General features: G+C 49.0%; 120 protein-coding genes and 1 tRNA gene (1 of these 121 cut by a window edge). 79 read left to right on the plus strand and 42 right to left on the minus strand.

The window, feature by feature from the left end:
• From Q9291_RS01750 to rplQ, 30 genes are all read left to right on the plus strand, one after another.
• Positions 1-117, plus strand: a 117-nt coding sequence (locus Q9291_RS01750) for an EF-Tu C-terminal domain-related protein (RefSeq protein WP_502306678.1), incomplete at its 5' end; no start/stop codon positions are given.
• A 56-nt stretch (positions 118-173) separates the two neighbouring features.
• A complete protein-coding gene (gene rpsJ, locus Q9291_RS01755) occupies positions 174-482 on the plus strand; it encodes a 30S ribosomal protein S10 (RefSeq protein ID WP_018986280.1) in 309 nt (102 codons plus the stop codon).
• Positions 483-607: 125 nt separating this feature from the next.
• Positions 608-1,258, plus strand: a complete 651-nt coding sequence (gene rplC / locus Q9291_RS01760; RefSeq protein WP_306388272.1) for a 50S ribosomal protein L3 — start codon at positions 608-610, stop codon at positions 1,256-1,258.
• The gene (gene rplD / locus Q9291_RS01765; protein ID WP_306388273.1) at positions 1,258-1,884 is read left to right on the plus strand and encodes a 50S ribosomal protein L4; all 627 of its coding nucleotides are present in this window, start codon (positions 1,258-1,260) and stop codon (positions 1,882-1,884) included. The genes rplC and rplD overlap by 1 nt, the downstream gene beginning before the upstream one ends.
• Positions 1,881-2,195, plus strand: coding sequence for a 50S ribosomal protein L23 (gene rplW, locus Q9291_RS01770; protein ID WP_306388274.1), 315 nt, complete (start codon positions 1,881-1,883; stop codon positions 2,193-2,195). Before rplD ends, rplW begins: the two co-directional genes overlap by 4 nt.
• Before the next feature lie 11 nt (positions 2,196-2,206).
• Positions 2,207-3,040 carry a 50S ribosomal protein L2 gene (rplB, locus tag Q9291_RS01775; RefSeq protein ID WP_306388275.1) on the plus strand — a complete coding sequence of 278 codons (834 nt, stop codon included), beginning with the start codon at positions 2,207-2,209 and terminating at the stop codon, positions 3,038-3,040.
• 5 nt (positions 3,041-3,045) lie between these two features.
• The gene (gene rpsS / locus Q9291_RS01780; protein ID WP_306388276.1) at positions 3,046-3,321 is read left to right on the plus strand and encodes a 30S ribosomal protein S19; all 276 of its coding nucleotides are present in this window, start codon (positions 3,046-3,048) and stop codon (positions 3,319-3,321) included.
• A gap of 10 nt (positions 3,322-3,331) precedes the next feature.
• Positions 3,332-3,670: a 50S ribosomal protein L22 gene (gene rplV / locus Q9291_RS01785; protein WP_306388277.1), complete on the plus strand. Its 339-nt coding sequence runs from the start codon at positions 3,332-3,334 to the stop codon at positions 3,668-3,670.
• Between the two features lies 1 nt (position 3,671).
• Complete coding sequence (gene rpsC, locus Q9291_RS01790; protein WP_306388278.1) at positions 3,672-4,391, plus strand: 30S ribosomal protein S3; 720 nt, start codon at positions 3,672-3,674, stop codon at positions 4,389-4,391.
• A complete protein-coding gene (rplP, locus tag Q9291_RS01795; RefSeq protein ID WP_306388279.1) occupies positions 4,375-4,791 on the plus strand; it encodes a 50S ribosomal protein L16 in 417 nt (138 codons plus the stop codon). Before rpsC ends, rplP begins: the two co-directional genes overlap by 17 nt.
• A gap of 11 nt (positions 4,792-4,802) precedes the next feature.
• Positions 4,803-4,997: a 50S ribosomal protein L29 gene (gene rpmC / locus Q9291_RS01800; protein ID WP_306388280.1), complete on the plus strand. Its 195-nt coding sequence runs from the start codon at positions 4,803-4,805 to the stop codon at positions 4,995-4,997.
• Positions 4,994-5,251 carry a 30S ribosomal protein S17 gene (rpsQ, locus tag Q9291_RS01805; RefSeq protein WP_306388281.1) on the plus strand — a complete coding sequence of 86 codons (258 nt, stop codon included), beginning with the start codon at positions 4,994-4,996 and terminating at the stop codon, positions 5,249-5,251. The genes rpmC and rpsQ overlap by 4 nt, the downstream gene beginning before the upstream one ends.
• Positions 5,252-5,440: 189 nt before the next feature.
• Positions 5,441-5,809, plus strand: coding sequence for a 50S ribosomal protein L14 (rplN, locus tag Q9291_RS01810; protein ID WP_306388282.1), 369 nt, complete (start codon positions 5,441-5,443; stop codon positions 5,807-5,809).
• A 20-nt stretch (positions 5,810-5,829) separates the two neighbouring features.
• Positions 5,830-6,147 (plus strand): 50S ribosomal protein L24, encoded by a 318-nt coding sequence (rplX, locus tag Q9291_RS01815; RefSeq protein WP_306388283.1) that lies wholly within the window; start codon positions 5,830-5,832, stop codon positions 6,145-6,147.
• A gap of 8 nt (positions 6,148-6,155) precedes the next feature.
• Positions 6,156-6,695 carry a 50S ribosomal protein L5 gene (gene rplE / locus Q9291_RS01820; protein WP_306388284.1) on the plus strand — a complete coding sequence of 180 codons (540 nt, stop codon included), beginning with the start codon at positions 6,156-6,158 and terminating at the stop codon, positions 6,693-6,695.
• A 3-nt stretch (positions 6,696-6,698) separates the two neighbouring features.
• Complete coding sequence (gene rpsN, locus Q9291_RS01825) at positions 6,699-7,004, plus strand: 30S ribosomal protein S14 (protein ID WP_306388285.1); 306 nt, start codon at positions 6,699-6,701, stop codon at positions 7,002-7,004.
• A 14-nt stretch (positions 7,005-7,018) separates the two neighbouring features.
• Complete coding sequence (gene rpsH, locus Q9291_RS01830; RefSeq protein WP_306388286.1) at positions 7,019-7,414, plus strand: 30S ribosomal protein S8; 396 nt, start codon at positions 7,019-7,021, stop codon at positions 7,412-7,414.
• A gap of 11 nt (positions 7,415-7,425) precedes the next feature.
• Positions 7,426-7,959 carry a 50S ribosomal protein L6 gene (rplF, locus tag Q9291_RS01835; RefSeq protein ID WP_306388287.1) on the plus strand — a complete coding sequence of 178 codons (534 nt, stop codon included), beginning with the start codon at positions 7,426-7,428 and terminating at the stop codon, positions 7,957-7,959.
• A gap of 75 nt (positions 7,960-8,034) precedes the next feature.
• Positions 8,035-8,388, plus strand: a complete 354-nt coding sequence (gene rplR / locus Q9291_RS01840) for a 50S ribosomal protein L18 (RefSeq protein WP_306388288.1) — start codon at positions 8,035-8,037, stop codon at positions 8,386-8,388.
• 15 nt (positions 8,389-8,403) lie between these two features.
• Positions 8,404-8,913 carry a 30S ribosomal protein S5 gene (rpsE, locus tag Q9291_RS01845; protein WP_306388289.1) on the plus strand — a complete coding sequence of 170 codons (510 nt, stop codon included), beginning with the start codon at positions 8,404-8,406 and terminating at the stop codon, positions 8,911-8,913.
• 2 nt (positions 8,914-8,915) lie between these two features.
• Positions 8,916-9,113 carry a 50S ribosomal protein L30 gene (rpmD, locus tag Q9291_RS01850; RefSeq protein ID WP_306388290.1) on the plus strand — a complete coding sequence of 66 codons (198 nt, stop codon included), beginning with the start codon at positions 8,916-8,918 and terminating at the stop codon, positions 9,111-9,113.
• The gene (gene rplO, locus Q9291_RS01855) at positions 9,113-9,550 is read left to right on the plus strand and encodes a 50S ribosomal protein L15 (protein ID WP_306388291.1); all 438 of its coding nucleotides are present in this window, start codon (positions 9,113-9,115) and stop codon (positions 9,548-9,550) included. Before rpmD ends, rplO begins: the two co-directional genes overlap by 1 nt.
• 24 nt (positions 9,551-9,574) lie before the next feature.
• Complete coding sequence (secY, locus tag Q9291_RS01860; RefSeq protein WP_306388292.1) at positions 9,575-10,888, plus strand: preprotein translocase subunit SecY; 1,314 nt, start codon at positions 9,575-9,577, stop codon at positions 10,886-10,888.
• Position 10,889: 1 nt separating this feature from the next.
• The gene (infA, locus tag Q9291_RS01865; RefSeq protein ID WP_306388293.1) at positions 10,890-11,108 is read left to right on the plus strand and encodes a translation initiation factor IF-1; all 219 of its coding nucleotides are present in this window, start codon (positions 10,890-10,892) and stop codon (positions 11,106-11,108) included.
• 24 nt (positions 11,109-11,132) lie between these two features.
• Positions 11,133-11,246, plus strand: coding sequence for a 50S ribosomal protein L36 (gene rpmJ / locus Q9291_RS01870; protein ID WP_013147060.1), 114 nt, complete (start codon positions 11,133-11,135; stop codon positions 11,244-11,246).
• A 108-nt stretch (positions 11,247-11,354) separates the two neighbouring features.
• Positions 11,355-11,717 carry a 30S ribosomal protein S13 gene (rpsM, locus tag Q9291_RS01875; protein WP_306388294.1) on the plus strand — a complete coding sequence of 121 codons (363 nt, stop codon included), beginning with the start codon at positions 11,355-11,357 and terminating at the stop codon, positions 11,715-11,717.
• Between the two features lie 40 nt (positions 11,718-11,757).
• Positions 11,758-12,147, plus strand: coding sequence for a 30S ribosomal protein S11 (gene rpsK, locus Q9291_RS01880; RefSeq protein ID WP_020166857.1), 390 nt, complete (start codon positions 11,758-11,760; stop codon positions 12,145-12,147).
• A 44-nt stretch (positions 12,148-12,191) separates the two neighbouring features.
• On the plus strand, positions 12,192-12,821 hold the full coding sequence (gene rpsD, locus Q9291_RS01885) for a 30S ribosomal protein S4 (RefSeq protein WP_306388295.1): 630 nt from the start codon (positions 12,192-12,194) through the stop codon (positions 12,819-12,821).
• Positions 12,822-12,877: 56 nt separating this feature from the next.
• Positions 12,878-13,864 (plus strand): DNA-directed RNA polymerase subunit alpha, encoded by a 987-nt coding sequence (locus tag Q9291_RS01890; protein WP_306388296.1) that lies wholly within the window; start codon positions 12,878-12,880, stop codon positions 13,862-13,864.
• A 33-nt stretch (positions 13,865-13,897) separates the two neighbouring features.
• Positions 13,898-14,284 carry a 50S ribosomal protein L17 gene (gene rplQ / locus Q9291_RS01895; RefSeq protein WP_306388297.1) on the plus strand — a complete coding sequence of 129 codons (387 nt, stop codon included), beginning with the start codon at positions 13,898-13,900 and terminating at the stop codon, positions 14,282-14,284.
• Positions 14,285-14,345: 61 nt separating this feature from the next.
• Here rplQ and Q9291_RS01900 read toward each other — a convergent pair whose 3' ends face one another.
• Positions 14,346-14,579 (minus strand): glutaredoxin family protein, encoded by a 234-nt coding sequence (locus tag Q9291_RS01900; RefSeq protein ID WP_306388298.1) that lies wholly within the window; start codon positions 14,577-14,579, stop codon positions 14,346-14,348.
• Positions 14,580-14,655: 76 nt separating this feature from the next.
• Here Q9291_RS01900 and mgtE point away from each other — a divergent pair, with 76 nt between their 5' ends.
• Positions 14,656-16,113 carry a magnesium transporter gene (mgtE, locus tag Q9291_RS01905; protein ID WP_306388299.1) on the plus strand — a complete coding sequence of 486 codons (1,458 nt, stop codon included), beginning with the start codon at positions 14,656-14,658 and terminating at the stop codon, positions 16,111-16,113.
• Positions 16,114-16,121: 8 nt separating this feature from the next.
• Positions 16,122-17,417 carry a mechanosensitive ion channel family protein gene (locus tag Q9291_RS01910; protein WP_306388300.1) on the plus strand — a complete coding sequence of 432 codons (1,296 nt, stop codon included), beginning with the start codon at positions 16,122-16,124 and terminating at the stop codon, positions 17,415-17,417.
• A 70-nt stretch (positions 17,418-17,487) separates the two neighbouring features.
• On the opposite strand, the gene rpmG is transcribed toward Q9291_RS01910, so the two are convergent.
• From rpmG to coaBC, 5 genes are all read right to left on the minus strand, one after another.
• Positions 17,488-17,643 (minus strand): 50S ribosomal protein L33, encoded by a 156-nt coding sequence (gene rpmG / locus Q9291_RS01915; protein ID WP_067110116.1) that lies wholly within the window; start codon positions 17,641-17,643, stop codon positions 17,488-17,490.
• Between the two features lie 29 nt (positions 17,644-17,672).
• The gene (rpmB, locus tag Q9291_RS01920; RefSeq protein WP_018986249.1) at positions 17,673-17,909 is read right to left on the minus strand and encodes a 50S ribosomal protein L28; all 237 of its coding nucleotides are present in this window, start codon (positions 17,907-17,909) and stop codon (positions 17,673-17,675) included.
• 95 nt (positions 17,910-18,004) lie between these two features.
• Positions 18,005-18,457: a dUTP diphosphatase gene (gene dut, locus Q9291_RS01925; protein WP_306388301.1), complete on the minus strand. Its 453-nt coding sequence runs from the start codon at positions 18,455-18,457 to the stop codon at positions 18,005-18,007.
• A 116-nt stretch (positions 18,458-18,573) separates the two neighbouring features.
• The gene (locus Q9291_RS01930) at positions 18,574-20,733 is read right to left on the minus strand and encodes a TonB-dependent receptor family protein (RefSeq protein ID WP_306388302.1); all 2,160 of its coding nucleotides are present in this window, start codon (positions 20,731-20,733) and stop codon (positions 18,574-18,576) included.
• Between the two features lie 92 nt (positions 20,734-20,825).
• The gene (coaBC, locus tag Q9291_RS01935; RefSeq protein WP_306388303.1) at positions 20,826-22,025 is read right to left on the minus strand and encodes a bifunctional phosphopantothenoylcysteine decarboxylase/phosphopantothenate--cysteine ligase CoaBC; all 1,200 of its coding nucleotides are present in this window, start codon (positions 22,023-22,025) and stop codon (positions 20,826-20,828) included.
• A gap of 99 nt (positions 22,026-22,124) precedes the next feature.
• On the opposite strand from coaBC, the gene Q9291_RS01940 reads away from it, so the two are divergent.
• Positions 22,125-22,892: a hypothetical protein gene (locus tag Q9291_RS01940; protein WP_306388304.1), complete on the plus strand. Its 768-nt coding sequence runs from the start codon at positions 22,125-22,127 to the stop codon at positions 22,890-22,892.
• 22 nt (positions 22,893-22,914) lie between these two features.
• The gene (gene radC, locus Q9291_RS01945; protein ID WP_306388305.1) at positions 22,915-23,589 is read left to right on the plus strand and encodes a RadC family protein; all 675 of its coding nucleotides are present in this window, start codon (positions 22,915-22,917) and stop codon (positions 23,587-23,589) included.
• Between the two features lie 37 nt (positions 23,590-23,626).
• Here radC and Q9291_RS01950 read toward each other — a convergent pair.
• Both Q9291_RS01950 and Q9291_RS01955 read right to left on the minus strand, forming a co-directional pair.
• Positions 23,627-23,702: transfer RNA gene (locus tag Q9291_RS01950), tRNA-Val, on the minus strand.
• Positions 23,703-23,825: 123 nt separating this feature from the next.
• The gene (locus Q9291_RS01955) at positions 23,826-24,068 is read right to left on the minus strand and encodes an ANTAR domain-containing protein (protein ID WP_306388306.1); all 243 of its coding nucleotides are present in this window, start codon (positions 24,066-24,068) and stop codon (positions 23,826-23,828) included.
• A gap of 251 nt (positions 24,069-24,319) precedes the next feature.
• On the opposite strand from Q9291_RS01955, the gene Q9291_RS01960 reads away from it, so the two are divergent.
• The 6 genes from Q9291_RS01960 to Q9291_RS01985 all read left to right on the plus strand — a co-directional run bounded on the left by Q9291_RS01960 (position 24,320) and on the right by Q9291_RS01985 (position 30,356).
• Positions 24,320-26,371, plus strand: coding sequence for a carbon starvation CstA family protein (locus tag Q9291_RS01960; protein WP_306388307.1), 2,052 nt, complete (start codon positions 24,320-24,322; stop codon positions 26,369-26,371).
• Between the two features lie 81 nt (positions 26,372-26,452).
• The gene (locus tag Q9291_RS01965) at positions 26,453-26,641 is read left to right on the plus strand and encodes a CstA-like transporter-associated (seleno)protein (RefSeq protein ID WP_306388308.1); all 189 of its coding nucleotides are present in this window, start codon (positions 26,453-26,455) and stop codon (positions 26,639-26,641) included.
• Positions 26,632-26,889 carry a TIGR03643 family protein gene (locus Q9291_RS01970; RefSeq protein ID WP_306388309.1) on the plus strand — a complete coding sequence of 86 codons (258 nt, stop codon included), beginning with the start codon at positions 26,632-26,634 and terminating at the stop codon, positions 26,887-26,889. The genes Q9291_RS01965 and Q9291_RS01970 overlap by 10 nt, the downstream gene beginning before the upstream one ends.
• A 146-nt stretch (positions 26,890-27,035) precedes the next feature.
• Positions 27,036-28,895, plus strand: coding sequence for a dihydroxy-acid dehydratase (gene ilvD / locus Q9291_RS01975; RefSeq protein ID WP_306388310.1), 1,860 nt, complete (start codon positions 27,036-27,038; stop codon positions 28,893-28,895).
• Positions 28,892-29,827 carry a D-hexose-6-phosphate mutarotase gene (locus tag Q9291_RS01980; protein WP_306388311.1) on the plus strand — a complete coding sequence of 312 codons (936 nt, stop codon included), beginning with the start codon at positions 28,892-28,894 and terminating at the stop codon, positions 29,825-29,827. The genes ilvD and Q9291_RS01980 overlap by 4 nt, the downstream gene beginning before the upstream one ends.
• 205 nt (positions 29,828-30,032) lie before the next feature.
• Entirely contained in the window at positions 30,033-30,356 is a 324-nt protein-coding gene (locus Q9291_RS01985; protein ID WP_306388312.1) for a c-type cytochrome, read from the plus strand.
• A gap of 101 nt (positions 30,357-30,457) precedes the next feature.
• On the opposite strand, the gene Q9291_RS01990 is transcribed toward Q9291_RS01985, so the two are convergent.
• From Q9291_RS01990 to Q9291_RS02030, 9 genes are all read right to left on the minus strand, one after another.
• Positions 30,458-31,810: a sodium-dependent transporter gene (locus Q9291_RS01990; protein ID WP_306388313.1), complete on the minus strand. Its 1,353-nt coding sequence runs from the start codon at positions 31,808-31,810 to the stop codon at positions 30,458-30,460.
• Positions 31,811-31,818: 8 nt separating this feature from the next.
• Entirely contained in the window at positions 31,819-33,153 is a 1,335-nt protein-coding gene (locus Q9291_RS01995; RefSeq protein WP_306388314.1) for an alanine/glycine:cation symporter family protein, read from the minus strand.
• A 54-nt stretch (positions 33,154-33,207) separates the two neighbouring features.
• Positions 33,208-34,512, minus strand: a complete 1,305-nt coding sequence (locus Q9291_RS02000; RefSeq protein WP_306388315.1) for a M18 family aminopeptidase — start codon at positions 34,510-34,512, stop codon at positions 33,208-33,210.
• 1 nt (position 34,513) lies between these two features.
• Positions 34,514-35,416: an oxygen-dependent coproporphyrinogen oxidase gene (gene hemF, locus Q9291_RS02005; protein ID WP_306388316.1), complete on the minus strand. Its 903-nt coding sequence runs from the start codon at positions 35,414-35,416 to the stop codon at positions 34,514-34,516.
• A gap of 13 nt (positions 35,417-35,429) precedes the next feature.
• On the minus strand, positions 35,430-36,698 hold the full coding sequence (gene purD, locus Q9291_RS02010; protein ID WP_306388317.1) for a phosphoribosylamine--glycine ligase: 1,269 nt from the start codon (positions 36,696-36,698) through the stop codon (positions 35,430-35,432).
• Between the two features lie 109 nt (positions 36,699-36,807).
• Positions 36,808-38,418 (minus strand): bifunctional phosphoribosylaminoimidazolecarboxamide formyltransferase/IMP cyclohydrolase, encoded by a 1,611-nt coding sequence (gene purH / locus Q9291_RS02015; RefSeq protein WP_306388318.1) that lies wholly within the window; start codon positions 38,416-38,418, stop codon positions 36,808-36,810.
• 116 nt (positions 38,419-38,534) lie between these two features.
• Positions 38,535-38,771, minus strand: coding sequence for a helix-turn-helix domain-containing protein (locus Q9291_RS02020; RefSeq protein WP_306388319.1), 237 nt, complete (start codon positions 38,769-38,771; stop codon positions 38,535-38,537).
• Positions 38,771-39,799, minus strand: a complete 1,029-nt coding sequence (gene dusB, locus Q9291_RS02025; RefSeq protein WP_306388320.1) for a tRNA dihydrouridine synthase DusB — start codon at positions 39,797-39,799, stop codon at positions 38,771-38,773. Before dusB ends, Q9291_RS02020 begins: the two co-directional genes overlap by 1 nt.
• Positions 39,800-39,890: 91 nt before the next feature.
• The gene (locus tag Q9291_RS02030; protein ID WP_306388321.1) at positions 39,891-40,517 is read right to left on the minus strand and encodes a TetR family transcriptional regulator; all 627 of its coding nucleotides are present in this window, start codon (positions 40,515-40,517) and stop codon (positions 39,891-39,893) included.
• A gap of 174 nt (positions 40,518-40,691) precedes the next feature.
• Here Q9291_RS02030 and Q9291_RS02035 point away from each other — a divergent pair, with 174 nt between their 5' ends.
• The 5 genes from Q9291_RS02035 to lgt all read left to right on the plus strand — a co-directional run bounded on the left by Q9291_RS02035 (position 40,692) and on the right by lgt (position 48,836).
• Positions 40,692-41,870, plus strand: a complete 1,179-nt coding sequence (locus tag Q9291_RS02035; protein WP_306388322.1) for an efflux RND transporter periplasmic adaptor subunit — start codon at positions 40,692-40,694, stop codon at positions 41,868-41,870.
• 91 nt (positions 41,871-41,961) lie between these two features.
• The gene (locus Q9291_RS02040; RefSeq protein WP_306388323.1) at positions 41,962-45,096 is read left to right on the plus strand and encodes an efflux RND transporter permease subunit; all 3,135 of its coding nucleotides are present in this window, start codon (positions 41,962-41,964) and stop codon (positions 45,094-45,096) included.
• Complete coding sequence (locus Q9291_RS02045) at positions 45,093-46,547, plus strand: efflux transporter outer membrane subunit (protein WP_306388324.1); 1,455 nt, start codon at positions 45,093-45,095, stop codon at positions 46,545-46,547. Before Q9291_RS02040 ends, Q9291_RS02045 begins: the two co-directional genes overlap by 4 nt.
• Positions 46,548-46,744: 197 nt before the next feature.
• A complete protein-coding gene (locus Q9291_RS02050) occupies positions 46,745-48,016 on the plus strand; it encodes an MFS transporter (protein ID WP_306388325.1) in 1,272 nt (423 codons plus the stop codon).
• 25 nt (positions 48,017-48,041) lie between these two features.
• Positions 48,042-48,836, plus strand: coding sequence for a prolipoprotein diacylglyceryl transferase (lgt, locus tag Q9291_RS02055; protein ID WP_306388326.1), 795 nt, complete (start codon positions 48,042-48,044; stop codon positions 48,834-48,836).
• Positions 48,837-48,844: 8 nt separating this feature from the next.
• Here the strand turns inward: lgt and Q9291_RS02060 are convergent, their stop codons facing one another.
• From Q9291_RS02060 to polA, 6 genes are all read right to left on the minus strand, one after another.
• The gene (locus Q9291_RS02060) at positions 48,845-49,114 is read right to left on the minus strand and encodes a YkgJ family cysteine cluster protein (RefSeq protein ID WP_306388327.1); all 270 of its coding nucleotides are present in this window, start codon (positions 49,112-49,114) and stop codon (positions 48,845-48,847) included.
• A 3-nt stretch (positions 49,115-49,117) separates the two neighbouring features.
• Positions 49,118-49,870 (minus strand): competence/damage-inducible protein A, encoded by a 753-nt coding sequence (locus Q9291_RS02065; protein ID WP_306388328.1) that lies wholly within the window; start codon positions 49,868-49,870, stop codon positions 49,118-49,120.
• Positions 49,871-49,997: 127 nt separating this feature from the next.
• Positions 49,998-50,237, minus strand: a complete 240-nt coding sequence (locus Q9291_RS02070; RefSeq protein WP_306388329.1) for a GlsB/YeaQ/YmgE family stress response membrane protein — start codon at positions 50,235-50,237, stop codon at positions 49,998-50,000.
• A 129-nt stretch (positions 50,238-50,366) separates the two neighbouring features.
• Positions 50,367-50,582 carry a hypothetical protein gene (locus Q9291_RS02075; RefSeq protein WP_306388330.1) on the minus strand — a complete coding sequence of 72 codons (216 nt, stop codon included), beginning with the start codon at positions 50,580-50,582 and terminating at the stop codon, positions 50,367-50,369.
• Positions 50,583-51,132: 550 nt separating this feature from the next.
• Positions 51,133-52,317: a hypothetical protein gene (locus Q9291_RS02080; RefSeq protein ID WP_306388331.1), complete on the minus strand. Its 1,185-nt coding sequence runs from the start codon at positions 52,315-52,317 to the stop codon at positions 51,133-51,135.
• Positions 52,318-52,321: 4 nt separating this feature from the next.
• Complete coding sequence (polA, locus tag Q9291_RS02085; protein ID WP_306388332.1) at positions 52,322-55,102, minus strand: DNA polymerase I; 2,781 nt, start codon at positions 55,100-55,102, stop codon at positions 52,322-52,324.
• A gap of 94 nt (positions 55,103-55,196) precedes the next feature.
• Here polA and Q9291_RS02090 point away from each other — a divergent pair, with 94 nt between their 5' ends.
• From Q9291_RS02090 to Q9291_RS02105, 4 genes are all read left to right on the plus strand, one after another.
• The gene (locus tag Q9291_RS02090; RefSeq protein ID WP_306388333.1) at positions 55,197-55,922 is read left to right on the plus strand and encodes an LOG family protein; all 726 of its coding nucleotides are present in this window, start codon (positions 55,197-55,199) and stop codon (positions 55,920-55,922) included.
• 71 nt (positions 55,923-55,993) lie between these two features.
• Positions 55,994-56,344, plus strand: coding sequence for a DUF2782 domain-containing protein (locus Q9291_RS02095; protein ID WP_306388334.1), 351 nt, complete (start codon positions 55,994-55,996; stop codon positions 56,342-56,344).
• Positions 56,345-56,382: 38 nt separating this feature from the next.
• Positions 56,383-57,309: a homoserine kinase gene (locus Q9291_RS02100; RefSeq protein ID WP_306388335.1), complete on the plus strand. Its 927-nt coding sequence runs from the start codon at positions 56,383-56,385 to the stop codon at positions 57,307-57,309.
• Positions 57,310-57,358: 49 nt separating this feature from the next.
• Positions 57,359-58,159 carry a BPSS1780 family membrane protein gene (locus Q9291_RS02105; RefSeq protein ID WP_306388336.1) on the plus strand — a complete coding sequence of 267 codons (801 nt, stop codon included), beginning with the start codon at positions 57,359-57,361 and terminating at the stop codon, positions 58,157-58,159.
• Positions 58,160-58,172: 13 nt separating this feature from the next.
• Here Q9291_RS02105 and Q9291_RS02110 read toward each other — a convergent pair whose 3' ends face one another.
• The 3 genes from Q9291_RS02110 to trmL form a co-directional block, all read right to left on the minus strand.
• Positions 58,173-59,990: a GGDEF domain-containing protein gene (locus tag Q9291_RS02110; RefSeq protein ID WP_306388337.1), complete on the minus strand. Its 1,818-nt coding sequence runs from the start codon at positions 59,988-59,990 to the stop codon at positions 58,173-58,175.
• Between the two features lie 173 nt (positions 59,991-60,163).
• Positions 60,164-62,344, minus strand: a complete 2,181-nt coding sequence (locus Q9291_RS02115; protein WP_306388338.1) for a UvrD-helicase domain-containing protein — start codon at positions 62,342-62,344, stop codon at positions 60,164-60,166.
• Positions 62,345-62,597: 253 nt separating this feature from the next.
• On the minus strand, positions 62,598-63,062 hold the full coding sequence (gene trmL, locus Q9291_RS02120) for a tRNA (uridine(34)/cytosine(34)/5-carboxymethylaminomethyluridine(34)-2'-O)-methyltransferase TrmL (protein ID WP_306388339.1): 465 nt from the start codon (positions 63,060-63,062) through the stop codon (positions 62,598-62,600).
• Between the two features lie 89 nt (positions 63,063-63,151).
• On the opposite strand from trmL, the gene Q9291_RS02125 reads away from it, so the two are divergent.
• The 15 genes from Q9291_RS02125 (at position 63,152) to Q9291_RS02195 (ending at position 80,467) form a co-directional block, all read left to right on the plus strand.
• Positions 63,152-64,858 carry a GspE/PulE family protein gene (locus Q9291_RS02125; protein ID WP_306388340.1) on the plus strand — a complete coding sequence of 569 codons (1,707 nt, stop codon included), beginning with the start codon at positions 63,152-63,154 and terminating at the stop codon, positions 64,856-64,858.
• 5 nt (positions 64,859-64,863) lie between these two features.
• On the plus strand, positions 64,864-66,084 hold the full coding sequence (locus Q9291_RS02130; protein ID WP_306388341.1) for a type II secretion system F family protein: 1,221 nt from the start codon (positions 64,864-64,866) through the stop codon (positions 66,082-66,084).
• 230 nt (positions 66,085-66,314) lie between these two features.
• Entirely contained in the window at positions 66,315-66,758 is a 444-nt protein-coding gene (locus Q9291_RS02135) for a type II secretion system protein (RefSeq protein ID WP_306388342.1), read from the plus strand.
• A gap of 12 nt (positions 66,759-66,770) precedes the next feature.
• Positions 66,771-67,226 (plus strand): pilus assembly FimT family protein, encoded by a 456-nt coding sequence (locus Q9291_RS02140; RefSeq protein ID WP_306388343.1) that lies wholly within the window; start codon positions 66,771-66,773, stop codon positions 67,224-67,226.
• Between the two features lie 33 nt (positions 67,227-67,259).
• Positions 67,260-67,868 carry a type IV pilus modification PilV family protein gene (locus tag Q9291_RS02145; RefSeq protein ID WP_306388344.1) on the plus strand — a complete coding sequence of 203 codons (609 nt, stop codon included), beginning with the start codon at positions 67,260-67,262 and terminating at the stop codon, positions 67,866-67,868.
• On the plus strand, positions 67,852-68,679 hold the full coding sequence (locus tag Q9291_RS02150) for a type II secretion system protein (protein WP_306388345.1): 828 nt from the start codon (positions 67,852-67,854) through the stop codon (positions 68,677-68,679). Before Q9291_RS02145 ends, Q9291_RS02150 begins: the two co-directional genes overlap by 17 nt.
• Complete coding sequence (locus Q9291_RS02155) at positions 68,676-69,113, plus strand: hypothetical protein (RefSeq protein WP_306388346.1); 438 nt, start codon at positions 68,676-68,678, stop codon at positions 69,111-69,113. The genes Q9291_RS02150 and Q9291_RS02155 overlap by 4 nt, the downstream gene beginning before the upstream one ends.
• A gap of 600 nt (positions 69,114-69,713) precedes the next feature.
• The gene (locus Q9291_RS02160) at positions 69,714-73,442 is read left to right on the plus strand and encodes a DUF6701 domain-containing protein (protein ID WP_306388347.1); all 3,729 of its coding nucleotides are present in this window, start codon (positions 69,714-69,716) and stop codon (positions 73,440-73,442) included.
• Between the two features lie 239 nt (positions 73,443-73,681).
• Complete coding sequence (locus Q9291_RS02165; RefSeq protein WP_306388348.1) at positions 73,682-74,620, plus strand: hypothetical protein; 939 nt, start codon at positions 73,682-73,684, stop codon at positions 74,618-74,620.
• A complete protein-coding gene (locus tag Q9291_RS02170; RefSeq protein WP_306388349.1) occupies positions 74,617-75,390 on the plus strand; it encodes a PilN domain-containing protein in 774 nt (257 codons plus the stop codon). Before Q9291_RS02165 ends, Q9291_RS02170 begins: the two co-directional genes overlap by 4 nt.
• Positions 75,387-76,073: a hypothetical protein gene (locus tag Q9291_RS02175; protein WP_306388350.1), complete on the plus strand. Its 687-nt coding sequence runs from the start codon at positions 75,387-75,389 to the stop codon at positions 76,071-76,073. The genes Q9291_RS02170 and Q9291_RS02175 overlap by 4 nt, the downstream gene beginning before the upstream one ends.
• Before the next feature lie 69 nt (positions 76,074-76,142).
• Positions 76,143-76,454, plus strand: coding sequence for a hypothetical protein (locus Q9291_RS02180; protein WP_306388351.1), 312 nt, complete (start codon positions 76,143-76,145; stop codon positions 76,452-76,454).
• 110 nt (positions 76,455-76,564) lie between these two features.
• Positions 76,565-78,316 carry a pilus (MSHA type) biogenesis protein MshL gene (mshL, locus tag Q9291_RS02185; protein ID WP_306388352.1) on the plus strand — a complete coding sequence of 584 codons (1,752 nt, stop codon included), beginning with the start codon at positions 76,565-76,567 and terminating at the stop codon, positions 78,314-78,316.
• An 11-nt stretch (positions 78,317-78,327) separates the two neighbouring features.
• Complete coding sequence (locus Q9291_RS02190; protein ID WP_306388353.1) at positions 78,328-79,218, plus strand: ExeA family protein; 891 nt, start codon at positions 78,328-78,330, stop codon at positions 79,216-79,218.
• Positions 79,219-79,249: 31 nt separating this feature from the next.
• Entirely contained in the window at positions 79,250-80,467 is a 1,218-nt protein-coding gene (locus tag Q9291_RS02195; protein WP_306388354.1) for a tetratricopeptide repeat protein, read from the plus strand.
• A gap of 23 nt (positions 80,468-80,490) precedes the next feature.
• Here the strand turns inward: Q9291_RS02195 and Q9291_RS02200 are convergent, their stop codons facing one another.
• Entirely contained in the window at positions 80,491-80,973 is a 483-nt protein-coding gene (locus tag Q9291_RS02200) for a ComF family protein (RefSeq protein ID WP_306388355.1), read from the minus strand.
• A 348-nt stretch (positions 80,974-81,321) separates the two neighbouring features.
• Here Q9291_RS02200 and bioB point away from each other — a divergent pair, with 348 nt between their 5' ends.
• The 6 genes from bioB to Q9291_RS02230 are packed head-to-tail and all read left to right on the plus strand — an operon-like array spanning position 81,322 to position 86,919.
• Positions 81,322-82,353, plus strand: a complete 1,032-nt coding sequence (gene bioB / locus Q9291_RS02205) for a biotin synthase BioB (protein ID WP_306388356.1) — start codon at positions 81,322-81,324, stop codon at positions 82,351-82,353.
• An 11-nt stretch (positions 82,354-82,364) separates the two neighbouring features.
• On the plus strand, positions 82,365-83,540 hold the full coding sequence (bioF, locus tag Q9291_RS02210; RefSeq protein ID WP_306388357.1) for an 8-amino-7-oxononanoate synthase: 1,176 nt from the start codon (positions 82,365-82,367) through the stop codon (positions 83,538-83,540).
• On the plus strand, positions 83,537-84,328 hold the full coding sequence (bioH, locus tag Q9291_RS02215) for a pimeloyl-ACP methyl ester esterase BioH (RefSeq protein ID WP_306388358.1): 792 nt from the start codon (positions 83,537-83,539) through the stop codon (positions 84,326-84,328). Before bioF ends, bioH begins: the two co-directional genes overlap by 4 nt.
• On the plus strand, positions 84,328-85,203 hold the full coding sequence (gene bioC / locus Q9291_RS02220; RefSeq protein ID WP_306388359.1) for a malonyl-ACP O-methyltransferase BioC: 876 nt from the start codon (positions 84,328-84,330) through the stop codon (positions 85,201-85,203). Before bioH ends, bioC begins: the two co-directional genes overlap by 1 nt.
• Before the next feature lie 6 nt (positions 85,204-85,209).
• Positions 85,210-85,857 (plus strand): dethiobiotin synthase, encoded by a 648-nt coding sequence (gene bioD / locus Q9291_RS02225; RefSeq protein ID WP_306388360.1) that lies wholly within the window; start codon positions 85,210-85,212, stop codon positions 85,855-85,857.
• Complete coding sequence (locus Q9291_RS02230) at positions 85,858-86,919, plus strand: rhomboid family intramembrane serine protease (protein ID WP_306388361.1); 1,062 nt, start codon at positions 85,858-85,860, stop codon at positions 86,917-86,919.
• Between the two features lie 83 nt (positions 86,920-87,002).
• Here the strand turns inward: Q9291_RS02230 and Q9291_RS02235 are convergent, their stop codons facing one another.
• Together Q9291_RS02235 and Q9291_RS02240 are read right to left on the minus strand one after the other, a co-directional pair.
• The gene (locus tag Q9291_RS02235; protein ID WP_306388362.1) at positions 87,003-88,211 is read right to left on the minus strand and encodes a glycosyltransferase family 4 protein; all 1,209 of its coding nucleotides are present in this window, start codon (positions 88,209-88,211) and stop codon (positions 87,003-87,005) included.
• A 145-nt stretch (positions 88,212-88,356) separates the two neighbouring features.
• Positions 88,357-89,450 (minus strand): IS3 family transposase gene (locus Q9291_RS02240; protein WP_370530723.1). Its coding sequence is split into 2 segments (ribosomal slippage): positions 88,357-89,195 and positions 89,195-89,450, totalling 1,095 coding nucleotides; the frame shifts between segments, so codons are not numbered across the junction.
• Positions 89,451-89,614: 164 nt separating this feature from the next.
• Here Q9291_RS02240 and waaC point away from each other — a divergent pair.
• From waaC to Q9291_RS02265, 5 genes are all read left to right on the plus strand, one after another.
• Entirely contained in the window at positions 89,615-90,562 is a 948-nt protein-coding gene (waaC, locus tag Q9291_RS02245) for a lipopolysaccharide heptosyltransferase I (RefSeq protein WP_306388487.1), read from the plus strand.
• A gap of 346 nt (positions 90,563-90,908) precedes the next feature.
• Positions 90,909-91,457 (plus strand): nucleotide exchange factor GrpE, encoded by a 549-nt coding sequence (grpE, locus tag Q9291_RS02250; protein ID WP_306388365.1) that lies wholly within the window; start codon positions 90,909-90,911, stop codon positions 91,455-91,457.
• A 93-nt stretch (positions 91,458-91,550) separates the two neighbouring features.
• Positions 91,551-93,473: a molecular chaperone DnaK gene (dnaK, locus tag Q9291_RS02255; protein ID WP_306388366.1), complete on the plus strand. Its 1,923-nt coding sequence runs from the start codon at positions 91,551-91,553 to the stop codon at positions 93,471-93,473.
• A 114-nt stretch (positions 93,474-93,587) separates the two neighbouring features.
• Complete coding sequence (gene dnaJ, locus Q9291_RS02260) at positions 93,588-94,721, plus strand: molecular chaperone DnaJ (RefSeq protein WP_306388367.1); 1,134 nt, start codon at positions 93,588-93,590, stop codon at positions 94,719-94,721.
• Between the two features lie 473 nt (positions 94,722-95,194).
• Positions 95,195-95,986: a ParA family protein gene (locus Q9291_RS02265; protein ID WP_306388368.1), complete on the plus strand. Its 792-nt coding sequence runs from the start codon at positions 95,195-95,197 to the stop codon at positions 95,984-95,986.
• Here Q9291_RS02265 and corA read toward each other — a convergent pair whose 3' ends face one another.
• Positions 95,987-97,072: a magnesium/cobalt transporter CorA gene (gene corA, locus Q9291_RS02270; protein ID WP_306388369.1), complete on the minus strand. Its 1,086-nt coding sequence runs from the start codon at positions 97,070-97,072 to the stop codon at positions 95,987-95,989.
• 106 nt (positions 97,073-97,178) lie between these two features.
• Here corA and aroC point away from each other — a divergent pair, with 106 nt between their 5' ends.
• Together aroC and Q9291_RS02280 are read left to right on the plus strand one after the other, a co-directional pair.
• Entirely contained in the window at positions 97,179-98,273 is a 1,095-nt protein-coding gene (aroC, locus tag Q9291_RS02275) for a chorismate synthase (protein WP_306388370.1), read from the plus strand.
• Between the two features lie 96 nt (positions 98,274-98,369).
• Positions 98,370-99,542 (plus strand): MFS transporter, encoded by a 1,173-nt coding sequence (locus tag Q9291_RS02280; protein WP_306388371.1) that lies wholly within the window; start codon positions 98,370-98,372, stop codon positions 99,540-99,542.
• 211 nt (positions 99,543-99,753) lie between these two features.
• On the opposite strand, the gene folE2 is transcribed toward Q9291_RS02280, so the two are convergent.
• The 8 genes from folE2 to Q9291_RS02320 all read right to left on the minus strand — a co-directional run bounded on the left by folE2 (position 99,754) and on the right by Q9291_RS02320 (position 106,982).
• Complete coding sequence (folE2, locus tag Q9291_RS02285) at positions 99,754-100,563, minus strand: GTP cyclohydrolase FolE2 (RefSeq protein WP_306388372.1); 810 nt, start codon at positions 100,561-100,563, stop codon at positions 99,754-99,756.
• A 50-nt stretch (positions 100,564-100,613) separates the two neighbouring features.
• Positions 100,614-102,458 carry a 1-deoxy-D-xylulose-5-phosphate synthase gene (dxs, locus tag Q9291_RS02290; protein ID WP_306388373.1) on the minus strand — a complete coding sequence of 615 codons (1,845 nt, stop codon included), beginning with the start codon at positions 102,456-102,458 and terminating at the stop codon, positions 100,614-100,616.
• 3 nt (positions 102,459-102,461) lie between these two features.
• Positions 102,462-103,352: a polyprenyl synthetase family protein gene (locus tag Q9291_RS02295; RefSeq protein ID WP_306388374.1), complete on the minus strand. Its 891-nt coding sequence runs from the start codon at positions 103,350-103,352 to the stop codon at positions 102,462-102,464.
• 50 nt (positions 103,353-103,402) lie between these two features.
• Complete coding sequence (gene xseB / locus Q9291_RS02300; RefSeq protein ID WP_306388375.1) at positions 103,403-103,651, minus strand: exodeoxyribonuclease VII small subunit; 249 nt, start codon at positions 103,649-103,651, stop codon at positions 103,403-103,405.
• Between the two features lie 81 nt (positions 103,652-103,732).
• A complete protein-coding gene (locus tag Q9291_RS02305) occupies positions 103,733-104,386 on the minus strand; it encodes an alpha/beta hydrolase (RefSeq protein ID WP_306388488.1) in 654 nt (217 codons plus the stop codon).
• Between the two features lie 123 nt (positions 104,387-104,509).
• Entirely contained in the window at positions 104,510-104,872 is a 363-nt protein-coding gene (locus Q9291_RS02310; RefSeq protein ID WP_306388376.1) for a pilin, read from the minus strand.
• Positions 104,873-105,327: 455 nt separating this feature from the next.
• Positions 105,328-105,873, minus strand: a complete 546-nt coding sequence (locus Q9291_RS02315; RefSeq protein WP_306388377.1) for an SRPBCC family protein — start codon at positions 105,871-105,873, stop codon at positions 105,328-105,330.
• A 182-nt stretch (positions 105,874-106,055) separates the two neighbouring features.
• Positions 106,056-106,982, minus strand: a complete 927-nt coding sequence (locus Q9291_RS02320; RefSeq protein WP_306388378.1) for a YncE family protein — start codon at positions 106,980-106,982, stop codon at positions 106,056-106,058.
• Positions 106,983-107,264: 282 nt separating this feature from the next.
• Here Q9291_RS02320 and Q9291_RS02325 point away from each other — a divergent pair, with 282 nt between their 5' ends.
• Both Q9291_RS02325 and Q9291_RS02330 read left to right on the plus strand, forming a co-directional pair.
• Complete coding sequence (locus tag Q9291_RS02325) at positions 107,265-107,987, plus strand: hypothetical protein (RefSeq protein WP_306388379.1); 723 nt, start codon at positions 107,265-107,267, stop codon at positions 107,985-107,987.
• Positions 107,988-108,129: 142 nt separating this feature from the next.
• On the plus strand, positions 108,130-108,678 hold the full coding sequence (locus tag Q9291_RS02330) for an RNA pyrophosphohydrolase (protein WP_306388380.1): 549 nt from the start codon (positions 108,130-108,132) through the stop codon (positions 108,676-108,678).
• A 76-nt stretch (positions 108,679-108,754) separates the two neighbouring features.
• On the opposite strand, the gene asd is transcribed toward Q9291_RS02330, so the two are convergent.
• From asd to ilvB, 4 genes are all read right to left on the minus strand, one after another.
• A complete protein-coding gene (gene asd, locus Q9291_RS02335) occupies positions 108,755-109,609 on the minus strand; it encodes an archaetidylserine decarboxylase (RefSeq protein ID WP_306388381.1) in 855 nt (284 codons plus the stop codon).
• Positions 109,610-109,845: 236 nt separating this feature from the next.
• On the minus strand, positions 109,846-110,862 hold the full coding sequence (ilvC, locus tag Q9291_RS02340; RefSeq protein WP_306388382.1) for a ketol-acid reductoisomerase: 1,017 nt from the start codon (positions 110,860-110,862) through the stop codon (positions 109,846-109,848).
• Between the two features lie 53 nt (positions 110,863-110,915).
• Positions 110,916-111,407, minus strand: a complete 492-nt coding sequence (gene ilvN / locus Q9291_RS02345) for an acetolactate synthase small subunit (protein ID WP_306388383.1) — start codon at positions 111,405-111,407, stop codon at positions 110,916-110,918.
• Positions 111,407-112,009: the 3' portion of a biosynthetic-type acetolactate synthase large subunit gene (gene ilvB / locus Q9291_RS02350; RefSeq protein ID WP_306388384.1), read on the minus strand. Its footprint extends 1,161 nt past the window's final position; the window shows 603 of its 1,764 coding nt (coding positions 1,162-1,764); its start codon lies off the right edge, out of view — the gene reads right to left on this strand; the stop codon is at positions 111,407-111,409. The genes ilvN and ilvB overlap by 1 nt, the downstream gene beginning before the upstream one ends.

The following is a 112,009-nucleotide window of genomic DNA, read 5'->3' on the forward strand; positions in this document are numbered from 1 at the left end:
GTATCTATCACTGTGCAACTGATTGCACCAATCGCGATGGAAGATGGTCTGCGTTTCGCGATTCGTGAAGGTGGTCGTACCGTTGGTGCTGGCGTTGTTGCCAAAATCATCGAGTAATTAAATTTACGTGCGGCAGGCGATCCCTGCCGCTTTTGCTCTTTAAAGGAAAAAAAATGGCAGCTCAAAAAATTCGTATCCGTCTCAAAGCCTTTGACTATCGTTTGATCGACCAGTCTGCTCTGGAAATTGTGGATACTGCAAAACGTACCGGTGCAGTTGTTAAAGGTCCAGTGCCTTTGCCAACACGTATTGAGCGCTTTGATATTTTGCGTTCACCGCACGTGAACAAAACATCCCGTGACCAGTTTGAAATTCGTACGCATCAGCGCCTGATGGACATTGTGGATCCAACAGATAAAACTGTTGATGCCCTGATGAAGCTGGATCTGCCAGCTGGTGTGGATGTAGAAATTAAACTGTAATTGCAAATACCCTTTTCAACCGAAGAGGGTATTGTCAAATCAAGAATAGTTCGGTATAATCCGCGCTTTTCGGTGGACGGTCAATTGTAATCGTCCGCTTTAACTATAATATTAAGGAACTGATCATGAGCTTAGGGCTTATTGGTCGCAAGGTGGGCATGACCCGCATTTTTACCGATGAAGGCGCAAGCATTCCGGTAACAGTGCTGGAAGTGGTGCCAAACCGTGTGACACAAGTAAAGACAGTCGCAACTGATGGCTATACAGGCATGCAGGTTGCATACGGTGAGCGTCGCGCTAGCCGTGTCAACAAGGCGCAAACCGGCCATTTTGCTAAAGCGGGTGTAATCGCTGGAGCTGGTCTAAAAGAATTCAACGTGGCTGAAGATGTATTGGCCAATTTTCAGGTGGGTGCAAATGTCACTGTTGATATTTTTACGCCTGGCCAGTTGGTTGATGTGACAGCAACTTCGATCGGTAAAGGTTTTGCCGGTGCGATCAAGCGTCACAACTTCTCCTCTAACCGCGCTTCTCACGGTAACTCTCGTTCTCATAACGTACCGGGCTCTATCGGTATGGCGCAAGATCCAGGTCGCGTGTTCCCTGGTAAGCGTATGCCTGGTCATTTGGGTGATGTTAAAGTCACTACCCAGAATCTGGAAATCGTACGTGTGGATGCTGAGCGTAATCTTCTGTTGATCAAAGGTTCCGTACCCGGTTCCAAAGGTGGCAATGTTGTTGTTCGTCCAGCCATCAAGGCGAAAGGGGCTAAATAATGGAATTGAAACTCATCGATCAAAACGGCAAAGTTGCTAAAAAAGGTGTAGATGCCTCAGATGTGACTTTCGGTCGTGAATTCAACGAGTCACTGGTGCATGAAGTGGTTGTTGCTTATATGGCAAATGCCCGTACTGCAACTCGCGCTCAGAAAACGCGTGCTACCGTTGCTCACACGACTCACAAGCCATATGCGCAAAAAGGTACTGGTAATGCCCGTGCCGGTATGACATCCAGCCCGATCTGGCGCGGAGGCGGTCGTGCATTCCCAAATAGTCCTAATGAAAACTACAGCCACAAGGTTAACCGTAAGGCTTATCGTGCTGGCATGCAGACTATCTTGTCTGAGTTGGTGCGTCAGGACCGTTTGAAGGTGGTGGACAGCTTTACTATTGACACGCCTAAAACTAAACAATTTGTACAAAAAATCAATGCTCTGGGTATCGACGGCGGTGTGTTGCTGTTGACCGACGGTTTTGATGAAAACTTGTACTTGTCTTCCCGTAACCTGCCAAACGTATTGGTGGTTGAAGCGCAGTATGCTGATCCAGTGAGTCTGGTGCGTTTCCCGAACGTTTTGGTCACAGCCAGTGCTGTGAAGAAACTTGAGGAGATCTTGGCATGATTACCGCAGCAACTAAAACACAAGATCGTTTATTGCAAGTAATTTTGGCACCACAAATTACTGAAAAAGCAACCTATATCGCTGACAAGCATCAGCAAATTGCTTTTAAAGTGCGTACTGATGCGACCAAGCCTGAAATTAAAGCGGCTGTTGAACTGGTGTTCAAGGTCGAAGTGGCTTCCGTATCTGTGATTAATGTCGCAGGTAAGGTCAAGCGCGCTGGTCGTCGTGCAGGTAAGCGTAGTGACTGGAAAAAGGCTTATGTGAGCTTGAAACCAGGTCAAGAAATTAACTTTGCAGCTGGCGAATAAGGAGAGAAGACATGGCATTAGTTAAAGTCAAACCAACTTCCCCCGGTCGTCGCGGTGTATTGAAAGTAGTTACACCAGATTTGCATAAAGGCAAACCTTACGCGCCGCTGTTGGAAAGTCAAAGTAAAAATGCAGGCCGTAACAACAACGGTCGTATTACAACCCGTCACCAGGGTGGTGGTCATAAGCAGCATTATCGTATTATCGATTTCCGTCGCAACAAGGATGGTATCCCTGCGACTGTTGAACGTATTGAATACGATCCAAACCGTACTGCGAACATTGCATTGTTATGCTACGCAGATGGTGAGCGCCGTTACATTATTGCGCCACGCGGGATTGCTGCCGGTGCGCAGTTAATTAGCGGTTCTGAGGCGCCAATTCGTGCTGGTAATGCTTTGCCTTTGCGCAACATACCAGTCGGTAGCACGATTCACTGCATCGAGATTCAGCCGGGTAAAGGTGCACAAATTGCACGTTCAGCAGGTACATCCGTACAATTGCTGGCGCGTGAAGGCACTTATGCTCAGTTGCGTTTGCGTTCTGGTGAAGTGCGTCGCGTACATGTTGATTGTAAAGCGACACTGGGTGAAGTGGGTAATGAAGAGCACTCACTGCGTTCTATCGGTAAAGCCGGTGCAATGCGCTGGCGTGGTGTACGTCCAACCGTTCGCGGTGTGGTGATGAACCCAATCGATCACCCGCACGGTGGTGGTGAAGGTCGTACAGCAGCTGGTATGAACCCTGTTTCACCATGGGGTCAGAAAACTAAGGGTTATCGTACACGTAAGAATAAGCGTACTGATAACATGCGTGTAAGTCGTCGTCCGAGAAATGTAAGGTAATCGCTATGGCACGTTCTATTAAAAAAGGTCCATTTGTGGACGCTCACTTGGCTAAAAAAGTCGAAACTGCGTCAGCGAACCGCGACAGAAAACCAATCAAAACTTGGTCTCGTCGTTCGACTGTCTTGCCAAACTTTATTGGTTTAACCATCGCAGTGCACAACGGAAGACAGCATGTGCCTGTGTTGATTTCTGAAAACATGGTTGGTCACAAGCTCGGTGAATTTGCGTTAACGCGCACTTTCAAAGGGCACGCGGCTGATAAAAAAGCGAAGAGATAAGGGGCTTTAAATGCAAGTGACTGCAATTTTAAGAGGCGTACACCTTTCTCCGCAAAAAGCGCGTTTGGTGGCGGATCTCGTGCGTGGTAAAAAAGTAGACCAAGCTTTGAATATTTTAGCGTTCACGCCAAAGCGTGGTGCTGAGATTATCAAAAAAGTGGTTGAGTCTGCAATTGCCAACGCGGAACATAATAATGGGGCTGATATCGATAGTTTGAAGGTGACTTCAATCTACGTAGATAAAGGTGTCGTCATGAAGCGTATCCGTGCTCGTGCAAAAGGTCGCGCTGGTCGTATCACGAAACCAACCTGTCATATTCATGTGACAGTCGGAGACTCAAAGGAATAATATGGGACAGAAAATTCATCCAATTGGGTTCCGTTTGAGCGTTCAGAAAAACTGGGCGTCACGTTGGTACTCAAATAGCCAGAACTTCCCTGCGATGTTGCAAGGTGACATCAAGGTGCGTGAGTTTCTGAACAAGAAATTGGCAAACGCTGCTGTGAGCAAAATTATCATTGAGCGCCCTGCCAAAAACGCAAAAATCACTATTCACAGTGCCCGTCCAGGCGTTGTGATTGGTAAAAAAGGTGAGGATATTGAATCCTTGCGTTCCACCTTGCAAGGTTTGATGGGTGTTCCTGTGCACCTCAATATCGAAGAAGTGCGCAAGCCAGAGCTGGATGCTACCTTGATTGCACAATCCATTGCTCAGCAACTGGAGAAGCGTGTGATGTTCCGTCGTGCCATGAAGCGTGCGATGCAGAACGCAATGCGTTTGGGTGCACAAGGCATCAAGATCATGAGTTCCGGACGTTTGAATGGTATCGAAATCGCACGTACCGAATGGTATCGCGAAGGCCGCGTGCCTCTTCATACATTACGCGCTGATATCGATTATGGTGTGGCTGAGGCTTCAACCACTTACGGTATTATCGGAATTAAAGTTTGGGTATTCAAGGGCGAGATTTTTGGTGACAATGCTACAGGCAATACTGCTGTAGCTGCGGATGCCGAGCCTGAGAAAAAAGTAAGAAAGCCGAGGGCTAAAGATGCTGCAACCATCTAGACAGAAATACCGCAAAATGCAAAAAGGTCGCAATAAAGGTATTGCGACCACTGGTAACAAAGTGAGTTTTGGTGAGTTTGGTTTGAAGGCGATTGGCCGTGGTCGTTTGACAGCACGTCAGATTGAAGCGGCGCGTCGTGTGATGACTCGTCACATTAAACGTGGTGGCCGTGTTTGGATACGTGTGTTTCCAGATCAGCCAATTTCTAAAAAGCCTGCAGAAGTTCGTATGGGTAACGGTAAAGGTAGCGTGGATTACTACATCGCCCAGATTCAGCCAGGTAAAATGCTTTATGAGATGGATGGCGTGAGCGAAGAGCTGGCACGTGAGGCGTTCAGATTGGCAGCTGCTAAGTTGCCAATTGAAACTACATTCATGACACGTCAAATTGGCAGTTAAGGAGTAGTTAAATGAAAGCTTCTGAATTGAGAGCAAAATCTGCGGATGAACTGAATAACGAATTGGTGGAATTGCGCCGTGCGCAATTCTCACTGCGTATGCAGTTGGCCACGCAGCAATTGAACAAAGTAGATCAGCTGGTCAAAGTTCGCAAGGATATTGCTCGCTTGAAGACCGTTGCAGCTGAGAAAGCGAAACAAGTATGATGACCGAAAAAACAAAAGTGGTGCGTACATTGACTGGTCGCGTCGTAAGTAACAAGATGGATAAAACCGTGACTGTGCTTGTCGAGCGTAAAGTTAAGCACCCACTGATTGGTAAAGTGGTATCTAAATCAAACAAGTTTCATGCGCACGATGAAAACAATGCATGTAACGAAGGTGATGTAGTGACAATTACTGAAGCACGTCCTTACTCCAAGACTAAAACCTGGGTTGTAAGCAAAATCGAAGCTAAATAAGGCTTCAAATATAAAACCGGAAAACGCTTGTCATAAGCGTTTTTTTGGTTGTATAATGTTGGACTTTTCGGTGCCCGCCTTAGATGGCATGTAGCTGGCACCCCAATACTGACCGTGGTCTATTGGCCGTAAATTGTGCAAACAAACGGCCGGTAGTGGTTATAACGGATTAAGTTGGAGATTATTCTCATGATTCAAATGCAATCTCGGCTTGAAGTGGCCGACAACACTGGTGCGCGCTCTGTACAGTGCATCAAGGTTTTGGGTGGTTCCAAGCGTCGTTACGCCAGCATTGGCGACATCATAAAGGTGAGCATTAAAGATGCTGCGCCGCGTGGTCGCGTCAAAAAAGGCGAAGTTTATAGTGCTGTTGTTGTGCGTACTGCCAAAGGTGTGCGTCGTCCAGATGGTTCATTGGTGAAGTTTGATGCCAATGCTGCTGTCCTGTTGAACAACAAGCTTGAGCCAATTGGCACCCGTATTTTTGGCCCTGTGACTCGTGAATTGCGTAGTGAGCGCTTCATGAAGATTGTTTCACTGGCGCCTGAAGTGTTGTAATCGGCTTGGAGACAATCAAAATGAGCAAAATTCGCAAAGGTGACCAAGTCATTCTGAATACAGGTAAAGATGCAGGCAAAACAGGTGCTGTTTTGAATGTTTTACCGACCGGCCATGTGGTGGTTGAGGGTTTGAATGTGGTTAAAAAACACACTCGTCCTAACCCTATGCGTGGTGTTACTGGTGGCATCATCAGCAAAGAAATGCCTATCGACATTTCTAACGTTGCACTTTTCAATGCTGCAACGCAAAAAGCTGATCGTGTTGGTTTTAAAGTATTGGAAGATGGTCGCAAGATTCGTGTTTACAGATCTAGCGGCGAATCTATCGACGCATAGGATTAAAAATGGCACGTTTAAAACAATATTATAACGATACAGTCATCGCCAAATTGACTGAGCAGTTCGGCTATACCTCGTCAATGCAGGTGCCGCGTATCGAAAAAATCACTCTTAACATGGGTGTTGGTGAAGCTGTTGCTGACAAGAAAGTCATGGAGCATGCCGTTTCTGATATGGAAAAAATTGCTGGCCAAAAGCCTATTGTGACCAAAGCAAAGAAATCTGTTGCGGCATTTAAAATTCGTGATGATTATCCTGTTGGTTGTAAGGTGACATTGCGTCGTGAGCGCATGTATGAATTTCTTGATCGTTTGATCACTGTAGCTATTCCGCGTATTCGTGACTTCCGTGGTATTTCCGGCAAGTCTTTTGATGGTCGTGGTAACTACAATATGGGTGTTAAAGAGCAAATCATTTTCCCGGAAATTGAGTACGATAAAATTGATGCGCTGCGCGGCATGAACATCACCATTACCACAACTGCAAAATCAGACGAAGAAGCGAAAGCTCTTTTGGCTGCATTTAGTTTTCCTTTCAGAGGTTAAGTCATGGCAAAAGTATGTATGACAGAGCGCGAACAAAAGCGTCGCGAAACCGTAAAAAAATACGCAGCCAAACGTGCTGAGTTGGTAGCGATTACCAATGATCAGTCTGTCAGCGCCGAAGTGCGTATGGCAGCCCGTTTAAAGCTGCAAAGTTTGCCACGTAACTCCAGTCCTGTTCGCACACGTAATCGTTGTGCCTTGACTGGTCGTCCACGTGGTGTGTTTAGTAAATTTGGTATCGCACGTAACGAGTTGCGTAAATTGATGATGGCTGGTCATGTACCAGGTATCACCAAGGCCAGCTGGTAACGGAGGAATAAAACATGAGTATGAGTGATCCGATTGCCGATATGTTGACCCGTATTCGTAACGCGCAGCGTACGAATAAGCCATCAGTTTCAATGCCTGCTTCCAAAGTGAAGGGTGCTATTGCAAGCGTGTTGAAAGACGAAGGTTACATTGACGATTTTAATGTTCAGGATAATGAGGGTAAGCCTGTTTTGAACATCAGTCTTAAATACTACGCAGGTCGTCCAGTGATTGAGAAGATTGAGCGCGTATCAAAGCCTGGTTTGCGTATTTATAAAGGTAGTCAGCATTTGCCAAAAGTGATGAATGGATTAGGCGTGACCATCGTCTCCACATCCAGAGGCGTGATGACAGATCGTAAAGCACAAGCTGCCGGTATCGGTGGTGAAGTTCTGTGCATCGTGGCCTAAAAGGAGTCAATATGTCACGTGTAGCTAAAAATCCGGTTGCGATTCCTGCTAAGGTAGAAGTCGTAATCTCTCCAACTGAGATCGCTGTAAGCGGTCCTATGGGTAAATTGAGTCAAGTATTGTCTGCCGACATTTCTGTCTCCCGTGAGGGTGAGCAGTTGCTGGTTAAGGCAAATAAAGAAACGCAACATGCGCGAGCGATGTCAGGCACTACACGTGCGCTGGTCGCAAATATGGTACAAGGCGTTTCTGCTGGATTCACCCGTAAACTGACATTGATTGGTGTGGGTTATAAAGCCAATGCGCAGGGTTCAACACTGAATCTTGAGCTGGGTTATTCTCATCCGATTAACCACAAAATGCCTGAAGGTGTGACTGTTCAAACGCCTACACCAACAGAAGTGATTCTGACTGGTGCTAACAAGCAAGTGGTTGGTCAAGTGGCGGCGCAGATTCGCTCATATCGTGCTCCCGAGCCTTATAAAGGTAAAGGCGTTCGTTATGCTGATGAAGTGGTTGCTATTAAAGAGACCAAGAAGAAATAAGTAAGGCACTTGTAGGTTAGAAGCTATTTATTAGACGCTGGCCTGAACAGTGAATCAACATTAAAGGTAAATTCAATGAAAAACGTAAATAACCGCTTGCGCAGAGCACGTAAAACCCGTGCCAAAATCGCCGAGTTAAAAGTTACACGTTTGAGTGTACATCGCACCAATACCAATATCTACGCACAGATCATTGCTGAAACTGGCGATCGCGTATTGGCGAGTGCATCCACAGTTGAGGCTGAAGTGCGTCAACAACTCAAAAATGGTGGCAACATCGAAGCTGCAACATTGATTGGCAAACGCATTGCTGAAAAGGCTGTTAAAGCCGGTATCACAGACGTTGCTTTTGATCGTTCGGGCTACAAGTATCACGGTCGTATCAAGGCTTTGGCTGACGCTGCCCGTGAACATGGTCTCAAATTCTAATGGGTGAGATAAAGAATGGCTAAAGATATTGAACAACAGCAGCAAACCGATGGTTTGCGCGAAAAAATGATTACTGTTAACCGTGTCAGTAAAACGGTTAAGGGCGGTCGTATCATGAGCTTCGCTGCGTTGACCGTGGTGGGTGACGGTGATGGTGCTGTCGGCATGGGTAAAGGTAAAGCGCGTGAAGTGCCTGTTGCTGTACAAAAAGCAATGGACGAAGCACGTCGCAGCATGGTTAAAGTAAACCTGAATAATGGTACTTTGTATCATGCAGTAACAGGTGTACACGGTGCAGCCAAAGTCCTGATACAACCGGCATCTGAAGGTACTGGTATTATTGCAGGTGGAGCAATGCGTGCGATTTTTGAAGTAATGGGGATCACTAACGTGGTTGCAAAAAGTATTGGCTCTACCAATCCTTACAACCTGGTACGTGCAACCTTGAACGGTCTCGCTGCGATGAATACACCCGCCGAGATTGCTGCAAAACGTGGCAAAACCGTAGAAGAAATCAGAGGTTAATCATGGCTAAGGCAAAAAAAGAAAACGCTACTTTAAAAGTAACGTTGGTAAGAAGTTTGATTGGTCGTATTGAAGCTCATAAAGCAACAGTTCGCGGCTTGGGTTTGCGTCGTATGCACCATACTGTTGAAGTGCAAGACACACCAGAAATTCGCGGCATGATCAATGCTGTGAGCTATCTTGTAAAGGTTGAAGCATAATGCAATTGAACACGATTAAGCCTGCAGAAGGCGCAAAAAAGGAACGTCGTCGTTTGGGTCGTGGTATTGGCTCTGGTTTGGGTAAAACCAGTGGTCGTGGTCATAAAGGCCAGAAATCACGTGCTGGCGGTTTCCATAAAGTAGGTTTCGAAGGTGGTCAAATGCCTTTGCAACGCCGCTTGCCAAAACGTGGGTTCAATTCTTTGACGCAAAAAGATACAGCGCGCATTCGTACCAGTGAGTTAATATTGGTCGATGCTGAGGTTGTTGATATTTTGGCATTGAAAGCCGCCAAACTGGTGCCTGCAACTGCTAAAGCAGTGAAGGTTTATCTGTCTGGTGAAGTGACAGCCAAAGTACAAGTACAAGGTCTGTTGTTAACTAAAGGTGCTAAAGCTGCTATCGAATCTGCTGGCGGCAAAGTGCTCGAAGTTTAATTGTTGTAGTAAGAGAGTATCAGCTTGGCACAGGATAATATCTTAAGTTCCGTCAGCAAACTTGGTGAATTAAAAAGCCGTTTGTGGTTCTTGTTGGGTGCGCTTATCGTATATCGATTAGGTGCACATATTCCGGTGCCGGGCATTGATCCCACCGTGTTAAAGCAGTTGTTTGACACGCAGAAGGACGGCATTCTGGGTATGTTCAACATGTTCTCCGGCGGAGCGCTATCGCGCTTCACCGTGTTTGCCCTGGGCATCATGCCTTACATCTCTGCTTCTATTATTATGCAGTTGCTCACGGTGGTTTCTCCACAGTTAGAGCAACTAAAAAAAGAAGGTGAAGCTGGTCGTCGCCAGATTACCAAATACACACGCTATGGCACGGTGCTTCTGGCAACGTTTCAAGCCCTTGGTATTGCGATTGCGCTCGAGGGCCAGGCAGGTTTGGTACTCGATCCCGGCTTCGCTTTCCGAATTACAGCTGTAACGACCTTGGTCGCAGGCACCATGTTTTTGATGTGGCTGGGCGAACAGATTACAGAGCGAGGGATTGGTAATGGTATTTCTATTATCATTTTTGCTGGTATTGTCGCTGGCTTGCCGCATGCGATTGGCAGTACGCTAGATCTGGCTAAGACAGGGGCTTTTTCGGTCCCGCTGGTCATGTTCTTGTTTGTGGCAGTTTTGATGGTCACTGCTTTGGTTGTATTTGTTGAGCGTGGTCAGCGCAAAATTACTGTCAACTATGCAAAGCGTCAGGTTGGTAATCGTATTTATGGCGGCCAATCCACACACTTGCCATTGAAGTTAAATATGGCTGGTGTAATTCCGCCGATTTTTGCTTCAAGCATTATTTTATTTCCAGCCACTCTAGCGGGCTGGTTTGGTAGTAGTGAGCATATGTACTGGTTGAAGGATGTGAGTGCAAAACTCTCTCCTGGTCAGCCGCTGTATATTTTGTTATTCACAATTGCAATTTTGTTTTTTGCTTTCTTCTATACGGCCCTGGTTTTCAACCCGAAAGAAACTGCAGATAATTTGAAGAAAAGTGGTGCGTTTGTACCTGGTATTCGTCCCGGTGAGCAAACTGCCAAATATATTGACCGTATTATGGGGCGTTTGACTTTGATTGGCGCCTTGTACATTACATTGGTGTGTTTGTTACCAGAATTTTTGATTTTGAAATTTAATACTCCGTTCTACTTTGGTGGTACGTCTTTGTTAATTATTGTCGTTGTGACCATGGATTTCATGACCCAGGTGCAATCACACTTAATGTCTCAGCAATATGAAGGACTGCTGAAGAAAGCTAACTTCAAAGGCTCGGGGCGGTGACATGGCTAAGGAAGATCGTATCGAAATGCAAGGCGAGATCCTTGAGAATCTGCCAAATGCGACTTTTAAAGTAAAACTTGAGAATGGTCATACTGTATTAGGCTACATCTCTGGAAAAATGCGTATGCACTACATTCGTATTTTGCCAGGTGATAGAGTTACTGTGGAAATGACCCCATATGATTTAACCCGTGCGCGAATTACATTCCGCGCAAAGTAATTGAATTTGATAAAGGAAAGCAAGATGAGAGTTCGCGCATCCGTTAAAGCATTATGCCGTAACTGTAAAGTGGTTAGACGTCGCGGTGTTGTTCGTATTATTTGTACCGACCCACGTCATAAACAACGTCAAGGTTAATAGATAACAGTTGCTTGTGATAAGTGAAGAGTGCTGATATAATATGCGGCTTTTCTTTTCTACGCACAAGCTTGATCGTGATACACGATTGATTATTGGAGTTTAAGTATGGCACGTATTGCCGGGGTAAATATCCCAAACCACAAACATACAGAAATCGCTTTGACCTCTATTTACGGTATTGGTCGTACAACTGCACAAAAAATATGTGCAGCTGCTGGCGTGCTGACAACCGTCAAGGTGAAAGACTTGAGTGACGCAGACGTGGAAAAGTTGCGTGATGAAGTTGCCAAGTTCACTGTTGAAGGTGATTTGCGTCGTGAAGTGACCATGAACATCAAGCGGTTGATGGATCTGGGTTGTTATCGTGGCATCCGCCATCGTCGTGGTTTACCTGTACGTGGTCAGCGTACCAAGACTAATGCACGTACTCGCAAAGGTCCTGTTAAGGCCATCAAGCAAGCTAAATAATCTTTTATTGAACATTAGTAGATATTAAGGACAGTACAACATGGCAAAAGCTAATGTACGCGTTAGAAAAAAAGTAAAAAAGAATATTGCCGAGGGCATCGCCCACGTGCATGCGTCTTTTAACAATACGATTATTACGATCACCGACCGTCAAGGCAATGCATTGTCATGGGCTACCTCCGGTGGTCAGGGTTTTAAGGGTTCACGTAAAAGTACCCCATTTGCGGCTCAAGTTGCGGCTGAAGTTGCTGGTAAAAGTGCTCAAGAGTCTGGTGTTAAAAACCTTGAAGTTCGCATCAAGGGTCCAGGTCCAGGTCGTGAATCTGCTGTGCGTGCGTTGAATGCTGCCGGTTTTAAAATCACAAGCATTACTGACGTGACTCCGGTGCCACACAATGGCTGCCGCCCACCGAAAAAACGCAGAATTTAATTCATTTCGCTTGAATCATAGCGAATCGATACTGGAGAACTATTTTGGCTAGAAATTTAGACCCTAAATGCCGTCAATGCCGTCGTGAAGGTGAAAAGTTGTTTCTGAAAGCAGAGAAATGCTTTACAGATAAATGCGCAATTGAAAAGCGCAACTTTGCACCTGGTCAGCATGGTCAGCGCCGTAACTCACGGTTGTCTGACTACGGTGTTCAACTGCGTGAAAAGCAAAAAGTGCGTCGTATTTACGGCGTTTTAGAAGGTCAGTTCCGTACTTACTACGCTGAAGCTGATCGTCAAAAAGGTATTACTGGTGAAAACCTGTTGCAGTTACTTGAATCACGCTTGGACAACGTTACCTACCGTATGGGTTTGGCTGGCTCTCGTTCAGAGGCGCGCCAAGTTGTTCGTCATAACAGTATTTTAGTTAACGGCAAACGTGTCAATATTCCTTCATATCAAGTGAAGGCTGGTGATGTAGTTTCTGTAGCAGAAAAATCTAAAGCACAATTGCGCATTAAAGCTGCTTCTGTGGCGGCTGAACAACGCGGTTTCCCTGAGTGGTTGGAAGTCGACGTCAAGGCATTAACTGGTAAATTCAAGGCGAAACCTCAGCGTGATGAGTTGCCTGCTACCATTAATGAGTCATTGATCGTTGAATTGTATTCTAAGTAATCACTTAGTCTAGGCTAAGGTTTATTTGTTTATACCCAATTACTTCAAGGAAATATATGCAAAATAACCCTACTGAATATTTGAAGCCACGTGTTGTGGACGTGGAAGTTATTACTCCACTGCGTGCACGTGTTACTTTGGAGCCGATGGAGCGTGGATTTGGTTACACGCTTGGTAATGCACTGAGAAGAGTATTGCTGTCCTCGATCCCGGGTTATGCCATTACCGAAGTTAAAATCGATGGTGTTGTGCATGAGTACTCCACTATCGAAGGCGTACAAGAAGATGTTGTTGATATCTTGTTGAACCTTAAAGGTGTTGCATTAAAACTGCACAGCAAAACCGAAACCATTTTGGTATTAAGCAAATCCGGTGAAGGTGTTGTCACTGCGGCTGATTTTGATGTTGGCCATGATGCTGAAATCGTTAACCCGAATCATGTCATTGCACACATTACCAAAGGCGGCAAGCTGAATCTGGAAGTCAAAGTTGAAATGGGTCGCGGCTACCAGCCAGTTCCAGCACGCCAAAAAGCAAACGACGAAGACCGTGTGCTTGGTTTTATGATGGTGGATGCTTCTTTCAGTCCAATCAATAAAGTCAGTTACCATGTCGAAAGCGCGCGTGTTGAACAGCGTACAGACCTTGATAAATTGATTATGGACGTTGAAACTAACGGCATTATCGAACCTGAGCAAGCCATTCGTGATGCCGCCCGCATCCTCATTGGTCAACTTTCTGTATTTGCAAACTTGGAAGGCGCTTCTGCGGATGTTGAAGTTAAGGCTGCTCCACAGGTTGATCCAATTCTGTTACGCCCGGTGGATGATCTGGAATTGACAGTACGTTCTGCCAACTGCTTGAAAGCGGAAAACATTTTCTACATTGGTGATTTGATTCAGCGCACTGAAAACGAGCTGCTGAAAGCACCTAACCTTGGTAGAAAATCATTGAATGAAATTAAAGATGTGTTGGCCTCAAAAGGGTTGACTCTGGGTATGAAGCTTGAAAACTGGCCACCTGTTGGCTTGGAAAAAGCTTAATTACCGATAAGATAAATACTTAAGGAAATTACTATGCGTCACGGTAATAGCAATCGTAAATTGAACAGAACCAGCAGCCACCGTGCTGCCATGTTTCGTAACATGGTCACCTCACTGCTGCGTCACGAAGTGATTAAAACTACTTTGCCAAAAGCAAAAGAGCTGCGTAAATATGCAGAGCCTTTGATCACTTTGGGCAAAACGCCTACTTTGGCCAACCGTCGTCTGGCGTTTAGTCGTCTGCGTGATCGTGACATCGTAGGTAAACTGTTCGGTGAACTTGGTCCTCGTTACAATGCACGTAATGGTGGTTACCTGCGCATCCTCAAATGTGGTTTCCGTAATGGTGATAATGCACCGATGGCATTTGTTGAGTTGGTGGATCGTCCAGAAGTTGCTGAAGCACCAAGTGCTGAGTAATTGAAGTATTGCAATATCAAAAGAGCCAGCTTTGCTGGCTCTTTTGCTTTTAAAAGTGTTGTCATCTTTGCAATAACCAGTCCGTAATTTCTAATGTGGTAAACGGCCAGTATAGAGGTTCTCTCTTTGCGGCATCACACAATACAGGAATGCTGGTGGCAAATTGCTCAAAGAGGCTGTCGTCATCAATAATATCTGCATATTGGTATGCCAGTTCCAAGCTAATTAAAAGACGCTCTGCATCGTCACATAAATGACAACCGACTGTGCCATATAAAATCAGTTCGCTCCGCATAATTCGCTAGGTAGTGTCATCAACGCTTTGTACAATAACATCTATATTAAATCACCCGATTAAAATTGGATATGGCATGGCAGAAACTCGTGAACATAACGAAGATGTGATTGAAAACAAGGAAACTTTGGGCGAAACACTGCAGCAAGTCATTCACTTGTTGGATAAGCACAAGCTGGTAGAGCATGTTGTTCACAAACAAGAGATGCCCAATCATGAACTGGTAGAGCATCTTGTCCATAAGCAGAATCTGAACAGCTTGCAACATAAGCTGGAACAGCTGCACCCTGCTGACGTAGCCTATATTCTTGAGGCCTTGCCATTAGATGATCGTTTGCGCGTCTGGGAGCTGGTAAAAGCTGACCGTGACGGGGAAATCCTGCTGGAAGTATCGGACGCTGTTCGACAAACACTGATTGCAGACATGGATAGCGACGAGTTGCTCGCTGCGGCCGAACAGTTAGATACCGACGAGCTGGCTGACCTTGCGCCTGACCTTCCCAAAGATGTGTTGCAAGATCTGATGTATAGCCTCGATGCACAGCATCGTGAGCGCTTGCAATCGGCACTGTCCTATCCTGAGGATACCGTCGGCGCCATTATGGATTTTGATATTGTCACCATCCGCGATGATATTACGCTCGAAGTGGTATTGCGCTATTTGCGGCGCTTGCCCAAGTTTCCTGACCATACCGATAAATTGTTTGTGATCAGCCGTGATGATACTTTGCAAGGTGTGTTGCCACTCAAGCGTATTATCCTGAATGATCCTGAAACCCGAGTCAGTGACATCATGGCGACCGATGCTGTGATGTTCCATCCAGAGGACATGGCTGATCAGGCTGCGATGGCTTTTGAACGATATGACCTGGTGACGGCACCGGTGGTCGATAATAACCGCAAGCTCATCGGCAGAATTACGGTCGATACGGTCATGGACATCATTAGGGAGGAAGCAGAGGCCGATATGTTGTCCATGGCTGGCTTGCGCGAAGAGGAGGACTTTTTTGCTTCAGTATGGAAGTCTGTTCAAAACCGCTGGGCATGGCTGGCAATCAATCTGGTGACTGCATTGGTGGCTTCGCGGGTAATTGGGCTGTTTGAAGGCAGCATTGAAAAGATTGTGGCGTTGGCCGCACTGATGCCGATTGTGGCTGGTATAGGCGGAAATTCGGGCAATCAAACAACCACGATGATTGTACGTGGCCTGGCACTAGGGCAGATATCCGGCTATCACATGAAGTCCTTGTTGCAAAAGGAAATGGGGGTTGCGTTACTGAATGGCTTGTTGTGGGGTGGCGTGCTAGGGCTGATTGCATACTGGCTTTATGGCAGTGCCCCTTTAGGGTTGGTGATGACGGCGGCTATGGCCCTTAATTTGCTATTGGCCGCTATTATTGGCGTCATTATCCCCCTGGTGATGAATAAATTGGACCGCGATCCGGCTGTTGGTTCCAGTGTCTTGATTACTGCTTTGACGGATAGTGGTGGTTTTCTTATTTTCCTTGGCTTGGCGACAATTTTCTTATTGTAATAATAGACATGAATAACGAGATTAATTTTATTTGGCGGGAAATCGTACAGGATTTTAGTACCATTTCTGTACTTTGGCAGTTGGCCGTGATTGCAGTTGTTTTTGCTATCAGTGCCTTACTGAATCTTCACCTGCAGCGACAAATCGCCGAAGGCAGAGTCAATACAGTCTACAAAATGTTACTGGGAGGCGTTGAGCGATTATTCTTTCCTTTCACCGCATTTCTGCTGCTTGTGATTGCGCGTTATGCACTTGATGGCTGGATGCATGTTGGCGTTCTGCGCCTCGTTTCGCGCATGCTGATGGCGATGGTGATTATCCGCTCTATTGTTTACATTTTACGCTATGTTTTTTCCCCCAGTGCTTGGTTGCATAGTTTTGAACGAGCAATCACCTGGAGCATCTGGGTTGTAGTGGCATTGCATTTGAGCGGCTTTCTTGATCAAGTGTTACAGGTGTTCGAAGATGTACAGTTTAGTGTAGGCAAGCAAAAACTCAATTTGCTGTTGCTGATGCAAGGCATGTTAACCATCGTGGTGACGATGCTGGTCGCATTATGGTTAAGCCGCATGATCGAGCTGCGTTTAATGGCTTCGGCCAATATGAACAGCAACTGGCGCGTCATTATGGTCAAGCTGGTACGTATGGTTGCCATTGTGATTGCATTGCTGGTTTCCCTGGCTGCGGTTGGTATTGATGTCACCATGTTGTCAGTATTTGGTGGCGCACTGGGCGTCGGGTTGGGTTTTGGCTTGCAGAAAATTGCCAGTAATTATGTCAGCGGTTTCATTATCCTGATGGATAAGTCATTGCATATGGGAGATGTTGTCACCATTAGCAGCCATTATGGCATTGTGAAAGAGTTACGTTCGCGCTATATGATTCTGCGCAAGCTGGATGGGACTGAAGTCATTATCCCGAACGAAACAATGATTACAGACGTAGTGATTAACCATACCTCGGCTGCCCACAAAGCCAAGGTGCCTATTCCAATCCAGATATCCTACGAAAGCGATCTGGATCAGGCGATGCAAATTTTAAAGGAGGTAGGGGTTGCTCATCAGCGTACGATTAAGGATGAGACTGCAGTGGATGTCATTATTAAAGCGTTTGGCGAAAGCGGCATCGATTTGCAGTTATCAGTCTGGGTGGCAGATCCTGAAGAAGGCTCGGCCAAGCTGCAAAGCGAGATTTACTATGCGATATGGCAGCGCTTCAAGCAGAGCAATATCCAAATTCCATACCCTCAGCGAGATGTGCGTATTATTTCCACGCCAAACGTAATGCCTGCAATGGATATGTAAATTAATTAACGCATTACACATAATAAAAAAGCCTGCATATGCAGGCTTTTTTATTAATTTCAAAACTTAATTATTTCAATTTAGTTTCTTTGTACATCACATGCTTGCGAACAACTGGATCAAATTTTTTGATTTCCATTTTCTCAGGCATAGTACGTTTGTTTTTAGTGGTGGTGTAGAAATGACCTGTACCAGCACTGGATTCCAATTTAATTTTTTCGCGCATGATAGTTCCTTTGCAGACTCAGTTGCTGGTTAGATTTTTTCGCCAGCAGCACGCAGATCAGCCAACACAGCATCGATACCATTTTTGTCAATGGTACGTAAAGCAGCGTTAGTAATGCGCAGGCTTACCCAGCGGTTTTCGCTCTCAACCCAAAACTTACGGTTTTGCAAGTTAGGCAAGAAACGACGTCTTGTTTTGTTTTGTGCGTGAGAAACATTGTTACCCACCATCGGCTTTTTACCGGTTACCTGACATACACGTGCCATGGTTGTCTCCAAATACTTTATCTTTTTCAGAAAGAGCGAGATTATAGATTGAAATGAATCATTAAATCAAGCAAATAATGCAGTTTTTCAAGCAATTAGTGTTTGCCGGTACTGCCAAAGCCGCCTTCACCACGTTCGCTGGTCGTAAACTCATCAACGATATGAAAATCAGCCTGTACCACTGGCACAATCACCATCTGTGCAATGCGCTCCATCGGATTCAAAAGAAACGCTTCTTTGCTACGGTTCCAGCATGAAACCAGTAATTGACCCTGATAGTCCGAGTCAATCAGGCCCACCAGATTGCCTAATACAATCCCATGTTTGTGACCCAGTCCGGAGCGCGGGAGAATCATGGCGGCATAATAAGTATTGTCTATATGAATCGCCATCCCGGTTGGGATCATGATGGTTTCGCCCGGCTGTATGGTTTGCGTATGCTCAATACAGGCACGTAAATCCAACCCGGCCGAACCTGGTGTGGCGTAGTTTGGCATCATATGATGCAAACGAGGGTCAAGGATCTTGAGGTCTACGGTAATGGACATGCGGAGGCTCCAGTAAATATTGCGCTATTAAAACATGAAACATACCTAAAAATCATTACACGCGATAAAGGTGATAAAAAAGCCAGCAGTTGCTGGCTTTTTTATCATTCGGGCAATTAGAATTTGTATTGCGCACTGAGGCCCAGCAAATAATTGCGATCCGCACCAGTTTCGTAAAACAAACTGTTACCATCATTAATTCTGACAGAACCGATATATTCTTTATCGAACATATTTTCTACACGAATATATTCTTTAAAGCGCCAGTTTGTTAGGTTTTGCTCAAAACCTGCACGTACGTTGAAAATGGTGTAAGAGGGCGCAGAATCACTGTTGACGTCATCTACATAGACTTTGCTGTTATATCTTCCTTCGAGCGCCGTATAGAATCCCATGGGGGCATATCTCCATGCAATCTCGCCGTAGATTTGACTTGAATATGTGCCCGGGATTTTATTGCCTGCCAACACGGTTTTGGTTGTAACGACAGCACCCGCTTGCGACGAGCTTGTGAAGGCGTCTTTAAACTCGGCATCTAGCAGCGTATATGCAATATAAGTACTCAGATTATTTTCAAACTTGGAGTCCAGCGATAACTCTAAACCTTTGCGCTCAGTTTTACCTGCGTTAGTAAATGAGGAACGTCCCGCGTTGGTAAACGAAGTCACAATTTCATCATCAGTCATTATTTTAAATAAAGTCATGTTGAGTCGAGTGTTGTCGTTCAGAAAAGCTTTTGCGCCGACTTCAAAATTATTACTTTCCGAAGGCTTTAATGAAAGATTGGGTTTGCTGGCGACGCCAGAGGCTACGCTGTCGAATGCAGCCTCGATAAAAGTAGGGGTTTCAAAACCCTTACCAAAGTTGGCATAAAGGTTTAAAGTTTCTGTCACTTTCCAAACTGCCCCAATGACAGGAGTGGTTTTTTGGTATTCAACATTGCCGCTGTTGTCGCCGTTTACAGTGAGTAAGTTGTCTTTTACCTGGAGTCTAACTTTTGTATGGCGTGCTCCAGCGTGCACATCTACAGTGGGTGTCAGGCTTAATTTCCCCTGAAGGTACTGGTCAAAATTCGTTGATATATTTTGCTCGTTTCTGTTCGCTGTGCTTATAACTGCGCCATTACTTAGAATATTTGTATCTTTGCGGTCATCATTGGACTTGCCGTATGTTAAGCCTGCTGAAACAGTATAAGGTAAGCCGTATATTGCACCTGCATTATCCCAGCGCAAATCCATGCCATAAAACTCACGATCAATTTCACTAAGGCGTGCGTTAGTGCCAGTTCCACCTGGCCCAGTCAAAACTGTTGCTAAAGGCGTGGTTGTTAAAGTTTGCGCATTACCACGTGTACCCACATACGGAATAAAGCTTATCTTGTTGCTTTCATTAAAAGCATGTTCAAGATTAAAACCAACCTGTGTATGGTCGCGTTTTACGCTGGTGTTGGCAAATGTTGCCGCCGCGATAGACTGATTTCTCGTTGCGCTTGAAAAAGCTCTGGCACGATCGAGACCCAAAGGATCTTGCGCGTCCTGGTCGAACCAGTTCACCAATGCTGTGAGATGGGTGTCTTCTGACACGTTGAACTTGAATTTGGCAGTGGCCATTTGTTTTTTACCGCTGCCATGGTTTCTAAAGCTGTCGGTTTCAAAGTTGGAGATGTTGAGTAAATACTCAACCCCCTCGCTTTGCCCGGCTGCTTCTAATATTTGGCGTTTTGTATCATAGCTGCCGAACATGACTGTGCCACCAATTTCTGGTGTTTGTGGCGCTGCTTTTGTAAACATCTGGATTACGCCGCCAGAAGAGTTTCCGTAGAGTGATGAGAACGGGCCGCGCATGACTTCTATGCTTTTAATGGATGATAAATCCACCACGCCTGGCTGGCCTTGGCCGTCTGGCATTGTCAGGGGGATGCCATCCACATAGACGCGTACTCCGCGGACACCAAAGGCAGAGCGGGCGCCAAATCCTCTTGATGAAATTTGTGGGTCTTGCGCCTGATTGTTGCGATTTTGCGCAGTGATGCCAGGGACGCGAATCAAACTTTCAGATAAGAGCATTTGCTGTTGCCCATTTTGAATATCTTTTTGTTCGACCACATCAATCGCCACTGGTAAATCAAAGCTATTTTGCGCCTGTCGCGTAGCTGTTATTACAACAGGAGAGAGGGTTAATGTTTTTTCGTCTTCTGTTTCAGCAAAAGCGATGTCGCCACAGATAGCCGAAATAGCCAGGCATAAAGGAGTCAATGTCAGTACTGGATAGCGCATGGGTGTTTCCAAAAAAATTAATCGCGCGATTGTAAGCTGAGTGGAGGGTAAAACTTCTCAGTATTTTCATGAAAATACTGCTTGGGTCTGGATTATGCGGATGTATTTAACTGCTGGCTGAGGTAAGTCAATATTTGATGTGCAATCTCAATTTTATTTGATTGCGGCAGGGTTGTGTGGCCGCTATCGTCAATAATGGTCACCGTGTTTTCATCATTCCCAATGGCTGAGACAGCATGGTTAGCAATGATCATTGGGATATTCTTGGCTATTCTTTTTTGTGATGCATATGCAATCACCTGTTCGGTTTCCGCTGCAAATCCTACACAGTAAGGAGGGTTCGGTAGTGAGGCAACTTCGGCAAGAATGTCTCTGTTTCTTTTAAGCTCTATCGTAAGTGTAGGCTCACTTTTTTTTATTTTTTGAGAGGAGGTTTGCTTCGGGCTATAGTCGGCAACTGCTGCAACGGCAATGAATATTTCTTGATGCGCCACTTGCTGCATGACTGCCAGATACATACTTTCTGCCGAGGGTGCATGCACGGCATGCTGGACTGGAGGCAGCGAGGTGGTGGTTTGTCCGTACACCAGTGTCACCTCTGCACCCATCCGAGTGGCCATCGCCGCCAGCGAAAACCCCATTTTTCCGCTGCTCTGATTAGTAATGCCGCGAATAGGGTCCAGCATTTCGATGGTTGCACCAGCCGTTATCAGGATTTTTCTGCCAGCCAGTAGTTTAGGGGTGAGGCAAGCAAGCACGCCTTCTAGTAGAGTTTCTGGTTCTAGCACCCTACCTGCACCAATTTCGCCACATGCTTGTTCGCCACTTTCTGGTCCAAGCAGGGTAATGTCATCAAGCTCAAGCTGTGCAATGTTGCGCTGCGTTGCCGGATTCTCCCACATTTGTTTATTCATAGCGGGGGCAACCAGTAGTGGGCACTCACGTGCAAGGCAAAGTGTTGAAAGCAGATCATTTGCTGTGCCGTGTGCTAACTTGGCAATGAAGTCGGCACTTCCCGGGGCAATTAAAATCAGATCAGCCTGTCTGCTGAGTTCAATGTGGGGCATGCCGTTGTGTATACGTTGATCCCAGCTATCGACAAATACCGGCAGGCCTGATAGCGCCTGCATCGTGGTCGGAGTGATAAAGTGCGTGGCTGCTTCAGTCATGGCTACTTGCACACTGACACCTTGTTTAATTAGCAGGCGTACCAGTTCTGCAGTTTTGTAGGCTGCGATCCCGCCGGTAATTCCAAGCAAAATATGTGGCATACGATGGGGAAATTTTTGCATGAAAGACATTCTAACTGAGGTGGCACGGTTTGTAATCTGGCCACATGTAACGAAATCTTTAAACATGTTAATATTACTGAGGCGCGAGATTGGAATGGCATGTTAAAAACAATCAGAATTTCTTTCTGGGTAATTGTGGTGTTGGCAGTGTTATTGCCGTTATGGGAGGAGTACCAGATTTTACAATGGCGCAAGCCTTTGTATGTGGCTCTGTATCCAGTCAATGCCGATGGTGATACGGAGGTTGAAAGCTATATTAATAGCCTGACACAAAGCGATTTTGTCATGCTGGAAGAGTATTTTTCGGCAGAGGCACTGCGATATCAGCTCAATATACGCAGGCCTGTGATGGTGAGGCTAGGCCCGGTGGTCAAAGAAATACCTCCTGCGCCCCCTGCAGTTAATGGGCATCTGCTTGATATCATGCGTTGGAGTCTCAAGTTTCGAGTTTTTGGTTGGCAGCATCACCCCGATGTTGGCGTGCCCGCAGATATCAAGCTTTATTTGCTGTTTTATAACACAGGCAAGCATACGCATTTGCTACATTCGACTGCGCTTAATAAAGGGCGTATCGGGCGCGTAAATTTATTTGCTGATGTGCACCATCATGACGTGAATATGGTGGTGGTTGCGCATGAGTTGTTACACACGTTAAAAGCAACGGATAAATATAGCCTTGCTGATAATGAACCGATATTTCCGCAAGGCTATGTGGAGCCGTATGCTCAACCAATCTATCCACAAAGCATGGCAGAGATTATGGCTGGAAAAATTCCACAGACTGAGCACAGTTCGCGCATGGCGCGGCATTTGAATGAAACGGTTATCGGTAGAAAAACTGCAAGAGAAATAGGCTGGTTAAAGTAATCACAAATTAAGGAGGCTTGCTGTGGCAATTACTGATTGGCCTGAACAAGAGCGTCCGCGAGAAAAGTTATTGCGTCTCGGTGTGCACGCGTTGTCTGATGCTGAGTTACTGGCTATTTTTCTCCGAGTCGGAGTGACCGGAAAGACTGCCGTCGATTTGGCCAGAGACCTGCTGCAGCATTTTCACACTTTAAATGGTATTTTTGCTGCCAGCATGGTCAGTATGCGTCAAGTGCATGGTATGGGGTTTAGCAAATACTGCCAGTTGCAGGCAGTGATGGAGATGAGTAAGCGCGCACTGGGGGAACAGTTGCATGAAACTGACAGCTTCACGGCACCTCAACAGGTCAAACAATATCTGCAGTTAAGTTTGTCACAGCTGGATCGCGAGGTATTTGGGGTGATGTTTCTGGATACTCAGAATCGCCTGCTGGCCTATGAAACTTTGTTCGAAGGTGGATTGATGCAAACCAGTGTGCATCCGCGCGAAGTGGTGAAGCGGGCGCTGGCGCACAATGCAGCAGCAGTCATTCTCAGCCATAATCATCCGACAGGTGTGGCACAACCGAGCCGGCCAGATCAGCAATTAACGCAAACGCTTAAGGATGCCTTGCATTTGATTGACGTGCGTGTGCTTGATCATATTATCGTGGCTGGTCAGCACACGTATTCTTTCAGCGAGCAAGGAATGTTGTAGCAAAAAAACGATGATATAGCAAGATAAGGCAAGGGATTGGTGGGTGCTAACGGGGTCGAACCGCTGACATTCGCCTTGTAAGGGCGACGCTCTACCAACTGAGCTAAGCACCCGTGCCTTCAAACGAAGCGCGCATGATACATAAAACCATTTTCGACCGCAAGCGTTCGTCTCAATATTTTTAAGCAAGGGTGTTTATATTTGGCAAGTTTTAGCCGGGTTAAGGCTGTGTGAGATCAGACAGTCAGTTTTTGGGTAAGTGCCACCAGTTGTTGTGAAATTTCTGCGACGCTGATTTTACGTTTCTCCGCCATTTCGGAAAGCAGGTGATAAGCGTCATCCGTACTCAAATTGCGTTGCCTCATCAGAATGTCTCTGGCATGATCAACCAGCTTTTGCTCTTCCTCACTCAGGGATTGCAAATGGCCATATAAGGTTGCGTTTGCTGCAGTGGACATGGGTAACGGTGTGGTTCTCATTTAAGACATCAATGTATCATTAGACTGACTTTGGTTTAGCAATCAGCATGCCAGTTTGAAAATGTATTTTAACATGATGATTTTAAATATGTTTTTGGATAAAATGCAGGGGCTGTCAATGTGGCGGCCTTGCATGCTGCCGCACCATTGCAGTGCTGTTGCACCAGTCGGGCGAAAGCCGTTGGCTATCTGTAAACAGGGACACGCACCAGACTTTAGTCGCAGTTAGAAAATAAAACGGGGAGTGATCAGTGGTAAAAAGAGTGTGGGGGCGTGCTGGTTGGGGGGGCTTGGCGTTGTTGGGGGCTTGTGCGCTGGCGCAGGTGGCTTGGGCACGGGGCGAGACTTTGAATGCACTGTGGCTAATTACGGCGGCTGTTTGCATTTATTTGATTGCATACCGCTTTTATGCGGCCTGGATTGCTGCCAGGGTATTAACAATTGATGCCACCCGCGCAACGCCTGGCGAGCGCTTAAACAATGGGCGCGATTTTATGCCGACCAATCGCTGGGTGGTATTTGGTCACCATTTTGCGGCAATTGCGGGCCCCGGCCCTTTGGTGGGACCGATGCTGGCTGCCCAGTTTGGCTATTTGCCCGGCACTTTGTGGATACTGATCGGTGCCGTGCTTGGTGGGGCTGTACAAGACATGGTCACCCTGTTTTTCTCCACACGTCGTAATGGCCGCAGCCTGGGGCAAATGGCGCGTGATGAAATTGGTGCGATTGGCGGGACGGCGGCACTGATTGGCACCTTCATGATCATGATCATCCTGATCGCCGTATTGGGATTGGTGGTTGTGAATGCCATGAAGCATAGTCCATGGGGGACGGCGACAGTGGCCGCTACGATTCCCATCGCCATGCTGGTTGGCGTGTATATGCGCTATCTGCGCCCTGGTCGCGTATTGGAGGCTTCCGTGCTGGGTGTGCTGCTATTGCTCGCCTCTGTGGGGCTAGGTGGCTGGGTCGACCATCATCCCGTGCTCGCACCCCTGTTTGATCATGAAGGGCTGCCACTGGCTTTTTGCATTATTGGCTATGGTTTTGCAGCCGCGGTACTCCCGGTGTGGTTGCTATTGGCCCCGCGAGATTATCTGTCTACATTTATGAAGCTGGGGACTGTATTACTGCTGGCGATTGCGATTTTACTGTTGCGCCCCCAAATTCACATGCCTGCGGTCACGCCGTTTATTGATGGCACGGGACCGATTTTTGGCGGCAAGCTGTTTCCGTTTGTGTTTATCACGATAGCCTGCGGCGCAATTTCCGGCTTTCATGCCCTGATCGCCAGTGGCACGACGCCCAAGCTGATCTCCAGCGAGGGGGATATTCGCATGATCGGCTACGGCGCCATGTTGCTGGAGAGTTTTGTTGCCATTATGGCCATGATCGCCGCCACGGTGCTTGAGCCTGGTGTTTATTTTGCCATTAACAGCCCGGCGGGTGTGGTAGGTAAAGAAGCGCTAGATGCAGTGAATACCATCAGTGGCTGGGGCTATGAGGTGACCGTAGCGCAAATGCAGCATCTGGCAGATGCCATGGGTGAAAGTACCCTGTTTGCCCGCACCGGTGGCGCCCCCAGTCTGGCAGTCGGGATGGCGAGTATTTTTGGCAGTGTGTTTGGCGAGCATTTGCTGGCGTTGTGGTATCACTTTGCCATTATGTTTGAGGCTATTTTTATTTTAACCACACTGGATGCCGGTACAAGGGTGGGGCGTTTTATGCTGCAGGATATGCTGGGTAATCTGCACCCCAAATTAGGCGCAACCTCTTATACGCCTTCAGTGATTCTCACCAGTGCACTGGTGGTGGCGGGTTGGGGTTATTTTCTTTATATCGGCGTCATCGACCCGAATGGAGGCGTGAATATATTGTGGCCCTTGTTTGGTATTGCGAACCAGATGCTGGCTGCGATTGCGCTATCGGTGGCGACGGGCATTCTGGTCAAATCCGGCAGGCTTCAGTTTGCCTGGATTACCGCGCTTCCGCTGACCTGGCTGCTGGCAATTACCAGTGCCGCTGCTTATGAAAAAACCTTCAGCGATGATATCCGTGTCGGTTTTTTTGCTGCGGCCAATGATCTGGCACACAAGCTGTCTGCTGGGCTGCTGCCCCCGGAAAAAGCGGCTGTTGCGCCGCAACTGATTTTTAACCAGCAACTGGATGCCTGGCTCACCCTGTTTTTTGTGGCGATGCTATGGATCGTGGTGATGGATATGTTGCTGATGTGCTGGCGGAGTGTGCGGGGCAAGGCAGTGTTACCCAGCAGCGAGACAGCCTATGTGGCAACCCGGCTGTAACATGAGATGAATAAACATCACAGGTGAACCACTGTGATGTGATTGGCTCAAAGCTAAATAACGCAGATTGAGAGGGCAAGTATGCAATGGTTAAAGCAATGTTGGGAGCGTATCCGCCAGTTATCCGGTGATGATGCCTATGACCGCTATCTGGCGCACTATGCCGAGCAGCACGCCGACCTGCCCGAAGCCGGTCCTCCCTTGTCTCGCGCCGCCTTTTTCAGGCAATGGCAGGATCAAAAGTGGAAAGGGATTAAACGGTGTTGTTAAGCGATGCGGATATTTCGCGGGTGATCGAAATGGCCTGGGAAGATCGTACACCGTTTGAGGCGATTGAACACCAGTTCGGACTTAATCAGGCCGGCGTCCTCAAATTGATGCGTGGCCATTTGAATGCGGCCAGTTTCAAGTCCTGGCGTAAGCGTACCCGTGGGCAGTTGACCAAGCATGCCATGCTGCGCAATCAGAACATCAGTCGACATTGTTCGCACTATCAGCACAAGCAAAACAGACCTTAACGCGCTGCATTGTTTTGAAAGGCTGTCTTGGATCTGCTGCTTGCCCAAGATATTGTGAGTGGAATGTAACAAACAAATCTTGACTGCACATGCGCATGCCTTATTCAGTTAAAATAAGGTTTTAATGACAATCCTAGTGTTTCTCCATGCCTAAATACCGTTCTCACACGACAACTCAAGGTCGTAATATGGCTGGTGCACGTGCTTTGTGGCGTGCCACCGGTATGAAAGATGAAGATTTTTCCAAGCCAATTATTGCGATTGCTAACTCGTTTACTCAGTTTGTACCTGGTCATGTCCACTTGAAGGACCTCGGTCAACTGGTGGCCCGTGAAATTGAAAAAGCAGGGGGCGTTGCCAAAGAGTTCAATACCATCGCGGTGGATGACGGTATCGCCATGGGTCACAGCGGTATGTTGTACAGCCTGCCCAGCCGTGACCTGATTGCGGATAGCGTGGAATACATGGTCAATGCGCATTGTGCCGATGCGCTCGTCTGCATTTCTAATTGTGACAAAATTACGCCCGGTATGTTGATGGCCGCCTTGCGCCTGAATATCCCTGTCATCTTTGTCTCCGGTGGTCCGATGGAAGCCGGTAAGGTGAACTGGCAAGGCAATGCGCATAAACTCGACTTGGTGGATGCCATGGTCGCGGCGGCAGACGACAAAGTGAGTGATGCCGAAAGTGAAGCGATCGAGCGCGAAGCCTGTCCAACGTGTGGCTCTTGTTCAGGCATGTTTACGGCAAATTCAATGAACTGTCTGACCGAGGCACTTGGCTTGAGCTTGCCAGGCAATGGTTCAACGCTGGCCACTCATGCGGCGCGCAAGCAATTGTTTTTGCAGGCGGGGCGCACTATTGTGGATTTGGCCAAGCGTCACTATGAGCAGGACGATTACAGTGTGCTGCCACGCAATATTGCCAGCTTTAAGGCTTTTGAAAATGCCATGGCGCTGGATGTCGCGATGGGTGGTTCAACCAATACGGTGTTGCATTTGCTGGCGGCGGCACATGAGGCGGGTGTGGATTTTACGATGAAAGACATCGACCGCATCTCACGCCGTGTGCCATGCGTGTGTAAAGTAGCTCCTGCCACGGCTAAATACCACATGGAAGACGTACACCGTGCGGGTGGCGTGATGGGGATTTTAGGTGAGTTACACCGTGCGGGCGTGATTCATGGGGATGTGCCAACGGTGCATAGCCCTAGCATGCAAGCCGCATTGGAAAAATGGGATATTGCAACCTCGCAAGATGAGGAAGCACACAAGCTGTTTTCAGCCGCTCCCGGCGGTGTGCGAACGACCATTGCGTTTAGCCAAAACATGTTGTGGCCTGCACTGGATACTAATCGTGCCGAAGGCTGTATTCGCGACAAAGCGCATGCTTATTCGCAGGATGGCGGCTTGGCAGTGCTGTATGGCAATATCGCACTCGATGGGTGTATTGTGAAAACCGCAGGCGTAGATGACAGTATTTTGAAGTTTACCGGCCGTGCACGCATTTTTGAGAGTCAGGATACTGCCGTTGAAGCGATTCTTGCTGATCAGGTAGTGGCAGGGGATGTGGTCGTGATTCGTTATGAAGGTCCACGCGGTGGGCCTGGCATGCAGGAAATGCTATACCCGACTTCCTATCTGAAATCCAAAGGTCTGGGCAAGGCTTGTGCGCTATTGACCGATGGTCGCTTTTCAGGCGGGACATCCGGCCTGAGTATAGGCCATGCCTCGCCAGAGGCGGCAGAAGGCGGCGCGATCGGTTTGGTTGAAGAAGGCGATACCATTGAAATTGATATCCCGAACCGGATCATTCATTTGAGTGTGACAGACGAAGTACTGGCGCATCGGCGTATTACAATGGAGGCCAAAGGCAGGGATGCATGGAAGCCACTCAACCGTACGCGTGTAGTTTCGCCTGCTTTGCGTGCCTACGCCGCCATGAGTACCAGTGCAGCCAGAGGTGCGGTTCGTGATGTTGCCCAGATAGAAAGGGGAAGCAAATGAGTTCGGAATGTGAAATCCTGGCGAAAAGCATGGAAATGACCAAACGCTTGAAACTGCATGCGCATGTCAATCAATGGCAGGATGAGAATGGCCTGCAATACTTGGAAATTGATAATCCATTGGCGACAGGAAAGATTGCTTTGCAGGGTGCCCATGTCATGCATTGGCAACCCAAATTTCTGGCAAATCCAGTGTTGTGGCTGTCAAGCAATGCACGTTATCTAAAGGGACGCTCAATTCGTGGCGGTGTTCCCATTTGCTGGCCATGGTTTGGTGCGCATCCCACAGATAGTACCTTGTGTCCACATGGCTTTGCCAGAGTGATTCCATGGCGTGTTTTAGATATTGATGCGACGCAGACAGGCGCAACCAGAATTATTCTTGAAATGCAGCAAACGCCAGAAGCGCAACGCCAGCTTTCATACCCTTATGAGTTAACACTGACGATTACCATTGGTCGCCGCTTGCGGATTGATCTGGCAACGACCAATCTGGCCGAGCATCCATTTGTAATCAGTGAAGCATTCCACACCTATTTCAACGTGAGTGATTTGTCTAATATCCAGATCACAGGCATGCAGGATCTAGTCTATCTGGACAAATTGTTGAAGTATGAGCGTAATGTAGAGCATGAAGCACTTAGTTTTAGCGGCGACGAGTATGATCGTGTCTATGTACATCATAGTTCTGATTGCGCTATTCACGATAGTGGATATAACCGTATTATTCACGTTTCCAAATCTGGCAGTGATACTACCGTAGTATGGAATCCAGGCGCGGATAAAGCTGCCCAGATGGGCGATATGGGGGTTGGGGATGAATGGCGCAAAACCATTTGCGTGGAGACCACTAATGCATTGGATAACATGGTGGTGATCAATCCCGGTCGCAAGCATACAGTAAGCGCCGAATACTCTATCGAGACTCTGTAACTTGATTGTGACGCTGTCAACCAAAGCTGTGCAGATACGTTTTAGTGCTGTTGGCAAAACACCAAATGCCTGTGAAATTGGTTGATTTTTCTCACAAATATTGTGTGCTGGTATTGTGGATTTCACTTGGTCAGGTAATATGCCACATGCACAAAAGTTGCATTTCGGGGATGTATTAATTTAGGAAAGTATTCAAGGAGATCGCATGAAAGTCTTATTATCCGCAATCGCTGCTGCTACTTTGTTGATCGCTGGTCAAGCGCACGCAGTTGATGCTGCTGCTGCAAAAGCCATGGCACAAAAAAGTGGTTGTTTGGCTTGCCATAGCGTGGACGCTAAAGTGTTAGGCCCAGCTTACAAAGATGTCGCTGCAAAATACAAAGGTGACAAAACAGCAGAAGCTAAATTGGTTGCTAAAGTAAAAGCAGGTGGTAGTGGCGTTTGGGGCAACATCCCTATGCCAGCTAACAGTCCTCAAGTGAAAGACGAAGATATCAAAACCATCGTTCAGTGGATTTTGTCACTCTAATCCTCATTTAGAGGTTGTAAGTAATAAAAAAGCCAGCGTTATCTGCTGGCTTTTTTTGTGAGAAATTTTTCAAGCCTTTTGCGTGTCACCCAAAAAATCTCTTATTTCACAAGTCCCAATAAGTAAATAAACACCGCAATGATCGCGACAGGAGCAATAATGTTGTTAGCAGATCGCCAGCATTTATAAGTGAATGGATGTAAGCCAAATTCGTTTTGCGTGTGGTTTTTTTTCATAAAGTAACCAGCAAATACAGCCATTAATAGTCCGCCAAGGGGGAGCATGAGGGTGGATGTGAGTTTATCTAGCGTCTCAAAAATATTTAAACCGAAAAGCACTTTCACCTCGGCCCATATATTAAATGACAACACAACACTCAGTCCCGTGAGCCAGATGATGAGCCCCAATAGGGTACTCACCATATTACGTTTGAATGTTGTATTTTCAACCACCCAGGCAATAGTGGGTTCTACCAGCGAAATAGCGCTGGTCCAGGCGGCGAAAGCAACTAGCAGAAAAAATAATGTGGCAATAATATTGCCTGCGGGCATGGCGCCAAACGCGATTGGCAATGTTTGAAATAGTAGCCCAGGCCCGGCATTGGGTGCCAGGTGATTGGCAAATACCAGAGAGTAAATAGCCAAGCCGACTAATAACCCCAGCATGGTGTCTATCAATGCAATCCAAACGGTAGTACGCGCAATTGAAACATCACGACTTAAATAAGAGCCGTAGACCATCACAGAACCCATGCCCAGGCTTAGGGAGAAAAAGGCGTGGCCTAATGCGGACAAAACGGCCATGGGTGTGATCTTTGAAAAATCCGGGGTGAACATGAAGTTTGCAGCAGCGCGCATATCCCCAACCGACATGCTGTAACCAAGCAGGATAAATAAAATCACAAACAACGCTGGCATCAGCACATTATTGGCTTTTTCCAGTCCGGAATTAACGCCACGGGCCACTACGCCCATCACCATGACCATAAACAGGCTGTGCCATATGGTGAGTTGTATTGGGTTGGCCAGTAATGCGTTGAAGCTGGATTGTGACTGTGCGGCTGAAATATGACTAAATGTATTTTGCATGGCCGCCACGATGTAACTTAACACCCAGCCTGCAATCACACTGTAAAAACTTAATATCAACACGCCAGCCAGCATGCCCATTGCACCCAGCCAGCGCCAATGCGTTGATACCCTGGCTTCTATTGCCAGAGAGTGAATGGCATCGAGCGGGTTTTGTTGCGCACGCCGTCCAAGCATGATTTCAGTCATCATCAGGGGGATGCCAACAAAGAAAATACATGCGATAAATACCAGTACAAAAGCGCTGCCACCGTTGACCCCTATCATGTAGGGCAGTTTCCATATGTTGCCCAAGCCGATGGCAGAGCCTGCCGTGGCGAGCATAAAGGTCCAACGGTTTTTCCAAGTGCCACGATGCTGTGACATAAGGTTTCCTAAGCGTTATTTTTACTGGAAAAGTAGCGAGTGGTTTCTTTTTTAATGATCTGTGATAGCAGTAACAAACCAATCAGATTGGGAATAGCCATTAAGCCATTGGCCAAGTCTGAGAAGTTCCATACAAACTCCAGGCTAGTGATGGCGCCTATCATCACTGCAATGGTAAACGTGACACGATAAGCATTAATCCACCGAGCCCCTAATAAATACTCGATGGCTTTTTCGCCATAATAATGCCAGCCTATGAGTGTGGAGTATGCAAATAACGCTGTTGCAACTGCGACGATGATGCGGCCACTGTGCCCCAGTGTTTCTGCCATGCTGCTGCTGGTTAACTGGGCTGGGCTGACCCCCTGCGTCCAACTGTTGGCAGTCAAAATCACCAATGCTGTCATTGTACATACCACGAGGGTGTCGATAAATGTTTGCGTCATGCTGACCAATGCCTGTTTTACCGGATCATTGGTGCGCGCTGCGGCTGCGGCAATGGGTGCGGAGCCTAACCCTGATTCATTTGAAAATACGCCTCGGGCAATCCCGAATCGCATCGCAGCCGCCACTGTAGCGCCGGCAAAGCCACCGGTTGCTGCACTAGGGTTAAACGCATGGTAAAAAATAAGGCCAAATGCGTGTGGAATTTGCTGAAAGTGCATGGTCAGTACCCAAAGACTGGCGCCGACATAAGCGACGATCATTAATGGCACCAGAAAAGAAGTAAATCTACCAATCGAGCGTATGCCACCCAAAATGACCAAACCCGTTAACAGGCTTAAAATAATGCCGCTGGTCATGAGCGGGACATTAAAAGTCGCTTCAAAAATTTTGGCTGCAGCATTTGCTTGCGTCATATTGCCAATGCCAAATGCAGCGCAAGCCGTGAAGAGTGCGAACAAAGTGCCCAGCCAGGGTAGCCCTGCGCCATTGCTCAAATAATACATTGGCCCGCCTCGCATGCCATGTGGCCCTTTTTCGCGGTATTTAACAGCCAAAACTGCTTCACTGTATTTGGTAGCCATGCCTACCAGTCCGGTGATCCACATCCAGAACACGGCGCCAGGTCCACCCAGGCTAATCGCAGTCGCCACGCCGACAATATTACCTATGCCAACTGTTGCAGCCAGCGCGGTCATCAACGCTGCAAAGTGACTGATATCCCCTTCATGGTCTTGATCTTTAGTCCAGATAAGTTTGAAGGCGTGAGGTAAGGCGCGAAATTGCAGGCCCTTGAGGAGAATGGTGAGGTATAAGCCAGTGCCCACCAGTAAGGTTAGCATCAGGGGGCCCCATACCCAGGCGGAGAGTGTGGCGACGAGTTTTTCCAATACTTGCATAGTTATCCCTTTGTCATGCAGGGATTATAGCGATGTTATGACGGCATGCGCCAGTTATGCACGAAAGTGTTGTTTGAGCACAGCGATCATCGCGGCATGATCCAGCACGCCAGCGCTCTCGCGTATGCTGTGCATGGCCCACATGGGGTTGCCTACATCGACTGTCGGGATGCCCAACTGAGCTGCCATGATGGGGCCTATAGTGCTGCCGCAGCCCAGGTCGGTGCGGTGCGCATACTGCTGATAAGGCACTCCGGCAGCTTCGCATAACTGTATAAACCGCGTAGCAGTCACTGCATTGGTGCTGTAGCGCTGGTTGGCATTGGTTTTAATCACTGGGCCGTGGTTGACCAATACGTGGTGACAGGGCTCGTAGCTGCCAGCATGATTCGGGTGAAAGGCATGTGCCATATCTGCACTGATAAAGAAACTGTTGGCAAATGCGCGCAGTTTTTCTTCTTCGCTGGTGCTGGTAGCGCTGCAAATGCGGTTGATGACATCGAGTAAAAAACTGCCGCCAGCGCCGGTTGTACTCTCCGAGCCAACCTCTTCATGGTCAAACAGGGCACAGATGGTTGTTGATTGCGGTTTTTCGGAGTGCAGCAGTGCTTCGAGCGCCGCATGGCATGAGGCAAGGTTATCGAGTTGGCTGTTGGCAATAAATTCTTGTTCAATGCCCCAGAAACTGCCCCGTTGCGTATCATACAAGGCGACATCCCAACCTACTATTTTTTCAGCTGGAAGCGCAAGTGTTTGCGCCAGTAAGTTGGTCAGCAGACTGTGTGCCGCCTCGGTGTTGGCAGCATTGCCAAAAATCAGTGGTAAGCCGGTTTGCTTGTTGAGCAGCAGCCCTTTTTCATTCACCTCGCGGTTCATGTGGATGGCCAGGTTAGGCAGGCGGGCCACAGGCTGTTCAAGCTTAACCAGGTGCGTGTTAAAGCCTTGTTCAGAGTTGACGGTCACCCGTCCTGCGATGCTGAGATCCCGGTCAGTAAACGTGGCTAAAATAGGACCGCCGTAGACCTCGACACCGAGTTGTGCCAAGCCTTGAGTGGCGTAAGCGGCTTTGGGTTTCAGGCGTAAGCCTGGCGAATCAGTATGCGCACCAACCAGCCTGAAGCCAGTGTCGGCGACGGGCTGTTGCCCCAAGACAAAGGCAATCACTGAGCCGCCATCGCGTACCACAAAATATTTGCCGCCTTGTTTGAATTGCCATGGCTCGTTTTCGCGCAGATTTTTAAAGCCTTGCGCCTTGAGGCGACTGGCTACCGACTCTACGGCATGCCAAGGACTGGGGCTGCTATCAATAAAATCCAAAAGTGCTTGCGCCTGTTGTCTGGCTTCTATTGAAATGTGCATGCTAAACCCAGTCTTTCTCGATCAAAAAGTCGGTGTACAGCTTGGCCTCAGGACTGCCGGTTTCCGGTTTCCAGTCATAGCGCCATTTCACCATTGGCGGCATCGACAGCAGAATAGACTCGGTGCGGCCATTGGATTGCAGCCCGAAGATCGTCCCGCGGTCAAAAATCAGGTTGAACTCGACATAACGGCCGCGTCTATAGGCCTGAAAATCACGCTCACGTTCGCCATAAGGCGTGTCTTTACGGCGTTGTACAATCGGCAAGTAAGCCTGCAAAAAAGCATCGCCTACCGCACGCTGCAGGGCGAAGCATTGTTCAAATCCCAGTTCGCTGAAGTCATCAAAAAACACACCACCAATGCCGCGCGGCTCTTTGCGATGCTTCAAGAAAAAGTACTCGTCGCAGTCTTTTTTGAATTGCGGGTAATACTGCGCACCAAAGGGCGCCAGTGCTTCCTTGTTCACACGGTGAAAGTGGATGCAATCGTCTTCAAAACCATAATAAGGCGTCAAATCCATGCCGCCACCAAACCACCAGATGTCCTGCTCGCCTGCTTGCTGCGCTTTGGCATGAAAAAAGCGTACATTCATATGTACCGTCGGTACAAACGGATTGTGTGGGTGAAAGACCAGAGAAACGCCCATGGCCTCCCAAGGGCGGCCAGCCGCCTCAGGGTGGGCGACACTGGCTGCTGGTGGCAGTTTGTTGCCCAGCACATGCGAAAAGCCGACGCCGGCACGTTCAAACACATTACCGTTTTCCAGCATGCACGAATTGCCACCTCCACCTTCCGGACGTTGCCAGCTATCTTGCAGAAAATTTTTGCCATCGACCAGTTCGACAGCCTCTACAATACGTGATTGCAATCCTTGCAGGAAATCGTAAACGGCTTGTGTTTGCATAAGGAGATGAGCGTTAGTTTTTAATGGCGCGGTAGCCAATATCGGTACGGTATTGCGCACCTTCGAATTGGATGGATTCAACCATTTTATAAGCCTGCTGCTGGGCAAACTTGACGGTTTCGCCAAGGGCTGTGACGCATAATACGCGACCACCGCTGGTCACGATGTTGCCATCTTTCAGTGTAGTGCCTGCATGGAATACATGGCCATCCTGTACATCGCCAGGCAGTCCGGTAATGGTATCGCCAAGTCTTGGCGTCTCAGGGTAATTGGCACTGGCCATGACGACGCCGAGGGCAAAGCGTCTGTCCCATTCAGCCTGGGCCTCGTTGAGTGTGCCGTTCACGGCATGCTCGGCTAATGCTACCAGATCTGATTTCAGCCGCATCATAATCGGTTGCGTTTCAGGGTCACCCATGCGGCAATTGAATTCCAGTGTTTTCACATCGCCTGCGGGCGAGATCATCAAGCCGGCATATAAAAATCCGGTGTAGGGAATGCCGTCCTTGGCCATGCCTTCCACGGTCGGGATAATAATCTCACGCATGGCCTTGTTATGAATTTCAGGCGTGACCACCGGTGCTGGAGAATAAGCCCCCATGCCGCCGGTGTTCGGCCCCTGATCACCATCCTGTAGTCGCTTGTGGTCCTGACTGGTTGCCAAAGGTAGAATGTGTTTGCCATCCACCATCACCATAAAACTGGCTTCTTCACCGCTTAAAAACTCTTCAATCACCACGCGCGCACCTGCATCACCCAGTTTGTTGTCTGACAACATGGCGTCCACTGCAGCATGTGCTTCCTCAAGTGTCATGGCGACCACAACGCCTTTACCTGCAGCCAGGCCATCTGCCTTGATCACAATGGGCGCACCTTCTGCATCAATATAGGCATGCGCAAGGGTTGCATCGCTGAAGGTTTGATATTTGGCGGTAGGGATGCCATGGCGGAACATAAAGGCTTTGGCAAAGTCTTTAGAACTTTCCAGCTGCGCGGCTGCCTTGCTCGGACCAAATATTTTTAAATCATGTGCACGAAAGGCATCGACCACCCCCTGCGAGAGCGGAGCTTCCGGGCCGACGATGGTCAGCGCGATTTGCTCGTCTTCTGCAAACTTCACCAGCTCGTCAATTTTGGTAATCGGCACGTTGACCATGTCCGGGTTGGTGGCCGTGCCGGCGTTGCCTGGCGCCACATACACGCGGCTCACCGCTTTGTTTTGCGCCACTTTCCATGCCAGTGCGTGCTCACGACCGCCCGAACCAATCACTAAAATTTTCATTTTTTATTACCTAATTGAGTTAGAGCCACTGAGGGCACAGAGAATTTCTTAAAGCATCAAACAATTACGTTTTTCTTTGTGGTCTCTGCGCCTTCTGTGACAAATAAAATTAATGTCTGAAGTGACGAATGCCCGTCACCACCATCGCCAGACCACGCTCATCAGCGGCGGCAATCACTTCTTCGTCGCGCATGCTGCCACCCGGATGTATCACACAGCTGGCACCGGCGTCTGCCAATACATCCACGCCGTCACGGAACGGGAAGAACGCATCCGAAGCGACCACTGCACCTTGCAGGCTTAAGTTCGCATTCTGTGCTTTGATGGCAGCGATCTTGGTGCTGTCGACACGGCTCATCTGGCCTGCGCCTACGCCCAGCGTCATGCCGTTGCCACAAAATACGATGGCATTGGATTTGACATATTTGGCCACGTTCCAGGCAAACAGCAGATCTTGCATTTGTTGTGGCGTGGGTTGCCGTTTGGTCACCACTTTGATGTCGGCCAGTTGTAATGCGTGGTTGTCGGCAGATTGCAGCAAAATGCCGGAACCCACACGTTTGGAGTCCACCGCATTGCGGCCTTGTTGCCACGGGCTGCTACCGCCTTGAGGCAGTGCAATTTTCAGCACGCGCACATTGGCTTTTGCGCTAAAAATGGCCAGTGCTTCCGGGGTGTAGTCCGGTGCAATCAGCACTTCAACAAACTGTTTGCTGACGGCTTCTGCGCCTGCGGCATCCAATGTGGTGTTGAAGGCGATAATGCCGCCAAAGGCTGAAGTCGGGTCGGTTTTAAAGGCTTTGCTGTAAGCTTCCAGCGCATTGGCACCCAAGGCTACGCCGCAGGGGTTGGCGTGCTTGACGATGACGCAAGCCGGGCCGGTAAAGGATTTCACTGCTTCCCAAGCGGCATCCGCATCAGCGATGTTGTTATAACTTAATTCTTTGCCCTGGAGTTGTTGCGCGGTGGCCAGGCTGCCGGGGGCCGGGTACAGGTCTCGATAGAAGGCGGCTTGCTGGTGGCTGTTTTCACCGTAACGCAGGTCTTGTACCTTGACAAAGCTGCTGTTCATTTGTGCCGGGAACTGGCTGATGACAGGGTTGGCAGCAGCTTCTGTGGCTTCAAAATCGATTGCTGAAAGGTAGTTGCTGATCGCTGCATCATATTGTGCAATGCGGTTAAAGGCGGCTACCGACAGTTTAAAACGGGTGGCTTTGGAAACTGCACCTTGATTGGTTTTTAATTCAGCCATCACTTCTGCATATTGGGCTGCATCGGTCAACACGGCGACATCGTTCCAGTTTTTGGCGGCGGAGCGCACCATGGCGGGGCCACCAATGTCGATATTTTCAATCGCATCTTCCAGCGTACAGTCAGCTTTGGCGACGGTCGCTTCAAATGGATACAGGTTGACCACCAGCAAATCAATATTCTCAATGCCGTATTGCTGCATGGCAGCCACGTGCTCAGGTAAATCACGTCGACCAAGCAAGCCGCCATGGACTTTCGGGTGCAGGGTTTTGACGCGGCCATCCAGCATTTCAGGAAAGCCGGTGAAGTCACTGACTTCTTTCACCGGGATATTGTTGTCGCGGAAGAGCTTGGCTGTGCCGCCGGTAGAGAGAAGTTCTACGCCCAGCTGGTTGAGGGATTGTGCAAGTTCAAGCACACTGGTTTTATCAGAAACACTGATCAGCGCGCGTTTAATGTGTGAGGTCATGGTGATGTCGTTAAAAATCAAAAGAATATTGACCACAGAGACACTGGGGCACAGAGGTGAAACAAGTGGATTCTGACTTGCTCTGAGCCTCAGCGGCGCTGTGGTGAAGAAAAAGGTTATTCAAGACCGTATTGCGCCATTTTTTTGCGCAGGGTATTCCGATTGATGCCTAGCATATCCGCCGCTTTGCTCTGGTTTCCACCTACCTTGGTGAGCACATATTCAACCATGGGCTTTTCAATGCAGCCCAATACCATGTCATAAATGGCATGGGGTGGCTGACCATCGAGATGGGTGAAATACTCGTCAAGCGATTCACGGATGGCGACACTGAGTTTGCAATCATTTTCCATTATGCTGCTAACTCCTCGTCGATTGTGTCTTCGTGGTCTGCATACACCAGACGATCGTTTTTGGCTTTGAGTTCGGCAAAGAAGTCGTTGATCGCGTGGAGTTGCAGCTCAATCGTTTGCAAGGTATTCATGTTGTGACGGAAAGCGGCAGAGCCTGCCAGCCCTTTGGTGTACCAGGAAATATGCTTGCGCGCGACGCGCATGCCGGTCAGGTCGCCATAAAATGCATATAAATCATGCAGGTGTTCCAGCATGACCTGATGAATTTCATCCACGGTAGGCGGCAACATGTGTTCGCCGGTCTTCAGGAAGTGTTCTGTTTCACGGAAAATCCAGGGGCGGCCTTGCGCGGCACGGCCGATCATGACGGCATCGGCCTTGGTGTAATCGAGTACAAACTTGGCTTTTTCCGGGGTGGTAATATCGCCATTCGCTATCAGTGGAATCCGGATGGCTTGCTTGACTGCGGCAATCGTGTCGTATTCGGCATCCCCGTGGTACAGGTCGTTACGGGTACGTCCATGGATGGTCAGTGCCTGGATGCCAATGTCTTCCGCCATTCTGGCAATCTGGATAGCGTTGCGGTTTTGCCTGTCCCAGCCGGTGCGGATTTTCAAAGTGACGGGGACATCCACGGCATTGACGACGGCTTTGAGGATTTGTGAAACCAGTGGCTCGTCACGCAATAACGCTGAGCCGGCCATCACATTACATATTTTTTTGGCCGGGCAGCCCATGTTGATGTCGATGATCTGTGCGCCGTTGTCCACATTATGGCGGGCGGCTTCAGCCATCATGGCGGGTTCTGCGCCTGCAATTTGCACCGAAATAGGACTGACTTCACCCTCGTGGTTGGCACGGCGTTTGGTTTTCTCGCTACCATATAGCAATGAGTTGGAGGTGACCATTTCAGACACGGCCAAGCCGGCCCCCATCTTTTTGCATAGCATGCGGAACGGGCGGTCAGTGACGCCTGCCATAGGGGCAACCACCAGATTGTTTTTCAGTTGATGTGGTCCGATGTGCATGGTGTGAATTGTGGGGGCTATAAGTCGGTGAAAAGACTGACTATTTTACCTGCAAATCGGGACGCTGGGAATGTCTGGCTGTGTTTCTTGCTTATTTTTTACGCAGACGGATGTGGGTGTCTATCAGTTGCATGGCGCGGTCACGAAACAGTGTGCCTTCCGTATCCTTGACCCACATGTGCAGTAATCCAGAGAAGAACAGGTGGGTGTCCATCGCCAGTTCCGCTGCGGTGACCTGGGTGCTGACCTGTCCGATTTTCTGGGCTTTGGTGTAGGTGAGTTCCATTTTGTGGACCAGTCCGCTGCAATTGCTCAGGATGGATTTGAGTACTTCGGCAAATTCATCCACGTACTCACACTTTGCCATCATCACTTCGTAGGTTTCGCGTGTGGTTTGGTCCTGGTCGAGTATTTGAATGGTGTTTTCAAGGTGTTTGCGGATTCTCCCCAGTGGGTCGGTACTGTTGTCTTCCAGTGATCCAAGTAATGTGTCGTCCATGCGGTCAATCAAAGGCAGGTAGACCTCCTCACGCATGGCATGAAACAGATCGGCTTTGTTTTGAAAGTGCCAGTACACCGCGCCGCGGGTGACGCCGGCATGTGATGCGATTTGCTCCAGACTCGTGCGGCTCACGCCTTTAAGCAGGAACATTTCGCGCGCTGCATTAATCAGGCGTTTGCGGGTCACTGCTGCATCTTCTTTCGTCTTACGTACCATAGCGTTGGATATTTCTTTCAAAAGTCATTGGTTGATCATTGAATTGATGTATGTTTGATGGAGGTTCATATAAATTTCTTGAAAAAGTCATTTACATACATACATGTTTGTATATAATATACATCCAAGAGTGTATGTAATGCAAGCTTAATTTATCAATGCAAAGAGGATAACATGTTGATTTCACGGACTATACAGCGCCGTCAGGCGTTTTTGCTGCTCACTTTGGGTGTGATGTTGAGTGCATGTGGCAAGTCTTCAAATGAGCAGCAAGCAGGGGCGGCTATGCCAGCCATGCCCGTGACAGTGCAAGCTGTGACTGCAGAAACTGTGCCTGTACAGACCGAAGTTGTCGCACAAACCGAAGGTGCAAAGCAGATTGAGGTTCGCCCGCGCGTGGGAGGCATTATCCTCAAGCGCTTGTATGAAGAAGGTGAGCCTGTGAAAGCGGGTAAGGATATGTTTTTGATTGATCCTGTGCCTTTCCAGTTACAGGTGGAGCAGGCGAAAGCATTGATTGCGCAACAAAAAGCGCGGATTGATCAAACAGCGCGTGAAGCTTTGCGTTTGAAAGGTTTGCTCGAAACGCGTTCCATCAGTCAGCGTGAGTATGATAATGCGACCTCAGACAGCTCTGTTGCCACTGCGACCATGTTGCAGTATCAGGCGCAGTTGCGTGAAGCCGAACTGAATTTGTCTTACACCCATGTAAAAGCGCCCGAAAACGGTATTGCCGGGCGTTTCGTGCTCTCGGAAGGGGCGTTGGCAAGTGCAAATACCACTTTGCTGAGTACTATTGTGCAGGTGTCTCCGATTTGGGTACGTTTTAGCCTGTCTGAATCCGACTTGATGACACTCGGCGGGCATTTGCGTCCCGGTCACGTGCAGGATGTCAGGCTGATTTTGGCTGACGGGGTTGAATATCCGCAGTCAGGCAGAATCAATTTTTCTGCCAGCCAGATTGACCCTGCACTGGGCACACAGCAACTGCGGGCAGAGTTTAAAAACAGCGACAACACCTTGTTGCCCGGTCAGTTTGTGCGTGTACGTCTAACGACTGGCAAGCGTGATGGAGTCTTTCTGATTCCGCAAACAGCAGTATTGACTGGTCAGCAGGGCAAGTTTGTGTTTGTGGCTGAAAAAGACAAAGACGGCAAAACCATTGCATCGGTAAGACCTATTCAGGCCGGTGGCTGGTTCAATGACCGCTGGATTGTGCTTGATGGTTTGAAGGCGGGTGACCAGGTGATTATAGATAATCTGATCAAGGTGCGCCCGGGTGCGCCAGTGGCCCCGCATGCAGCTGATGCTGCCCCTGTCGTCGCGCCGGCGCAGCAAAAAACCAAAGCCTGATGCTATTGGCAAGCGCTTAAATGAGTTTTCTATTTAACTATATTATCAGGGGCCTGATGTCAGAAATCAGGCCCGTCTCAGGGAAAACGATATGACCCGATTTTTTATCACACGCCCGATTTTTGCCAGCGTGCTGTCTATCATCATCGTCTTGGCGGGGTTAGCGGCGGCATTTAAGTTGCCGATTGCGCAATACCCGCAAATTGCACCGCCTACGGTTTTGATTACCGCCAGCTATCCTGGCGCCAGTGCCGACACGTTGTCTAAAACTGTGGCCGCACCGATTGAAGAGCAGTTAAGCGGCGTCGAAAACCTGCTGTACTTTAACTCCAGTTCTGACAGTAGCGGCACCTTGACCATCACCGCCACGTTTGACGTGGGCACCGATGTTAACCAGGCAACATTCAACGTCAGCAACCGTGTCAATATTGCATTGCCGCGCTTGCCGGAAGATGTACGCCGTACCGGCGTGGTGGTGCAAAAGCGCTCAAATGACATTTTGCTGGTGGTCATGCTGACTTCAAAAAACAAAGACCATAACCGCTTGTTTTTAAGCAACTATGCAACTTTGAACCTGCTCGATGAATTCAAACGCATTAAAGGCGTGGGTGATGTCACTATTTTTGGCGGCCAGGATTACTCGATGCGCGTCTGGTTGCGTCCAGATCGTATGGCGCAATTGGGCATCTCAACCAGTGATGTTTCTGCTGCCATCAGCGCGCAAAATGCGCAATATGCGGCGGGTAAAATTGGTGCAGAGCCAGCCCCCGCCAGTCAGCAACTTGCATTTACTGTCACTGCCAAAGGGCGTCTGATTGATCCTGAAGAGTTCGGTAATATCATTCTGCGTGCACAGGGCCCAAATGGTGTGTTGCGTTTAAAAGATGTGGCCCGTATTGAGTTGGGTGCGCAAAGTTATAACGTGGCTTCAGCGCTGGATGGTCAGGCGGGTGTGGCGATGCCCATCTTCTTGCAGACCGGCGCCAATGCACTGGATACCGCAGAGGCCATCAAGGCCAGGGTAGAGGAGTTGAAAGCCAAGTTTCCCGAGGGCATGGAGTACAACATTCCTTACGATACCAGTGATTTTGTGAAAGCGACGATCAAGGAGGTGTTTCATACCTTTGGTGAAGCGCTGATTCTGGTGGTGCTGGTGGTTTTCCTGTTCCTGCAAAGCTGGCGCGCAACCCTGATTCCTATGATTGCAGTGCCGATCTCGATTATCGGTACCTTTGCCGGGCTATACCTGTTTGGTTTTTCAATTAATCTGCTGACCCTGTTTGCCATGATTCTGGCCATCGGGATTGTGGTGGACGATGCGATTGTCGTGTTGGAAAACACCGAACGGTTGATGAAAGAAGAAGGCCTGAGTCCGCTACATGCTGCCATCAAGTCTATTGCGCAGGTGCAGGCCGCGGTGGTGGCGATTGTGCTGGTATTGTGCGCGGTATTTGTGCCGGTGGCTTTCCAGGGCGGGATTGCCGGTGAGTTATATCGTCAGTTTGCGGTGACTGTGGCCATTTCTGTCGTAATTTCAGGGGTAGTAGCACTCACGCTCACTCCAGCATTGTGTTCGATGATTTTGAAAAGCAGTCATCATGAAAATGCTTTTTTCAGAAAATTTAACCAGGGCTTTAGTCGTTTGACCAACCTGTATACCGGTACGGTCAAGCTCACCCTGCGTCATAAAATCATTGGTGCCGTGGTCTTTGCCAGCATGCTGGTGGTGATGATTTTCCTGTTCCGCACTGTGCCTGGGGGCTTTGTACCACCAGAAGACCAGGGGTATGTGATTAGTATTGTCGTGATGCCTGATGGGGCCACACTGAAACGGACATCGCAAACCACAGAAAATATTCGTGCTGCTGTGGCGCAAGATCCAGCGACTGCGCACGAATTTGCGGTGAATGGCTTTGAGTTGCTGACAGGGGCCAATAAAACCAATGCTGCAACCATGTTTGTGCGGATGAAGGACTGGGACGCGCGGACCACCAATGCCGACCAGATGGTGGGCAAGTTGATTGGCATCGGCATGAGCCAGCCAGACGGCATGGGCTTTGCGGTGAACCCGCCGGCCATCCGCGGCCTTGGTTCTGCCGGTGGTTTTGAGGTGTACGTACAAAGCCACGGTGATACTGATCCGATCAAGCTTGCACAAGTCATGAATAACTTTATGGATGCCATGCGGGCAGATCCCAAGCTGACTGGCATTAACAGCTTCTTCCGTCCCACGGTGCCGCAGTTATTTATCGAGGTGGATGAGGCCAAGGCCTTGACGCAGAACGTGCGTATTGCTGATATTTACGCCACCTTGCAAAGCACCATGGGTTCCTTGTATGTCAATGACTTTAACCGCAACGGCCGCACCTATCGCGTGCAATTGCAGGCTGAAGCCGCATACCGTATGAATCCGGAGGATCTGGGTAAAGTTTACGTGCGTAGCCAGCCGACGGAGGATAACCCTAATGGCAACATGATCCCGATGTCAGCGCTGGCCAAGGTGAGCAATATCGTGGGCGCCGAGCAGCTGGAGCGTTACAACGGTTTGCTCTCCGCCAAGGTGTTTGGCAGTGGCGCGCAGGGCGTAAGCTCGGGTGATGCCATCAAGCTGGTGGAAAAAATTGCCAAAGAAAACCTGCCGGATGGCTACCAGATTGCCTGGACCGGTCAGGCTTATCAGGAAAAGCGGACAGGCTCTGCTGCGCTGGTGGCATTTGGTTTCGCCACGATTATGGTGTTCCTGATCCTGGCCGCGCAGTTTGAAACCTGGGCATTGCCATTGGCAGTGATTATGGCGATTCCATTTGCGATGACCGGTGCCTTGATTGCAGTGCTGACACGCGGTATGAACAACGATATTTACTTCCAGATTGGCTTGATCACGCTGATTGGCCTGGCGGCTAAAAACGCCATTCTGATTGTGGAATTTGCCTCGCAGAAAATGGAAGAAGGCATGCCATTGGCCGAAGCTGCACTCGAAGCAGCACGCTTGCGTTTCAGGCCGATCGTGATGACCTCAATGGCATTTGTATTAGGGATTATTCCGCTGGTATTTGCCACTGGGGCCGGTGCGGCAGCACGCCAATCCATGGGTACGGGTGTGTTTGGCGGTATGTTGCTGGCCACTTTTGTTGCCACTATCTTTATCCCATTATTCTTTACCTGGTTGACCAACGAGAAAAAAGTGCGTCACCACGGACATGTTGAAGAAGAGGAAGCGGTATGAAACCGACACTATTAAAACCGATGCGCCAGGCGCTGATGCTGGGTTTGCTAACAACCATGCTGGCTGGTTGTCAGTTACTTGGCCCGATGTATTCACGTCCGGAATCTACGTTGCCAGCGCAATTCGATAGCCATCCCGGTGTGGCAACGAGTGCAGAGCAGCAACAGGCACTACAAAAGTGGTGGACATTGTTTAATGACAGTACGCTCAATAGCCTGATTGAAACTGCGCTGGAAAAGAATACCAATATACAGCTAGCGGTGGCCAGAATTGAAGAGGCCGATGCACAAGCACAGGAAATTGGTGCCAATATCCTGCCGTCAGTCACGCTGGATGGTTCTGGTGTCCGCAATCGCGTCACTGAATCTGGTATTTTTCCCGTATTTGGGGAGAATCCACGCAAAACTTATAAAATTGGCTTGAACAGTAGCGTAGAGCTCGACTTCTGGGGCAAGTTACGGCGTGCAAATGAAAGTGCTCGCGCCAGCTTGCTGGCGACAAATTACGCCAAAGAAGCTGTGTACTGGTCCACTTCCAGTCTGGTGGTTAATCACTATGTGATGATCCGCAGTCTTGATGCGCAGTTGGATGTGAATACAGAAAATCTGAGAACAGCACAGGATAGTCTGGACTTGGCAAGACGTCGTGTAGAAGGCGGCGTTGCCACGGTTCTGGATGCGCATCAGGCCGAGTTGGTGGTGACCACATTACAATCGCAAAAGCTGGACCTGGAACGTTTACGTGCGTTGAGTGAGCATCAGTTGGGCTTCCTGACCAATGATCTGGGCTTGCAGATCGCCAAGGTTGACCGTGCGTTTTTGCCAGTTGCACCGACCGTTCCAGCCGGACTGCCTTCCGAACTGATGGAAGCACGACCAGATGTGCGTCAGGCCGAGCAGACGTTGGTGGCGGCAAATGCCAATATCGGGGTAGCCAAAGCTAATCTGTATCCGAGCATTTCGTTGACGGCAGCCTATGGTGGTGAAAGTATTGCGCTGAATAACCTGCTGAAAGCACCTGCGCGTGTCTGGTCGCTGGGCACGGCGCTGACCTTGCCAATTTTTGACGGAGGCCGCTTGAAAGCCAGAGTGGCACAAGCAAATGCCAAACAGAAACAGGCCGTGGTCAGTTATCAGAGCGCCTTGCAAACTGCGTTTACCGAAGTCAATGATGCGCTGGTGGGTACACGTCAGTATCGCGCGCAGGAAACAGTGGCGGAATCCAAGCAACAGATCACCGCCAATATTCTGCAGATTTCTCAAAACCGCTATCAGGCTGGATACTCTGGCTATCTGGAAGTGCTGGATGCGCAGCGCAACCACAACGAGGCGACACAAGCCTTTGTACAGAGCCGCCAAAACACACTCACAGCCACCATCTCTCTCTTTAAAGCATTGGGTGGCGGCTGGAACCCTGAGGCACTGAAAGAAAAATCGGCTGCGGCAAAATAAGTTTAGAAGAGACTTTTGCATGCATCAAAGTAGATCCTGAAAGCGATTAATTCTTTTGTTAAAATTGTCTCTTGTTTAGTTTGTGCAAAAGTCTCTTTAAACTAATCATTGCCAGAGGTGGCCGGAAGACGTCATGCGTTTTCCGGCCTTTTTATTTACGTTTTGCAAAAACGCTTGTACGCAGATAACATGCTGCGATGTCAACGCCATCTCTTAGTCGCATCGCTTTTGCCAGCTTTATTGGCACAGCGATTGAATTTTACGATTTTTATATTTATGCCATGGCGGCTGCGCTGGTCATTGGCGAAGTGTTCTTCCCGCCTGGTGATCCGGCAGCACAATCGCTCAACGCTTTACTCACTTTTGGACTGGCATTTATCGCCAGGCCGCTGGGGGCTATTCTGTTTGGCCACTTTGGCGACAAGGTAGGGCGCAAATCAACCCTTGCGACCTCTTTGCTGGTCATGGGCGTTTCTACCCTGTTGATTGGCATGTTGCCGGGCTATCACACAATGGGTGTGTGGGCCCCTGTATTGCTGTGCGTACTGCGCTTTGCCCAAGGCCTGGGTCTGGGCGGTGAATGGGGGGGTGCCGCCTTGCTGGCCACAGAATATGCGCCAGCGGGCAAGCGCGGCTGGTATGGCATGTTTCCACAACTGGGGCCTTCAGTCGGGTTTTTACTGGCCACGCTGACGTTTCTTGGGTTGACCCTGGGGCTGACGGATGCACAGTTTAGACACTGGGGATGGCGAGTGCCGTTTATTGCCAGTGCCGGCCTAGTGATGATCGGCTGGTATGTGCGTTTTAAGCTGGCAGAAACGCCCGCATTTTCGGCAGCCGTGCATCAGCAGCATATTCATCGCTGGCCGCTACAGGCATTGCTCTCGCAACATGGGCGCAGCATTGTGCTGGGCGCATTGGCAATGGGGGTCTGCTATCACCTGTTTTACACTGCCACGGTATTTTGCCTCAATTACGGCACGCATGCCTTGCATATCGCCAGGCCGCAGTTTCTTGGCATGTTGTGTGTGGCCGTTATTGGCATGGCCATTGCAACGCCATGGTCTGCCTGGCTTTCTGATCGCCACGGCCGCACCCCGGTATTGTTGGTCGGTGGCCTGCTGGCGGCAGGCCTCGGCTTTTTCATGGACGATATGATGGGGAGCGAAAGTGTGTTTCGTATTACCCTGTTTTTATTTTTATCCTTGTTTCTCATGGGCGTGACTTTTTCCCCTATGGGCGCATTTTTACCAGAACAGTTTCCAGTGGCTGTCCGCTATAGTGGTGCTGGACTCAGTTATCAACTGGGCGGCATTCTGGGGGCTTCATTTGCACCACCAGTTGCACAGTATTTAAGTATTCAGGGTGGTTTGTCATGGGTTGGCGGTTATATGTCAGGCATGGCACTACTCAGTGTGGGTGCAGTCTGGCTGATGCGGTCACAACGACCACAGCCGCAGCAGGTATAATGCAATTTTTTTGATGGTAGCGCTTATGTTTATGCATCCGGGGTTTGACCCTATCGCCTTGCAAATCGGCAGCTTTGGTATTCATTGGTATGGTTTGATGTACCTGATCGGCTTTTTTGGTGGTTTGTGGTTGGGACAATATCAGGTCAAACGATTGAAGCGTCTGGACCCGGCTTCGCCCTGGCAGGCGCAAGATCCGGACGACATGCTGTTTTATATCGCCTTGGGGGTGGTTTTTGGTGGCCGCCTGGGCTATGTGCTGTTTTATCAACCGCTCTATTTTATTCAGCACCCGCTGGAAATTCTGGCCTTATGGCAGGGCGGGATGTCTTTTCATGGTGGCTTTATCGGTGTGATGGTTGGCATGGCGGTGTTTGCCCGCAAACGCGGTTATGTCTGGTTACAATTGATGGATTTTGTTGCGCCTCTGGTGCCGATTGGCCTCGGCGCCGGGCGCTTGGGTAATTTTATCAATGGTGAGTTATGGGGACGTCCCACACAGGCAGACTGGGGCATGGTGTTTCCAAAAGTGGATATGCTGGCACGCCATCCGTCGCAACTGTATGAGTTCGCGCTGGAAGGCGTTGCGCTATTTGTTATTTTATGGATATTTGCAGGCAGAAAACGCCCGATAGGTGCAGTGTCAGCCTTGTTTTTACTGGGTTACGGCAGCTTCCGCTTTCTGGTAGAGTTTACCCGTGAACCAGACAGCTTTCTTGGCTTGTTGTCACTTGGGTTTAGCATGGGGCAATGGTTGTGCCTGCCCATGTTGTTGGCTGGCTTGCTTATGTTACGCTGGGCTTATCGCAAGCCTGCGTAATGCGGCCGTCACTGGCTCGGGCTGGTTGCCTGTTCCAGTGCCGTCAGCCATTGGATAGCATGTTCGCGCGGTTGTGTTGCGTCGCCACACATGTCAACTGCCGGTTGCAGGCCAGCACAAAATAGCGGCCGTTCTGGCAACCCAAACAACTTGCATCTGAACTCTGCATCCAGTTGCACACAAGGCACCCCGGCCGGTTTGCCGTCAGGCATGCCAGGGATGGGGCTGTGTATGCTAGGCGCGATACAGCAGGCACCACAGAGCGGTTTACATTGCATCACTTACTCACTCATCTGGACATCCACCCACGGAAACCCCAAAGCAGAAATGCCTGCTTTCAGATCCAGTATGGCTTGTTTTACCAGCGCACTTTCGCCTTTCATGCCGACCTCGGTTGTCCGGCGCTGATTGGTGCGCGGCAGGCTGAACAGCTTCAACATCGGGTAACGCGCTAACATGGCATGCATCAAATCAATCAGATCGCTTTCGCCTGCTTCAGTAACCACAATCGACGCTTCCAGATAATCCGCTGCATGGAACAGGTGGCGATAGTATGTCTCCAGCACCCACTCCACCATCGGGTGCGCCATTTCCGGAAATCCAGGCACAAAGTAATGTTCATGCAGACTGAATCCGGCCACCCGGTTGATCGGGTTCGGAATCAAGTCACATCCTTGTGGAAAGTCGGCCATCCGTACCCGCTTGGGGTAAGCAGCTTCGCCGTATTGCGCTTCGATATTGGCAACCGCACCGGCATGCCGTGCAATCGGCACTCCAGCCGCGTCTGCGGCGCATTGACGCGTGTGATCGTCCGGCGTGGCACCAATGCCCCCAAAACTGAACACAATATCGCCACGCGCCATGCTGGCCCGCAGGTGGCTGGTAATTTGCTCTGGAATATCACCCAAAAAATGTGCCCAGCTTAGTTGCAGGCCCCGTGACGAAAGCAGTGAAATGACTTTTCCCAGATGTGCATCCTGCCGTTTGCCAGACAGGATTTCATCACCAATAATGTAGACACCGAATGATTGCATGGGTTGAAGGAATACGAAAGTTACGAAATATTACCTCAGTAGATCATAGTCCCCAAGCATAGGTTTTAAATAGCGAAAAATAAAAAAGGCGATGACACACTGTCATCGCCTTTTGTCTGGGAAGGCATCAGGCTGATCGTAGCAGGCGCGAAATAAAAATCAGGAACACCGCGCCAATGGTGGCGACAACAATGGCACCTACTGTGCCGCCTGAAGCGCTGAGCCCCAACACGCCAAACAGCCAGCCGCCCACCACCGCGCCTGCAATGCCAAGAATCAAGTCCCACACCAGACCATAGCCATCGCCCTTCATAATCAAGCCTGCCAGCCAACCAGCAATAATCCCTACAACAATTGTCCAAATCATTTTGTGTGCTCCCCAATCATAGTTTTTCGTACAGCAATGATAAGCAAGTCTGTGTTATCAGGCTGTCAGTGCTTTCAGTCATTGCCTGTCAGATTGCGCTGATAGCGAGAAGGCTGTTCTCGCATGCGCTTATTTCTTTAACCCCACTAACACAAGCCCGGCACCTGCCATCATCAGAATAATGCTGATGGGTGTTGGGATGGCGACATCATGGGTCACTTCAGCAGTGGCTTCCAGTGAGCCAATTTTTGCAACGGTTTCCTTACTCTCGTAGCTAAACCCTTTGTAAATCAGGCCTGCTGCGCCCAGTGCCACTAAAATAATGCCTGCAACTAACGATTTCATCGCTTCTCCTTTTGGTGTTTTTATGTGATGGTTTGGCTAATATAGACCACTTCACATGCTTTACGCTAGTTGTGATCGCGAGTGCCAGTTCAGCGAATTTTCAGGGTGAAGTTACAAAAATCACCGGAATTCCCGCGCACGCGGGAGTCCAAGTTAATTGTAGTTTTTAAGGCACTAAGTCTAAATGTAAATCTCGCCAATCGGCATTCATATTCTCAATCAACTCAATTTTCCAAACGCGATTCCATTTTTTAGCTGTTTTTCACGCGCAATGGCATTCTCGCGAAAGTGGGGATCCATGTTGACTTTATGACTTCAGGCATTAACTGCTTTGAGCCAAACGACCCACGCAGTATCGTTGGACAAGCTCAGCGTTGCTATTGGTGAGTGCTTGGATGGCATGTTGTTTGTTCATGGAGTTGGTCTAGCAAATAATTTGAGTTGGCGTTCAACAGTGCGTCTTGACATTTGTCAGTAAGACTTACATCGCAGATGATGTAAGTGCGGAATATAGTTGTCTTATTAATTCGTTCGTTATTTGTGCAATTGTTTAATTTCGCATTAGTAAGTTTTCTATTTCTTTTGGCAAATCAGTAAGCTTTGAAACGACTCTAGTTTTGATTGGTAGCTTTGCTTGCTCTATAATTGAAGCTGTGTTTCCGTCACATCTAAAAATATCAACATGAGGCAAATAAGTGGCATGAAGTATGTCACCAAAATCACTGTTTTTTGCTTTGCGCGAAGTCAGTGAGTTTAGCTTCACTAAATTCACTGATAATGTCGTAAGAGTTAGCAGAGAAGGGCACAGTTCCCAGCTGATTTCTTGATTAGATGTTGAAGCATGGCTTACATTTAGACTTTTGAGCATGCTAATTGGTAAAGAATTTAATAAACCACTGAAACTTTCATTCATCCTACTCTTAATCTGGCTGTCGCTGAGCCCCTCTAGTTTGTAGTCATTTGCTAACACAGTCGATTCGTTCTTAAGTTGCTCTAATGACTTCAATAAGTTTCCTCCTATTTCTCGAAGAAAAGATGATAGCTGAGTTGCTTCATCCCATGAGAGTTCATACCATTTACTAATGTTTTCAAGCTTTGAAAGTGAGTCTGAAAGCAGTCTGACAAAATTAGCTGTTGACCCATTATTAAAATATGATTGCGCAGCAAGTTTTGCACTTTCCTCCGTCAAAGGATATTTGCTACAAATCTCTTTGGCAAATGAGTCTACAGTGCCTTTTAAATATCCTGCGGCATTTTTAACACTGCCATCTGGGTTAAAAGATTTTCTTTGAGCTTGTCGTCTCTTTTTTCTATCTGGTATTTTAGAGATATTTTCTCTAATATCATCGGCCAAATAACTGAATTCTTTTATATCAGCAAGGCTTGGAAACCAAATACCATCATCATTAAGATGGTTTAATTGAGTTGGTATTGGCCGCATGTTACTAAGAGATTCAATTTCATTTTCAATTACAAAAACATACGAAACCAAACATTTGCATCCACAAAATCTCTTAATAGTTTCTAGCCGTTGTGATGATGACAATCTATCTTCTGTTTTTATTGGGGCGGCCTCGATTATGTTGATATGACTGAATCTGAACTCAATTTTATTTTCATCACGGAGCTGTAGGAGCTTACTCTCTATTCTATTTAACTCAGGAGTTCTCCTAGAGGCATCACTAAAAATGGAATAGTCACTACTGTCGAGGTAAACTACTAAAGGTCTACTCATAAGCCTAATGTGCCCCTTCCCAATTCCCCCCCACACCTACTTCCGCCAACAACGGCACTGACAATTGCGCTACCCCTTGCATCAATTTTGGCAGCGTTTGTTTCACCAGTTCCAGCTCAGCATCTACTACCTCCAGCACCAGTTCATCGTGTACCTGCATAATCATTTTTGATTGCAAGCGTTCACTCACCAGCCAGTTTTGCACGGCGATCATCGCCAGTTTAATCAAGTCAGCGGCAGTGCCCTGCATGGGTGCATTGATGGCGGCGCGTTCGGCGCCGTTTCTTCTTTGCACGTTGGCACTGTTGATTTCTGGCACCCATAATCTGCGGCCAAAATAGGTTTCGACGTAGCCTTGCTGTTTGGCGAGTGCACGGGTGTTGTCCATGTAGTCGCGCACGCCTGGGTAGCGGGCGAAATAGCGCTCGATATAGTTGGCGGCGGCACCGCGTTCGATGTTGAGGTTTTGCGCGAGGCCAAAGGCGCTCATGCCGTAGATGAGGCCGAAGTTGATGACTTTGGCGTAGCGGCGTTGTTCGTTATCCACGTTTGCTTTATCTACGCCAAAAATCTCGGCGGCGGTGGCGCGGTGAATATCTTCGTTATTGGCAAAGGCATTGAGCATGCCCGCATCCTGCGACAAGTGCGCCATGATGCGCAGTTCAATCTGCGAGTAGTCGGCTGAGACAATATGGGCACCAGCGGGTGCAATAAATGCTTCACGGATACGGCGACCTTCTGCGGTGCGTACGGGGATGTTTTGCAGGTTGGGGTCGCTGCTCGCCAGACGACCGGTAATGGCGACGGCCTGGTTGTAGCTGGTGTGTACGCGCCCCGTCTGCGGGTTAATCATTTTGGGCAGTTTGTCTGTATAGGTGGACTTGAGTTTGGCCAGACCGCGATATTCCAGCAACACTTTGGGCAAGGGGTGATCGAGCGCGAGTTCCTGCAACACATCTTCATCGGTACTCGGCGCGCCAGAAGGCGTTTTTTTTGTGGGTTTGATGCCCAGTTTGCCGAAGAGGATTTCTTGCAGTTGTTTGGGCGAGCCTAAATTAAATGGTTGGCCAGCGAGTGCGTAGGCCTGACTTTCCAGCGCCATCAGTTTCATGCCAATTTCGTTGCTTTGGCGGTTGAGCATGTCGCTGTCGATCAGCACGCCGTTGCGTTCCATGGTAAACAAACATGCCATCGAAGGCATTTCAATCTGGCTGTAAATAAACTCCAGTTTGCTGTCTTTTTGTACATGCGGGTACAGGGCCTGGTGCAGTTGCAGGGTGATGTCGGCGTCTTCTGCCGCGTATTCGCTGGCGACTTCTACGGTCACCTGATTAAAGCCTACCTGCTTTGCCCCTTTGCCGGCCACTTGTTCAAACGAGATGGTTTGCACGCCCAGATGCCGCATGGCGAGGTCATCCATGCCGTGGGTGCGATGGCTTTCGAGTACATAGGATTGCAATAAAGTGTCGTGCGCAATGCCTTGCAAATGGATGCCATGATTCGCCAGTACGTGCATATCGTATTTCAGGTTTTGCCCCACTTTTTTAATGGCGGGGTTTTCTAAAATAGGTTTGAATTTGGCCAGCGTTTCGTTGAGTGAAAGCTGTACCGGAGCATCAAAATAGTCATGGGTGAGCGGGATATATCCAGCTTCGCCCGCTTGCGTGGAAAATGACAAGCCCACGATGTTGGCTGTCATCGGGTCCAGACTGGTGGTTTCCGTATCAAAACACAGCAATGCGGAGGCCTGCATTTTTGTCAGCCAGGCTTCCAGATCCGCCTCGCTTAAAATGGTGCTGTAATGACGGTTGTGGTTGGCAGCGGCTGCAAACATATCCGCAGTGCCCTGGTCCGCCAGTTGTCTGGTGGCATTGGACACCGGTGCAGAGGCAATGCCCGCAGGTGTCTTGCCGCCGTCCGGCATGTTGTTCAGTTCACGTTGCCAACTCCTGAATTCAAAGCGGTCAAACAGTGCTGCCAGTTTTGTTTTGTCGGGGGCCTGTTGCACCAGCTCATCAAAATGTTCTCTAATGCCCACGTCGCAACGGATGGTAATCAGTTCACGCGCGGTGGGGAGCCAGTCGAGTGCGGCGCGCAGGTTTTCCCCGACTTTGCCTGAAATGCTCTGGGCATTCGCCACAATGTTGTCTAGCGAGCCATGTTCCTGCAACCATTTAACCGCGGTTTTGGGGCCCACTTTTTCTACGCCCGGCACGTTGTCCGAAGTGTCGCCCACTAGCACCAGGTAATCAATCATCAGGCTAGGCGGGATGCCAAATTTAGCGGTGACCCCTGCAATGTCCAGTACGTCATCGGTTTTGCGAAAGGCATCGCGCATGGTGTTGACCACGGTAATGTGCTCGTTGACCAACTGTGAGATGTCTTTATCGCCGGTGGAAATAATCGTTTTAATACCCTGGCTTTCGGCTTGTTTGGCCAGTGCGCCAATGACATCATCGGCTTCCACGCCTTCTTCAATAATCAGCGGCCAGCCCATGGCGCGGATGGTTTCAAACAGCGGCTCGATTTGCACGCGCAAATCGTCTGGCATGCTGGCGCGGTTGGCCTTGTATTCGGGGTACAAATCATCCCTGAAGGTTTTGCCTTTGGCATCGAAGACACACGCGCTGTATTCGGCGGGGTAGTCTTTATGCAATCGGCGCAGCATATTGAGTACGCCTTGAATCGCGCCTACTGGCTCGTTGGCCGAGTTGCGTAAATCGGGCATGGCGTGAAAGGCGCGATAAAGGTAACTGGAGCCGTCTACCAAAAGCAGGGTTTTCATACAAAGTTCTCTAGAGTCAATTCAATGCGTATTTTACGCATTTCAAACCGACTTCATGTACACTAATTTGGTTTGAATTTTGAAGGAACCCCTTATGACCAGCCGCAAACTACCCACCATGATTGAGCCGGAATTGCTGAATGGCGACTCAGACAGCCACGAATCCTGGCGTGCGTTCGAGATCATGGCCGAATTTGTGGGTGCGACTGAAAACCTGAAGGCGATCACACCTGCAGTCTCCATTTTTGGCAGTGCGCGCACCAAACCTGACCATCCTTACTATAAACAAACCGAGGAAATCGCCAGGTTATTATCCGACTCTGGATTCAGCGTGATTTCCGGTGGAGGCCCCGGCATTATGGAAGCCGCGAATAAAGGCGCATTTCCCGGTAAAGGGGCCAGCGTGGGGTTGAATATCAAATTGCCGTTTGAACAGCATGGCAATCCTTACCAGGATATCGGCATCAGTTTTAAATATTTTTTCATGCGTAAGGTGATGTTTGTTAAATATGCCAGTGCCTGTGTAGTGATGCCAGGTGGATTTGGTACGTTGGATGAGTTGATGGAAGCCATTACCCTGGTGCAAACGGGCAAGACACGCAAAATTCCAATCATTCTGGTGGGTAGCCATTATTGGGAAGGCCTTATGGACTGGTTGCGTCACACCCTGGTCGCAGAAGGCATGGCGGGTGAAAAAGATCTTGATCTGGTGCAAATCATCGATGAACCGAAACAAATTGTCGCGGCTATTTTCAAACATTATGAAACCACTGGTTTCGAACTCAGCCCGGCTGAACGCAAAATGCAACTTTATTTGTAGTTTGATGGCTGCGGCCTCGGCGCGCAAGCCGGTCTTTTGCTAGAATAGCGTTGTCTCATAAGGAGTTGTCCATGCATAAAATTGCCCGTTTATTGATCACCAGTGCGATGTTCGCGATAGGCGGTATTGCTGTGCAAGCATGGGCGGCTACGCCCAGTGATGCCGAGTTGCTGGAAGAGGTGCCTTCGCCGCCGAAGGTGATTGAGGGGCAGCCTATGGATAAGCCTACCATTACCAAACGCAAGGATGGTGACAACGATGTTGAGGAGTACAGCCTGAATGGCGAGGTATATATGGTCAAAGTCACCCCGCCTGGTGGCAAGTCCTATTATCTGCATCGTGAAGACCGTAATGGAGACTGGGTGCACGATGGCCCGACTCGCCCGCTCTCCGTTCCCAAGTGGATTTTATTCCGTTTCTAATTTAAGTGGCCTGCCTGTGGGCAGGCCAGAAAATCAACATGTCTGTTTTTACCACTCTGAGTATAGAAGAAGTGCGCCAGTGGCTGGGGCCATTTAATGTCGGCGAGTTACACACCTTGCGTGGTATCGCGGCTGGCATCACCAATACCAATTATTTTGTTGAAACCTCGCAGGCCCGTTTTGTCTTGACGGTGTTTGAGAAGAACGACTTTGATGAGCTGCCATACTTTGTACACTTGATGGCGCATTTGTCCAAACATGACATTTTATGCCCGACCCCGATTGCAGATGCCCAGGGGGTAGCGCTGCGCCGGATTCATGGCAAGCCGGCCCTCATGGTCAGCTGCCTTAAAGGTCGCGATGTCAGTGCACCTAATCTGGCACAAATAGAAGCCGTTGCTACGACACTGGCGCATATGCATGTGGCTGGCATGCAATTTCATGAACAGTCTCATAATCAGCGCGGACAGGGCTGGCGCGTGATGACTGCACAACAGGTACTTCCAAAGCTTCTGCCAACCCAGCAGCATTTGTTGCAGGAGGAGCTGGAGTTTCAGCATGGGCTGGACCTTTCTGCTTTGCCACATGGCGTGATTCACGGCGATTTGTTCCGTGACAATGTGTTGTTTGATGGTGATGCGCTGGGTGGCTTTATCGATTTTTACTACGCCTGCCATGATGTGCTCGCCTATGATGTAGCGATTGCTGTCAACGAGTGGTGTGTGGATACTGCCGGGACGTTTGTGGATGAAAAACTGGCAGTGTTCATGAATGCCTATCAGGCTGTGCGCCCGTTTACTGCTGATGAAAAGGCCTATTGGCCTGCCTTGTTGCGCCGGGCTGCCTTGCGCTTCTGGCTCTCTCGCTTGTATGATTTTCATTATCCGGTGGCGGGTGAACTCACCCATGCCAAAGACCCTGCGCATTTTGAGCGGGTGTTGCTCAATCGCAAAGCACTGGTTTAGAAATACCATTTAATAAATACACGATACAAACAAAAGACAAGGGATGCTCATGACTGAAACTGGAACCCAACAAGGATTGCGCTGGGTGCGTGAGAGTGTGGCTCTATTTAAAATGCAGCCGCATTTATGGATGTTATGGTCACTGGCTTATATTGTGATTTTTATGGTGTTGCCTTCTTTGCCCGGCATGGGGTTTCTGGGTTTGCTTACGGTGATTATCTGGCCGATCTGTATGGCGTTTGTGGTGTTGCTATATCGGCAAGCCGATTTAAAACAGGTCATGTCACCGCGGGCAGTGTGGGTGCAATTACAACCACATCTCAGAATGTTGATGTTGTTAGGTCTCAGTTGTCTGGTATATGCCGTGCTGGCGACTTATTTGTTGAGCAGTGAATTGGCTGCGCTGGTGGCACATGCACCGACCAAAGCTGGCATGTCAGAATCGCAGATGACACAGTTTCTCGAAAATTCCTTGTCGTTTATTGTCAAAGTGATGTTGCTGTTGTTGCCTCTGTTTATCGCCACTTGGTTTTCACCAATGCTGATTACATTAAACAGTTATCCATTGGTGAAAGCGATTAAATCCAGTATTGCCGGAATGTTGCAATATACGCTGGCCATGGGGGTTTCGTGGTTGGTAATGACCTTGGTGATTCTGGTATTAATGCTGGGTTTGGGATTAATCATCGGTATATTGGGCGCTTTGATTCCCATGCTGGCGCAATTGCTGATGCCGTTATTGGTGTTTGCTGCCTTACTGGTGATTAATGCCCTGATGTTTGCCTTTCAATATATCAGCTACAAAGATGTATTCAGGGCAGCGCCTTCAGTTCTTGAGCCTCAATCCTAGCCCTGACAGTCTGTCACTTGATGGTGACAGGTGCGTTCATATCAAGTGTTTGAGCCATCGCGCTTAACTTTCTTCGCTCAATAAACAGGCTGTTACCTATGGTTTTTTTTGCCTGTTTCTTGGCGTTGCTCATGGCGCCAGCAACTTCATGATGGCTGGCAAATGCCTCGGGATGTGCCCGTACTGCGCCGATCGATAAACTGCCAAACGGATAAAAGTGTTCATTTCCCAGGCGGTCTTCAATACGTATGCCGCCTAACTGCACATCTTTCAAGTCATAAAAATCAGGCATCACTTTGGCAACGGTGTCGAGAATGTCATGGCAGACTGCCTCCCATCTCTCGGTTTGAAAAATCAACACAAAATCGTCACCGCCGATATGCCCCACGAAGTCGAGGTCACTGTTGACCATGCTGCTTAACAAGCGGCCAACAAACTGAATAACTTCATCGCCTCGCCGGTAACCATAGGCATCATTGAAAGGTTTGAAGTGGTCCAGGTCACAATAGCAGGCTACGAATGGAATACGCCGTTCAAGTAGCTTGTCGATATGGGCGTTGATCGGCACATTGCCCGGTAGCAGTGTGAGCGGGTTGGCATAGCGTGCTGCATGAATCTGCATCGTGGTCACTTCTCTCAGTAAGGCATGTCCACTGCCCATGCCTACATAACGTTCACCATCCACAATGATAAAACCGTTCAACAAGTATTTGGGATCCGCTTCCAGAATCATCTCGCTCAGTGCGAGGATGGTCATGTCCTTTTGTACAATCAGGCAATTGATATCCATAAATGTGGTGCAGGACTTCTTGCCGTGTAACTCCTTTTGGTAACGTCGTGCAAATCGGTCTATGGTGTCATAACGACTGATCAATCCGAGAGGCTTGCCCTTGTGGTTGACCACTGGAATTGAGTTGAGCGTATTTTCGCGATTAAACCAGTGATAGACCTCTTCATTGGTCATTTCAGGAAAAGCGGCAATTTGATAACTGGTCATGCCAATCACGGTGGCTTGTTTTGCGCTGGCGTTGTGCTGGTCAGCAAACAGGCGGACAAGGTTTTTACTCAACAGCATATTGACCTCTTCGGTCAATATATGCTGGAATTTTGGAAAAGGCCGACCCAGCAGAAAGCCTTGCGCGAAATCAACTTTTAAGTCTTTGATGACCGCTAATTCTTCTTTGGTTTCCACGCCTTCGGCAATGGTCAGCGTGTTTGATTCCAGCGCTATTTTTTGTATACCGCGCACAAACTCCATCTTGATCGGGTCATGGTGGATATTGGCAATAAAGTGCTTGTCTATTTTGACATAGTCTGGCGATAGTTCTGACCACAAACGCAAACCTGAGGTGCCTTCACCGAGGTCATCCAGTGCGATTTTAAAACCCTGTGCCTTAAAACGAATCACAGCTTCTTTGAGTGCTGCATAGTCCCGTATCGTCGAACTTTCTGTGATCTCAATGACAATGTTGGACGCTTGCAATCCACTGCGTGCAAGCTGCGCCAGCCCAAAAGACAAATGGCTGTTACTCACTAACAAGCAGTCGGGACTAAAGTTAACAAAAAGCAGGTGCGATTGGTCAGTGCGGCCATATTCATTGAAAATAGCCTCTCGCGCTGCATATTCCATCTCGAGATTCAGACCAAACAGGCTGGCTGCATTAAACAATGCGATGGGTGAGTGCAGTTTGGATTCGACCGGGCCGCGGATCAGGGCCTCGTGTGCAACGATGCGGGCATGCTTGATGTCGACGATGGGCTGAAACAGTGGAAGCAAATTTTTTTGCGCTAGTATTGCTTCAACTTCTAGCTGAGGGGAGTCGTAAGTCATGCAAGCAGTATCGACCTTCAGACGAGTTTCTTGATTGCAACAGGCACGAATTTTGATGAATTATTTATGACATCTTTTACGGTCACTGATGACTGAAACAAGGCAGTCATGTCAGGCTGCCCTGCTCGTCAAGCAGGCATGGTTTTTTGCGCCATCAGTGCACTCATCAAGCCTTATATTTTTTCCAGCTTGGCATATTCCAGCATCAGTGTTTTCAGGCCCGCACTGCCAAAGTTGATTTTCACCGCCAGATCGCTGGCGTTGCCTTCATAGCTGACCACCACGCCTTCGCCAAACTTGCCGTGGCGCACGGACTGCCCGATTTTAAACGGGTAGCTGGAATGTGCAACCGGGGGCACGCCGGGTTTTGCGGTATATTGCCCACCTGCGGCATAGGATTTGGCCACGGGTTTGCTATTCAGGCGTTTGGTCAGTTCCGCCGGAATTTCATCCAGAAAGCGCGAGGCAATGCCGTAACGCACCTGTCCATGCAGCATACGGCTCTGTGCATAGCTTAAATACAAGCGTTGACGGGCGCGGGTGACGGCCACATACATCAAGCGGCGTTCTTCTTCCAGGCCGCCGTTTTCGTAGGCGGCTTGCTCGTGCGGAAACAGGCCTTCTTCCACTCCGCTGATAAATACGGTATGAAACTCCAGCCCCTTGGCGGCATGCACCGTCATCAGTTGCAGCGCTTCATGGCCAACATCGGCCTGATGGTCACCGGCTTCCAGGCTGGCATGGTTTAAAAACTGGGTCATCAGGTCTGCATCTTCTTCCATATTATGGTGATTGCCCAGATCCTGCTTGCTGAAGGCAACCGCCGCCGTGACCAGTTCCTTCAGGTTTTCGATGCGGTCTTCGCCTTCCTTGTCGTTTTGGTAGTGCGCCATCAGGCCACTCACCGTCGTCACCATTTCAGCTACTTCGCCCAGCGCGATGCCATAGGCCTGGTCCACCATGTGGCGGATGAGGGCAACAAAACCGTCCAGCCCTTTGCTGCCCAGCTTGCCTTCGCCCACTTTGTTGGTGGCCGCTTGCCACAGGCTGCATTCATTTTGGCGCGCGGCTTCCTGTAGCTGTTCCAGGCTGCGGGCACCGATGCCACGCGGGGGGAAGTTAATGATGCGCAAGAGTGCGGTATCGTCGTTGGCATTGCCAATCAGGCGCATATACGCCAGCGCATGTTTGACCTCAGCCCGCTCAAAAAAGCGCAAGCCGCCATACACGCGGTAAGGAATGTTGGATGAGAACAGGGTGTGTTCCAAAATGCGAGATTGCGCATTGCTGCGGTAAAGCAGGGCGATATCGCCCAGTGCCACCCCTTCGTTTTGCAGCATGTTCACTTCATCGACAATAAACTGTGCTTCGTCCGTGTCGTTGTAGGCGTCATAAATGCGGATGGGCTCGCCTTTACCTGCCGAGGTCCACAGGTTTTTGCCAAGACGGTTTTGGTTGTTGCTGATAATGGCGTTGGCTGCATCAAGAATATTGCTGTGCGAACGGTAGTTTTCTTCCAGCTTGACGATGTTTTGTACCTGGAAGTCACGCTGGAAATCGCTCATATTGCCAACGCGTGCCCCACGAAAAGCGTAAATGCTCTGATCATCGTCGCCCACGGCAAAAATGCTGTTGTGTGCCCCGCCCAGCAGTTTCAGCCACAGATATTGCAGGCGGTTGGTATCCTGAAACTCATCCACCAGAATGTACTGAAAACGCTGCTGGTAATGGGCGCGGATGTGCGGCTCGCGCTCCAGCAGTTCATAGCAGCGCAATAACAGTTCAGCAAAATCTGCAACGCCTTCGCGATTGCATTGCTGGTCATAGGCGTCATAAATTTCGCGCAGTTTCTGGCTATGGCCGTCATAAGCATCTACCGTATGCGCACGCAGGCCTTCTTCCTTGCAGCTATTGATATAACCCATGACCTGCTTGGGTGGGTATTTTTCGTCATCCACATTCATTACTTTCATCACGCGCTTGATCGCGGAAAGCTGGTCAGCCGTATCCAGGATCTGAAAGGTGTTGGGCAAGCCAGCTTCGCGGTAATGGGCGCGCAACATGCGGTTACACAAGCCATGGAAAGTGCCGGCCCACATGCCACGCGTGTTGATCGGCAGCATACTGGTCAAGCGGGTGAGCATTTCTTTGGCGGCTTTGTTGGTAAACGTCACCGCCATCAGGCCCATGGGCGAGGTTTGCCCGGTTTGAATCAGCCAGGCAATGCGGGTGGTCAGCACGCGGGTTTTGCCACTGCCAGCTCCTGCCAGTATCAGTGCAGAGACATGCGGCAGGGTGACCGCTTGCAACTGTTTATCATTTAAGCCCTGTAATAAATTATTTTCAGAATACATGTCGCTATTATCGCATGATGCAGAGGGTGCGGTGCAGGGACGTTGACTATCATGACTCGTGCGGAGTTGTTTGAGACTCAATTGATTCGTTTAGATTTCTTCGGAACTTTTCAAAACGCGATGCACTCATACTTGCACGATGATGATGAGTCATCTTTCCGCTTCTTTCCTCCCTGAGCGGAAGCCTTTACGATGAGGCCTGTTGCCCCGATTTACCCCTTAATCGGGGCTTTTTTTGTCTATCGATTGTGTATCAGATACCGCCGGTAAATCCAACTTGCCGCCAGGCTTCGTATAGTAAAATGGCTGCTGAGTTTGACAGGTTTAAACTGCGGCTATGCGGCATCATTGGCAGACGTATTCGGTATTCTGGTAAAAACTCGGCGCGAATATCTTCTGGCAGACCCCGCGACTCGGGGCCAAATACAAACACATCTTCATCCTTAAATTGCAAGTCAGTGTGGCGTGTACTGCCTTTGGTGGTCAGTGCAAACATGCGTTTTCCTGCCAGTGCCTGCTGGCAGGCAGGCCAGTGTTCATAGACTTGCAGGTCGGCATACTCATGGTAATCGAGGCCTGCGCGCTTGAGGTGTTTGTCCGTGAGTTCAAAGCCCAGTGGCTTGACCAGGTGCAGTTTTGCCCCTGCATTCGCACACAGCCGGATGATATTTCCGGTATTTGGGGGAATTTCTGGTTCGAAAAGCACGATATGAAACATTTTTTGCAGCTTGTTTGTGAACGTCAAGTTAGAATGTAGGTGATATGATAGACCATAAAAGTCTGTTTTAAGAGAACAATTACAACGCCATGGCACGTCCCGAAAAAATCAGATTAGGTGAAATTCTGGTCAGACAGAATTTCATGAACCCTGCGCAGCTTGAGCAGGCGCTAGAAGAACAGCGAAAAACGGGGCGGCGACTTGGGCGGGTGATCGCCGAAAAAGGCTATGCCAGCGAGCGTCAAATTGCAGAAGCCGTTGCGCACCAGTTAAATATTCCATTTCTTGACCTGGGTCAGTACGAGCTCGATGTCAAACAAGTCCATAAGCTGCCAGAGGTACAGGCTAGACGGTTTCGCGCCATTTTACTTGAAGAAAAAATAAACAGTTTCGTAATCGGCATGGTGGATCCTTCGGATGTCTATGCGTATGACGAGCTGGTCAGACTGCTTAAGCGTGACATTGAAATTGTCGTTGTGCAGGAAAGCCTGCTGATGCAGACGATAGACCGGTCCTATCGCTTGACTGAGGAAATATCCTCACTGGCACTGGAGCTACAAGAGGATCTGGCGGCCAGCAATGTCGATCTGGCCAGCCTGATGGGCGTGGATCTCGGGATTGATGATGCGCCAGTGGTTAAGTTGCTGCAAACAATCTTCGAGGATGCAGTGCAGGTTCGCGCTTCGGATATTCACATTGAGCCTCAAGAAAATAAGCTGCTGATCCGGTTCCGGATTGATGGTGTCATGCATTTTCAGACGCAGTCCGACATTAAAATTGTGTCTGCCCTGATTATGCGTCTCAAAATTATGGCGGGCCTGGATATTTCGGAAAAACGGCTGCCACAGGATGGTCGTTTTGGCTTTACGGTCAAAGGCAAGTCAGTGGATATGCGTATCTCCACCATGCCTACCCAATATGGCGAAACGGTCGTGATGCGCTTGCTGATTCAAAATACTGCTCACTTTCAACTGGATAATCTGGGTATGCCGGCACCATTGCTGGCAAGCTTTCGCAGAATGATTCAGCGACCGAGTGGTATGGTGCTGGTGACCGGCCCAACGGGTAGTGGTAAAACGACCACACTGTATTCCGCGTTGAATGAACTCAACACGCCAGAGACCAAGGTCATTACGGTTGAAGATCCGGTAGAATATCGCTTGCCGGGCATTATACAAACGCAAGTGAATGAAAAAATCGAGCTCGACTTCCCCCGACTATTGCGTTCCATTTTGCGTCAGGATCCGGATATTGTGCTGGTGGGGGAGATGCGCGATGAAGAAACTGCACAAACCGGTTTACGCGCTGCGATGACGGGGCACCTGGTGTTGTCTACGTTGCATACCAACGATGCCTCTACCGCACCAGTACGCTTGATTGATATGGGTGTGCCACGATTTATGGTGGCCATGTCTTTACTGGGCGTGCTGGCGCAGCGATTGTTGAGGCTGGTCTGTCCGCACTGTGCGGTCGAACATACACCAACCGAGTCGGAGGCCACATGGTTGCGCCAGGTCGTGCAATCGGGAGATGTACAGGGTACTTTTAGGCATGGTCGCGGCTGTCAGCATTGTAATCGTACTGGATATTTGGGGCGCGTCGGTCTGTATGAGTTTCTTGAAATGACTAACGATCTTGCCATGGCTGCAAACATGCAGGACACCAACATCTTTATTCAAAAAGCACGTGAGCGTTTGCAGGGTAAAACGCTGCGTGATCAATCATTGCAACTGGCCTTGCAGGGCAAAACCACGCTTGATGAAATTATGCGTGCAGATAACCAGTTTGAAGAGTAATCAGTATGCCAACTTTTGAATATAAAGGCCGTAGTGAAGACGGTATGATTGTTAGCGGGGTGCAAGAGGCCGCTGATCTTGACGCACTGGGTTCGGCCCTGATGCTCTCCCGCATTACGCCAATTGAAATTAAACAGAGAAATGCAGGTGCAGCGGTTGCATTTAATTTGTTTCAAGAAAAAGTCACCAGTCTTGACGTGATGCTATTCAGTCGTCAGATGTATACCCTGCTCAAAGCCGGTATCCCTATCATGCGTGCCTTGAATGGTATTCAAAATACGGTTGGGAATGCGCAACTTGCCCGTGTGGTTGGCCAACTCAGGACCAGCCTGGATTCCGGGCGGGAATTGTCGGTGGCGATGAATGAGCATCCCAAAGTATTTGATGGCTTTTATATCAACATGATCAGGGTGGGAGAAACCACAGGCAACCTGGATAATATTTTTTTAAGGCTTTCGGATCATATCGAGTTTGATCGCTTCATGCGCGGCCAAATTAAATCTGCATTGCGTTATCCAACGTTTGTGATTACTGCAATGGCCATCGCGATTGTGGTAATTAATGTGATGGTGATTCCACAATTTGAAAAAGTATTTGCCAGCATGCACGCCGAATTGCCATTAATTACCAAAATGCTGATTGCGTTTTCGAGCTTTATGCGTAACTACTGGTTTGTGCTGATTGCGCTTATTTTTGGGGCATTCTGGGCGTTTAAAAGTTATATTTCAAGCAAACTTGGCCGTTCAAATTGGGATCAGTTTAAAATGCGCATCCCGATTGCAGGAAAAATTATATTTAAAGGCACGATGGCCAGATTTGCACGTAGCTTCGCCCTTTCTACCCGCAGTGGCTTGCCCATTCTTTCATCTTTGAAGCTGGTATCGCAAACGGTCGAAAATGAATATATTTCCGCGCGCATTATGAGCATGTCGGCTGGCATTGAGCGTGGCGAAACCATTTTGCGTACCGCCACGCAAACCGGCGTATTCAATCCGTTGGTCTTGCAAATGATCGCCGTGGGGGAGGAGTCTGGCTCTCTTGACGAATTAATGCAGGAAATCGCCGACATGTATCAGTCGGATGTGGAGTACGACGTCAAAACACTGGGTGCGCAAATTGAGCCGATTTTAATTATCTTTTTGGGTGTGCTGGTCCTGATATTGGCATTGGGCGTTTTCTTGCCAATGTGGGATATGAGTTCAGTAATGTTGAAAGGGGGAGGCTAAAGGTGACGATTTTTGCTGGTGTGTTGATGGAATGGCTTAATGCGGTTTCTAAATGATTGGAAACCTCTCCTGGGCTGTAGCATTTTATGAATGTATTGGTGTGAGATGTTAATGATTTTTACCAGATACGACCAAAAGTGGCTGGTACAACTTTTGCTTATTGGAAAATAACGCAGTTTAGACCTGTCGCTGTGTTAATAAAGGCAGGATATTTTGATTAGGAGTGTTAAATGAAAAAGCAGGCTGGTTTTACATTGGTTGAGTTGGTGGTAGTAATTGCAGTGTTGGGTATTTTGGCGGCAACTGCATTACCAAGATTTGTGAATGTGCAGTCTAATGCACGCGTCGCAGCAGGTAATGGCCTTGCCGCGTCACTCAGGTCTTCGGCAAATCTTGCACGCGCTGCTTGGATAGCGGCTGGTAGCAATGCAGCGGTATTATCTGTACCAATGGATGGTAATAACGTGACAGTGACTGCCAACGGTTATCCAACTGCTGATGCAGCTGGAATTGTCGCTGCTCTTCAAGCAGTTGATGGTCAATTTGTTCCAGCTCACAATGCTGGTGTAACGACATTCACGGTAGGTGGTTTTGCCAACTGTACAGTCGTTTATACTGCGGCAACAGGTGTCGTGACTACGCCTACTTTAAACGCTGCAAATTGCGGTGGTTAATCTCCGTTTTTTATGAAGCGTTCTTGTGGCTTCACTTTGGTCGAATTGGTGGCAATCATTGCAACTGTAAGTATTTTAGCCGCGGTTTCTGGATCAAGATATGTCAGTAGCGATGTTTTCGAAACCCGCGGCGATGCGGGTTTGTTGTCCTCAACGCTGCGCTATGCACAGAAGACTGCCATTGCCCAGCGCCGGGTAGTGTATACAGTGTATAGCGCGACCGTGCCGCCCAGTCTAAGAGTCTGCTTTACTCTGGATTGCAGCCAGACTGTGACAAACCCCGAGAACGGCAATCCGTATGCTTTTGTGTTTTCGCGCAATGTACAGGTCGATGCCGCAACGATAGGTTTCGACTCATTAGGTCGGCCTGTGCCTAATGCCAATGCCGCTTTTGTGGTGACAAATAAAAACAACAACAGTCAGTTGGTGACAATTAATGTTGAGGCTGATACAGGGTACATACGTTAATCCTTTACCGGCTGGCCGGGTTAATCATCAAACATGGGCAATTTCATAAAAAAACAGCATTATTGCCAGTCCAAAAATGCCAGTGGATTCTCATTGGTTGAGTTGGTGGTGTTCATTACCATTGTGTCCGTGACATTGGCTGGTGTGATCGGTGCTTTAAGTTATATGGTCGGCCACAGCGCGGACCCATTGGCGCGCAAACAGACTTTGGCGATTGCCGAGTCCATTTTGCAAGAGGCCATGCAAATGCCTTTTACCTATTGTGATCCCGACGATGTCAATGCCCCGACGGCCAATAGTGCGGCGGATTGTACCGTTGCACAGAACAGTGTGACCGGCCCAGTGCCCAATACCGAAAGTCGTTACAGCGCCACCGAGCCGTTGGACAATGTGGCAGATTATGCCGGTTTCAGCATGCCTGATGCGCAATGTGCAGGGATTTGCCGTGTGGGAGATGTCACACCCATCACCGGGCTGACGGGGTATCAAGTTTCAGTTTCAATGGCAAATGTGGGGGGCGCGGGCAGTTTTGCAGGCGTACCTGCCAATGATGCCTTGCAAATTACCGTGACTGTAACCGGCCCGGCCAACGCGCGCGTTACGCTCACAGGCGTCAGGTTCAGATATGCGCCGCGCGTATAAGTCAGTATTGCCAGGCACACAGCCCGGCTTCACCTTGGTGGAGCTGGTGGTCGTGATTGCTGTCATGGGCATTCTTGGCGGCATGTCCATGATTTTTATTCAGCGTGTCGTGCAAGGCTATGCCAACTCCGAAACGTATTTTCAGTTGGTGGATATGTCTGACAATGCCTTGCGACGAATCAAGCGCGATATCCGAAATGCGGTGCCAAATAGTGTCAGAATTTCAGCCAACGGCCAAATCATCGAGTTTCTGCCCATTACACATGGTGGGCGTTATCGTAATGGCACGACCAGCACAGGTGCTGGGAATCCTCTGGACTTTGCTACCAGCAACGATACATTTGATGTATTGGGCCCGCCGGTACCAAATGTGAGTGCTGGTGATGGCCTGGTTATTTATAACATGGGCATTGCCGGGGCCGATGTCTATAATGGTGACGATTACCGCAGCTTGACCAGCTTAGGCCCTAACCAGTCTCAGCTAACTTTTAGTGGCCTACCTTTTCCGTATGTCTCACCTGGCAGGCGCTTTTATGTGGTGAGTACTGCTGCACTGTATGTGTGTGACCTTGCAACCGGACGCTTGCTGATGTATACCGGGTACCCTGTGGTTGCAGGCTTGCCCGCGAGTGTGGCAGACCTAGCTGCTTATACGCCCCATGTGATTTCCGAGTTCGTCAGTGAATGCAGATTTAGTCTGGATAATGGCGTGATGGAGCATAGTGGTGTGCTGAGCGTGAACCTCAGGCTGCTCAGAAATGGCGCGATGATCAGACTGTTTCATATGATTGATTTGGTGAATTCAGCATGAGAGCCTATTTCAACAGAGGCATTGCCTTGCCTATGGCGATTTTTGTGCTGGTGGTGCTGTCTGCCATGGTCGGCTATTTAATGCGCATGTTTTTACTTGCCAATGTGACGGCTACGCAGGAAATATTGGCTACCCGCGCTTATTTTGCAGCCAGGGCAGGGGTTGAGTGGGCTGCCTATCAGGTGTTACTCCCTGGCTCAACCACGATGCAAGCCTGCCCTGCCAGTCAAACACTTACGATTAACGGTTTTGCAGTGGTACTATCTTGCCAGTCGTATAATTACAGTGATACCTCCGGTACAGAAAATGTGACAATCTATCAACTGATTGCGACAGCCTCTCAAGGTGCGCAAGGCGCACAAGATTATGTCGAGCGGCAGGTGCAGGTGTCATTGAGCCGTTGTCTGTTTGCCACCGGCGGTGAGTGTAGTTGATACTAGACATTGATTTTATTGAAAAAAATACGTGGTTTTTCTATTCTTACTCAGTGAATTGTAATTAAATAATAGAATTAGAATAAAGTAGTAATATCAAGAGTCCTTGTTTTAAAGTGGCGCCCCTTAAAGTAAGGGCTGTTAATGGCAAAATCATATGCTGGCAATGATTGGTTGTGGTCATGAGAGCCCTTTAAATGGGTATGCCAAGTATAAGGTAAGCAAAAGATGATGAAACCAACAAACATGCGATCTCTTTCGGTTCACTCTCAAATGGTTACATTGCGTCTCCGGTCCAGCAGCATGATGAATTGCTTGATCTCGTCGCTTCTGCAAGCGCTGGAAAGCATGGTAATGTATTTTCCAACATACATTCTGCACCGGGTAAAAAAAGCCTTTCTAAAACTTGATGTCTTGCATCGGCCTCTTTCTGATTGTTTTTTAGTGCAAGCGGCGCTATTGCTGATTGTACTCACAAGTGCTGTTAACACTGCCAATTCTGCTACGGCTCAGGGAACCTTTGTGCCTGTGCCTTTGCCGACGGACCAGCTTAATGCTGACATTCGTACATTTGGAGATGGAGACGTTTATGAGGGGAAAATGTCTGGGCCTGTGAACTACGAGGGCGTGCCTTTTGAAATGCGCACGAACGCGTCTGGAAACAATGTCATTTGGGCCACTTCAAACGGTGTGAATGCGCTTGGGCTGAGTACCTACAGCAAAACAGTCACTCTGAATACCAACAGTTATGGCACGCGATCTGTCTACACATTGATTAATACGGCTTATAGTTTTGCTGGTGCCAATGTAGGGTCTATTACCTTTTTGGCTAATGACGGTACTAGTTATTCCGTCAATCTGGTGATCGGCAACAATGTCAGAAATCACTACTATGGCATTGAGCCGTCTGCCAATTACGTCACAACCAACGTACTTGGCTCGAATCTTGGCGCCCACCTCGATATGCAACGTTTTGATTTGCCAGCGAGTTTTGCAACGAAACGATTAACTGGCATCAGGTTTACCACTACAGGCAGTGCGGTTATAGGGATTCCGTTTTTGGCAGGCGTTACCTTGGATGCGCAAGCAGATCTGATTGCCAAATATACTTTAGAGGAGCCTATTGCCTGGAGTGGTTTAAGCGGCGAACTTAAAGACAGTGCTGGCTTCACTGGGGGCCCCTTTAATGGCCGGGCGGTTGGTAGCTCGGTCCCTGTTCGAGGGTTGCTGACACCAGCACGCACCGGCGCTGCCAATGGTACATGTGCTTACGCCCAACTCAACGGCCCATCTAACAACGGCGGGGCATTTCAAATCAATAATTTACCCGTCACTACTTTTGCCTCTACACAAAACAGCATTACCTTCTGGATGTACTGGAATGGCACAAGTGGGGTTGTCCCTGCCGGGTGGAACGGCTATAACCTTGCGATCAAAAATAATATTTTCGGGTTTGACGCCGACGGTCTGGTGTATGGCGTTTCTACCAATGGATTGGCCAATGGCTGGCATCATATCTCGGCGGTATTTACCAATATTGATGTCACTTCGAATAAATTATATATCGATGGCGTGTTGCAAACTCTTTCACTTTCTGGCTCGCAAAAACTGGTTTCCTTTTTTAATCCGGATGCCATTTCTACCAATGTGACGCCGCCAAATACGTGGGGCACGGGAGCGCCCCCTGACGGCTGGTTTACTGATAACCCAAGCAGAGTGATTGAAGTGAACCCCCCTTCGGTATATGGCGCCACTGGCTCTACCTCACTCAATGTGATTGAGATTGAAGGGAGTCCTGGCGACTACAATTTGTATACGAACTTTACCCCTAACGCAGGTGAGAAGCTGACACTCAGTGTCGATTATGCTGGCCGATCAGGCTATATGAGCGGTACGGATTCAGCCATCGATATATACATTAACAATGCATTGTTAAGTCGTCTAAATACACGCTCCGCAGCGTTCCGAAACTTTACTTTTCCGCTTGGCTTTGCAACAGGGAGCCCTATTAAGCTTGAGTTTCGATCGGTGGATAAAAATAGCTATGGTGGTTTGATTACCAATATCCAGATTTTCCGCAATCGCGCCGTTGCCAGTTCTTCATTGGTGGTCGGCGGGACATCGGTAGATAACAGTAGTCGTTTTACTGGCAATATTGATGAGGTTAAAGTCTATAACGGCGCAGTCACGCAGGCGCAAGTGAATGCAGATTATGCGGAGACGCATCAGTGCTTGTTATTGCACCATGCTCGCCTGAATCATAGCGGAAACGGGTTAACCTGCGCGCCCACGCAAGTCACCGTTCAGGGCTGTATCGGGGACGACTCAAATGGCACCTGTTCGTCAAGCTTTGTCTCGTTTGCAGGAACGGTGGTTGCACAAAGCAATGGTGTGACAGTCGCCACTGCGGCTTTTGTGGTGCCTGCCGGATCAAGCTCAGCATTGGTTGAACTCGATGTGGCAAACCCGCAAACCTTGACGTTAGATGTGGTGAATTACAGTATTCCGCCCTATGGCAACCCGCAAACCACGTGCTGGGATTCCTCAACCAATACCGCCAGTTGCCAATATACCACCAGCGACGCCGGGTTCATCATCTCCAATGTAGCGAATGGACCGTCAGTGAATATAGCCAATCAGGAAGCGGGTGTGAATTCTAGCGTGTATGTTTTGCGGGCAGTAAAGAAAAACACAACAACCCGTGCTTGCGAAGCCGCGTTGAAGGGGAGTCAGGATATCAATTTTGGCTATGTATGTAACAACCCTACAACTTGTTCGGCAGGGAATCGGATGAAGATAGGCATAGTCTCACAGCAAGGCGCAATTATTGAGAGCAGCAATTTTTTTGCAGCAAACAACAATGCCAGTGGTTTTGCCAGTACATTACCTATCACGCTTAATTTTGATGATAATGGCAATGCTCCATTTTGGCTGAATTATTATGATGTTGGTCAGACAACATTGTTTATGCAAAAAACTTTACCTAACGGGGCACGGTTGGCTGGAAATAGTAATGCATTCGTCACCAAACCATTTTCTTTGATTGTTAATAGTAATTCTATTTTTAGCAGTGTTGGCAATATTGCCAATCCTGCTGCTGCTAACGCGGCGGGACCAAAGTTTATCAAGTCGGGCGAGTTGTTTAAAGCGACAGTTACCGCCTTTGCTGCAAACGGGGACCCTACCGCCAATTTTGGTAAGGAAATCATCCCTGAGGCCATCAGATTAAATGCATATCTTGAGGCGCCAGCGGGGGGGGCAGAAGGGGTGCTGAGCAATAATACAACTGCTTCTGTGAGCTTCAATAATGGTTCTGCGACCATAGATACGTTAAGCTGGAGTGAGGTTGGCATTCTCAGGCTCATTCCTGTGATGGCTGACGATGATTATATGGGCGCTGGTAAAGTTGTTGGGGTTGGTGCGTCTGGAAATATTGGCCGTTTTTATCCTGATCATTTCAATATTACTGCAGGCAGTAATACCTTAGGATGCAGCAACCAGTTCACTTATTTTGGTCAAGATGGTTTGTACACCGCTTTTACAATCACAGCCAAAAATAAAACAAATGGCACGACCCAGAATTACGCGGGTAATTATGCGGCTAATAGTTTTATGAAGTTCAATACAAGTGTACGTGACAGTTATCGTTTCACCACTAGCTCAGCCTTTACGCTGGACCCCAGTGCAACGCCGGCTTCCGGCAGTTGGACCGGTGGTGTCGGCTCGATAAGTGCCAAACATATTGTCAGAAAGCCACCAGCATCGGCGAAAGCTGCACCCACCAACATTACTTTCTTTACACAGCCTTTGGATGATGATGGTGTGACAACGACTTCACCAGTCACCATTGCAGCGGGCAGTCCTTTCCGTTATGGGCGGATGTTCCTGCAAAGTCAGCATGGCTCTGAACTGCTAAACTTACCAATGTTGCTTGAAGCACAATATTGGGATGGCAATGGGTATATCAGAAATGCGGCCGATAGTTGTTCGACAGTGCCCTTGTCGAGTATCGCTATGAAAAATTATCATGGCAATTTAAATGCCTGCGAGACAGGGTTGTCGGGTTCAGCAAGTTTGATCAATGGCATTCAAACGTTGCGACTGAGTGCGCCAGGCGTCACAGGTGGGATTCCAAACACCGGCAGTGTTGATCTGGAGGTGAATCTGAACGCGGCTATCGCAGGTGAAAAAGTGTGTTTGCCGACTGCCGAAGCGAACGCAACCAGTGCTGGTATGCCATGGTTAATCGATGGCAGTGCCGAACCTGCCGGGCGTGCCACTTTTGGACGAAGCCGGATGCCGGTCATTTACATGCGTGAAGCGTTTTAGTGTTGCTGATGATTAAATAATCGCATCAATATAGTAAACAAGACCTCACAAGCCTATTTTTTTATGGATATGAATCTCAATGACGCGGATTAAAATTCATATTAAATCAGTGTATTTTGAAGATGGGTCATTAATGGCCGTTTGTCGCGGGACGATAGGGCCTGTGGTGGTTTAATAGGTGGTTGTATTAAGTGTATACGAGTGCGTCATATTACCTCTCGAAGGAAGGCCGTCATTGCATGAAATGGTTAAAGAAAAACAATAACAAAGGCCGGATTGGGCTTGGCTTTACTGATAAGTTTGTGAGTGTGGTCGTAATCTCTGCAGCCGCCCAAAGCAAGCCGAGAGTGACGTTGGCCAAAGTGTTACAAACCAGTTTACTCAAAGGCGCGGAGTTAAAGCAATTAGTCACACAGGCTGCGTTGAAATCCTTGCCATGCAATGTTGTACTGAGTGCCGAGCAGTACCAGATACTGCAGGTTGATAAACCCAATATGCCCGAAAATGAGATTAAGTCCTCTCTCAAATGGAAAGTCAAAGAGTTGATTGAGTATCAGGTTGAGCATGCGTCTGTCGATGGCATTGATATCCCTGGCGACCCCGAGAGCCCTAATCGTTTGCCGCTGATGTTTGCCATTTGCGCGCGCAATAATCACTTGGCAGAGGTGAGCAATGCGGTGCTTGACGCAGGCTTAAACCTGAAGTCAATTGATGTCTATGCGATGGCGCAACGCAACGTTGCAGCATTGCTTGAGCACGAGCAACGTGCAATCGCCATGGTCAGTATTCTTGAGCGTGGCTTTTTAATTACCTTTTCAGCCAAAGGCGAGCTTTACCATACCCGGTTTATTGAGCTCGACAAAAGCTTTCTGAGAAATCTGGATGACGAGTTGTTTTCAAATAACTTTGATCGGCTTGTGCTGGAGCTGCAGCGGTCTTTGGATAGCTTTGATCGGCAGTTTCCATTTTTGTCTATCAACAAATTATTAGTCACGCCTGATTCCGGTGCCCTGAGACTGGTGGAGGGGCTGAAGAAAAGTCTCTATGTGCCGGTCGACAGTTTTAACTTGACCGACATTGTCGATTTTCCGGAAGGGCAGGACTTCAGTGGCTTGGAACTTCAAAGTATGCTGATGCCAGCGCTTGGTGCAGCTTTGCGTATTGAAAGTGTCTTATGAGCCAGCAGATTAATTTATTTAATCCCGGCCTAGTGAAGGTCAAGGATCAGCTTTCGCTACGCAATGTCGGACTGATTTATGTGACTATTTTTACACTATTGAGTCTTTATCAATCTCACCTGGAGTCAGGCCTTGCCGAGGCCAATGCCGAGTATGAGAAAGTGCATACAGAGCTGACTGCTACACAGAAAACGCTTGATCAGTTATCTGACACATTTAAACCGCCCGCTAACTCGCAAGAGGATGAAAAATTGCTCAGTAAGCTGCAGCAGAGCTACAAGAATCAATCCAATATTATTGAAATATTTAAACTGACGCAATCCGGTGAGCAAGCACATGTTGCAGATTATTTGCGTGGTCTTGCGCATCGTCCCGTTGAGAATGTGTGGCTGACAGGGATGAAGCTGGAACCTTTCAAGAAAAACGTCACCTTGCGAGGCAATAGTTTAAGTGCCGATCTTGTCCCTGCGTATATGCAAGCTCTTGGTAAAGAGCCTGTTTTCAGCGGTCAGCTCTTTGATGGCCTTAAGCTGAAAGAGGTAGATGTGCCAGTGAGTCCTTCGCTGGCGACGCCTTCTGCCTCGACAACAGAAGCAAACAAGCGTCCGCCGGCAACTGAGCCTGCGTCCAAAGTGGCAGGGAATGCTCACAATAAATTGATTGAGTTTGAAATGACGGGGTTTGATGCGAACTCTGAACCCCGACACGAAACAGAAAAAATGGGCGCCACAACCGTTGATCATGCAGTCAATCAAGGGGGGGCAAAATGAGTGTGTTGCAAGACTATCAGAACAAATGGTCCGTGATGTCCAAACGTGAGCGCTGGATGCTATTTGGGACCGGCTTGCTTGGAATCATAGGGCTTTATGATACTTTTATCTTGGAACCTCTTCGCCAGCAGAGCGCTGTGATGACGAATGACCAGGTAAAAATGCAGGAAGATATTGCAAAAACAAAAGTGCTGATTGCAACAGCCTCAACGCAAGCCTCAGTGGTCAAGTCTCCCGTCCAGTTGGAGATTGAACGTTTAACTCAGGCGATCATAGAGCAAAGAAATGGTTTGGTTGATGTCGCCAACATCATGGTGGGTGCTGGCGAGATGTTGCCGCTGTTGAAAAATATGTTGAAAAAGCATGACAATATTCAACTGGTGAAGTTTGAATCACTGCCGCCTCAGAGTTTTGTCAAAAATCATCTTCAGCAGGCTGAGGCAGTGGCTGAGGCGGCTCAGAGTGCTTCTGACATGTCAGGTCTGGATGATATTTATCAGCACACGATTTCATTAACCATCAAGGGTAGTTATCTTGCGGTCTTGAATTACGCTGAAGATCTAAAATCCCAGCACGAGAAAGTGGCTTGGGAAACCGCGGAATTGAAAGCAGACTTTCCTGTGGTTGAGCTGACAATCCACCTGTATACCTTGAGTATGCAAAAAGCCTGGTTGGGGATTTAATCCATGCCACATTTGACATCACGTTGTTACATAAAAGCGTTTTTGACGGTGTGCGTCTTCATCGCACCCATGGCGTCGGCGTTTTCAGAAATACTGAATGATCCGACCAGACCGCCTGAAAGTATTATCAAGATGCTGCCGGAGGCGATGAGTGAGCAAGACACTACACTTACGCTTTCGGCCGTTAAAGTGGATGGTAAGCGCAGTTTTGCCATTATCAATGGAAAGCTGGTGCGTTTGGGCGAAAAACTCGATAACTACACCCTAGTCGCTGTAAATGGTAAGCAGGCTGTGTTGGTGAATAAAGAGCGCAATAAATTAAAGTTAACCCTCGATGTGGTTGATTATAAAAATGCCACGATAAAGCCGGTGAAGAAGTAATGTTGTTGAATGTGAGGCAGGATTGCGGGATAAAATTTCTGCTTGTAACTACAGCTGTAATGCGGTCAACTGCCTGGCAGTGAGACCTTAAAATAAAAGAGAGCAAGTCCATGAAAAATAACACTTATCTGTTAGTAGTCGCAGGCCTGATGGCATGCTTAACAAGCTGTTCCGAGATGGTCACCAAGCCTGCTTATCCCACTGTGAAGCCAAAAATGCATGAGGCTTTGCGCGAGAGTATGGACAATATGAAAGGTAAAACATTGCCGGTGCCTAAAGAGGTCACGGATGAAATGTTACAGCCATTAAAGATTGAAGCGCCCAAATCGATCACCAAAAAAATGGAGCCTCGTTTTGATCTGGTGGTGACCAAAGCCTCTACCAGTCAGGTATTGGTGGGTATTGTCAGCGGTACGCCTTATAGCATGGTGCTCAGTCCAGAGTTGACGGGCGAAATCACAGTCAATCTAAAAGATGTGACCTTGTTTGAAGCCTTGAATGCGCTGCGGGAACTGTATGGACTGGAATATCGTATGCAGGGCAGGCAGATTTATGTAGAGCCGCAAACATTACAAACGCGCGTGTTTCAGGTGAATTATATTGCTGGCCATCGTAAAGGTGAGTCTGGTACTAAAGTTTCTTCTGGTAGCCTGAGTATGCCCAATAACGCAAGTGGTTCCAGTGCCTCATCAGCCACAGGTGGCACCCCCCTTGCGGGCAGTACGGGCAATAATACACAGCAGAGCTTCGCCTCAACGGTAAGCACGTCAACAGATACCGATTTTTGGGCCGAGATGGAAATTTCACTTGGTAGTATTGTGGGCAACGCAACCGGACGCAGTGTGATTGTAAATAAACAGTCCGGGCTGATTATGGTAAAAGCGCTGCCTAAAGAAATTAGGCAAGTTGAAAAGTATTTGAGTCTGATGCAGGTGACGATTGATCGACAAGTGATTCTTGAAGCAAAAATCCTGCGCGTGCAACTGAATAAAGGCTCACAGCAAGGTGTGAATTGGGCGGCGTTCCGCACATTTGGCAACACCGATTTTACTTTTGGTAATGTATCGGGCAATACTAGCCTTGGCACGACAGGTACGAATACCAATGGTGTATTGAGTGCCACGCCCAATTCTCTGGCAAACACTAACTTATCTAACAGCAGTTTGGCATACACAGGTGCCACTGCTATTGGCAGCTCTATGTTCGCATTGGCCGTGCAAGGGTCCAAGTTTTCTGCATTGCTTAACTTTCTTGAAACGCAAGGCAATGTTGAGGTGTTATCCAGTCCACGCATTTCCACCTTGAACAATCAAAAAGCGGTGCTCAAGGTGGGTACGGACGAGTTGTTTGTGACCAATGTGAGCAACAACACCACTGCGACCACAGCGGGGACGACTTCCTTCCCGCAAGTGACATTGCAACCTTATTTTTCCGGAATTTCACTAGATGTTACCCCGCAAATTGACCGTGATGACAATATCATCTTGCATATCCACCCACTTGTGAGTAGCGTAGTGAGTGTGAACAAGCAAATCAGCCTGGGCGCAACTTCAAACTTTAATATCCCGGTGCCCTCTTCAACCATTAATGAAACGGACAGTATTGTGCGTACACGGGATGGCAATGTGATTGCGATTGGTGGTTTGATGACAGAATCTGTTTCAAACGCCCGCTCCAAAGTGCCGCTGCTGGGCGATGTCAAATTCCTGGGCAATCTCTTCCGTCAAAAAGAAGAAGGTTCTGTGAAGTCGGAGTTGGTTATTTTGCTGAAATCAACCGTGGTTAAAGGCGGCGATAACTGGGCTGAGGATATGCTGAATACTCAGCAACACCTCGAAAGTATCAATAGTCGGGAATTTTAGGGTTTATTCGCATGTATTTGCAACATTTCGGCTTGAAAGAATATCCGTTCTCTATCACGCCGGATACCAGCTTTTATTATGCAACACGTAGCCTGCAAGAGGCATTGAATACTTTGCTGGTGGCCATTGATTCTGGCGAAGGGTTTGTGAAAATCACTGGCGAAGTGGGTACCGGTAAAACTTTATTGTGTCGCCGCTTGCTCAGGGCGCTTGAGCCTGTGTGCAAGGTAGCTTATATCCCTAATCCTTATCTGGATCCACATGCGTTGCTGATGACGCTGGCGACCGATTTTGGCGTCGCTTTCAAGCCCGATTACACGCATCATGACATGCTGGATGCACTCAATCGCAAATTGCTGACCTATGCCGAGCAGGGGCAGCGTGTCATTGTGTGTCTGGACGAAGTGCAGGCGATGCCGTTGGAAACGCTGGAGGCCTTGCGTTTGCTGGGCAATCTCGAGACCGAAAAACGCAAATTGTTGCAGGTGGTAATTTTTGGTCAGCCCGAGCTTGAGGAGCGACTCAACCACTCTTCCATTCGACAGTTGAGGCAGCGCATCAGTTTTGAATATCGTTTAAAAGGTTTGCAATGGTCGGAGCTGGGATTTTACCTCAACCACCGTATGCATGTCGCAGGCTATCAGGGGGGGATGGTGTTTACTGCCGCCAGCATGCGTTTGCTTTATCGGTATGCCAACGGTATTCCCAGACTGCTGAATATTCTCTCACATAAATCCTTATTGTCTGCGTATGGCCGCGGCCAGCATGCCGTGACTGTGGTGGATGCCAAAGCAGCGATTTTGGATACGCAAGCCAGCGTCAAAGCGCAACATCGCAGTTTGCGTCATGGTTTCCGCTGGTGGCTGGGTGTGCATGCTGCCATGGCCGCCATCGGGCGCTGAGTATGTGGGCCTTTTATTGCGGAGCGATGGTGTGAGTTTAATTAATCAGGTGCTACAGGATGTTGAAAAGCGCCAGGCGGGCGATGCGCACGCAAGCTGGGCGGGACAGGTGCGTCCTGTGTTGCAGGTGTCGGCAGCCGATACGGGACGAAACTGGTTGAAGTACTCGCTCTGGCTATTATTGCTGGTAGGCATGGGCTATTTAATCGTGCATACCCGTACTGACTGGTTGCAGTGGCTTATCCGCTGGAATGCTCCTGAGCAACGCTCGTCGCCAATCGCTGCGTTGCCTGGCGTCAATATGAAGGGTGCATCTCCCCAGGCAGCGCCTGCAGGCGCTGTCAATCCGCCCGCGCAGTCCGTCCATCTGTGGGACGGTTTGGCCAGAAGCTTATCCGGCAACTGGCAAAGCGAGTCGCAGCCGTTAGCGAAGACGTTGCCTAAGGTTGCCACCGCTACGGCAGATGCGTTGCTCTCGCCTAAAAAAATATCCCAGAACACACAAGATGTTTCATCCGCAGGGGATGCTGCCGAAGTGCCAGCGGCTAGCGAACCAGTGCTTAAAGGCGTCAAACCCGAGGCCATCACCATGGTTGCGTCCAAAGTGACCGGCCAAACTGGCGGTCAAGTGGATAAAGGTTCAGTGAATAAACAAGTCAAGCCCGATCAGGAAGTGAATGTACTGATTCAGCAGGCGGTAGATCAAGAGCAGAAAGGGCGCAGCAGTGAAGCGCTGGCTTTGTTGCGGCAGGCCGTGGCGGCCTATCCGCAGTCTGAAGATGCGCGGCAGCTACTTGCCAGCTATTTGTTTGAAGCAAAACAGGATGCCGAGGCCGTTGCTTTATTGCGCGTCGGCCTCAAAAGCTATCCGGAGCAACGTAGCTTGCGAAAATCCCTGGCCAAATGGCAGTTGTCACATGGTCAGCCTGAGGCTGTGCTTGAAACCCTCAAGCCCATGCTGCAAGAGGCTGCCCCAGATGCAGAATTGAACTGGATGCTGGCGATGGCAAACCAGCAAAGCGGCCAGCATGGGCAGGCATTGCCCTATTTTGAGCGTGCAATTACTTTGCAACCTGGCCACGCACAATGGTATGTGGCCTATGCGCTCTCATTACGCGCCGCAGGCCAGGCAAATCAGGCCTTGCAGCAACTGCAAATGGCGCAGAACTTGCCGCTCAGTGAGCGCATGTCAGAGTTTGTGACTCAACAGATCAGGCAGCTCAGTGGCGGTCGTGCTGAAATGCAATAACGCGCTCAATTAACCTTGATTGCTTAATCAATCGCCTCTTTTAATGTACGCGCCAGTACCAGCGCGGTCACCTGTCGTGCGCCTGCACGTTTAATGGTTTTCGCCAAGGCATGCATGCTGGCGCCGGTGGTCATCACATCATCCACAATCAATACATGTTTGCCCTGCCAGTTTTTTTCCGTCGCAAACGCGCTGCGCAAACTAAGGATACGGGTCTTCAGGTCCAGCCTGGCTTGGGTGGGGGTGTCTGTCAGTCTGCTGCAGCCATCAGTGATCAGCGGGATCTTCCATTCTGACTGAATGACTTTGGCGATTTCCAGTGCGTGATTAAATCCACGTTGCTGTAGTCGATGCGCATGCATGGGCATCGCAATCATGCTGTCCGGCAAGACTGCTGGAGGCTCTGTTGCCTGCAGCAATAATCCGGATAACAGCGCCCCAGCTGCCAGATCTTGCTGGTATTTAAACTGATGCAACAATCGATTGAGCGGAAACGCATAACGCAAGCTGGCAAGTGTATGGTCAAAAGCCGGGGCATGTTGCAGGCATATGCCGCAGTAGGCATTGTTGCCTGTGGGGAGCGCGCATTGCGGACAACGTGCGGATCGATACCAGGGCAGGTCAGCGTGGCAGGCATGGCACAGTGATATTGATATATGTGCTGTCTGCGTGTGTGTGGACGACCGGCCGCCACATAGCATACAGGGCAGCGCCGCCTGCCAAACCCGCTTCAAACTACTAAAGTGCATGCATTGATTAAGAAATAAGCAGTTGTAAAATTTATTCACGATAGTTTTTAAACAACTTATAATGCCATCCGTCGATTACGCAATTTTCACTTGATAGAAACCATTATGGAACAACACAATTCTACACAGGCCTCCGGCAACGAAATCCACACTTCGGTGATTAATGTTGATGGCTTGAAGGCGTCTGCAAGCTGCCACGCGACGGTTGAGCGCTGGCAGGTAGAGGACATCATGGCACTGTTTGCCTTACCTTTCAATGATTTGATGCACCGTGCGCAAAGCGTACATCGCGAGTACTTTGATCCGAATGCCGTACAGGTCAGCACCCTGCTCTCAATTAAAACCGGTGGATGTTCGGAAGACTGTGGCTACTGCCCGCAAGCGGCGCGTTATCATACCGAGGTTGAAAACGAGCCCTTGATGCAGTTGGATGAGGTTTTGGCCGCCGCCAAAGCTGCCAAGGAAAGTGGTGCCAGCCGTTTTTGCATGGGTGCGGCCTGGCGTGGACCTAAACAAAGAGATCTGGAGCCGGTGCTGAAAATGATTTCGGAAGTGAAAGCCATGGGGCTTGAAACCTGTGCCACTCTGGGGATGCTCAAGGATGGTCAGGCCGAACAACTGAAAGAAGCTGGTCTGGATTATTACAACCACAATCTGGATACCGCCCCGGAATTTTATGGCGATGTGATTTCTACCCGTACCTATCAGGACAGGCTGGATACACTGGATCGCGTGCGCAGTGTCGATATCAATGTCTGTTGCGGCGGCATTATCGGCATGGGCGAAAGCCGTGCCCAGCGCGCCGGATTGCTGGCGCAACTGGCCAATATGGAACAGCCGCCCGAGAGCGTTCCCATCAACCTGCTAACGCAAGTCGAGGGTACGCCGCTGCATGGCACTGAAGCACTGGATCCGCTGGAGTTTGTGCGTACCATCGCAGCGGCGCGCATTACCATGCCGCAGAGTTTTGTCCGCTTGTCAGCTGGCCGTCAAAGCATGGGTGACGCGATACAGGCCTTGTGTTTTCTGGCAGGTGCCAACAGTATCTTCTACGGTGAAAAGTTGCTGACCACCGGCAACCCGGAAGCCGAGGCGGATAATGCCTTGTTTGCCAAGCTGGGATTAAAAAAGATCTAGGACAAGCCATCATGCTGGATTATTTACAGGCCGATCTCGACAAGCGCCAAACGCAGGGGCTGATGCGCCAGCGCCGCTTGCTGGATTCACCACAAGCTGAACATATCACTGCCAATGGCCAGCCATTTTTGTCTTTTTGCAGCAATGACTACCTGGGGCTGGCCAATGACCCTGCGCTGGTGCGTGCTTTGCAGCATGCGGCTGCTGAGGCAGGTGTGGGCAGCGGTGCCTCTAATCTGATTACCGGTCACCACCGTTACCATGACCAGTTGGAGCAGGCGCTGGCGGCCTTTGTAGGCAAGCCGGCGGCCCTGCTGTTTTCAACCGGGTATATGGCGAATATTGGCGTCATCAGTGCCTTGATGGGCCGTGACGATGCGGTGTTTTCGGATAAGCTTAATCATGCCTGTTTGAATGATGGGGCGTTTTTATCGCGCGCCAGCCATCATCGCTTTCCACATAACGATGTAGTCGCACTGGAAAAATTGTTACAAGCCAGTACCGCACGCCATAAACTGATTGCGGCGGATGCCGTGTTCAGCATGGATGGCGACATCGCGCCGCTGGCTGCCTATCTGGCCTTGTGCGAGCGTTATGATGCCTACCTGTATGTGGATGATGCCCATGGTTTTGGCGTGTTGGGGCCACAGGGACGTGGTTCCTTGCAACATCTGGACTTGCAGTCACCGCGCCTGATCATGATGGGCACGCTGGGTAAAGCGGCGGGTGTGGCCGGGGCCTTTGTTGCCGGTGAAAGAATCGTGATTGATTACCTGATTCAATCGGCCAACAGTTATATCTATACCACACCAGCGCCACCGCCGCTGTCAGCAGCCTTGCTTGCTTCACTGCATGAAATTGAGTATGGCGATGCGCGTAGAGCGCAATTGTTTGCCATGATTGCTTTGCTCAAGGCTGAGCTGAAACTGACACGCTGGCAGTTATGGCCGTCTGAAACAGCCATCCAACCCCTGATAGTCGGTGATAACCATGAAGCGCTGGCGCTGAGTCAGTATCTGCAGGCGCAGGGCATTCTGGTGCCTGCCATTCGCCCACCGACGGTGCCTGTGGGCACTTCACGGTTACGTATTTCACTTTCTGCTGCGCATAGCATGGATGATGTGCGTAAACTGGTTAGTGTGTTGCATGCGGCAGAAGCCGCAGTGCCAGCCGGGATAGCGCAATGAATTGCTATGTAGAAATCATGGGTCAGGGTCAGCCGTTGGTATTGCTGCATGGTTGGGGCATGAACAGCGCTGTCTGGCAATGTGTTACCAAACGCTTGGCTGCAAATTATCGATTGTATCTGGTGGATTTGCCTGGCATGGGTCAAAGCAAACCAGTTTACCCTTATCACTTGCATAGCTTGGCGGATGCCGTTGCTGAAGTCATTCCTGGTGTCTCTACCATTATGGGCTGGTCAATGGGGGGGCTGGTGGCACAGCAGATTGCCCTTAACCAGCCAGACCGCGTTGAAAAGCTGATTCTGGTTGGCACCAATCCTTGTTTTGTGACAAAACCTGGTTGGGCACATGGCATTCCAGCCAAGTATTTTGAGCAGTTTAATGAGCGGTTTGCCCAAGATTTTAACGCGACACTGCTTAACTTTCTAACGCTACAGTGCATGCATGCCAAAGATACCCGTAGTACAGTGCGGCAACTACGTGCTGCATTTGCCGCTAAACACACACCCTCTCAGGATGCGCTGAATCAGGCACTACAGATCTTATTGCAAACGGATTTGCGCGAAGAAGTTGCTCGCGTGCTTCAGCCGACGCTGATTGTACATGGTGACCGAGACACTTTGGCCCCTCTGGGGGCTGCACACTGGTTGGTCATGCATTTGCATCGAGCGCGTTTACGCGTCATGGCGGGTGCCGCCCATGCACCTTTTCTCTCGCATGCAGATGCGTTTTGTGACAGCGTAGAAGAGTTTATGGCTGAAAATGCCCCGCTACGCACGGGTGACCGTTAATGCACGATGCATACTGGATAGACAAGGCACGTGTGCGGCAATCATTTCACCGTGCATCCAAATCGTATGATGCAGCTGCCATTTTGCAGCGTCAGGTGCGAGAGGAAATGCTGGCACGTTTGGAAGTGGTCAAGTTACAACCTGATCGCATACTGGATGCCGGATGTGGCACAGGCCATGGCTTGCAGGCTTTATTGCAAAAATTTAAAGGGGCGCATGGCGTCGCGCTGGATATTGCTGAAGGCATGCTGGAGCGGGCTCAAACCTTGTTCCCACGTTATCGCTTCTGGCAAACGCGTCCACAATTTCTGTGTGGAGATATTGAAGCATTGCCACTGGCGACTGCCAGTGTTGATATGGTGTGGTCTAACCTAGCGGTGCAGTGGTGCAATGATCTGGATGCCGCCTTGCAAGAGTTTCGCCGTGTATTGCGCCCTAACGGATTATTGATGTTTGCTACTTTTGGACCAGATACGCTCAGGGAATTGCGTGCTGCGGGTGGTCAACAACACACCCATGTCAGTCGTTTTATTGATATGCATGATATCGGTGATGCACTGACCCGCGCAGGATTTACTGCGCCTGTGCTTGATGTCATGCATTACACGCTGACTTACGACTCGGTGGAGTCAGTGATGCGCGACCTAAAGACCATCGGTGCGCACAATGCGACTGCCGGGCGTGCACGCGGTCTGCTCGGCAAGGGTTTTTTACAACAATTACGAGAGGGCTATGAAGTCTTTCGCCAGCAAGGCAAACTGCCAGCCACTTATGAGGTTGTATTTGTGCATGCTTGGGTGGGCAATCAGCCTTACGCTGCCCCTGGCAGCAGTTCAGTACAATTTGTACCACGAAAGTCAGCTTCTACGGTGTAAGAAGAGATGACCGATTTGCCACGTCACTTTTTTGTTACAGGCACGGATACCGGTGTTGGTAAAACCACGGTGACGGTACATTTAATGCAGAGGCTGGTTGCACAAGGCTTGTCTGTGATTGGGATGAAACCAGTGGCTTCCGGCTGCGAATGGATAGACGGTGTTTGGCAAAATGAAGATGTGAGGCATTTAACTGCAGCCGCCAATGTTGCCGCTCCACCAGAGATCATCAACCCTTATTGCTTTGCACCGCATATTGCACCGCATATTGCAGCTGCGCAAGCAGGGGTCGAAATTGAGTTTAAAGTGATTCAAAATGCCTACGTGCAGTTGAAAACATTGGCGGACGTGGTGATTGTAGAAGGTGCGGGTGGGCTGCTGGTTCCGCTGAGCCCCGCGCAACACACAATGGTTGATTTAATCCAGAGCTTGCGCATGCCTGCCCTGATGGTGGTAGGCATGCGCCTCGGCTGTATTAACCATGCACTGCTCACGGCTCACATGCTCAAGCAACGAGGAATTCCTTTATGCGGCTGGGTGGCTAATTACATCGATCCGCAGATGTCTATGCCACAAGAAAACTTGCAGACACTGATCACTTATTTGCAACAACCGCCCTTGTTGGAAGTGCCTTTTCAAGAATCGCTTGCCTAAATGGAACAGTCATTATTCACCCGGATAGCATTACATGCATCAGTGCCGTTGGTCACCCGCATCTTGATTTTCCTGAATATGCTGGTGTTTGTGCTTATGTTACTGGGCGGGGCAGGTTTTTGGCATTCTCCCAATACAGTACAACTTGTTTGGGGTGCGAATTTTGCGCCAGCCACCGCAGACGGTCAGTGGTGGCGTTTGGGCTCAGCTATGTTTTTGCATTTTGGGGCATTGCATCTGGGCATGAACATGCTGGCCTTGTGGGATGGTGGAAAACTGGTTGAACGTATGTTTGGCGCCTACCGTTTTCTCGTTATTTATTTGATCAGTGGGGTGGTTGGCAACTTGCTCTCGCTGGTGATACAAGGAAATGATGCGGTTTCAGGCGGCGCTTCTGGGGCTGTTTTTGGTATTTATGGTGCGCTGATGGTGTATGTCTGGTTTGCCAGGCACCAGATGCAACAAGTTGAGTTTCGCTGGTTATTTTTGGGAGCACTAGCGTTCTCGGCACTGACAATTGCCATGGGGTATATCGTCCCCGGGATTGATAACTCTGCGCATATTGGAGGCTTTGCTACCGGTATTGTCGTGGCCGTAATGCTTCTTCCTGCGACGGTTACGTCGCATCAAGCGTTACGCCATGAATTGCACTGGGTGCAATGGATAGCAGGCGCGGCATGGGTGATCGCAACTTTTTGGATGCTGGCCCATTTACCAACCCCTAAATATCGATGGCAACAGGAGCTTGCCATTCAAAAACAAGTACAAAAACTCAGTTTGGTTGATCAGCAGGCCCAGCGTAAGTGGCAAAGAATAGTGCTCGAAGGCCAGGAAGGGAATGTGAGCTTTGATGACATGGCTTCGCAAATTGACGCACAGGTGGCAACCCCTTATGAAGAAAGTTTTGAAAAGCTGTCCTCTTTGTCTGATGACCCGAAACTACCTTCTGCCGCTTTGCTGGAACAAGCCAAAGCCTATGCCCTAAAACGTAGTGAGGCAAGCAAGGCTGCCGCAGAACGGTTGCGCAATATTCCTTTTATGCCTGAAAAGCCAGGCTCATGATGTGGGGTAATGTGCGATTGTGGATGCGTTGATTTTATACGTGATGGTATTTTACAGCGCTTGGGTGTGAGATCGCTCATGTATTAAGTGTTAGATAGTTTCTTTCTCTGGGCTAGGCGTATCAATATATTTGCTTCTGCACTGCCATCATTTTCCTGCATCAACGTCATGGCTTTGGCGTGTCCGTTTTGTCCCCATTGTGATCTGGTTTTTGCACTACTCATACGCATTTCTGCAAATAGCGCGTTGAAATCAGCTTGTTGATACGGAGCGCTACATACAATGCCCGCGTTGGCTTCTTGGACGTAATGCGCATATCCACAGGTCTCTGTGACCAACATGGGCGTATCGCTGGCCATTCCTTCCAGAATCACCAGCCCAGTGTTTTCGCGCCTTGCTGGATGAATGCAAACATCCGCACCTTGCATCAACTGTGGAATATCTGGACGTCCTTTAGAGATTACCACATGCTCTGTTACCCCTAGTTGTTTGGACAGCCGTTCAAAGTCGCGCGGATTATCTTGTCCGACCGCAATCAGGCGTGTGTTGCGTCGTTGCTCATAAGGAAGGGCTGCAAGCGCTATGATGGCACGGTCCAAGCCTTTCATATGAAACCCTGAACCTGTGAGCAGAAATACGAAATCTTCCGCGTCGAAATGAAATGACTGGCGCAGATGTGCTCGCATCTCGGTCTTGTCATGCAGTTGCAAGCGCTCTGAAGAAAGGAATGGTGGAATATAGTGGAAGCGCCCATCTTGGGTTGCATACCAGTGCTGGAAGTGCGGTTTTTCAGTCAATGATACAGCCAGAATTTCAGTCGCAGAGTTGGCATCGAAAACAGCTTTCTCACATGCAGTAAACCAGCGGTAGCGCGGCAGAAGGCGATACCAGAAGCTGCGCTGTGTATGTGCTCTTTCAATAAAACATGGATCGGCCGCAAAGTGAGCATCCAATCCTTGCATGCGGTTGTAGCCAAAAATGTAATCGAAATTGTTTTGGGTGATATGCTCAAAAGCAGCATGAATGAATTTTTGATAGCGCTGATAGTTGAGCCATCCTGTTTGCGGCATGACATGTACCGCTATGTCAACAGGAGAGTCACCTTGCCAGCGCATGGTAAATATCTCTACTTGGTGCCCCTGTTTTACCAAATGTTGCGCCGTACGCAACATATCACGCTGCATGCCGCCGAAAGGAAAGTATTTAAAAATAAGGAATGCGAATTTCAAAGCTGGCACCTTGCGTCTACTTGATAAATGGATCTTGAATGAAAGCTTAAAATAAATGCGCATTGTAGTCTGTTTGCATCTAAGTTGCGAAGAGGCTTTGTCGTCAGATGGTTTGGGCTGTCTCCACAGTTGTTGAGCACTTTGTAGGGAGGTGATGACCTGCCCCCAAAAACCATACCATTTTTAAGTTAGCAAAGTCCGTTAAAAATCATTTTGCATGCCTTAATTTCTGGGCGTAAATTGCTGGCGGAATCCTGCCACAACTACTGTGAGGTCGAACTTCATTGTAGTCCTGTCGCCACAGCGCAATTGTCTTTCTCGCTTGTGCGAGTGTCTCAAACCATTGCTCGTTTAAACACTCATCACGGAATTTACCATTGAACGATTCAATGTAGGCATTCTGCGTGGGTTTACCTGGCTGAATCAATAAATGCTCAATCCCATGGGTATGCATCCAAGCCATGAATGCCCGACTGGTGAATTCCGGTCCACCATCTGTTCTAATCGCTTTGGGAAATCCTCTGAACCTGGCCGCCTGTTCCAATACTCTGGTCACGTACAGTCCGCCAATGCCGTGGTCTACTGCAATATCAACACACTCATGTGTCTTGTCATCTGCAATTGTTAGACATTTAAGCTTTCTGCCATTGGCCAGACTGTCCATGACAAAGTCAATACTCCATACCTGATTAGGGGCATCAGGCACCAGCAATTCAGCACGTTCAGTGACAGGACGCTTTGCTTTCTTACGGCGCTTAACCCTGAGTTTTTGCTCTGTATACAAGCGATAAATACGCTTGTGATTGACTGTAACGCCTTGGAATCGCAGTAGGTCGTGAATACGTCGATAACCAAAGCGGCGACGCTGATGAGCAATTACCTTGATACGCTCACGTAACTCAGCTGTTTGATGCGAATCCTGTGGCGTTTCACGCCAGCTGGATCTGGATAACCCCACTAAACGACAAGCACGCCGTTCTGACAGCATCTGAGCATCCAGAATGCGCTGTATGCCGTCACGTTTCGCTTGTGGGGTTAGCGCTTTACCCCAAAAGCAACCTTGAGTGCTGCCATATCCAGATGTGCTTCTGCCAGCAATTTCTTAAGCTCCGAGTTCTCTCGCTCAAGTGCTCTGAGCCGTTGCGCCTCAGTCGCCTCCATGCCGCCAAACTTGGCACGCCACTTATAGAACGTAGCATCACTGAAGCCACCTCGACGACAAATGTCAGTCACTGGTGCGCCAGCTTCTGCTTCCTTCAAAAAACCAATAATTTGCTCTTCGGTAAATCTGCTCTTCTTCATTACATCCACTCCATTGAGTGGACTTTACTAACTTTTAATTGGTAGGGCAAACGGGGAGCAGGTCAGTGACCGCAAACTTTTCCAATATGTTTATCCACTCCGAGCGCGCAGAAGAACGCAAAGAAGCCGGTGACAAGCAGGTTTTGTATGCGAAAATAGCGCCCATGAAACGTATTCTTCTGGTTAAAACCACCTCTATGGGGGATGTCATCCATGCGCTGCCTGTTGTTGAGGATATCCTGCAATATTTTCCCGATGCGCAGATTGACTGGCTGGTTGAGGAGAGTTTTGCAGATATTCCGCGTTTGCATCCGCAGGTTAAACAAGTGTTTACAGTAGCGGTAAGGCGCTGGCGCAAACACTGGTGGCGCTGCCAGACCTGGCGTGAAATTGCTACAGTGAGGCAAGCTGTCTCTGCCCAGTCCTATGACGCGGTGCTTGATTTGCAAGGATTGCTCAAAAGTGCAGTCATGGCTTGTTGGGCGCGTGGTCCGCGCCATGGCTATGACGCACGGTCTATCCGTGAACCTCTGGCTAGTCGCTGTTATCAGCATGCTTACCCAATTGCCTATCATCAGCATGCCGTAACAAGGATGCGCACGCTTGCCGCCATGGCGCTAGGGTATGCAGTGCCGCAGGATCGCCCGAATTATGGTCTTTCCAAACAACATGAGTGCTCTAAAAGAACTGCCTTTCTCGCGTTTCACGCCACCAGCCGTGACAGCAAGTTATGGCCAGAAAACCATTGGGTTGCGCTTGGTCAGCACTATGCGGCACAAGGTCTGCAGATGTGGTTGCCATGGGCTAGTGCCAGTGAACAGGTCAGGGCGCATCGTATCGCTGTTCAGGTGCCGCATGCTGTTGTGTTACCTAAACTATCATTGCAACAACTGGCCAATGAAATCCCGCAAGTCTGTTTTGCCGTAGGCGTGGACACCGGCCTCTCTCATCTGGCTGCTGCATTGGATGTGCCAGTGGTGGCGATTTATACGGATACTGATCCCGCATTTACCGGGGTGGCAGGTGGTCGTGTTGCAGTTGCAGTCAATATTGGTGGCAAAGGGCAGGTGCCTGCGGTCACCACGGTGCTGACACAACTCCGCGCAATTTGAGTTGCACCGCCGATGCTAGCGTTTAAAAAGTGACTTTAGGGCGCCTCTACTCATTCATGTTGCCCAGCAAGCCTTGGCGCGATTAAAAAATTTAGATGCCGCATATAGAGGATATGTAAGGAGAAATTTTTTATGCGTAACGAAGTATCGCAACGGAATTTGAATGATTAGAGGTGCCTTCTAAAGATTTCCAGTCGAGTTGCCCCTGTCGTTAAATAAAAATCCATAGTTAATCAAGTGTTACCCTTGAAATAAACAGGGATATCCCCAACATTGTGAAATATTGAGATGAAATTTTTTATTAAACCTTCTCAGGTAGAACAGTGTTGAATTAAAGGGGAGCCCCATGCAAGAACCAAATACACCTTCCGAGGTGACAGCAAACGAGACCGCAGTGAACGACGGTAAAGTGAATGATGGTACAGAAGCCACTGGTGTTGGTGCAAACGAAGCACGCATAGCCGAACTGGAGGCCGCGCTGGAAGAAGCCAAAGCACAAGTCCTGTATGTGAAGGCCGAGGGGGAGAACATCCGCCGCCGCGCCATGGATGATATCGATAAAGCGCGCAAGTTTGCGCTGGAGAAATTCAGCGGCGAGTTGCTGGCAGTCAAGGATAGTCTGGATGCGGCACTGGTGGTAGAGAGTGCCGATGTAAACAGCTATAAAAGTGGTGTCGAACTGACCTCAAAACAATTGCTCAGCGTGTTTGAAAAATTCAATATTGCTGAAATCAATCCTGTTGGCGAGAAGTTTGATCCAAACAAACATCAGGCGATCAGTATGGTGCCTGCTGAAGGTGAACCCAATACGGTCTTAAGTGTATTGCAAAAAGGGTACGCCTTGAATGAGCGTGTATTGCGTCCGGCACTGGTAACCGTGATTCAAGCCCAATAAACCCATATTAAGATCAGGGACTTGAAATCTGCTCAGGCATCCCAATTATTAGAACATCGGTATTGAGATTAACGAATTTAAGGAAATAACAACATGGCTAAAATTATTGGCATTGATTTGGGGACGACCAACTCCTGCGTCGCAGTGATGGAAGGCGGCAAACCTCGCGTGATTGAAAACGCTGAAGGTGCGCGCACCACCCCATCCATTATCGCTTATCAGGAAGATGGTGAAATTCTGGTTGGCGCGCCTGCAAAACGTCAGGCAGTGACTAACCCCAAGAATACTTTGTTTGCGGTCAAGCGTTTAATTGGCCGTCGCTTTGATGAAAAAGAAGTGCAAAAAGACATCGATCTGATGCCTTATACCATTGCCAAAGCCGATAACGGCGATGCCTGGGTAGAGGTGCGTGGCAATAAACAGGCGCCACCACAGATTTCTGCCGAAGTCTTGCGCAAAATGAAAAAAACCGCCGAAGACTATCTGGGCGAAGAAGTGACCGAGGCCGTGATCACAGTACCGGCTTACTTTAACGACAGCCAACGTCAGGCAACCAAAGATGCAGGCCGTATTGCTGGTCTGGATGTAAAACGTATCATCAACGAACCTACCGCAGCGGCGCTGGCCTTTGGGATGGACAAGCAGGAAGGTGATCGCAAGATTGCTGTCTACGACTTGGGTGGCGGTACCTTTGATATTTCGATTATCGAAATTACCGAAATTGATGGCGAGCACCAGTTTGAAGTATTGTCTACCAACGGTGATACTTTCCTCGGTGGTGAAGACTTCGATAACCGTATCATCGACTTCTTGGCTGATGAGTTCAAGAAAGAAAACGGTCTGGACCTGCGCAACGACTTGCTGGCTAAACAGCGTCTGAAAGAAGCCGCTGAGAAAGCCAAAATTGAGTTGTCAGGTGCGCAACAAACCGAAGTGAACCTGCCTTACATTACGGCAGATGCCACCGGACCTAAACACTTGGTGGTGAAAATCACTCGCGCTAAACTGGAATCTCTGGTTGAAGAGTTGATCGAGCGCACCATTGCGCCTTGCAAAACTGCATTGAAAGATGCCGGAGTGTCTCCTTCAGACATTTCTGATGTGATTCTGGTCGGTGGTCAAAGCCGCATGCCAAAAGTGCAAGAAAAAGTGAAAGAGATTTTTGGCAAGGAACCACGTAAAGACGTGAACCCGGATGAAGCCGTGGCCGTGGGTGCTGCGATTCAGGGTGGTGTGTTGAAGGGCGACGTGAAAGACGTCTTGCTGCTGGACGTGACACCGTTGTCGCTGGGGATTGAGACCCTGGGCAGCGTGATGACCAAGCTGATCAAGAAAAACACCACGATTCCGACCAAGGCATCGCAAGTGTTTTCAACAGCCGAAGACAACCAGAATGCGGTGACCATTCACGTGTTGCAAGGTGAGCGTGAAATGGCGTCTGGCAACAAGAGCCTGGGGCAGTTTAACCTGAGCGACATTCCACCATCCCCACGTGGCATGCCGCAAATTGAAGTGACATTCGATATCGATGCCAACGGTATTTTGCACGTGTCTGCCAAAGATAAAGCCACCGGCAAAGAGAACAAAATCACCATCAAGGCCAACTCCGGTTTGTCTGAAGAAGAAATTCAGCGCATGGAAGAAGATGCGGCTAAATATGCTGACGAAGACAAAAAACTGCGTGAACTGGTGGATGCCCGCAACCAGGCTGACAGCGTGTTGCACAGTGTGAAGAAGTCGCTGGCTGAACATGGCGACAAGATTGAGGCTGAGGAAAAAGCCAAGATTGAAGACGCGATTAAAGAGCTGGAGGCGGTAGCCAAGGATGGCGATGATAAAGAAGTCATCGAAGCCAAAACCAATGCCTTGATGGAAGCTTCACAAAAATTGGGTGAGAAGGTTTACGCTGAACAACAGGCGCAGGCTAACACTGAGAGCGCACAGCAGCCTGAAGGTGAAAAGACGGTTGAAGGCGATGTAGTGGATGCCGAGTTTGAAGAAGTGAAAAAAGACTAATCGTGACAGGGTGTGGGTGCTGTGCGCCTACACTGATTCTTGATGCTGGCAAACACACCTCGCTGATAACGGGTGTGTTTGTCTATATGGCGCATGCGCTTAAACGGAAGAATTATGGCAGCTGCAAAAAAAGATTACTATGAAGTGTTGGGTGTGAATCGCGATGCCAGTGATGAGGAAATTAAAAAGTCCTTTAAAAAGCTGGCGATGAAGTTTCACCCGGACCGTAACCCTGATAACCCCAAAGCCGAAGAAAGTTTTAAAGAGGCTAAAGAAGCTTATGAAATATTGAGTGACGAGGAAAAGCGTGCAGCGTATGACCAGTATGGTCATGCTGGCGTGGATCCAAGCATGGGCGGCGGTAATGGTTTTGGCGGCTTTAATGGTGGCGGCTTTAGTGATGCTTTTGGTGATATTTTCGGTGATATTTTCGGCGGTAGCCGAGGAGGTCAACGTTCAAATGTCTATCGTGGTGCTGACTTGCGCTACAACCTTGAAATTACGCTGGAAGAAGCTGCCCGAGGCGCCGAGACCAAGATTCGGATTCCGGTACAAACGGCATGCGAAACCTGTCATGGCTCTGGTGCACGTCCTGGCACTTCGCCTGTTACGTGTACCACCTGTAACGGACACGGTCAGGTGCGTATGCAGCAGGGGTTCTTCTCGGTACAGCAAACGTGTCCAAAGTGCCATGGCACCGGGAAAATGGTCAAAGACCCTTGTCCAACCTGCCATGGTAATGGTCGTGTCAAACAAAACAAAACGCTTAACGTTAAAATTCCTGCAGGGGTAGATGAGGGTGATCGTATTCGTCTGAGTGGTGAGGGTGAAGCCGGTGTGAATGGCGGTCCTACAGGTGACCTCTACGTAGTTGTGCATTTAAAAGAGCATTCAATTTTTCAGCGAGATGGAGCCAATTTGCATTGCGAAATGCCAATCAGTTTTAGTACTGCGGCATTGGGGGGGGAAATAGAAGTACCAACGCTGGATGGTGCTGCGAAAATGAAAATTCCTGCCGAGACCCAAACTGGTGGCGTATTCCGGTTGCGTGGTAAAGGCATCAAGCCATTGCGCTCAAACGAGTACGGCGACTTGATGGTGCATGTAGTGGTAGAAACACCGGTTAAACTGACTGAAAAGCAGAAAGACTTGTTGCGCGAGTTTGAGAGCAGTACGCAGGCCGATGCTGGAAAACACAGTCCGAAAAACAAAAGCTGGGTAGACAAGGCCCGTGATTTTTTTAGCTAGCCGCTGATTTTCTAACCAGTTTTGGTCGCATTCGTTGATTCAGGGTATGGTGGCCAGTCTGGTTATCGTACCCTGTTCCAATCACTTGCATGGAGATAAGTAATTGTTTTTATTAAAGTTACAATTTGATAACAATTGAATTTTAACTTTTACAATTCAGTTACAGCTTCGTCAAATTGCTGCAATAACTCCCTCTTAAAATGAACTCATCTTTAAACGAAACACACAATGCTTCGTTTGATGGCTAGATTTAGTTGATTTTGTCAACACTAGCATTGATTTCCTCCTGATCCAAACCCCCTTTTGCCCGCAATAGCGGGCATTTTTTTGTCCGTTAATACATTTTATGCTGATTTTAAGGGCTGACTGGCTATCAAAGATAGCCTAAGTATTTGAATTGGTTTATGCTTGAAGCGATTGGGGGCGCTATTGACAGCTCTAAGGCGCAGAGATGGTTTGTATGAACGTTTACTATGACAAGAATAGCCATTTTTAATCAAAAAGGAGGCGTGGGGAAAACCACGACTACGCTTAATCTGGCAGGTGCTTTTCATCGCCAACAACATCAGGTTGCATTGCTGGATTTTGATCCGCAAGCACATTTGACCAGTATCTATAAACACATCGGTCTCGATCACCACAAGCATTTATTTCATTTTTATCAGTCAGATGTGCCCCTTGCTCAGTTAATGCAGCCTGTACGCGCAGAGATGATGCTGTTGTCTGCGAATGCAGAATTGATGAAAGTTGACTCCCACTTTGGGCGTGGTCCCATCATTCTCAAAAAACTTAATCACGGTTTGAATGTATTGTCTGAAACACACCCTGACACGGATATTTTTATTGATTGCTGTCCGTATGTCGGTGTGATTTCACTGAATGCGGTATTTGCCAGTGATTTAATTATTATTCCAGTTTCATCAGATTATTTTTCTATCAACTCTGCGGTGAAGGTCGAAAAAGCATTGCGTGCACTGGAGCCTGTCTTAAAGCGGCGCATTGAACGACGTTATTTGCTGACACGGGCAGACAAGCGCAAGAAAATGACCGTGGAAGTCGAGCAGGAAATGCGGCGCCTGTTTGGGCGCGAGGTGTTGGTCACCAAGATCTCTGAAAATATTGCCTTGGCCGAGAGTCCGCGCATTGGCAAAAATGTATTTGATTATGATGCAGGCAGCCCCGGTGCCCGTGACTACATGGCCTTGTATTTTGAGTTGCAGGATGTCAGCAAGCAGCTACCCGAGAAAGCTGTGGCTGTTGCATAATCATTGCTGATGACGGCTGCTTAGCCATTGTCGCCGCCAGAATACCAGCAGCATCGCGATGGCGATGGTCAGCATGATCAGAATCGCCCACCAGAAACCATAGGTGTCATCTATCCAGGGCATTTTGCTGAAATTCATGCCAAAAATACCAGCGATGAGGGTGGCAGGCATAAACAGCATGGCCACCACGGTGAGTGCCCTGACCTCAAGATTGACGCGCTGGCTGAGGCTGGTCATGTAGATATCCATCAACCCGCTCAGCGTATCGCGAATCGCTTCCAGTGACTCGGTAAAGTGCACCGTATGATCATACAGGTCGCGCAGATAGGGCACCGTTTGCGGGCTGAAAAAACCGTGCTCATTACGTATCAGGCTGTTCAGGACTTCGCGTAAAGGCCACACTGCCCGGCGTAATTCAATACTCACATGTTTTAAGCGATGAATATTTTGCAGGTCTTCAGGGCTGGGATTGTCCAATAAGTGGGCCTCCAGGCGCTCAGCATCCTCGTTGATCGCTTCCAGTACCTGGAAGTAACGTTCCATCAGGCTGTCCAGTAGCGCATAACAAAGATAATCCACGCCGCTTTTGCGCAGTAATGCCTGTCCCTGACGCAAACGCTCCCTAACGGGCTCAAAGCTTCCTGATGGACGCTCCTGAAAGGTCAGTAACCATTCTCGGCCTAATGCCATGCTGATTTGTTCGGAACTGACGCTCAAGCTTTCTGCATCGTAGTAGAACAGGCGTGTTTCAAGAAATAGATATTCCGGATAGCTATCCAGCTTGGCGCGTTGTTCCGTATTCAGGATATCATCCAGCACCAGTGGATGCAGGCTAAACCGCTTGGCAACCGCTTGCAGCAAGGCAATGTCCAGTACACCATGCACATTGATCCAAGCCACGTGTGCAGGCGGGGCTTGCCAGTGGGTAATCTCCTGCATGGTGAGTTGCTGTGAAACCAGCTCTTCAGCGTTGTAGCACATTTTATGGATGCAGGCTGTGGCTTCAGCGCTGGCGGGCGAGGTGATTACCTTGTTGTCAGTGCCGAGCAAGCGGTGCTTGCGGTGCATGTGTTTGCGTTTGGACATGTTAAGTATCTATCACAGTAGGAATGTATGCATGTCGGAAAAGCCCGGACAGGTGTGCAAGCAGTCTATGATAAAATAAAACAAAATTTTTCAGTGAGAAAATCGCATGTCTGGCAATACCTTGGGTACCTTGTTTACTTTGACGTCCTTTGGTGAATCTCATGGCCCTGCCATCGGTGGTATTGTGGATGGTTGCCCGCCAGGTCTTGAACTGTCTGCAGAGGACTTGCAAGTAGATCTGGACAGGCGCAAGCCTGGCACTTCCCGTCATGTCACGCAACGCAATGAAGCTGATCAGGTGGAGATTTTGTCCGGCCTGTTCGAGGGGAAGACCACTGGCGCGCCTATCGGATTGTTAATCCGCAACACAGACCAGCGTAGCCAGGATTACAGCAAAATTATGCACACGTTCCGTCCGGGACATGCCGACTATACCTACACCCAAAAATACGGCATCCGTGACTATCGTGGCGGTGGCCGTTCCAGCGCTCGTGAGACCGCCGTGCGTGTGGCTGCAGGGGCCATTGCCAAAAAGTGGCTGAAGCAACAATATGGCATACAGATTCGTGGCTACCTGAGCCAGTTGGGCGAGATTCCGGTGCCATTTGTCGGCTGGGATGCATTGGCCCACCCTGATAATGTGTTTTTCTCCCCAAATGTCGAAATGTTGCCGGAACTTGAAGCCTATATGGACCAGGTCCGGGGGGAACGCGACTCGGTAGGCGCGCAAATTACGGTAGTGGCTGAGCAGGTTCCTGTGGGCTTGGGTGAGCCTATTTTTGACCGGCTGGATGCCGACATCGCGCACGCTATGATGGGGATCAATGCGGTCAAGGGCGTCGAGATTGGCGCAGGATTTGATTCGATTGCCCAGCGCGGCAGCGAGCATTGTGATGAGCTGACGCCAGAAGGCTTTGTGGGTAATCACGCAGGCGGTATTTTGGGCGGCATCTCGACCGGACAGGAGATTATCGTCCATGTGGCTTTTAAACCGACCTCGAGCATTCCGCAGGAACGCCGCTCGATCAATATGGATGGCGAAGCAGTCATGATGCAGACCACAGGGCGTCATGACCCATGTGTGGGTATTCGGGCCACACCGATTGTCGAAGCGATGCTGGCATTGGTGCTGATGGATCACGCCCTGCGCCATCGTGGGCAAAATGCCGATGTGCGCACCACTGTGCCTGTGTTGAAGTAATGATGCTGCATTATCGATGCGTCATGCTCTCCGGTCTCGTCCAGCGGTCAGCGTAAGTGCAGCGCTTCATCTTCGTGTCATGACCGGGTTGAATTGATGAGCCGTGCCCTGCATTTCAACCTTTCCCGTTTTTATTTTATTTATTATTTCTTTGTCGGTGCTTTTGTCCCCTATTGGGGCCTGTACCTGACTTCCGAATCCTTCAGTCCGGCCGATATCGGCATTTTGATGTCGTTGTTTCAACTGAGCCGTATCGTAGCACCTAACCTGTGGGGGTGGCTGGCGGACCATACCAGGCAGCGTGTACGCTGGATACGCCTCACGGCGTTTCTCGGCTTGCTGGGCTTTGTCGCTATTTTCTGGGCACACGGCTTTGTCGCCATGTTTGTGGTGATGGTCGCACTCAGCTTGTTTACCAGTTCCACCTTGCCACTGTCAGAATCCCTTTTGCTCGCACATTTGGCAAGCACTAATGGCCATTACAGCAACATCCGCTTGTGGGGGTCGTGGGGGTTTATTGTGGCTTCTGTTGTAGTCGGTTACTTGACTGACCGCTTTGGTATTCAAAGCCTGCTCTGGTTTATTTTGATGGTGCAGTGTGTCTTGTTTGGACTCACCTTTAAACTGCCTGAGGCGCATGTGCCACCGCATGCGCACGATACTTTTTCAGTGTGGCAGATTTTAAAGCAACGTACAGTGATTACCTTGCTCGTCGGGTGTGCCATGATGGTGACCGCGCATGGCCTGATGTACAACTTTTATTCCATTTACCTTGTAGAGCATGGTTATAGCAAAGGGACCATCGGCTGGCTGTGGTCAATCGGCGTGATTTGCGAGATCGGCATCTTTATGAAAATGCCCTGGTTGATGGCGCGCTTTAAATTAAAAACAATTTTGCTGGTCAGCCTCGGTCTGGCCGTGGTCAGATTTGCAATGATGGGCCTGGTGCCAGATCATTGGGGCTTGCTGATCATTGCGCAGACCCTGCACGCTTTCACCTTTGGCAGTTTTCACGCGGCCTCGATAGAAGTGATCACTCAGTATTTCAATGGACGTCATCAGGCCAAGGGGCAGGCCATTTATAATAGTGTGGCTTATGGTGTGGGCGGGGCATTGGGCGGTTTGTTAGGTGGATTCGCGTTGCAAACCCTGGGTGGGCAGCTCACGTTTACACTGGCGGCGCTGTTTCCGTTGCTTGGTGCGATTGTCATCGCGCTTGGACTCAAACTTGCGCAACCTTATGCTGCCAGAGGCATGTTTAGCCATTAGTGGGAGGTTTTTATCAGTACCGCAAAAATCAAAAAGCCCGGAAGCCGGGCTTTTTAGTGAAGAGTGACTGCAAGTTTATTATTGAATGCGTTTGTCTTTCTCAATTAAAGCATAGGCACTATGGTTGTGAGTACTTTCAAAGTTTTAGTTTCGGCCGCTACGCTTAACATCGAAATCGATGTGAGCCTACACTGAAGTTTCGAGTCTAATGCTATGCGTTGTCTCTTTTATCCTTCTCAATCAATGCATAAGCTGAATGATTATGGATAGACTCGAAATTTTCAGATTCGACGACGTATTTGATGATACGTTTTTCATTGTTGAGCTGCGCTGCGACATCGCGCACCATGTCTTCGACAAATTTTGGGTTGTCGTAAGCGCGTTCAGTCACGAATTTTTCATCAGGACGCTTGAGCAGTCCATATAACTGGCAAGAGGCTTGTTCCTCGATCAGAGTGACCAAGTCTTCCAGCCACATAAATTCATTGAGCAAGGCCGTTACTGTGACATGGGAGCGTTGGTTGTGCGCGCCGTAATCAGAGATTTTTTTGCTACATGGACACAGGCTGGTGACCGGAACCATCACCTTAACTGTGATTTCAAATGTGCCGTTTTTAATTTCACCAATAAAGGTAACTTCATAATCCAGCAGGCTCTTTACCCCTGAAACCGGCGCAGCTTTGTTAATAAAATACGGAAACCGCATTTCAACATAGCCTGATTCTGCTTCCAGACGCCCCACCATTTCACGCAATATGGTTTCAAACGAATCAATCGAAATCGCACGCTCGTTCATGTTGAGAATTTCAACAAAACGTGACATGTGGGTGCCTTTGAAGTTGTGCGGCAAGTGCACGAACATATCAAACATCGCCACTGTATGTTGCTCACCGCCGGTTTTGTCTTTGACGATCACCGGGTGACGAATGGACTTGATGCCGACTTTGTTGATATCGAGACGACGTACATCCGGGGTGTTTTGTACATCTTCGATCGCTGTGGGGATAACTGGTTGATTCATCAGGGTTCCATGGCGATGCAAAGCCGCCTGTTGGTTAATAGTTGAGTATACTACTCGGATATTAAATTCTCAATAGCCGACCGTATGCCATACGCATCTAGACCGCATTCTGCCAGCATAGTTTCATGATTGCCATGCTCAATAAATTGGTCAGGCAAGCCCAAGCATAATGTTGACATGACTACACGGTTTTTCTGTAGGCACTCCAGCACAGCAGCGCCAGCGCCTCCCATAAGCGCATTTTCTTCAACTGTGATTAAATAGTCGTGAGATTCAGCCATTTTGAGCACCATGGTTTCATCCAGCGGCTTGATAAAGCGCATGTTGACCACGCTCGCATTTAGTGTTTCTGCTGCTTGCAGGGCAGGCAGTAGCATGCTGCCAAATGCAAGAATGGCAATGTGCTTGCCCTGTCTTCTGCATTCAGACTTACCGATTTCCAATGGCGCCAGCGACTTTTGCACGGGGGCGCCCACTCCACTGCCTCGCGGGTAGCGCACTGCTGCCGTACCCCGGTGCAGGTAGCCGGTGCTGAGCATTTGGCGGCATTCGTTTTCATCGCTGGGTGCCATGAGCACTATATTGGGAATGCAGCGCAGGAAACTCAAATCAAAGCTGCCAGCATGGGTCGGCCCGTCGGCCCCGACCAGACCAGCACGGTCGATTGCCAGCAGCACATCGAGATCTTGCAGCGCAATATCATGAATTAACTGGTCGTAAGCCCGTTGCAAAAACGTAGAGTAAATTGCAACTACCGGTTTCAAGCCATCACAGGCCATGCCTGCTGCAAAGGTCAGCGCATGCTGTTCGGCAATGCCAACATCGAAATAGCGTTGTGGGAAAGCCTCGGCAAAACGATTCAAGCCGGAGCCATCACACATGGCCGGGGTAATGCCGACCAGTTTGTCATCGGCAGTGGCCATGTCGACCAGCCAGTCGCCGAAAATCTCGGTGTAGCTGGGTTTGCCAGCGTGACTGACACTATGGCCATTTTGCGGGTCAAACTTGCTGACACCGTGGTATTTGTTCGGGTTGTCTTCAGCCGGGCTATAGCCTTTGCCTTTTTGTGTGACCACATGCAAGAATTGTGGTCCCTGCAACTGGCGGATATTGCCCAAGGTGTCTACCAGTGTATCGATATCATGGCCATCAATCGGGCCGATGTAGTTAAAGCCAAATTCTTCAAACAGGGTGCCCGGGGTGACCATGCCTTTTGCATGCTCTTCTGCCCTGCGTGCAAATTCTTTCACTGGCGGCATGATATCCAGCACTTTTTTACCGCTGCGGCGCACGCTGTCATACAATTTGCCCGACATCAGGCGCGCCAGATAATTGTTCAGTGCGCCCACATTGTTGGAAATACTCATGTCGTTGTCATTGAGTATCACTAGAATGTTGGTATCCATATCCCCGGCATTATTCAATGCTTCAAACGCCATGCCCGCCGTCATGGCGCCATCGCCGATAATGGCCACGCTTCTGCGGTGGAGTCCGGCCGCTTTGGCTGCAACCGCCATACCGAGTGCTGCCGAAATTGAGGTACTGGAATGTCCGGTACCAAACGTGTCGTATTCGCTTTCGTCGCGTTTTGGAAAACCGGCGATGCCGCCCGGTTTACGCAGGCTGGCCATGGCTGCACGGCGGCCAGTCAGAATTTTGTGTGGATAGGTCTGGTGGCCAACGTCCCATACCAGCCGGTCATCCGGGGTGTTGTACACGTAGTGCAGGGCAATGGTCAGCTCAACCACGCCCAGATTGGAGGCAAGATGCCCACCAGTTTGCGCAACGCTTTGCACCAGAAATTCGCGCAACTCGGCCGCCAGCACTTTCAATTGCATTTTATCCAGCTGGCGCAAGTCCAGTGGCGAATCAATCTGATGGAGTAATGAAGTCATGGTTTAAAACGACCGTTCACAGATAAAGCTGGCAATCCCGCGTAATGGATCCGCTGCCTGGTCGTAAGAGGATAATAATTGCATGGTGTCATCGTGCAGTTTTCTGACCAGCGTCCGGGCTTCCGTAATGCCGAGCAGGCTGACATACGTCGATTTGTCTTGTGCCTGATCTTTGCCCGCCGTTTTGCCAAGCGTTTGGGTATCGGCAGTGGCATCCAGAATATCATCCACCACCTGAAAAGCCAGCCCCATATTGCGACTGTACTGGTCGAGTGTCATCAGCAGCGCATGGTCAGTACTTGCGGCACTATAGGCGCCAAGCATGGTGGCTGCGCGAATCAATGCTCCTGTTTTATATTGGTGCATGGTTTCCAACGCTGCCAGTGACAGATGCTGCCCGGTACTTTGCAAATCGATGCTTTGTCCACCACACATGCCACGCGAGCCAGTGGCTTGCGCCAATACCTGCACTTGTATCAGCGCTTGCGGTGCCTGCGATGCCGCTATTTGCTCAAACGCCAGGCTTTGCAGCGCGTCACCGACCAGCAGCGCAGTGGCATCATCAAACTGTTTGTGGCAGCTGGGTTTTCCACGGCGTAAATCATCATTATCCATGCATGGCATGTCATCATGTACTAGCGAAAAGGCATGAATCAATTCCACCGCCGCCGCAGGGGTGTCAGCCGCAATGATGTCTGTGCCAACGAGTTTGGCAGCTGCATAACAAAGCAAGGCACGCACCCGCTTACCTCCACCCAGAACGGCATAGCGCATCGCTGAGTGCAAACGTTCTGGTAACAGTTCATCCGTTGGAAGCACGCCAGACAATACCTGCTCAATACGCTGCTGGTGTGTGTTTGCCCAAGGCTCGAATGCAAAGGATGAAGCTGTCATGAAGTCGTGAAATCTGGTTGTGCTGGTTTTTGGAGATGGATGTTGGCAGATTACTCTTGTGAGTCAAAGGGGGTGAGTTGTTGCTGCTGGTTAAGGATCATGACAGACTGCTCTGCCTGCTGCAGTGCAACTTGGCAAGCTTGCAGTAATTGTGTGCCTTGCGCATAGGCGCTGAGAGCCTCTTCCAGAGGCAATTCGCCAGACTCCATTTTTTTGACAATGCTTTCGATGGTCGCCATGCGTTCGGCAAACGTGCCAGCGTCAAGTGTATTGGATGGAGGGGGCTTCTGGATGCTCATCAAAATAGGGCCTGTAAAATCCACACTATTTTAACAAAAGTCCCTGCTCTTGAGGGATTATTCTATGCTTGCAGCTAAGTGTCAGACAGGTAATACACTGCTCAGAAATTTTCTGATGTCATCAATTTCTTGCGCACATACGCTGTGTGGCATCTCATATTCTTGCCAAATGACATTAAAGCCTGCTTCAAGCAATGAGTCTCGCGCTATCAGCGCGGTTTGTATAGTGATGACGCTGTCAACGAGACCATGCGCCATCCAGATAGGCATATGCTTATTTGCCGGGTGTTTCTCAGTCGCAAGTTGGGTACGTAATGGCAAATAGGTTGAAAGTGCCAATACGCCTGCAAGTGTCTCCGGGTAGCGCACCGCAGTATGTAAAGCTATCGCCCCGCCTTGCGAAAATCCGGCCAGTAAAATGCGATGCGCAGGAATCCCGCGCACAAGTTCAGCAGCAATCATGGCCTCAATTTCGGACGCCATGGCGCGAATGCCAGTTTCATCTTGCTGACTCTCAGGTTGCAGACCAAAAATGTCATACCATGCACGCATTTCGTAACCGTTATTTAATGTGACGGGGCGATAGGGGGCGTGTGGCAAAATAAAGCGAATATGCGGCAAATTGAGCATATGCACGACAGGCTCGAAGTCGTGACCGTCTGCGCCTAGGCCATGCATCCATATGATTGCTGCTGATTCATTGCTTTTGTTATTAATGGTGATGTTATTCAGCATAGGTATTTTGACTTTAGGAGCCTCTGCGTAAAAGCGCAATACGAATTCAATAGGAAATTTGGACATATTAAAACAAAAAAACCCCGCTTTGGCGGAGTTTTTTGTTTTAAATCCTAATCAAAATTATGGCGTTACTGCTGCAGTTTTGGTGCAAGTGGCACCGGCGGCCAAGTCACAAGAAATCGATGATGTACCTGGTGATTTTGGCGTAGCAGCAATTGCAGCCAAAGTTGTAGCTGTCATTGCTGCAGCGGATCCAATTGAAGTGCACGCTTTATTAACAGGTGCTGCTGGTGTTTTTCCAAGCTGGATGTCCGCAAATGACTTCTTAGCGTAAGCACTTGCCTCCGCCATACATGCATTATCAGCCGCATCTTTTGTGTAATCCTGATACGCCGGAATCGCCACAGAAGCCAAAATACCAATAATGGCCACTACAATCATCAATTCAATCAGGGTAAAACCTTTTTGCATTTGTTTTTTCATTGTCATTTCCTTTTAGTCTTAAAGTTGAATGTCACTACTTTATGGTTCATTCACTGCTTTTCCAACAGTGTTCGGATAAGCATTAGCAATAGGCATGCCAAATTTTTAATGGCTATGTAACTTGCTGATAAATATGAATTAAAATGGTTTTTCCCCTTAGTTCGTTGATTTGAATCGTAGATGCTAATGCGTATGGTGTCTAGACGACTTTGGGCATATGTGACAGGATTAGTCAGCGAACGTAAAGGCAAGTGATATTTTTTGTCAGGGCTAGGTGGACATGCAAAAAAGGGATTGTGTTGTACACAATCCCTTCATTGTTGTCAGCGCCCAACTTTTGGTGTGGCGCTGAATTTGCAAAAACAAAAAACTGCTAAACGACTTGTGGGGCTATTACCAAAACTTCCACCAGGGTTTTTTACCGCTATTTGAGTTTGCGCCAGTTGCCTGGCGAATTACTTTCCCGATTCGGCCACCGATTTCAAACTGGCAAAGCCAGTATCAAAAAATTCGTTAATCGCTTTGGTCGCGGCATCATCGTTTTGTTCCGGTTTCGGAATGTTGGAGGAGTCAGCGCGCGTGTAGCTGCCTTTGACAGTCACTACAGTGTCACCGCCATTAGCGGTCACGCTGATGGTTGGGTAGAAGTTGGAGAATTGCAGGGTGCTTTTTTCCAGCACGTATTCATATTTAAGGCGCATGCCGGCATCATCAGCTGAGCGCAGTTTTTCATACATGGTGCCGCCATTTTTCAATTTGACGGTACGGTAAGTGGCATCGTCACCGTTCTCATCTTTTTTGGTTTCTACTTTGGTAGATTCAACGCCTGAATGCCAAGCTTGTTCGTTACTAAAGTCTTTGAGCAGAGCCCACACTTTAGCAGCGGGGGCTTTGATGGTGACGCTTTTTTCAAAACGCAATGCGGCGGCGCCGTGGGCTGCTGCCGTTAAGGGCGCCAGCGGCAATAAAGTGATGGCAATCATGCCGAGTAGTTTTTTCATTGAGTTTCTCCTGTACGGACTAAATATCATCATTGCATCGTTGCTTGTTTTAGCCATCAGGCAGCACAAGCTTGCATGTAAAAAGAACACGTGACTTTACCTAAAAAATTGTGATTTTGCGACACTCTCCTGAATATTTCTTGAAAAAAACCAATAATCTGCGTGATATCAGATAAAAATGCTTACTTCGAGGCGCCGGTGTTAAAAATAAACCGGCCAAATGCGCGGCAAAGCTTTTCGCAGGGCACTATGCTGGTGACTTCGTTGGTGCGGGTGTCTATCAGCGACAGGTTGTCTGTCCCCCAGTTGGCGACGATCACCAACTGACTGACTGGATCGTAGTCTATGCCTTCGGGAAACTCGCCGACGGCGATGGTTTTCACGATTTTTCCGGTGGCAGACTCAATCACCGACACGCTCTCAGCGTGGTTATTGGTCACGTAGATCCAGCGGCCATCTGGAGTGGCAGCCGCACCGTAAGGATGCTGGCCGGTTTTCATGGTCTGCGTCTGATAGGTTTCAACATTGAGCAGACTCAGACTATTGCTGACTACATTCACTACGTAAACTGTTTTGCCATCGGGGCTCAGGGTGAGTGCAAAAGGATGGATGCCGACTGGAACGCGCGTGATTTGTTTGAGTGTGCGGGTGTCTATGACGGTAATGTCGTCGCTGTCACGGTTGGCAATAAAGAGTTTTTTGTTGTCGGCGCTGACCACCATGCCTGAAGGCGTTTTTCCCGCTTTGAATGCCGTTTGCTTTTCCGGATGTGCTGTCTCGATCGCGATTACCTGCGCACCTTCCCAGTCTGCGGCATACAGAGTTTTTTCATCACGACTAAGCGCAATGCCAACTGGTTGAATGTTTACGCGGATTTCCTGAAGTTGCTGTTTGCTGCGGTGGTCAATAACAGAGATGGTCTGGCTGTTCGCGTTGGAGATATAAATGCGTTGCTGTTTGTCGGCAATGGCGACGCCTACCGGCGCTTTGCCGACAGCAATGGTATGTGTCACTTTGCGGCTATCAATGTCGAGCACAGAAACCGTATTGCTACCCTGATTGGTTATGTAGGCAAAGTTGCCAGCCGCAGCGTTGTTTGCCCAGAGCATCAGTGATAGCAGGTATGTGAATAGATTCCAGGATATGTAATCTCGCATAGTCAATAGGTGTTAGTTGAGCGTGAGTAAACTAGCATGATATATGCAGCAGAACGTCTTGAATTGGATTGCGTTGACAAGTGTAGATGTGGTGACAGTATTCAACCAATGCAATGGTGGCTCTTTGTACATGTAAATTAATAATAAATTCAGTTACTTAAGATGATTCTGTATTGCGACTCTACTGGTGGCTAACGTAGAATCAAAGACAATATTAATATCAGGGAGATTAAAATGAGTAAATTAGTGTATTACTGCTTAAGAACATTGTTTGTCTTTTCATTAATGACCGCGTCAAATGCCGCTCTTGCCATCACTTCTGATACGGTCACAGGTTCAAATTTCGTAGATGGGCAAACGGTTTACACCATTACTTTTGCTGATAACTTGACGGCCACTTTCACAGGCAGCCGTGCATTTAAACAGAAAACACAAGATTCAATGACTGGCGTAGGTGTTGCCGCCGGTAGAACCGCGGGTGAGATTGATATTGATGAAACAATAACAGCTAGCTTTTCCAAAGAAGTGATTGTTTCTTCATTAACATTGGGACTATTGTTTGATGGTCCAGAGTACTCGGATGTACAAGAGGTTGCCAAGTTGCTGGTCAACTTTGCTGATGGCGGCTCTGACATTTTTTACTTGACTGCTACTGGCGCGCATTCAGCTACCTGGACAGGGCCTGGTTCAGTGTCGCCACTTGGAAGTGGTGCCGTTGACGGGGGTACGGGTGCGTGGGAGTTAACGAATCCATTTGGCTTTCGCTCTGTAACCAATATTCAATTCACTGCTGCGACTGGTGTTGCAAAATCTTCGTGTTCTTCCTGTAATAACCAGTCTGACTATACCTTTGTCAGCATGACGGTGACTCCAGTCCCTGAAGTTAATTCTTTGGCAATGTTCACGGTAGCGTTGTTTATGTTTGGTGGTATTGCTGCCCGCAAAAGCGCACTTTGATTTTTCACATTGATGATAAAAAAGCTCACGGTTCGTGAGCTTTTTTGTTTCTGTAGGTGAATTTTATAGAGGCCGTGATGGATGTTCTTTCATTAAACTGTAAAGTGTGAAAAAATTGCATTAACTATTTAAGGCAGTTTTTATGTTAGATCGTGATGGATACCGTCCAAATGTGGGAATTATTTTATGTAATACCCACAATCAGGTGTTTTGGGGCAAGCGTATCAGAGAGCATGCCTGGCAGTTTCCGCAAGGCGGCATTAAGTATGGCGAAACTCCTGAGCAGGCCATGTATCGTGAGTTGATGGAGGAAGTGGGGCTCAAGCCTGAGCATGTCAAAATTCTCGGTCGCACGCGTGACTGGTTGCGTTATGAAGTGCCTACCAGCTGGATCAAGCGTGAATGGCGAGGCAGTTACAAAGGCCAAAAGCAGATATGGTTTTTGTTGCGTCTGGTTGGCCGAGACAGTGATGTTTCTTTGCGTGCCAGTGATCACCCGGAATTTGATGCATGGCGCTGGAGCGAGTACTGGGTGCCCTTGGCGGATGTCATTGAGTTCAAGCGCGAAGTCTACCAGCTTGCGCTCAATGAACTGGTTAATTTTCTGCATCATCCGGCCAAGCGCTATGGTACGCAATCTCGCAAACCAGTACACAAGGAAAAGCTGGCGCCTGCTGTGAAGGATGATTAGTTTGGCAAGGGTAGGTAGGCGTAGACAAAAAAGCAGAAGGAGATCCTTCTGCTTTTTTGTCTACGCCTAATAAGGGTTAAACTTCAGTGCTCATTGCTTCACCCAGGCGAATGACTTTGCCTGGATGCCAGCTTGGGTGAAATGTGCAGACGTTTTTTTCAAACAGCATGACCACGGTGGACCCCAGTAAAAAACGGCCCATTTCATTGCCTTGTTTTAGTGTAATGGCTTGATCGCTGTAATCCCATTTCACGGTTCTGCCAAAGCGGGGAGGATTGATAATCTGATCTTTAGACTCGTGCCAGATGGTCGCCATGCTGCCTACAATCGTGGCGCCTACCAGTACCATGACGAATTTGCCGTATGCTTCGGATTCGAACACACAGACGACGCGCTCATTGCGTGCAAACAGACCGGGTACGTTAGCCGCAGTATTCGGATTTACCGAAAACAGGTCTCCTGGCACATAGGTCATTTCCAGCAGTTTGCCATCGCAAGGCATATGGATGCGGTGGTAATCCCTCGGACTTAAATACAGGCAGGCAAAGCTCCCGGCATTAAATCTGGCAGCAAGCGCGGCGTCACCCCCTACCAGTGCCTGGGCAGTGTAATGGTGTCCTTTGGCCTGGAAGATTTGGCCTTGTTCTATTTGCCCAAATTGGCTGATGGCGCCATCTACCGGGCAAATCAATGCGGATTTTGCCAGCGGTCTGACACCTGATCGCAGGGGGCGGGTAAAAAACTGGTTAAAGCTTGCATAACTGGCAATGTCACTATTGGCCGCTTCATCCATGTTCACATGGTATTTACGTACAAACCAGCCAATAAAAGCGGTGGTGAGGCTGCCGCCTTGCCAGTGTGCCAGTGTGCCGGCGACGACTGTCAGTAATTGTTTGGGGGCGATGTATTGCAATAATATCGAGAGTTTCAAGTGGAAATCCTTATGACTTGCACAGCTGCATGTGTAAAAAAACAAAGCACAGAATAGTAAACTATCCTGTGCTTCAGATTTTACATGCATGTAGTGAATTAGTTTTTGTCTTGATCGTTAAACTTCTATCAAATAACCGGAAAAACAGGGTTAATAGTGATCTGTTTAATCTCGATCAATGTGCCAGGAAACTAGTTTTTGGATTGATCTTTAGTTATCGATCAATTTTCTAAAAATTAATTTTTAGATTGATCTACTAATTTGTTTTTCGCAATCCAAGGCATCATGGCGCGCAGTTTGTTACCCACTTGTTCGATTGGGTGCGCAGCGTTCAAACGACGGCGTGCAGTCATTTCAGGATAGTTAGTACGGCCTTCCAGGATGAACTGTTTAGCGTAGTTACCGTTTTGGATGTTGGCCAGGCATTCACGCATCGCATCTTTAGACTGGCTGTTGATCACGCGTGGGCCAGTCACGTACTCACCATATTCCGCATTGTTGGAAATGGAGTAGTTCATGTTGGCGATACCGCCTTCGTACATCAGGTCAACAATCAGTTTCAACTCGTGCAAGCACTCGAAGTAGGCCATTTCTGGGGCATAACCTGCTTCAACCAATGTTTCGAAACCGGCTTTAACCAGTTCAACCGCGCCACCACACAGCACCGCTTGTTCGCCGAACAAGTCAGTTTCTGTTTCTTCACGGAAGTCAGTTTCAATCACGCCACCCTTGGTGCCGCCGTTGGCTGCTGCGTAAGACAATGCAATCTCTTTCGCTTTGCCAGAAGTGTTCTGGTAAACGGCGATCAATGAAGGCACGCCGCCACCTTTGAGGTATTCGGAACGCACGGTGTGGCCAGGACCTTTAGGCGCGATCATGATCACATCCAGGTCAGCGCGTGGCACGATCTGGTTGTAGTGAATGTTGAAGCCGTGGGCAAATGCCAGCGCAGCGCCTTTTTTCAGGTTGGGTGCGATTTCGGCATGGAAAATTTCTGCCATGGTTTCATCTGGCAACAACACCATCACCACGTCAGCATCTTTCACTGCTGCTGCGATTTCCAGCGTCGTGTGACCAGCGCCTTCAGCTTTCGCCCATGAGCCGCCGCCTTTACGCAAACCGATAGTGACGTTGACGCCGCTGTCACGCAAGTTGGCTGCGTGTGCATGGCCCTGGGAGCCGTAGCCCACGATAGTCACTTTTTTGCCTTTAATGATGCTTAAGTCGGCGTCTTTGTCGTAATAAACGTTCATGTCTGCTTTTGCCTTTCAATACAAATGCGTAGGTATATATAAAATAATGTCGATTAAACTTTGAGGATGCGGTCGCCACGACCAATGCCGGACGCGCCGGTACGCACGGTTTCCAGAATCGCGCTGCGATCTATGGCTTCGATAAATGCATCCAGTTTGCTGCAAGAGCCGGTAAGCTCTATGGTGTAGCTATTGTCGGCCACATCGATAATACGGCCGCGAAAAATGTCGCACATGCGCTTCATTTCGTCTTTATAAACGCCGGTCGCTTTGACCTTGACCAGCATCAATTCGCGCTCAATGTGCTTGCCATCGTTGAGGTCCAGCACTTTGACCACGTCAATCAACTTGTTGAGTTGCTTGATAATCTGTTCAATCACATCGTCAGAACCCGATGTCACAATGGTCATGCGTGACAGAGTTGGGTCTTCGGTGACTGCCACCGTCAGTGATTCAATATTGTAACCACGCGCCGAAAACAGGCCGGCAACACGTGACAGTGCGCCTGCTTCGTTCTCCATCAGCAAGGAAATAATATGGCGCATTATTGGTCCCCTTTCAGACGGCTTTGTGTCATTGGGCTCAATACCATTTCGGATAGGCCCTTGCCGTTTTCAACCATGGGGAATACGTTTTCGCTTTGATCGGTGACAAAATCCATAAATACAAATTTATCTTTTTTATCGAATGCTTCTTTCAGCGCGCCTTCAACGTCGGCCGGATTGGTAATGCGCATACCCACGTGCCCATAGGATTCTGCCAGTTTGACAAAGTCAGGCAGGCTGTCCATGTAGGATTCTGAATAACGGTTCTCGTAGAAGAACTCCTGCCACTGGCGTACCATGCCCAGGTAGCGGTTATTGAGCAGAATAACCTTGATCGGCAGGCCATACTGCGCACAGGTTGAAAGCTCCTGGATGTTCATCTGGATGCTGCCTTCACCGGTCACGCAGGCCACTTGCGCATGTTTGTCAGCAAACTGGCAACCCATAGCATAAGGCAGGCCAACCCCCATAGTGCCGAGGCCGCCCGAGTTGATCCAGCGTCGAGGCTTGTCGAATTTGTAGTATTGCGCCGCCCACATCTGGTGCTGACCCACATCCGAGGTGATATAGGCATCGCCCTTGGTTACTTCCCACAGCTTCTG

Origin of the sequence: Methylophilus aquaticus, from assembly GCF_030769565.1 — a bacterium.
Classification (GTDB): Bacteria; Pseudomonadota; Gammaproteobacteria; order Burkholderiales; family Methylophilaceae; genus Methylophilus; species Methylophilus aquaticus.

What these genes read in the sequence shown, in the direction of transcription:
- rplN (WP_306388282.1), top strand. Translation starts at nt 5,441, where the DNA reads ATGATTCAAATGCAATCTCGGCTTGAAGTGGCCGACAACACTGGTGCG.
- Q9291_RS02150 (WP_306388345.1), top strand. Translation starts at nt 67,852, where the DNA reads ATGCGCCGCGCGTATAAGTCAGTATTGCCAGGCACACAGCCCGGCTTC.
- ilvC (WP_306388382.1), bottom strand. Translation starts at nt 110,862, where the DNA reads ATGAACGTTTATTACGACAAAGACGCCGACTTAAGCATCATTAAAGGC.
- bioB (WP_306388356.1), top strand. Translation starts at nt 81,322, where the DNA reads ATGGAACAACACAATTCTACACAGGCCTCCGGCAACGAAATCCACACT.
- rplW (WP_306388274.1), top strand. Translation starts at nt 1,881, where the DNA reads ATGATTACCGCAGCAACTAAAACACAAGATCGTTTATTGCAAGTAATT.
- Q9291_RS01900 (WP_306388298.1), bottom strand. Translation starts at nt 14,579, where the DNA reads ATGCGGAGCGAACTGATTTTATATGGCACAGTCGGTTGTCATTTATGT.
- Q9291_RS02135 (WP_306388342.1), top strand. Translation starts at nt 66,315, where the DNA reads ATGAAAAAGCAGGCTGGTTTTACATTGGTTGAGTTGGTGGTAGTAATT.
- purD (WP_306388317.1), bottom strand. Translation starts at nt 36,698, where the DNA reads ATGAAAATTTTAGTGATTGGTTCGGGCGGTCGTGAGCACGCACTGGCA.
- rplP (WP_306388279.1), top strand. Translation starts at nt 4,375, where the DNA reads ATGCTGCAACCATCTAGACAGAAATACCGCAAAATGCAAAAAGGTCGC.
- Q9291_RS01890 (WP_306388296.1), top strand. Translation starts at nt 12,878, where the DNA reads ATGCAAAATAACCCTACTGAATATTTGAAGCCACGTGTTGTGGACGTG.
- rpmJ (WP_013147060.1), top strand. Translation starts at nt 11,133, where the DNA reads ATGAGAGTTCGCGCATCCGTTAAAGCATTATGCCGTAACTGTAAAGTG.
- Q9291_RS02100 (WP_306388335.1), top strand. Translation starts at nt 56,383, where the DNA reads ATGTCTGTTTTTACCACTCTGAGTATAGAAGAAGTGCGCCAGTGGCTG.
- xseB (WP_306388375.1), bottom strand. Translation starts at nt 103,651, where the DNA reads ATGAGCATCCAGAAGCCCCCTCCATCCAATACACTTGACGCTGGCACG.
- Q9291_RS02030 (WP_306388321.1), bottom strand. Translation starts at nt 40,517, where the DNA reads ATGGTACGTAAGACGAAAGAAGATGCAGCAGTGACCCGCAAACGCCTG.
- Q9291_RS01955 (WP_306388306.1), bottom strand. Translation starts at nt 24,068, where the DNA reads ATGAGAACCACACCGTTACCCATGTCCACTGCAGCAAACGCAACCTTA.
- rplR (WP_306388288.1), top strand. Translation starts at nt 8,035, where the DNA reads ATGAAAAACGTAAATAACCGCTTGCGCAGAGCACGTAAAACCCGTGCC.
- Q9291_RS02315 (WP_306388377.1), bottom strand. Translation starts at nt 105,873, where the DNA reads ATGAAAAAACTACTCGGCATGATTGCCATCACTTTATTGCCGCTGGCG.
- dusB (WP_306388320.1), bottom strand. Translation starts at nt 39,799, where the DNA reads ATGCACATCGGACCACATCAACTGAAAAACAATCTGGTGGTTGCCCCT.
- coaBC (WP_306388303.1), bottom strand. Translation starts at nt 22,025, where the DNA reads ATGCAAAAATTTCCCCATCGTATGCCACATATTTTGCTTGGAATTACC.
- Q9291_RS02140 (WP_306388343.1), top strand. Translation starts at nt 66,771, where the DNA reads ATGAAGCGTTCTTGTGGCTTCACTTTGGTCGAATTGGTGGCAATCATT.
- Q9291_RS02080 (WP_306388331.1), bottom strand. Translation starts at nt 52,317, where the DNA reads ATGAGTAGACCTTTAGTAGTTTACCTCGACAGTAGTGACTATTCCATT.
- Q9291_RS02190 (WP_306388353.1), top strand. Translation starts at nt 78,328, where the DNA reads ATGTATTTGCAACATTTCGGCTTGAAAGAATATCCGTTCTCTATCACG.
- rpsS (WP_306388276.1), top strand. Translation starts at nt 3,046, where the DNA reads ATGGCACGTTCTATTAAAAAAGGTCCATTTGTGGACGCTCACTTGGCT.
- rpmD (WP_306388290.1), top strand. Translation starts at nt 8,916, where the DNA reads ATGGCTAAGGCAAAAAAAGAAAACGCTACTTTAAAAGTAACGTTGGTA.
- Q9291_RS02230 (WP_306388361.1), top strand. Translation starts at nt 85,858, where the DNA reads ATGGAACAGTCATTATTCACCCGGATAGCATTACATGCATCAGTGCCG.
- dxs (WP_306388373.1), bottom strand. Translation starts at nt 102,458, where the DNA reads ATGACTTCATTACTCCATCAGATTGATTCGCCACTGGACTTGCGCCAG.
- Q9291_RS02165 (WP_306388348.1), top strand. Translation starts at nt 73,682, where the DNA reads ATGAAATGGTTAAAGAAAAACAATAACAAAGGCCGGATTGGGCTTGGC.
- bioF (WP_306388357.1), top strand. Translation starts at nt 82,365, where the DNA reads ATGCTGGATTATTTACAGGCCGATCTCGACAAGCGCCAAACGCAGGGG.
- rplO (WP_306388291.1), top strand. Translation starts at nt 9,113, where the DNA reads ATGCAATTGAACACGATTAAGCCTGCAGAAGGCGCAAAAAAGGAACGT.
- Q9291_RS02305 (WP_306388488.1), bottom strand. Translation starts at nt 104,386, where the DNA reads ATGCTGAATAACATCACCATTAATAACAAAAGCAATGAATCAGCAGCA.
- waaC (WP_306388487.1), top strand. Translation starts at nt 89,615, where the DNA reads ATGAAACGTATTCTTCTGGTTAAAACCACCTCTATGGGGGATGTCATC.
- mshL (WP_306388352.1), top strand. Translation starts at nt 76,565, where the DNA reads ATGAAAAATAACACTTATCTGTTAGTAGTCGCAGGCCTGATGGCATGC.
- Q9291_RS02040 (WP_306388323.1), top strand. Translation starts at nt 41,962, where the DNA reads ATGACCCGATTTTTTATCACACGCCCGATTTTTGCCAGCGTGCTGTCT.
- Q9291_RS01995 (WP_306388314.1), bottom strand. Translation starts at nt 33,153, where the DNA reads ATGCAAGTATTGGAAAAACTCGTCGCCACACTCTCCGCCTGGGTATGG.
- Q9291_RS02180 (WP_306388351.1), top strand. Translation starts at nt 76,143, where the DNA reads ATGGCGTCGGCGTTTTCAGAAATACTGAATGATCCGACCAGACCGCCT.
- rpsH (WP_306388286.1), top strand. Translation starts at nt 7,019, where the DNA reads ATGAGTATGAGTGATCCGATTGCCGATATGTTGACCCGTATTCGTAAC.
- rpsN (WP_306388285.1), top strand. Translation starts at nt 6,699, where the DNA reads ATGGCAAAAGTATGTATGACAGAGCGCGAACAAAAGCGTCGCGAAACC.
- rplB (WP_306388275.1), top strand. Translation starts at nt 2,207, where the DNA reads ATGGCATTAGTTAAAGTCAAACCAACTTCCCCCGGTCGTCGCGGTGTA.
- dut (WP_306388301.1), bottom strand. Translation starts at nt 18,457, where the DNA reads ATGTCCATTACCGTAGACCTCAAGATCCTTGACCCTCGTTTGCATCAT.
- rpmG (WP_067110116.1), bottom strand. Translation starts at nt 17,643, where the DNA reads ATGCGCGAAAAAATTAAATTGGAATCCAGTGCTGGTACAGGTCATTTC.
- rpmC (WP_306388280.1), top strand. Translation starts at nt 4,803, where the DNA reads ATGAAAGCTTCTGAATTGAGAGCAAAATCTGCGGATGAACTGAATAAC.
- grpE (WP_306388365.1), top strand. Translation starts at nt 90,909, where the DNA reads ATGCAAGAACCAAATACACCTTCCGAGGTGACAGCAAACGAGACCGCA.
- Q9291_RS02105 (WP_306388336.1), top strand. Translation starts at nt 57,359, where the DNA reads ATGACTGAAACTGGAACCCAACAAGGATTGCGCTGGGTGCGTGAGAGT.
- ilvD (WP_306388310.1), top strand. Translation starts at nt 27,036, where the DNA reads ATGCCTAAATACCGTTCTCACACGACAACTCAAGGTCGTAATATGGCT.
- Q9291_RS02000 (WP_306388315.1), bottom strand. Translation starts at nt 34,512, where the DNA reads ATGCACATTTCAATAGAAGCCAGACAACAGGCGCAAGCACTTTTGGAT.
- ilvN (WP_306388383.1), bottom strand. Translation starts at nt 111,407, where the DNA reads ATGCGCCATATTATTTCCTTGCTGATGGAGAACGAAGCAGGCGCACTG.
- Q9291_RS02050 (WP_306388325.1), top strand. Translation starts at nt 46,745, where the DNA reads ATGTCAACGCCATCTCTTAGTCGCATCGCTTTTGCCAGCTTTATTGGC.
- Q9291_RS01940 (WP_306388304.1), top strand. Translation starts at nt 22,125, where the DNA reads ATGTTAAAAACAATCAGAATTTCTTTCTGGGTAATTGTGGTGTTGGCA.
- dnaJ (WP_306388367.1), top strand. Translation starts at nt 93,588, where the DNA reads ATGGCAGCTGCAAAAAAAGATTACTATGAAGTGTTGGGTGTGAATCGC.
- polA (WP_306388332.1), bottom strand. Translation starts at nt 55,102, where the DNA reads ATGAAAACCCTGCTTTTGGTAGACGGCTCCAGTTACCTTTATCGCGCC.
- Q9291_RS01965 (WP_306388308.1), top strand. Translation starts at nt 26,453, where the DNA reads ATGCAATGGTTAAAGCAATGTTGGGAGCGTATCCGCCAGTTATCCGGT.
- hemF (WP_306388316.1), bottom strand. Translation starts at nt 35,416, where the DNA reads ATGCAAACACAAGCCGTTTACGATTTCCTGCAAGGATTGCAATCACGT.
- mgtE (WP_306388299.1), top strand. Translation starts at nt 14,656, where the DNA reads ATGGCAGAAACTCGTGAACATAACGAAGATGTGATTGAAAACAAGGAA.
- Q9291_RS02155 (WP_306388346.1), top strand. Translation starts at nt 68,676, where the DNA reads ATGAGAGCCTATTTCAACAGAGGCATTGCCTTGCCTATGGCGATTTTT.
- Q9291_RS01985 (WP_306388312.1), top strand. Translation starts at nt 30,033, where the DNA reads ATGAAAGTCTTATTATCCGCAATCGCTGCTGCTACTTTGTTGATCGCT.
- rplF (WP_306388287.1), top strand. Translation starts at nt 7,426, where the DNA reads ATGTCACGTGTAGCTAAAAATCCGGTTGCGATTCCTGCTAAGGTAGAA.
- rpsK (WP_020166857.1), top strand. Translation starts at nt 11,758, where the DNA reads ATGGCAAAAGCTAATGTACGCGTTAGAAAAAAAGTAAAAAAGAATATT.
- Q9291_RS02070 (WP_306388329.1), bottom strand. Translation starts at nt 50,237, where the DNA reads ATGATTTGGACAATTGTTGTAGGGATTATTGCTGGTTGGCTGGCAGGC.
- rpsC (WP_306388278.1), top strand. Translation starts at nt 3,672, where the DNA reads ATGGGACAGAAAATTCATCCAATTGGGTTCCGTTTGAGCGTTCAGAAA.
- Q9291_RS02265 (WP_306388368.1), top strand. Translation starts at nt 95,195, where the DNA reads ATGACAAGAATAGCCATTTTTAATCAAAAAGGAGGCGTGGGGAAAACC.
- Q9291_RS02125 (WP_306388340.1), top strand. Translation starts at nt 63,152, where the DNA reads ATGGCACGTCCCGAAAAAATCAGATTAGGTGAAATTCTGGTCAGACAG.
- Q9291_RS01980 (WP_306388311.1), top strand. Translation starts at nt 28,892, where the DNA reads ATGAGTTCGGAATGTGAAATCCTGGCGAAAAGCATGGAAATGACCAAA.
- Q9291_RS02145 (WP_306388344.1), top strand. Translation starts at nt 67,260, where the DNA reads ATGGGCAATTTCATAAAAAAACAGCATTATTGCCAGTCCAAAAATGCC.
- rpsJ (WP_018986280.1), top strand. Translation starts at nt 174, where the DNA reads ATGGCAGCTCAAAAAATTCGTATCCGTCTCAAAGCCTTTGACTATCGT.
- Q9291_RS02325 (WP_306388379.1), top strand. Translation starts at nt 107,265, where the DNA reads ATGAGTAAATTAGTGTATTACTGCTTAAGAACATTGTTTGTCTTTTCA.
- rplQ (WP_306388297.1), top strand. Translation starts at nt 13,898, where the DNA reads ATGCGTCACGGTAATAGCAATCGTAAATTGAACAGAACCAGCAGCCAC.
- Q9291_RS02235 (WP_306388362.1), bottom strand. Translation starts at nt 88,211, where the DNA reads ATGCGCATTTATTTTAAGCTTTCATTCAAGATCCATTTATCAAGTAGA.
- rpsE (WP_306388289.1), top strand. Translation starts at nt 8,404, where the DNA reads ATGGCTAAAGATATTGAACAACAGCAGCAAACCGATGGTTTGCGCGAA.
- aroC (WP_306388370.1), top strand. Translation starts at nt 97,179, where the DNA reads ATGTCTGGCAATACCTTGGGTACCTTGTTTACTTTGACGTCCTTTGGT.
- Q9291_RS02020 (WP_306388319.1), bottom strand. Translation starts at nt 38,771, where the DNA reads ATGGAAAATGATTGCAAACTCAGTGTCGCCATCCGTGAATCGCTTGAC.
- Q9291_RS01990 (WP_306388313.1), bottom strand. Translation starts at nt 31,810, where the DNA reads ATGTCACAGCATCGTGGCACTTGGAAAAACCGTTGGACCTTTATGCTC.
- rplC (WP_306388272.1), top strand. Translation starts at nt 608, where the DNA reads ATGAGCTTAGGGCTTATTGGTCGCAAGGTGGGCATGACCCGCATTTTT.
- Q9291_RS02330 (WP_306388380.1), top strand. Translation starts at nt 108,130, where the DNA reads ATGTTAGATCGTGATGGATACCGTCCAAATGTGGGAATTATTTTATGT.
- Q9291_RS01930 (WP_306388302.1), bottom strand. Translation starts at nt 20,733, where the DNA reads ATGCGCTATCCAGTACTGACATTGACTCCTTTATGCCTGGCTATTTCG.
- Q9291_RS02295 (WP_306388374.1), bottom strand. Translation starts at nt 103,352, where the DNA reads ATGACAGCTTCATCCTTTGCATTCGAGCCTTGGGCAAACACACACCAG.
- folE2 (WP_306388372.1), bottom strand. Translation starts at nt 100,563, where the DNA reads ATGAATCAACCAGTTATCCCCACAGCGATCGAAGATGTACAAAACACC.
- dnaK (WP_306388366.1), top strand. Translation starts at nt 91,551, where the DNA reads ATGGCTAAAATTATTGGCATTGATTTGGGGACGACCAACTCCTGCGTC.
- bioD (WP_306388360.1), top strand. Translation starts at nt 85,210, where the DNA reads ATGACCGATTTGCCACGTCACTTTTTTGTTACAGGCACGGATACCGGT.
- Q9291_RS02130 (WP_306388341.1), top strand. Translation starts at nt 64,864, where the DNA reads ATGCCAACTTTTGAATATAAAGGCCGTAGTGAAGACGGTATGATTGTT.
- trmL (WP_306388339.1), bottom strand. Translation starts at nt 63,062, where the DNA reads ATGTTTCATATCGTGCTTTTCGAACCAGAAATTCCCCCAAATACCGGA.
- bioH (WP_306388358.1), top strand. Translation starts at nt 83,537, where the DNA reads ATGAATTGCTATGTAGAAATCATGGGTCAGGGTCAGCCGTTGGTATTG.
- rpsQ (WP_306388281.1), top strand. Translation starts at nt 4,994, where the DNA reads ATGATGACCGAAAAAACAAAAGTGGTGCGTACATTGACTGGTCGCGTC.
- Q9291_RS02060 (WP_306388327.1), bottom strand. Translation starts at nt 49,114, where the DNA reads ATGCAATGTAAACCGCTCTGTGGTGCCTGCTGTATCGCGCCTAGCATA.
- corA (WP_306388369.1), bottom strand. Translation starts at nt 97,072, where the DNA reads ATGTCCAAACGCAAACACATGCACCGCAAGCACCGCTTGCTCGGCACT.
- Q9291_RS02065 (WP_306388328.1), bottom strand. Translation starts at nt 49,870, where the DNA reads ATGCAATCATTCGGTGTCTACATTATTGGTGATGAAATCCTGTCTGGC.
- Q9291_RS01910 (WP_306388300.1), top strand. Translation starts at nt 16,122, where the DNA reads ATGAATAACGAGATTAATTTTATTTGGCGGGAAATCGTACAGGATTTT.
- lgt (WP_306388326.1), top strand. Translation starts at nt 48,042, where the DNA reads ATGTTTATGCATCCGGGGTTTGACCCTATCGCCTTGCAAATCGGCAGC.
- Q9291_RS02320 (WP_306388378.1), bottom strand. Translation starts at nt 106,982, where the DNA reads ATGCTCTGGGCAAACAACGCTGCGGCTGGCAACTTTGCCTACATAACC.
- Q9291_RS02075 (WP_306388330.1), bottom strand. Translation starts at nt 50,582, where the DNA reads ATGAAATCGTTAGTTGCAGGCATTATTTTAGTGGCACTGGGCGCAGCA.
- rplX (WP_306388283.1), top strand. Translation starts at nt 5,830, where the DNA reads ATGAGCAAAATTCGCAAAGGTGACCAAGTCATTCTGAATACAGGTAAA.
- bioC (WP_306388359.1), top strand. Translation starts at nt 84,328, where the DNA reads ATGCACGATGCATACTGGATAGACAAGGCACGTGTGCGGCAATCATTT.
- Q9291_RS02110 (WP_306388337.1), bottom strand. Translation starts at nt 59,990, where the DNA reads ATGACTTACGACTCCCCTCAGCTAGAAGTTGAAGCAATACTAGCGCAA.
- Q9291_RS02280 (WP_306388371.1), top strand. Translation starts at nt 98,370, where the DNA reads ATGAGCCGTGCCCTGCATTTCAACCTTTCCCGTTTTTATTTTATTTAT.
- Q9291_RS02035 (WP_306388322.1), top strand. Translation starts at nt 40,692, where the DNA reads ATGTTGATTTCACGGACTATACAGCGCCGTCAGGCGTTTTTGCTGCTC.
- Q9291_RS02115 (WP_306388338.1), bottom strand. Translation starts at nt 62,344, where the DNA reads ATGTATTCTGAAAATAATTTATTACAGGGCTTAAATGATAAACAGTTG.
- Q9291_RS02090 (WP_306388333.1), top strand. Translation starts at nt 55,197, where the DNA reads ATGACCAGCCGCAAACTACCCACCATGATTGAGCCGGAATTGCTGAAT.
- rplD (WP_306388273.1), top strand. Translation starts at nt 1,258, where the DNA reads ATGGAATTGAAACTCATCGATCAAAACGGCAAAGTTGCTAAAAAAGGT.
- Q9291_RS02170 (WP_306388349.1), top strand. Translation starts at nt 74,617, where the DNA reads ATGAGCCAGCAGATTAATTTATTTAATCCCGGCCTAGTGAAGGTCAAG.
- Q9291_RS02175 (WP_306388350.1), top strand. Translation starts at nt 75,387, where the DNA reads ATGAGTGTGTTGCAAGACTATCAGAACAAATGGTCCGTGATGTCCAAA.
- Q9291_RS02310 (WP_306388376.1), bottom strand. Translation starts at nt 104,872, where the DNA reads ATGAAAAAACAAATGCAAAAAGGTTTTACCCTGATTGAATTGATGATT.
- Q9291_RS02095 (WP_306388334.1), top strand. Translation starts at nt 55,994, where the DNA reads ATGCATAAAATTGCCCGTTTATTGATCACCAGTGCGATGTTCGCGATA.
- rplE (WP_306388284.1), top strand. Translation starts at nt 6,156, where the DNA reads ATGGCACGTTTAAAACAATATTATAACGATACAGTCATCGCCAAATTG.
- infA (WP_306388293.1), top strand. Translation starts at nt 10,890, where the DNA reads ATGGCTAAGGAAGATCGTATCGAAATGCAAGGCGAGATCCTTGAGAAT.
- purH (WP_306388318.1), bottom strand. Translation starts at nt 38,418, where the DNA reads ATGACCTCACACATTAAACGCGCGCTGATCAGTGTTTCTGATAAAACC.
- rpmB (WP_018986249.1), bottom strand. Translation starts at nt 17,909, where the DNA reads ATGGCACGTGTATGTCAGGTAACCGGTAAAAAGCCGATGGTGGGTAAC.
- Q9291_RS02160 (WP_306388347.1), top strand. Translation starts at nt 69,714, where the DNA reads ATGTCTGGGCCTGTGAACTACGAGGGCGTGCCTTTTGAAATGCGCACG.
- rpsM (WP_306388294.1), top strand. Translation starts at nt 11,355, where the DNA reads ATGGCACGTATTGCCGGGGTAAATATCCCAAACCACAAACATACAGAA.
- Q9291_RS02045 (WP_306388324.1), top strand. Translation starts at nt 45,093, where the DNA reads ATGAAACCGACACTATTAAAACCGATGCGCCAGGCGCTGATGCTGGGT.
- rplV (WP_306388277.1), top strand. Translation starts at nt 3,332, where the DNA reads ATGCAAGTGACTGCAATTTTAAGAGGCGTACACCTTTCTCCGCAAAAA.